This window comes from Paenibacillus pedocola, assembly GCF_031599675.1.
Lineage (GTDB): Bacteria > Bacillota > Bacilli > Paenibacillales > Paenibacillaceae > Paenibacillus_AQ > Paenibacillus_AQ pedocola.
Window position 1 is genome coordinate 2,305,921 of sequence record NZ_CP134223.1, and the last position, 115,343, is coordinate 2,421,263.

The window sequence follows — 115,343 nt, forward strand, 5'->3', positions numbered from 1 at the left end:
CCGGCCACTGTACCGGGTTTTTCTGCTGAAATGGATCGAGAAGAAAATGAAAAACGGCACCTTCACTTTTTACCGGAGGTAATAGTGAGGAAGCCGTGTGCTTCATAGCTTTAGGGCTCGTTCAAGCGCCCCTGCTGACTTTGTGCAGCAGGGGCGCTTTTTATTGCTTTTAGCCACTAGTCAAGGTAAACCCGCGTACCAATAAGCGCCTAAGCGCCTGACTGCCTGATCGCTTTATTGCTGCCAAGAAACTATTCTTCCTTTGCGGTGATATCCTTCTTATCTGGGAAGGGATGCAGCAAAAGAATAGCAGAAAGTTGTAAGAGTAAGTGCGCAGAACGGCCAGAACAAAGGGAAAAATTCCATTAATTAAGCCGCAAGTGCGTGGAACGGCCAGAACAATGGGAAAAATCCCATTAATTAAGCTGCAAGTACGCAGAACGGCCAGAACAATGGGAAAAATCCCATTAATTAAGCCGCAAGCGGGCGGAACGACCAGAACAATGGGAAAAATCCCATTGATTAAGCCGCAAGCGGGCGGAACGGCCAGAACAATGGGAAAAATCCCATTAATTAAGCCGCATGCGGGCGGAACGGCCAGAACAATGGGAAAAATCCCATTAATTAAGCCGCATGCGGGCGGAACAGCCAAAACAACGGGAAAAATCCCATTAATTCCGCCACAAGCGGGCAGAACAGCCAGAACAATGGGAAAAATCCCATTAATTAAGCCGCAAGCGGGCGGAACGGCCAGAACAATGGGAAAAATCCCATTAATTCTGCCACGCGCTTGCCGCAGGTGGGTTCCCTGCCGGTTCCCTGCCGGTTCCCTGCACTGATAACAAACTGAAATACATCCCCTGCTCTGTGAGGAGATAGATGGTAGAGGAATCATGTATTGATTCGAACAAGCGGGAGGGAGAACAGCGTCCCCTCTCCCGGATTCCTCCATATGATCAAGCCTGGGCGTACAGTCCTGTGAGCTATAGCCCCTCTATCCGGTTGGGCGTTCCTGCTATCCTGTTTCCTCTCCGGCCATGAGAGCACTGGATTTTCTCCAAAAGTACAGCAAGCCGTGCTTATGTGAAAGGCGTTGCATAGGGAAGAGAATAGATTGCCGGATTATGTGGGCTATCGCTGCACCTGATGACAAGCGGTGAAGAGTGCGGAAGGCAGCTTTTTTAAGACTAATGCAATTTGCCGCTTACGATGTAGCTGTGAAGTGCCCGGAAGACACCTGCGCGGTTGAAGGCATCGAGGACGACCAGGAGGACAGGCCCGAGCAGGAGGCCGAGCATGCCGAATAGCTGAAGGCCGGCAAACATGCCGATCAGCATCGTCAACGGGTCCAGTCCGATGCTGCTGGCCAGCACCTTCGGCTCAAGCACCTGGCGGGTGATGAGAATTACCGCGTAAAGCACCAGCAGACCGATGGCAAGTCCCAGATCACCTGTCATATAGGAATACAGCGCCCAAGGAAACAAAACCACGCCGACGCCTACATATGGGACCATATCGACCAGCCCGATGGTCAGCCCGATGACAAAAGCGGAATTCACCCCCAGCAGCAGCAGGCCGGTGATGACGATGACAGCTGTGACCGAAATCAGCACTACCTGGGCCCGCAGGTAGCCAACCAATGCTTTACGCAGATCACCCCAGATCTCGGAGACGGGCCGCACGAGAGGGGGCGGCAGTAAAGCGGTAAGTCTGGCATTATGGCGTTCCCAGCCGGTACTTAGAAAGAAAGCGGCCAGCACAATTACCATCAGAATGGTACCGAGGCTCGGCAGCGCAGAGATCAGCTTCAGGATCATATTGAAAAATCCGGTAATGAGCTCCGTCACGGCATTGCCGACAGTTTCCGTTGTCCGGTTGATATTGCTGTCGATCGTATCGTGATACCCCGGGTTTTCGTGGTAAAACTGGTTGATTTGGTTAATGATATTCTGAATACTGGCGTTGCGGCTGATAGACAGCAGCAGATCCCGCCACTCTCCGGTATGAAGGTCAAAGGTCTGCAGCAGCACAATGAGCTCCTTCACGAGGCGGGTTATCAGCGCCGTCAGCACAAGAGCTGTCCCGCCGATGTAGAAGAGCAGAGAGAGCGATACAGCGAGCCACCCCGGCAATTTGAAGCCCTTCAGGATCAGTACCAGCGGATGGATGAGATAAGCCAGCAGCCAGGCGAGCAGCAGCGGGTAAATGAGCGGCAGGAGTACATACAACGCGAGGAGCAGCCCCGCCCCGGCAAGCACGACCCACAGGCCGCGCAGCACTCTTTTGAACAGCAGCGAATCCATCGGCCACACCTCCCGTCAGGCTGTTTTTGTAAGGGAAAACTGCTCGTCTTATGTATATTCAATAATCGGGTTTACAGACTACTTAAAGACCGGAATTTAGAAGAAGAAAGCCCCCTATATACACTGAAAGCGTAATCATGAAACAGGTGGATCAGAAGTTTTTTTCTATCCCTCCGATAAAATCATTTGATGCCGAACAAAGCTTCCACGTTGTTCACATAACCGTCAAAATCCGGTATGATTATTACAGCTTCTGTTTCGAAAGTTAGTTGCAATCCTTAAAAGATGTATAAATACCTTTTTTTATGACGTTGTTATCCGTTGAATTGTAAATGTTTTCATGATGTTAGCAATGGCTTGTACACCCTCGTTGGCAAAGGAGAGATATACTATGACAGCTACTAAAGGCCTGGAAGGCATCGTTGCTACGACCTCCTCCATCAGTTCCATTGTGGATGGCGTGCTTACTTACCGCGGATATGATATCGATGATCTTGCGGTGAATGCCACCTTTGAAGAGACCGCTTATTTGCTGTGGTTCGGCAGCCTGCCGACTACGCCGGAGCTGCAGGCTCTGCAGCGTGATCTCAGCGCCTTCGCTGAGGTCCCTGAGCAGGTAATTGCCCAGATGAAGCTTTATCCAAAGACAGCGAACACGATGGCCGCGCTGCGTTCTGCCGTATCTAGCCTTGCGCTATACGATGAAGCCGCCGATGATATGAGCCGTCAAGCCAATGAAATAAAGGCAGTGAAGCTGCAGGCTAAGATTCCTACGCTTGTCGCTGCGCTTGCACGTATCCGTAAAGGCCTGGAGCCGGTAGCCCCAAGAGAAGGTGTATCGATCGCTGAGAATTTCCTGTATATGCTGTGGGGCAAACAGCCCGATATCATTTCAGTTAAAGCGCTGGATGCGGCTCTGGTGCTGCATGCTGACCATGAGCTTAACGCGTCCACTTTTGCCAGCCGGGTAACCGTAGCTACACTGTCCGATATTTATTCCGGTGTAACCTCGGCCATCGGCGCGCTCAAAGGACCGCTGCATGGCGGTGCGAATGAAGCCGTAATGAAGATGCTGGAGGAGATCGGCAGCCTGGAGGCGGTAGAGCCTTATATCCGCGCCAAGCTGGAACGCCGCGAGAAGATTATGGGTTTCGGGCACCGAGTTTATAAGAACGGCGATCCGCGCGCCAAACATCTGATGAAGATGTCGCAGGAGCTTGGAACGATGAAGAATGATACCACGCTCTACGACATGTCCGTCAAGATTGAGGAGCTGATTACCGGACAGAAGGGGCTGAAGCCGAACGTAGACTTCTATTCCGCTTCAGTCTATACACAGCTGGGCATTGAGCGTGAGCTGTTTACACCGATTTTTGCGATCAGCCGGACTTCGGGCTGGACAGCGCATATTCTGGAGCAGTACGAGGACAACCGTATCATCCGCCCGCGTGCTGAATACACAGGAATGCTTGAACAGAAATACGTTCCGGTAGACGAGAGATAATTAAGAGGACTTGCAGGCTCCATCGCCCCTTAGTAGAATTATAGGTACGCAGCGCGTATCGGCGGACCCGGCAGACGTTTCCCAGGGAGCTTTTTTGAACAGTGAGTTAACCCGGGAAGCGCCTGCTGCACTAAACTAGCTTAAGCTAATGCTTCCGGGGCAGCTTTTGTAGATGTAATGTCAAGGTAGCGTAGCCCACAAAACTTTTAGGAGGAATCCCCACAAATGTTGAAATTGGAGAAGTACGATCTGCCGACAGAAGGCGAACAAATCACGATTGAAAATGGCAAACTGGTGGTTCCGGCTCATCCGATCATTCCGTTTATCGAAGGCGACGGCACAGGCCGCGACATCTGGAAAGCCTCCAAGCGTGTACTTGATGCTGCTGTAGACAAAGCTTACGGCGGGGAGAAAAAAATAGCCTGGTACGAAGTGTTTGCCGGCGAGAAAGCCTTCAATACATATGGTGAATGGCTGCCGAACGATACCCTGGAAGCAATCCGCGAGTACATCGTAGCGATCAAAGGACCGCTGACGACGCCAATCGGCGGTGGTATCCGCTCACTCAACGTGGCGCTGCGCCAGGAGCTGGATCTCTACGTATGCTTGCGTCCGGTGCGTTATTTTGACGGAGTTCCTTCACCGGTGAAACATCCGGAGCTGGTGGACATGGTTATTTTCCGGGAGAATACAGAGGACATTTATGCCGGTATCGAGTATAAAGAAGGCTCTGAAGAAGTGAAGAAAGTGATCGAGTTCCTGCAGAAGGAAATGGGCGTGAACAAAATCCGCTTCCCGGAAACATCCGGAATCGGTATTAAGCCGGTATCCTCTGAAGGCTCGAAGCGCCTTGTCCGTGCTGCGGTAGAATATGCAATCAAGCATGGCCGCAAGAGCGTGACGCTGGTGCATAAGGGTAATATCATGAAATTCACCGAAGGTGCATTTAAGAACTGGGGATATGAAGTGGCTGAGCAGGAGTTCGGCGATAAAGTATTTACCTGGAATCAATATGATGTCATCAAGGAACGTGACGGAGAAGCAGCTGCAAATGCGGCCCAGAAGGAAGCAGAAGCTGCCGGCAAAATCATTGTTAAAGACGCCATTGCGGACATTGCGCTGCAGCAGGTGCTGACCCGCCCGACTGACTTCGACGTGATCGCTACGCTGAACCTTAACGGGGACTACCTGTCTGACGCGCTGGCTGCACAAATTGGCGGCATCGGCATCGCACCGGGAGCAAATATTAACTATTTGACAGGCCATGCGATCTTCGAAGCTACTCACGGAACGGCCCCTAAATATGCGGACAAGGATGTTGTTAATCCTGGTTCAGTAATTCTTTCCGGTGTTATGCTGCTTGAGCATCTCGGCTGGCAGGAAGCGGCGGATCTGATCTATAAAGGCATGAGCACTGCGATCAACAACAAGACCGTAACTTACGACTTTGCCCGCCAGATGGAAGGCGCGACAGAGCTTAAGTGCTCGGCATTCGCCGACGAAATTATCAATCACCTGTAAGGTAATCACAGCGGATCGGGCTGAAGGAGCGTATGCTCCGGAGGCCCGTTTTGTGCGAAGATAAGCATTAATAAAATTTTAATGAAAATTAGGAGGTCCACCTGTGGCCATCAAACGTTATAAAATTACAGTCGTGGGCGCCGGTTTTACCGGAGCTACTACGGCGCTTATGCTTGCACAAAAGGAACTGGGAAATGTAGTACTGCTTGATATTCCGCAGCTGGAGAATCCGACCAAGGGGAAGGCGCTCGACATGCTGGAAGCCGCTCCTGTGCAGAAGTTCGACAGCCAGATTACCGGCACTTCAGATTATGAGGATGCAGCGGATTCTGATATCGTTATTATCACAGCAGGGATTGCCCGCAAGCCGGGGATGAGCCGCGATGATTTAGTGAATACCAATGCCGGTATTGTCAAATCCGTTTGCGAGAACATTAAGCGTGTGGCTCCGGAGTCTATCGTCATCATCCTGAGCAACCCGGTGGATGCAATGACTTATGCCGCTTATCATGCGCTGGGGTTCCCCAAAAACCGCGTAATCGGTCAGTCAGGTGTGCTGGATACGGCGCGTTACTGCACGTTTATCGCCCAGGAGCTGAACGTTTCGGTTGAAGATGTGCGTGGCTTCGTGCTTGGCGGACACGGGGACGATATGGTTCCGCTTGTACGCTACTCGAGTGTAGGCGGCATTCCGATCGACAAGCTGATTCCAGCGCAGCGCATTGAAGAGATTGTACAGCGCACCCGCGTTGGCGGTGGAGAAATTGTCAGCCTGCTGGGCAACGGCAGCGCGTATTACGCGCCGGCAGCCTCCCTGGTGCAGATGACTGAAGCGATTCTCAAAGATAAGAAACGGATCATCCCTGTCATTGCCCTGCTGGAAGGGGAATACGGCTATGACGGGCTGTTCATGGGTGTTCCAACCCTGCTAGGAGCGGACGGCATTGAGAAGATCTATGAATTGGAGCTTACCGCTGAAGAACAGGCGGCCTTGGATAAGTCGGCAGATTCAGTACGTGCAGTAACTTCTGCAGTTACACTCTAGGAAAATACGATAGCAGCCCCCATTTTTTAAAGAGAAATGGGGGTTTTCTTTTCTTGTGGGATGCAGTCGGGTATAATTGGAATGTAACATAAATCACAGCGAAAAATGGAGGAGGTAAAGGATGGACCGTTTTTTATTTTTCCTACATATGATCGGGACGCTGGCACTCGGGTTTTATCTGGTGCTCCCTTTTATTCTGAGCGGTGCACAGAAGCTTTCCGCTCCGGCTAAAGAGGGCACGCTCAGTGCAGTTAGCGGCTTCAACCGCTTCGCCCAGTATGGCCTGGTCATTCAGCTGTTAACTGGCGGTTATATGATGTCACAAGGGGATTATACTGTGGCATGGATGGCAGTAGTTGTAGTGCTGCTCCTGGCCATGTTCGCGCTGGGCGGGATCATGAACAAGCCGCTCCGCCTGGCTGCAGCAGGAATCCGTGAGAACCGTGATGTAACTGCCCATACAGGTAAGCTGCGGACGATGAGCCTGCTGCTTATGGTTGTATTGATTCTTATGATTTTCTTCATGGTGTACAGACACATTATTTAAGACCGGAGAATGAGGAATTGCCCTGGCGGCCGCGGCTGCCGGGGCAATTTGTGTTGTCGGGTATATTTTACTCAAGTTCCTCCAGCTCCAGGACATGATACTTCACAAATTCGGCAAAAATCTGCGGCGGCAGCAGGCGGTGGAGCAGATCCTTCGTACACCATCTGTAGTCGGTATGCTCCTCTGACAGCCGGATTACCTGTTCCGCGCTGCGGCATAAATAGGTGATAATTATAACCTGTCTCGCTGGATCAGTTAAGAAGGATGCCGCATACAGCAGATTATCCACATTGACCGTTAAACCAGTCTCCTCCTTAATTTCTCTTACCAGAGCGGCCTCCAGGCCTTCTCCGAACTCTATTTTTCCGCCGGCACACTCCCAGGTGCCCCCGCCTACAGCATCCGCAGACGCACGCTGGACCAGCAGGATTTTCCCTTCGTTGATGATGACACCTTTGACAGCGACGATAATATTGCGGTTATTTTTAGTCATGCAGCGTACCTCCCTTATTAACACCGATCTCATTGAGTCTATTCTTAAGTATATAAAGCTTCCTTGTTAAAAACGACTGTATTTTCGTTTGACCGCCGCTTAACTGTGGTAAGTAACATATCGTAAAGTCATTTTGTATTAAAGACTAGCACAGTGCATAACCTCCCCATCCTGAGCCATCCTAAGATGATGAAATTTACCATCCATGTGTAAAAGCGAAAGGAGAATGGATCATGCCAGATAACAAACAGCCACAAAAAACCCTGCCTCCACAGGAGCAGGACCAACAGCCGGGAATCGAAAGTCAAATGAACCCGCTGCCTGAATTTGAGACATCCGCCTATAAAGCAGCAGGCAAGCTGCTGGGCAAAGCTGCACTTATAACTGGTGGAGACAGCGGAATCGGACGTGCGGTTGCCGTGCATTTTGCCAAGGAGGGTGCGGATGTCGTTATTTCCTATCTGAACGAACACAGCGACGCCGAGGAAACCAAAAGACAGGTGGAACAGGAAGGACGAAAGTGTATCCTGATTGCCGGCGATATCGGCGTAGAAGCCTTCTGCCAGGATCTGATCAACAAGACAGTGGAAGGTCTCGGCAAGCTGGATATCCTGATCAACAATGCCGCCGAGCAGCACCCTCAGGAGAAAATAGAGGACATCACTGCTGAACAGCTGGAGCGGACCTTCCGCACGAATATATTCTCGATGTTCTATCTGACCAAAGCGGCTATGCCGCATCTTAAAAAAGGGTCCACGATCATTAACACGACATCAATTACGGCGTACAGGGGCAACCCGCAGCTGCTGGATTATTCATCCACCAAGGGAGCTATTCTCAGCTTCACCCGCTCACTGTCAATGAATCTGGCGGATAAAGGCATCAGAGTCAATGCTGTGGCTCCGGGCCCGATCTGGACACCGCTGATTCCATCCACCTTTGACGCGAAGAAGGTCAGTGAGTTCGGCGGCACACAGCCGATGAAGCGTCCGGGACAGCCGGAGGAGCTGGCACCAGCCTATGTATATCTGGCTTCCAGTGATTCTTCCTATGTAAGCGGCCAGGTTATTCATGTGAACGGCGGCGAGATTATTAACGGCTGACAGGCTAGCTTTTTGTAGGAATATTATGTTAATATAGACCACGTTAGCAAACAGCATATGAAATTGTCACTAGGGGTGCCGCGAGGCTGAGACGAACTTACGGTTCGGACCCTTTGAACCTGATCTGGTTTATACCAGCGTAGGAAAGTGGAGAATGAATTGACTGCAGCGCAGCGGGTCTAGAAGCCCAGCCCGTATTTCTGTATACATTTATGACTGCCTCCTATTGCGGGGGGCAGTTTTTTGCGTTTGGTGTTATTAAGGGCGAAGGAAGGTGAATAAAGCTGGCTGAAATTCATTTGATTTCGGACGGGAAGCTGGAGGCGGCTCACTTTGTTGCAATCACGGCGGTTGTGCATCCGCTGCTGGACTTTATTCATCTGCGGGAAAAGCAGCGGTCCGCCCGGGAGCTGCTGGACATGACCGGAAAGCTCCTACTGGCGGGGGTACCATCATCCAAGCTGGTCATCAATGACCGGGTGGATGTTGCGCTGGCGGCCTGTGCGGCTGGAGTTCAGCTGGCCTGGCACAGCCTGCCGCTATCTGCCGCACACGCCGCTGCTCCCGCACTGCGGCTGGGAAAGTCAGTGCATTCGGTGCAGGAGGCGGAGGAAGCAGGCAGGCAAGGGGCTGACTTCTGCCTGTTCGGGCATGTATTTCCTTCGGTCTGCAAGCCGGGTCAGCAGGAGCGGGGGCTTGCACAGCTGGCGGATGCTGCGCGGGTGTGCAGTATTCCGCTGATTGCGATCGGCGGGATTACACCGGCCAATACCGGACTAGTCATCCGGCAGGGGGCGGCTGGCATTGCAGTAATGTCCGGCATTTGCAGTGCGAAAGACCCGCTGGCTGCCGCACATGCCTACAGGACAGCTGTTATACAGGCTGAAGGTAAAGGAGGTGAGGGGGCATGAAGCTGATTATTAACGGCAAACCCGGAGAATTTGCGGACGACTGCCGGACTGTGGCTGATCTGCTGAGCCTGCCGCAATGGAACAAACGGCTGGTCATTGTAGAGCTGAACGGTGACATTGTTGGCAAAGACAATTACATAAATACTGCGCTTGGGGAAGGCGACCGGATTGAGCTGGTACATTTCGTCGGCGGGGGCTGAGGACATATTCTCATTTCTTCCGGCAGCAATTGTCCGGTATTCGGTCCTTCATTCAGCAAGTTGTTTTTATTTGATATTTTTCAAACCAGGAGGCGAATCCCATGTCAGATCCTTTTGTACTCGGCGGCATTTCATTAACCAGCCGCTTGTTTATAGGAACCGGTAAATACAGCCGTAATACTCTGATCCCCGAGGTTGTAGCATCGTCAGGCTCAGAGGTAATTACAGTGGCCCTGCGCCGGGTTGATCCGCAGAGCCAAGAGAATATTATGAATTATATTCCTTCCCAGATGACGCTGCTTCCCAATACCTCCGGCGCACGCACAGCAGAAGAGGCCGTCCGCATTGCCAGACTGGCTAGAGCAGGCGGCCTTGGCAACTGGGTGAAAATTGAAGTGATCAGCGACCAGAAGTATCTGCTGCCTGATAATAGCGAAACCATCCGCGCTACAGAAATACTCGCCGCCGAGGGCTTCGTGGTGCTTCCTTATATGAGTCCGGATCTGTCCGCTGCACTGCGGATGAAGGCAGCCGGCGCCGCAGCCATTATGCCGCTGGGGGCTCCCATCGGTTCGAACCGCGGCTTGAAGACCAAAGAACTGCTGCGTATCCTGATTTCTGAGGTGGATCTTCCCATTATTGTAGATGCCGGAATCGGCAGACCCTCAGAAGCGGCAGAAGCGATGGAAATGGGCGCTTCCGCAGTGCTGCTGAATACAGCGATTGCCACCGCCCGCGATCCGCTGCTGATGGCCGAGGCCTTCCGTGAGGCCGTATCGTCCGGCCGGAAGGCTTACCTGGCGGGACTCGGTCCGGTGGAGGAGGCCGCAGTCCATTCATCACCGCTGACGGGATTTTTGAACTGATAGTTACCTAAGTGGAATGGGGGAGGAATATGAGCTTTTATGAAACGGTGCTTCGGCTGGAACAGCTTCCTTACGAAACCTTATGGAAGCAGTACGCAGCGGAGGATGTGAAGCGGGCGCTTCGTAAGGAACGCCTGGATGAACACGATTTGCAAGCCCTTCTGTCACCTGCTGCAGCGTCCTGCCTGGAGGAGATGGCACAGCGTGCACAGCAGCTGACCCGTTCGCATTTCGGGCATGTCATGCAGCTGTTCACACCGATGTACCTCGCTGATTTTTGCGTCAATCACTGCACGTACTGCAGCTTCAGCTCTATTTATGATTTTCCGAGAAAAAAGCTGGGCCCTGAGGAGCTCAGGCAGGAGGCGAGTGTGATAGCAGCTTCCGGCTTCCGCCACCTTCTGGTACTTACCGGAGAGTCGCGCAAAGAGAGCCCGACTGCTTATGTGAAGGACTGTGTGAAGATTCTCCGGGAATATTTCTCTTCCGTCAGCATCGAAGTGAATCCGCTGTCCATAGAGGAATACAGAGACCTTATGGAGGCCGGAGTGGACGGACTAACCCTGTATCAGGAGGTATACCAACAGGAGACGTACCGCAAGCTGCATATCAAGGGACCTAAAAGAGTCTACCGGAACCGCCTTGATGCCCCTGAACGCGGCTGTCAGGCAGGATTCCGGTCCGTCAATATCGGAGCACTGCTCGGGATGTATGACTGGCGTCAGGAAGCTTTTTTCACCGCGATGCATGCACGCTATCTGCAGGATAAGTACCCCGAATGTGAGATCGGGCTGTCCGCCCCGCGGTTTCGCCCCTATCTGGGTGAGTTTAACCCGGATAGCGAGGTAACCGACCGTGCGCTGGTGCAGATCATTCTGGCATATCGCCTGTTCCTGCCCCGCGCCGGGATTACCTTATCCACGCGTGAGCCTGCTTCTCTAAGGGATCATCTGGTCCATCTGGGGATAACCAAGATGTCCGCAGGAGTGTCTACCGAGGTTGGGGGACATACCCAGACGGGGGGCACGCCGCAGTTTGAAATCTCCGACAGCCGGAATGTACAGGAGATCACAGATATGCTTACAGCAAACAGCCTGCAGCCGGTATTTAAAGACTGGGATATCCTTACAGGAGATCCGGCATAGAGCGAAACTATAAGCCCTTGTCCATAATCGGATTAAGGGCTTGTTTCTGTCTCAAAGATTCTGTGAAGCAGCTAAGGAATGTCACAGATTATATTTTGACACTCTTCTTGAAATTATTTTTTTAAGCAGCAATCTCGGGATCATTGATATCAGTTTCATATTCCCCGGAAAAACGACAGGTGTATTCCTATATAAGGCATCAACTGCAGCTTTAGCAACTTGTTCAGGCGGCATTAATGACTTTTTGATATTAGTATTTCTGGCGTTTCTAAAAAAATCCGTATTGGTATCTCCTGGACACAGGCAGCTTACTGTTATGTTTGAATGTCTTAACTCATGCCTTAAGGCTTCTGAAAAAGACAAAACAAAAGCTTTGGTTGCACCATAGACACTGTAGTAGGGCAACGGGTAAAGAGCTGCTATGCTGGCAACATTTAAGATATAACCCTTCTCCAGCTGCTCAAGGTCAGGAATAAAATAATGCGTTATACCCACTAAACTGTTGATGTTGAGTGCTATTATATTTAGTTGATCATCCAGGTTTAAGGTATGGAACTCCCCGAATAAGCCTGCCCCAGCGTTATTTATAATCGCATCAATTGTTATATTGCGTTGTTTACACCACATGTAAATGGATTCAGCAGCATTCTTTTCCGTTAAATCCAAAGATACAATATGCACATGAATCTTATATAAAGTGTTCCACTCCGCAGCCAGCTCCTGCAGCTTTTCTTCACTTCGTGCAGTTAATACCAAGTGATGTCCCCTTTTGGCAAGCTCTCTGGCTATTTCTTTTCCGATTCCGCTGCTTGCTCCTGTAACTAAAGTATATGTCTCGCTATGGTTTGATAAGTTCATCGTTCTCCTCCTATTGTTCTGCTAATCTGGCGCGACAAGCATACAACAAGAACCGGAGGATTACATTTACATATGTAAAGTGCGGAGTTTATTTCTTATTCTGCTTAAAGAAACAGCGGAGATTCCTAAATAGGAAGCAATGTATTTCTGTTTAATCCGCTGCTCGATATCAGGATGAGTCTGGGTCAAATGAATGTACCGCTGAGTTGCGTCCTCCAGTAGAAAACTGCTCTCGCGATTTTCTTTGTAGATGATGGTTTGATCTTGCAGTTCTTTTATAATATTGATCCAGGTTGGATTATGCTGAGACATTTTTTGGAAGGAGGAATATGTTGTGCTCAGCAGTGTGCAATTTTCCAAAGCCTCAATATAGTAGCTGGCCTTCTGATTTACAATTAAGGCGGAATAACCTACTATTGAACCTTCGAAATAGAATTTTTTGGTAAAGTCATCTCCAAGTTTATTTATATAATAACTCCTTAACAGCCCTGAAACAGTAAAGGCTAACCTGCTGGGCTGCTCACCCTCCTTTAGAAAAAAATCATTCTTTTTTAGTTTATGAGGCTTAAAATGGTCAGCTACATCCTTCTTTTCTTGCTCGGTACATTTAATATGAGTCAGCTTTTCCAGATGGTCGAAAATGAAATCGAGATCTTTTATGGTCACGGCAGTACTCCCTTTCCCCGGTTAACCTTTAGCACAATCCTCAGATAAAAAATTCCCTGCTCTGCCCTTTAACGTTCAATTGGCTGTACAGAAGTTCAATCTTCCGCAGACAGCTCATCGAGCGACATCTCAAAGCCCGGAGCCATATGAGCCAGGAAATACTCCATCTCCGGCAGCGCAAGACCGGTCAGCTTTGCAAGTGTCTGTGCCTTGGCGGCGGCGAACTCGCGGTTGCCTGCAGCGGTTTCCCAGACGCACTTCAGGTAGGCGTCGAGCACATCTGCCGCCTTCACGTAGCGGAGCAGTCCGGCATCCTCTGAGCCTGCGGGGCTGTCCTGCGGCTGCAGGAGCGGCGTATAGATGGCGCCAAGCTCCGGCGGGATCATCGCCGTCAGGCGCTCGGCGGCGACCCGCTCCATCTCGCGGAAGCTGGATAAGAGTCGCGGATTGTTGTGCTTGACCGGTGTGGCAATATCGCCGGTAAATACCTCGCTGGCATCGTGGAACAGCGCCATCGTAGCAGCACGGTCAGCGTTCAGCGAACGGCCGAAGTGAACATTGCCGATGGAACAGAGCATATGCGCCAGCAGGGCGACCTGGAACGAATGCTGCGCTACGTTCTCCGGTGCGGTGCTGCGCATGAGGCTCCAGCGCTGAATATACTGGAGGCGGTAGAGATAGGCAGAAAAATGGTAGTTCATTTTTTAAGTAACCCCTTTCATGCAGAGCTGAGTGTGATATGATAATAACTAATTGTATCAGACTTTAGACAACCTGGAACTGATGAGAGGAGCCGGAATGAAGATGCAGAATTTTGAAGAAAGCATTTATAATCTGATCGTAGAGACCTCCACAAACCTGCCGGGTGATGTGCGCAGAGCCGTTGCCAAGGGGCGTGCACTGGAAGACCGGGCCACCCGCTCGGGGCTTGCATTAACCACGATTGCTCAGAATATCGGCATGGCCGAGCTTCAGGTATCGCCGATCTGTCAGGATACGGGGATGCCGACTTTTATCATTCATACCCCTGTAGGCGTCAACCAGATTGAGATGAAGAAGGATATTCATAGCGCGATTATCCGCGCTACTAAGAACGGGAAGCTGCGGCCTAACTCCGTCGACTCGCTGACCGGTGAGAACAGCGGAGATAACCTCGGTGCAGGGACGCCGGTGATTCATTTTGAACAGTGGGAAGAGGAGAACGTGGACGTCCGGCTGATTCTTAAAGGCGGGGGCTGCGAGAACAAAAATATCCAGTACAGCCTGCCTGCTGAACTTGAGGGTCTGGGCAAAGCAGGGCGCGATCTTGAAGGCATCCGTAAATGTATTTTGCATGCCGTGTACCAGGCGCAGGGTCAGGGCTGCAGTGCCGGTTTTATTGGTGTAGGCATAGGCGGCGACCGGACAACCGGCTATGAACTGGCAAAGAAGCAGCTGTTCCGCAAGGTCGAGGATGTCAATCCGGTTGAAGATTTGCGCAAGCTGGAAGACTATATTATGGAGAATGCCAATAAGCTGGGGATCGGCACGATGGGCTTCGGCGGTGAAGTAACGCTGTTAGGCTGCAAGATTGGTGTGATGAACCGGCTTCCGGCCAGCTTTTTCGTATCCGTGGCCTATAATTGCTGGGCATTCCGCCGCCAGGGGATCCTGGTTGAGCCTGCAACCGGAAATATTAAGGACTGGCTCTATGAGAGCGGCACAGGCATCTCCGTAGATGAACCGGACTCGGCTGCAACTGAACCGGCCGCCGTGCCAGCCGAGGCTGCTGTGGGTTCACGCGAGGTTCGCCTGACTACACCGGTCAGTGAGGAAGAGATCCGCAGCCTGCGGGTAGGCGATGTGGTCATCCTCTCCGGGGAGATGCACACCGGAAGGGATGCGCTGCATAAATATCTGATGGACCATGATGCCCCGGTCGATCTGAACGGTGCAGTCATCTATCACTGCGGGCCGGTGATGCTGAAGGATGATGAAGGCTGGCATGTGAAGGCGGCAGGCCCGACTACCAGTATCCGTGAGGAGCCGTACCAAGGCGAGATTATCAAAAAGTTCGGCATCCGCGCCGTAATCGGCAAGGGCGGAATGGGTCCCAAAACTCTCCAGGCCCTTCAGGAGCACGGCGGTGTATACCTTAACGCAATCGGCGGTGCGGCGCAGTATTATGCGGAATGCATCAAGAAAGTCAACGCCGTTGACTTCATGGAATTCGGCATTCCGGAGGCGATGTGGCATCTGCAGGTGGACGGCTTCGCGGCTATCGTAACCATGGATGCACACGGCAACAGTCTCCATGCCGATGTCGAGAAGGATTCAGCAGCCAAGCTGGCCCAGTTCCGTGAGCCGGTATTTAAATAACAAAACAGAATCATTGAATATTCAAAAACCTTCTTTCATATTCCGGAAAGAAGGTTTTTTGACATTAATTATGCTTGACAGCGCATACATGATCATGGTAATTTTTACTTGGGAAACCGGTTTCCTTACCTGCAGCACAGTTTTGCAAGTGACGGGTGTAAATTCACAGGCAGTGGTGTTCAAATGCGCTTTATGATGAGAGGGAGATGAGGAATGAAACGCAACCGATGGCTAATTCCGGTACTAATCACATCTATTGTTCTGTCCGTAATGACGAATTTATTTGTACTGGCACCTTCACAGGCAGATGCGGCCAGCATCGGCACAGTCACTGAGAACGACACGATTTATCAGATTATGGTTGACCGTTTCAATGATGGGGATACCTCCAATAATGCCACCGGCGCCGCGATCCGTTACGGAGAGACCTCGGAGGATGATTTCCGCTATATGAAGGGCGGGGACTGGCAGGGGGTTATCAATAAGCTCCCTTATATTGCGAACATGGGTTATACCGCAATTTGGATCTCTCCTGTGGCAGAGCCGCAGATGACTAACCGCGACAACAACGGCACCGGTAAAAACACCGCTTATCACGGATACAACGTCAAAGACCCTAATGCCGCCAATCCCTACTTCGGGACCAAAGAGAAGCTGAAGGAGCTGGTGGATTCCGCGCATGCACTGGGAATTAAGGTAATTATTGATGTCGTGCCGAACCACATCGGAGACTATATGCTGGGCACGCAGGCTTATTATGATATCGCGGGTCTGCAGCCGGCAGCGCCGTTTAATAACCCCGCGTGGTATCATCACAATGGTGATATTAACTGGTCGCTGGCAGACGGAAGATATGACCAGTGGGCACAGGACTACCTTGAGAATCACGATCTCGGCGGACTGGATGACATCGACTTCGACGTTCCAGCTGCGAAACAGGCCGTATTCAGCTCCATTAAAGCCTGGTTTGACTATACAGGAGCAGACGGCGCGCGTGTAGATGCTGCTAAGCTGATCAAGCCGAGCGATATCGGCGAGCTGCAGAATCTCCTGGGTGTGAATACCTTTGGTGAGAATTTTGACGGCAATGCTGAATTCGTCTCCCGCTGGGTGGGCACGAATAAGGAGTGGGGCATGCTTGATTTTCCAATGTTCTTCTCCGTGCTGAACAGCTTTGCTTACGGGCAGTCTTTTGACTCCAATATCAAGAGCACTTTGGCTCAGGATTCCTATTACAACGGAAATGCGAATCATATGGTTACCTTTATCGATAATCATGACCGCAACCGTTTCCTGACAGAAGCCGGCGGCAGTGTTGAGAAAATGCAGAACGCCCTCTCCTTTATCTTCACGGTCCGCGGAACACCGGTAGTCTTCCAGGGTACCGAACAGAATAAAGGGAACGGCAACGGCCAGATTATGACTGGCGGGATCGCCGATACCTGGAACCGCTGGTCGATGGTGAAACGGGATGCGAACGGCAATGTTCTGGAGAATTATTTCAATGAGAACACAAGCACCTACAAGCATATTGCCAAGCTGAATGAAATCCGTAAAAATAACCCGGCGCTTCGCACCGGCACTCAGCGTGAAATGTGGTCCGCCCAGAACCTGTATGCCTTCTCACGCCGGATCGACAGCGGCACCAATGTTGGGCAGGAAGTCATTTCTGTATTCAGCAATGCAGCCAGCGGCACACAGACGGTTACGATTCCGCTGCGCGCAGAAAGCACATTAACTGTCGGAACCGTTCTGATTAATCAATTAAATACATCGGATACAGTAACTGTACAATCGGGAGGCGCAACAGGGAAACAGATTACGGTAGCTGTAGGTGCGAACTCAGCCAAAATCTATTCCAAAACACAGCCGGTAACAGATACCGTGGCTCCTTCTATTCCAGGCAACGTAACAGCAACCGTGCAAAACGCCTCCAGTGCGCTGGTCAGCTGGACAGCATCTACTGACAATGTTGGTGTTACTGGTTATGAAGTTTACCGGAACGGGGTAAAGGTGGGTACTACGACAACTACCTCTTATACCGATAACGGCCTCTCAGCCCAAACGAATTACAGCTATACGGTAAAAGCTTTTGATGCCGCAGGCAACCTGTCGGCATTCAGCGCAGCGGCGCTTGTCACTACACCAGCTGGTAATAGTGTGACTATCTATTACAAGCAGGGCTATTCTACGCCATATATCCATTATCGTCCTGCCGGGGGAACCTGGACGACAGCGCCGGGCGTAGCCATTCCGGTATCCGAAGTGTCAGGCTACAACAAAATTACGATTAACATCGGCTCTGCCACGCAGCTTGAAGCTTGCTTCAATAACGGAAGCGGAACCTGGGACAGTAATGGCGGCAGTAATTATCTGTTCGGTACCGGTACCTGGACGTATACGCCGACCGGGAACATTCAGGCAGGCGCACCTGTAACGCCGACAGCAACTCCAACAGCAACACCAACACCAACACCAACACCAACACCAACACCAACAGTAACACCGACACCTACGCCAACAACAACACCGACTGCTACACCTACGCCTACAGCAACACCGACGGCGACGCCGACAATCACGCCGACACCAACGGCTACTCCAGCTGGCAATTCAGTGACCATTTATTATAAGAATACAGCTTATACAAATTCCTATATGCACTATAGCCTGGATGGATCAAATGTATGGACTACATCACCAGGATTACAGCTGCAGGCTTCCTCCTATTCAGGCTACAAAACAGCCACAATTCAGCTGGGCACTGCTGCAGGTCTGACTGCAGCCTTCAATAACGGCAGCGGCACCTGGGACAACAACAGCGGCAGCAATTATCATTTTGCAGCCGGCACATGGAGTCTGGTGAACGGCAGCCTATCCGCCGGAGTACCGCAGCCGGACAGCGTTACCTTTAAGGTCACCGTTCCGAGCTCTACCCCGTCATCCGGGCCGGTATATCTGACCGGCACCTTCAACAGCTGGAATGCGGCGGACCCCGCGTATCAGCTGACTAAAGGCAGCGATGGTGTTTATTCCATCACACTCAGCCTGCCAGCAGGAACAGCAGTGCAGTATAAGATCACGCGCGGAAGCTGGGCCTCGGTGGAGACAAGTTCAAGCGGCGCAGACATTGCGAACCGGACGCTGACACCTGCCGGCGGGGCGCAGACCGTATCGCTGACGGTACAGCGCTGGAAAGATCAATAACATCTGAAGCATATTCATATCCTCACAGATACAACCTAAATAAGGAGCGGCCCCGGTTAGGGAGCCGCTCCTTATTTTGCAAACTTAAGAGTGATAGTGAGAACAGAATTAAGATTACTATCACTGCAGCCCGGCTGTGGACTCGCGCGGAATCAGCTCGGGTTCCAGAAGCAGCTGCCGTGATGCCGTACAGCTGCCTTGGATATGATCCATCAGCCACTGGCCGGATGTTACTCCGAGCTTGAAGGTGTCGATATTCAGTGAAGTCAGCGGGGGAGTCGTATAGCGGGATAAAGGATATTCATCAAAAGCTGCGACACCCAGTTGCCCCGGAACATCGATCCCCAGCTCCCGGGCCGCCTTCAGTACACCAAACGCCGTATAATTCGTCATACATACCACAGAGTCAGGACGGTCCCCGTACTGGAACAGCTTCAGTGCGGCGCGGTATCCTTCGTGTTCATCCGCCGGACCGTTTACAATCCAGTCCTGGCGGACGATGCAGCCTGCCTGCTGCAAGGCCTGAAGGTAGCCGCTTAACCGGCGGCTGAAAATCTGCTCATTCCGCTCTCCGCCGATAAATGCGGGTTTACTGTAATCCTGCCGCAGCAAATGGCTGGTCAGCATTCGTCCCCCGGCTTCATTGTCGAAATCGACCCAGCTGGCGGCTGGCTCCATTTCACCGATCGAGACGTAAGGGAAGCGAAGCCGGTCCAGCTCCCTCGACAATTCTTCAGTCAGCACAGAATTATTAGCAATAATGCCATCCACGCGCTGGTTCAGCACTAGCCGGTTAAGAAAATGGTCCTCAGCAGCATGGTGCTGGATATTGCAGAGAGTCAATTCATAGCCCATAGGGCCGATCACGCTCTCAATACCGCCGATAATATTGTAAAAGAACTGATTCAAAAATTCGCTCTCTTTGGACATGTCGATCAGTAGTCCGACTGTATGGCTGCTCTGTCTGGCTAATCCGGTAGCTATGCTGCTCGGGATATAATTCATCTGCTTCATGATTTCCCGGACTCTTAGCTTGGTTTCAGCTGATATTTTGGGAGAATCGTTCAACACCTTGGAGACGGTGGACTTTGCCACATTTGCCGCTCTTGCTACATCTGAAATGGTTACTTTCATCGCTATCCCTCGCAAAAAATTAGTCATTATGAAACTGCTATAGAAGAAACGAAAGGTGTTATATACTAGTTTATCATTTTGTTGCGTCTTGTTCTAATAATAGGATTTCTGCAGAACTCCGGCAGTGTTCGCGGCTGATTTTACATTGCGTTGATAATTGTCACGGGAACTGGTATTTTCGCGGAAATGGAGTTAGGATGTTCTCAAGGACACAACGATAAGAAAGAGGACTACTTTATATGAAACCGTTTCGCATCCGCCTCACCCTAATCATGATGGCCCTGATCGGGATCTCTATGATCGGTGCAGGCATTACAATGGCTAAGCTGTTCAAGGACTCGCATATCACTGCCCTGGAGGAGAACATGTCCCGGGAAATAAAATTATTATCCGGCACTTTCCAGTTTACCGACATGAACAGCGCTGATGCGGTCAGCTACTACACAAAGCATGCCAAGCTCATCTCCCAGCTGACGAATTCCCGGATTACCTTCATCACCAGAGAGGGGAAGGTCATCGGCGATTCGGAGAAAAATCCGCTGGAAATGGACAACCACTCTACACGGGAAGAAGAAGTGATTGCGGCGAAAGAAGGCATTGGCCGTGCCATCCGATACAGTGATACGCTGGACCGGGAAATGCTCTATGTGGCGGGAGCGGTACAATCGGAGGACGGCTTTGACGGATATATCCGCCTTTCGATGGGGCTTGATGCGGTCACAGAGGGACTGAACCGGGCATGGATGATTATGGCCGGCGGACTGGTGCTCCTGTTTGTGGCGGCTACCTTTGTGAGCTATAAAGTGGCATCCAGCATGACTTCACCGCTGGAGCAGATTACAAGAGTCGCCCGGCGCATTACCGATTTGGACTATGATGCCAGAGTTCCGATACAGCGCAGGGATGAAGTCGGACAGCTGGCTAAAGCGATCAATGCAATGGCGGACAGTCTGCAGGCGCAGCTAAAGACGATCCGCGACAATGAAGATCTGCTGCAAAGCGTTTTGGATAATATGACCGGCGGCATTGTCATGATCAACGCGGAAGGGGAGTTTGCCCTGCTCAACAAGGCCTCGGAACGGATGCTCGATGTGAAAAACAGCGAGATGGCCGGGCATTCCTACAAAGAGCTGAAGCATCATTATGAGCTGGCCCGGCTGATTGAAGAAGGTGTGGAACGCAATGAGCCGATTCATGAAGAGCGCAGCATTTATACCCCTGCTGAGCGGATCGTCCGGCTGGACGGTGTGCCGATGGTGCAGGACAGCTCTTACCGGGGCATGCTGTTCCTGCTGCAGGAAGTTACGGAAATCCGACGGCTGGAGAAGATGCGCAGCGAGTTCGTCGCCAATGTGTCGCATGAATTGAAGACGCCGGTAGCTGCAGTAAAAGGGTTTGCCGAAACGCTGCTTGGCGGAGGTGTGACCGATGAGAAGACCGCCCGTTCATTTTTGCAGATTATATATGATGAGAATGAGCGGCTGAACCGCCTGATCGGGGACATTCTGGAGCTGTCCAAAATCGAATCCAAGCGTGTGCAGCTGGAATGCTCTCCGGTACATTTAGTCGAATTCTTTGATTCCGTGCTGGGGACGCTCAGTAAGGTGGCAGAGAAGAAAAAGATCAGTCTCAGCACCAACGTGCCGAACGAACTCTTCATCGAAGGGGACGAGGATAAGCTGCGCCAGATCTTCATGAATCTGCTCTCCAATGCCATTAATTACACTCATGACGGAGGTAGCGTCAAAGTAACGGCAGTGAATAGACAGAAGACGGATGGTACAGAAACTGTCGTCTTTACCGTCAGTGATACGGGAATGGGAATTCCCCGCAAAGACCTTCCGCGCATCTTTGAGCGGTTCTACCGGGTAGATAAGGCCAGATCCAGAAGCTCCGGCGGTACGGGGCTCGGGCTGTCCATTGTTAAACATCTGGTGGAGCTGCACCGGGGCACGATTACCGTGGAGAGTGATCTCGGAATTGGAAGCTCGTTTATTCTGGAGCTGCCGCTGCTGCAGGAGCACGGAGAGTAGCAGGCTGTTTGTGCGCCACCTATAGAGGTATGGATTGCGTTTGCCAGCCGGTCTATCAAGCGATATATTAAAAGAATCAGGTTAATCTACGAAAGTTGCTGCTATTTTACACCAAGTTAACATTCCGGTGATATGATGGGCTTGCTGCAGTTTTGTAAATTTAAAAACATATGAATACGGGGGAAACTATGGCACAACGATTGCTTGTCATTGAAGACGAACCGACACTGGCCCGGCTGCTGTCCTATAACTTGACACAGGAAGGCTATGAGGTGACGGTCGAGGATCATGGAACGGCAGGATACGACCGTGCGACTAGAGAACCTTTTGATCTGATCGTACTGGATCTGATGTTGCCCGGTATGAACGGGATAGATATCCTTGATAAGCTTCGCGGGCAGGGCATCCGTACACCTGTAATCGTGCTGACTGCCAAAAACGCTGAAGAGGATGTAGTCCGGGGACTGAAATCAGGCGCCGACGATTACATAACGAAACCTTTTGGCGTGTCCGAACTGCTTGCGAGAGTGAGCGCTGTTCTCCGGCGGATCTCGGGAGTTGTAGAGGAGAGCCAGCCGGAAGTGGCGGCATCCGCATCAACGATTATTCTGGGACAGCTGGAGATTTATCCGGAGCGCTATGAGGTCTCGCTGGGGGGACAGAGCATCAATCTGCGCCCCAAAGAATTTGAAGTGCTGCTGTATCTGGCACGCAAGCCGGGGGTAGTGCTGACGCGCGACGACCTGATGAATGCGGTTTGGGGCTTTGATTATATCGGCGGGCAGCGTACCGTAGACGTTCATGTAAGCTCGCTGCGCAAGAAGCTGGAGCTTGATCCGGAATCCGTCCACATCGATTCAATCCGCGGGGTGGGCTACAAGCTGGTCGTGAGCAAAAAAAGAGCACCGGTCATTTAAAATGACGGTGTTCTTTTTTTGATTATACATAAAAATACTGATGTAACTATACACTATACTTACATTTCTGTTAGAGGCATTATTTCTGCCGCTGCCGATTTTACACTGCGTTAACAATTCTCTTCAACTCTATTTACACTGGAAGCTTATCATTGGGAACGAAGATGATGAGAAGGAGACGCCAAAACAAATGAAATCCATCATTGACATAGAGAAGCTAGATCTCTACTATGAGTCATTTCACGCACTGAAGAATGTGGAGCTGCAAATCCCGGAGAAACAGGTGACCGCGTTTATCGGGCCTTCCGGCTGCGGTAAATCCACCCTGCTGCGTACCCTAAACCGAATGAATGACATGATCCCCGGAACACGAATCGAAGGAACAGTAAACATCGGCGGCAAAAATATTTATAGCGACGAAGTGGAAGTGGAAAGCCTGCGCAAGCAGGTCGGCATGGTATTCCAGCAGCCGAATCCTTTTCCTAAGTCGATTTATGACAATGTAGCCTATGGCCCGCGTCTGCACGGCGTCCGCTCCAAAGCGGAACTCGACGAGCTCGTGGAGCAGAGCTTGCGCCAATCCGCCCTCTGGGAGGAAGTTAAGGATTTCCTGAAGAAGTCTGCGCTCAGCTTGTCCGGCGGACAACAGCAGCGGCTCTGTATTGCCAGAGCACTTGCGGTGCAGCCGGATATTCTGCTGATGGATGAGGCAACTTCTGCCCTGGACCCGGTCTCCACGCTTAAGATTGAGGAGCTGGTACAGGAATTGCGGAGTAAGTACACGATTGTAATGGTCACGCACAACATGCATCAGGCGGCCCGTGTGTCGGGACGTACCGTGTTTTTCCTGAATGGTGTCATCGTTGAGGCGGCGGATACGGAGATGCTGTTCTCCAATCCGAAGGACTCCCGCACTGAAGATTATATATCCGGACGCTTCGGCTAAGCGCTGGAGGACCCGTTCCTGGAAATGACAGGCTGACCATACGTTTTTGAGGAGGATCGGTTTACTTATGATTCGCAGAAAAGAATTCGACAAAGATCTGGAAGAGCTGCGCACCCTGCTGCAGCAAATGGGTGAGCATGTCATCGATGCGCTGGAAGGTGCTGTGGTGGCGCTGCAGACCCAGGATATCGAACGAGCACAAGACATCGTTAAGGCAGACCTGAGGCTGAATGCGATGGAAGACAAAATTATGGACATCGGCTCACGGCTTATTATTACCCAGCAGCCGGTAGCCAAAGACCTGCGCCGTATTATTGTTGCTTTCAAAATCTCCAGCGATCTGGAGCGTATGGGCGATTTGGCTCTGGATGTGGCGAAGGTTACCCTGCGTATCCAGGGACAGCAGCTGATCAAGCCGCTGGTGGATATTCCGCGCATGGCTGAAATTGTATCGGTAATGATTACCGAGGCCATTCAGTCCTACCTGGACGAGAATACCGATCTGGCCTACAAAATGGCCCAGGACGACGATCAGGTTGACGGGTTGTACAGTGCAATGATTAATGAGCTGTATGCTTATATGGTGGAGAAGCCGGAATCCCTGAATCAGGCCATGCTGCTGACACTGGTTGGCCGTTACATTGAGCGGATTGCTGACCACGCCACCAATATTGGCGAGAGTGTCGTTTATCTGGTGACGGGCAAGCGCCCGGATCTGAACCAATAGCCTGAGGCAAGCTCGCTCAGACAGCTGGAGTGAACCTCCCTGACGTATTTCTAAAACAGCACGCCCCCCATGGAGGCATGCTGTTTTTTATTTGTAAATGCAGGCAATAACGGGTTTAAGCCGCGGAAGAATGGCAATCCTGCATTAAATATAAGATTCTATCCCGGAGACTCATTTCGTGCACTTTGGTTCTTTTTTGTACAGATCATATGGTAAGATGTAAGAAGTAAGCAAGAAAAAGGCGAGGTGCTACAGTGGACAAGTTGATACTCATAGATGGAAATAACATCATTTACCGCGCGTTTTTTGCAATGCCGCCGCTGACGAATACAGCAGGACAGCAGACGAATGCGGTATACGGATTTACGACAATGCTATTGCGCTTAATTGACGATTATAAACCAAGCCATTTGATTGTGGCCTTTGATGCGGGGAAGATTACCTTCCGTCATGAAGGTTATGAGGATTATAAAGGCGGCCGCCAGAAGACTCCGCCCGAGCTGTCCGAGCAGTTCCCGATGCTGAAGGATCTGCTGCGCGATCTCGGTGTGCCGCAGTTTGAAATCAGCGGGTACGAGGCCGATGATATCATCGGCAGTATCTCCCGGGAAGCGGATGCAGCCGGACGTGAAGTGATCATTGTGTCCGGGGACAAGGATATGCTGCAGCTGGCTTCGGAGCATACTACCGTAGCCCTGGTACGCAAAGGTGTTACCGAAGTGGAACTGTACGGGCCGCAGCAGATACGTGAGAAATATGATCTGACCCCTGAGCAGATTATCGACCTCAAGGGCCTGATGGGTGATACGAGCGATAATATTCCAGGTGTTCCCGGCGTAGGTGAGAAAACGGCACTGAAGCTGCTGCACCAGTTCGGTTCTGTTGAAGGTGTACTCGCCGGAACAGGCGAACTGAAAGGAAAGATGAAGGAGAAGCTGGAGGAGCATGCCGACAGCGCCGTCATGAGCAAGAAGCTCGCGACGATTTACCGAGAGGTTCCGCTTGAGCATGCCTGGGAGGATATGGCCTTCAGCGGAATTAAGACAGAAACAGCCGGACCTGCGCTCGCTAAGCTGGAGTTCAAATCTCTGCTGGAGCGCTTGTCGCTAAGCGCCTATGCGCCAGCGGCAAACGGCGAAGGAACCGGAGCGGAAGCATCGGGTGCGGCTGAGACTGCTGTCCTGGATATTACGATTGTCGGCGAGGCCGACCTGGAAGCGTTAATTGCTGCCCTCCCGGATATTTCCGCACTGCATGTGGAGACAAACGGTGAGAATCCGCATCGTTCTGAAGTCATCGGCATCGGTCTGTCTTCGCCGGATCAGCATTACTTCGTGCCGCTTGCCCTGCTGAAGAGCCCGGCCGCCGCACCGCTGCGGGACTGGCTTGGAGACAGCGGTGCGCCGAAGAGCGGATATGACCTGCACCGGGCGGATCTGGCCCTGCATTGGCAGGGAATCGCCTTTGCCGGAGCGGCCAATGATGTGCAGCTTGCGGCCTATTTGCTGGACCCGACGGAAGCGAATCAGAATCTGAATGATCTTACCGCCAAATATGGACTGCCGCGTCTGTCCCCGGATGAAGAGGTATTCGGCAAAGGCGCCAAATATAAAATTCCTGAGCTTGAGATTCTGGGCAATCATGTAGCCCGCAAGAGTGCTACTGTGCTTGGCATTGTGCAGAAGCAGCAGCAGGAGCTAACAGAGACCGCAATGACCGGCCTGTTCGTGGATCTGGAAATGCCGCTATCGCGCATTCTGGCCGATATGGAGAAGCAGGGGATTGCTGTCAATAAAGAGGATCTCAAGGAGCTGGGCAAAGAATTCGAAGCACAGATCTCTAAACTTGTAACGGAAATTTACGAGATTTGCGGAACCGAATTCAACCTGAACTCGCCGAAGCAGCTTGGCGAAATCCTATTCGTGAAGCTGGGACTGCCTGTCGTTAAGAAGACGAAGACGGGCTATTCCACGGATGCAGAGGTGCTGGAGAAGCTGGCTCCTTATCATGACGTAGTGCGTCTGATCCTGCAGTACCGTACGATCTCCAAGCTGCAGTCCACTTATGTAGAAGGATTGCTCAAGGAAATTTCGGAGGAGACCGGCAAGGTTCACACCTTCTACCGGCAGACAATTGCCGCAACGGGACGTTTAAGCAGCCAATTCCCGAATCTGCAGAATATCCCGATCCGGCTGGAGGAGGGCCGCAAGATCCGTAAGGTCTTCGTGCCGTCTGAACCCGGCTGGTCGATCCTGGCGGCGGATTACTCGCAGATTGAGCTGCGGGTGCTGGCGCATATCTCCGGTGATGAACGGATGAAGGAAGCGTTCCTGGAGGATATGGACATTCACACCAAGACAGCCATGGACGTGTTCGGGGTTGCCGCCGATCAGGTAGACAGCAATATGCGCCGTTCCGCCAAGGCGGTTAACTTCGGAATTGTCTATGGCATCAGCGATTACGGCCTGTCTCAGAACCTTAATATTCCGCGTAAAGAAGCGGCACAGTTTATTGAGCAATATTTTGAAGTGTTCAAAGGTGTGCGTAAGTATATGGATGATATTGTGCTGGATGCCCGTAAGCAGGGCTATGTCACCACACTGCTGGAACGCCGCCGCTATCTGGCGGAGATTAATGCCAAGAACTTTAATCTGCGCTCTTTTGCCGAACGTACGGCTATGAATACGCCAATTCAGGGAACGGCTGCGGATATCATCAAGCTCGCTATGGTTCATATGGACAAAGCGTTATACGAACGCGGGTTGAAGAGCCGCATGCTGCTTCAGGTGCACGATGAGCTTGTGTTTGAGGTACCGCCGGATGAGCTGGAGCTGATGAAGGAGCTGCTGCCTGAGGTTATGGCCGGGGCGCTGGCACTGTCTGTTCCGCTGAAGGCGGAGGTAAGTTATGGAAGTAACTGGTATGAAGCGAAATAGGCTCCCCGCAGCCTGGTGTTATCCGGTATAATGGGATAGAGGTGAGCCATAATGCCGGAATTACCGGAAGTCGAAACAGTCAGAAGAACCCTTAACGATTTAATTACAGGCAAGCAGATAGAGCACGTCACCGTCCGGCTGCCGCGGATTATTCAGCGTCCGGACGATATACAGGCTTTTGCCAATATGCTGGCGGGCCAAAGCATTGTTACGGTTGAGCGCAGAGGCAAGTTTTTGCGGTTTGTGCTGGATGGGCTGGTGATGGTCTCCCATTTACGGATGGAAGGCCGCTACGGGCTCTTTCAAAAGGACGATCCGCTGGACAAGCATACGCATGTCATTTTCCATTTTACCGACGGTACTGAGCTCCGTTACACGGATGTACGCCAATTCGGTACGATGCATTTGTTTCAGCCGGGTGAGGATTTGCTGCTCAAACCGCTGAACAAGCTGGGGCAGGAGCCCTTGGATGCTTCATTTACCCTGGAACGGTTCAAGGAAATCGTCGCAGGCCGGAGCACCAAAATCAAGCCGCTGCTGTTAAATCAGGAATATGTGGTCGGCATCGGTAATATTTATGTAGATGAGTCCTTGCACCGCGCGGGAATTCATCCGGAGGAGACAGCGAAGTCGCTGTCGGACGAGCAGCTCGGCAGGCTGCATAATGCGATTGTAGCAACCTTGACGGATGCTGTTAATGCCGGAGGCTCATCCGTGAAATCGTATGTCAACGGCCAGGGAGAGAGCGGCAGCTATCAGCAGCAGCATCTCATTTATGGCCGCAAGGATCAGCCGTGCAGCACCTGCGGTACCCTGATTGAGAAAAGCGTCGTAGGCGGCCGGGGCACGCATATCTGTCCGAACTGCCAGCCTTTATCTGTATTTGTAAATAAGAATTAACCCTGGAATGCTCCTAATCCACAGGCACTATACACTATTACCTGTCCATGCTGCCGCAATAAGTCAGGCACCGACTGCCCGTCCCGCCCATATACTGTGTGAAGAATGCTGAATCAAGGTAACGGAACCGAGCGGATGTATCCGCCGGACTTCCGTTTCTTCACGGGAGGGATTGCGGGTGATCAGCCCATTGTTTTCACTTTTGCTACTGGCCTTTGCGCTTAGTTTGGACGGTTTTGGTGTAGGCATTACATATGGATTACGCAAAATGAAGATACCGCTGCTGTCCATTCTGATTATCTCGCTCTGTTCGGGGATAGTCATTTGTGTCTCTATGCAGGTAGGTGTACTATTAGCCAAGGTTGTTTCACCGGATGCCGCCTCCATGATTGGAGCGGTTATTCTCGTCTTAATGGGCTGCTGGTCCCTGATTCAGATGCTGATGCAAAAGGAACGGGAGCACAGTCCGCAGGGACCGGAGGCGCAACCTGATCCATCAAATGAAGAGTCCGTGAAACCGGCCGAAGACTGGCTCCACAAATCAGCAGTTTTTTCTTTGGAGCTGCGGCATTTGGGAGTAGTGATACAGATTCTCCGCACGCCTTCTTCCGCCGACATGGATGACTCAGGGAGTATTTCCTCGATGGAGGCGGTGATCCTCGGTATTGCGCTGTCCCTGGACGCTTTTGGTGCGGGGCTTGGTGCTGCGCTGCTTGGGTTTAGCCCGGTCCCGACTTCACTGATGATCGCCCTGTTCAGCGGAACCTTCTTACTGCTGGGAATGAAAACCGGTCTAAAGCTGTCGGGGAGCTTCTGGATGAAGCATGCAGCTGCTCTGCCGGCGTTATTATTAATTGCTATGGGAATAATGAAGCTGTTATGAGGTGAGTACATGATTATGGGCTTAACCGGAGGCATTGCTTCCGGAAAAAGCACCGTCTCCGCACTATTTGTAGCTAAAGGGGCACGGCTCGTCGATGCTGATGTAATCGCAAGAGGGGTCATGCTCCCGGGGCATCCCGTGCTGGCTGCTGCTGTGGAGCATTTTGGCCAAACCATATTATTGCCGGACGGAACACTAAACCGGGCTGCGCTGGGAGAAATCGTCTTTCAGGACCAGGCTGCCCTGCAGGTGCTGAATGACCTGACACATCCTGCGATCCGCCAGGAGATCAAAGAAACGATGTATGCGTTGGAAGAAGAAGATCCACTGTCACTGATTGTCGTGGATATACCCTTGCTCTACGAATCAGCGCTGGACAATCTGTTCAAGATGACAACCGTTGTGTATGTGCCCCGGGAGGTGCAGCTAGCCCGACTAATGGAGCGTAACGGATTGTCTCTTGAGCAAGCCACTGGCAGGCTGGATGCCCAGATGGATATCGAAGAGAAGCGCAGAAGAGCGGATTACGTTATCGACAACAGCGGCGGGCTTACCCATACTGAACAGCAGGTAGCGGCGCTATGGGACAGGCTGGGGTTATCATGAGCTGGCTGCGTAAAAAAAGAGTACTGCTCATGTTATTCGTTGGCTTTACTGCAATTCTGTTCCTGAGCACCAACTGGATGTCTTTGTTTTATCCCATTCATTATAAGAATGAAATCCGTAAGCACAGTATCACTTATGAGATGGACCCGTTTCTAGTGGCAGCCATTATCCGCGTGGAGACCAATTTTAAGACAGGCCGGGAATCCAGAAAAGGCGCACTGGGCCTCATGCAGCTCATGCCGGACACGGCCAAATGGGCGCTTGAAAAGGCCAAGCTGCCCGATGTGTCGCTGGACGAGCTGAAGGAGGAGCCCTCGGCAAATATTGAACTGGGAACCTGGTATTTATCCTCGCTCTCCCGCCAGTTTGAAGGCAACCGTACTGCGGTAATCGCTGCATACAATGCCGGACCCGGTAAAGTGCAGCGCTGGCTGGATGATGGCGACTGGGACGGCACAGAGGGTTCTGTGAAGGATATTCCATTCGGCGAGACCCGGCACTACGTTCAGCGCGTAATTTATTATTATAATCAGTACACGGAGATTTACAGCGAGTTCTAAAAAAAAGAAGCATTAAACGACGGTTAGCCGTTTAATACTTCTTTAGGCAAGCTTATTGGGGACAGGTTATTTGAATTGACCTGCCAGGGACTGTTCAGCCAGAGTTACAAGACGTTTAGTGATGTAACCACCGATCGAACCATTTTCGTAAGAAGTTTTATTGCCTTGGTATCCGTCTGGGGAAAGAGTGATACCTAATTCTTGGGCAACTTCGTATTTAAGTTGTTCCAAGGCACCGCGTGAATTTGGAGCTACCAGGTTGTTGCTGCTGTTTTGGCTCATTGCTGTTCACCTCCTATCGGTTGGTAACTGTATTATGTGCTGCTCTCGCCAGATTCATAACAACAATAAAACGGTGTTTTATGGAAAAAAGAATTACAGCTCCGAAACCTGAATGTGGCCGCTAAGGCCTCCCATATTAATGCAAAAGGAAGTGACCTGAGCTTATGAAATGCCCTTACTGCGATCACACGAATACCAAAGTGCTTGACTCGCGTCCGGCCAACGAGAATAAATCGATCCGGCGCAGGCGTGAATGCGAGCGCTGCAGCAAGCGTTTTACTACCTTCGAGATGATTGAAGAGACCCCGCTGATCGTAATCAAAAAGGACGGCAGCCGCGAAGAATTCAGCCGCGACAAAATCCTGCGCGGCCTGATCCGCGCCTGTGAGAAGCGCCCTGTGTCCGTAGAGCGCCTGGAATCCATTGTCTCCGAGGTTGAGAAGTCGCTGCGGGGTATCGCCTTAGCGGAAATAGAGAGCCGCCAAATTGGCGAGCTGGTGATGGAGCAGCTCTATCCGGTTGACGAGGTTGCCTACGTCCGCTTCGCCTCCGTATACCGCCAGTTTAAGGACATCAACATGTTCATGAAGGAATTGAAGGGACTGCTGTCCAAGAACACAGGAGAGCTGGAGGGGCTGTAGAGCTTCTCCTAAAAACTTTTTTATTAAAGTGTTGACACCGAGGGCGATTTTTTATATTATATAGAAGTCGCCTACGGAACTTAAGGTTCACGAAGCGAGTGAGCTTACGGCTCACACCTGATTTTAGAGTACATAATGTAGTTCTAAAATATGCATCATGGGGCCATAGCTCAGCTGGGAGAGCGCATCGCTGGCAGCGATGAGGTCAGGGGTTCGATCCCCCTTGGCTCCACCAATAACATCATACGGACTCTTAGCTCAGTTGGTAGAGCAGTAGACTCTTAATCTATTTGTCCAGGGTTCGAGCCCCTGAGAGTCCATCACAGTAAGAACGGCAGCGATGCCGTTCTTTTTTTGTATTTAACCAACAACCGCCGCAGCCCCGGGTGCCAATGCCAATTGCGAAGATCTAACCCATAGACCTTATTTCGCTAATCAGCATTTATTTCAGAGCTATCGGACCGTACCCGCTTATACCTCTCCATTAGGTTTGGGTCAACGAAGGCCGCTATGATCTGGAAACAATGAGCCGACAATCAAAGACAATGTGTGCTTGTATATGGTATAGGCTGCTTGTACGTCTCCCAAGTGTCCTCCGATGTAAAGATGAATGACGCCATGGAGGGAAGCCCAGAATATGCGAATAACGGATTCGGTGTCGTACTGGCCGGTAATTAATCCTTGCTCTTGCGCATTGCTGATCACGGTCGATAATTGACTCATAGCTGTGACGGTACCGCGCAAGCTTTCTTCGTCCGGTTTGAAATCTGCGAAAGCACCTCCGAACATCAGTTTATAATAGCTGGAGTAGTCCTGTCCGAATTGCCAAAAGGATTCGCCGAAATTCAGCAAATGCTGTGCCGGGTCAGCAGCCTTCGGCGTCCTCTCGAATTCGTTAGCAAGCAGCTGGCAACCGTCCAGATATAACTGTTGTGCCAAGCCCTCCTTATTAACAAACAAGCTGTAAATGATTTTTGTCGAGCAATTCATTTTTTGGGATACTTTGCGGACCGTAACGGCTTCCGGGCCCTCTTCCTGTAAAAGCGTTGCGGCAGCATCAACAACGAGCTTGCGGAGATTTTCAGTATTTTGCATACGGGCTTCCTGGTAGGTTTTCAGCTTTCTTGTGTTTGTATTGGAGGAGGCATCTTGGTCGCTCATCATCATCCACCTTCGGTTATCATGTTTTCTTCAGGAAACATAGTTTCCATCTCTCTTAGCAGGAATTGTATACAGTTGTCCTTCACTTGTCAATAAAACGATAAAGGCTCAAAGAATATATTGACTTTTAAAAAAGCACTGGATACAATGATTCCATTAGGAAACAGTGTTACCATGATCGTAATTCTTAACTTACATGAGAACAGAACATTCCTTTCGAGTAATGGTAACGGTGTTTCTAAAATATAACGAAGTTTCGAAGGGAGAGCAACACAATGACAACTGAAGGGACATCTGATCTTGCAGAGAGGACAACACAACAAAAGCTACACAACTAAAATGACATAGGAGGCACTCTAATGCCCAACAAACCAGTTAGCTCCGTTAAATCTGCTGAAGGCGTAAATCGTCCTGTACGCTCACCGCGTGCTAGGATATACAGATGGGGGCTATCCCTTCTCGCAGTGCTCGTTCTAGGATTACTCGTGTTCTTGCTTATTCCTTCACCGGTCCAGCCGGTACAGTGGTCCGCACCCGTTGCTCCCTCTTTTGAGGAAGCGGGTCCTTGGAAACAGAATAACAAACTCGGCTCGGCTCAGCTTGTTACTGATGCTCCCCAGTTCCCGGAATTCATTACTTTCGATAAAGAGGGCCAGCTATTTACAGGAGATTCAGACGGGAAAATTTACAAGGTTCCTTTCGATGCAGAGGGCAATCCCCAAAAAGCCCAGCTGTTTGCAGACACCAAAGGAACACCGAATGGGCTTATATTCGATGCCAACGGCGATTTGATCGTTACGGATGTCAAGAGGGGACTGCTGTCTATTAATCCATCCGGAAGTATTGAGGTATTGGCCGATAAAGTGGACGGCAAGCCCATCTATTTAGCGAATGAGCTTGATATTGCCAAGGACGGCTCCATTTATTTCTCTGATACTTCGAATTATGGTATCGTGACCTTCAAAGAAATTGCCGAGAACAAGCCGCATGGACGTTTGCTGAAGTACGATCCCATAACCAAGAAGACGACCGTCCTGTTAGAAGGCCTCTATTTTGCAAACGGGGTTGCTTTGTCCGCGGATGAAGACTTTGTACTTGTGGCGGAATCTTATCATTACCAGTTGACCAGATATTGGCTCAAAGGACCGAATAAAGGTACCTCTGATATTTTTGCTGATAATATCGCAGGCTTTCCAGACAACATTACGCGTGATGACCAAGGTCATTTCTGGGTAGGTATCTTCACGACTCGCCTTTCTTTTGTAGATCAGATGCATAGCAGTCCATGGTTGGCTAGTACCATCGCCAAAGTACCGCAGTTTCTGCTCAGCGGTGCTAGCGCACCGGTTAAGCATGGACTCGCTGCGGAGTTCAGTCCGGAGGGAGAGCTTCTTGGAAGCTGGCATGATCCGGAAGGCGAATTATATGGTGTAACTACGGCTGCAAGCCATAACGGATATTTATATATAGGGACGGCACCAGGGGGCAGCAAGGGGGTACATCGCGTGCTTTTAACAAAATAAGGCTGGAATCCGGGAGGGGATGATACAGCTCTCAATGCATTAATGCAGGGTTCAACTAAAACGATGGCCAAATAGTAATAAAAGATCCTTCCCGACTTCGGGAACGGATCTTTTATTTTTCTTAAGGCAACTAAGAATCGCCTATCCCGGCACACCCTCCGCATTTTCATAAATATTCATCACCACCTGCTGAATCGGCAGTTCTTTGACGGAAATGTCGGAGAAGCGGTGCTTTCGGGAGATGTCTTCCAGAAAATCACTAATGGAAATCTGGGCTGTGTCCACTTCAAGTGTAATTTGAAAATCCGACGGCCGATCAATTACCTTGGTGTAGGCATTATCGAAAACCGTTTTACCGGCAGAGTCCGCAAAAGTAAAGCTGACTCGCTTCTTCTCCCCGAGAAACAGCTTCAGCCGCTGCAGCGAATCATCAAAAACTTTTTCCCCATGGTTAATGACAATAACCCGGTGGGCAAGCTCTTCCACATCCTCAAGATCATGAGTAGTCAGAATACAGGTCATATTCCGCTTCTGATTCAGCTGCTGGATGAATTCGCGGATTTTGACCTTGGCGATCACATCAAGCCCGATAGTCGGCTCATCCAGGAACAAAATGTCCGGCTGATGCAGCATAGCCATAACGAATTCGCATTTCATGCGTTCACCCAGAGACAGCACTCTGGTTGGCTTTTCGATCACATGGGCAATATCCAGCAGCTCAGTCAGCTCTTCCAAACGGTGTTTGAAATCCTGATTGGTGATCCCATAGATTGCCTTGTTCATGTTGAAGCTGTCGATCGGCGGAATGTCCCAGATCAGCTGCGATTTCTGGCCGAAGACGGCTCCGATTTTGCCGACATAACGCTTCCGGTCCTTGGCAGGGGAGTAACCAAGCACTTGGATTTCTCCGCTTGTAGGATATAGCGCGCCGCAGAGCATTTTGATCGCGGTTGATTTTCCCGCCCCGTTAGGACCCAGAATACCGCAGATTTCCCCTTGGCTGATGGCAAAGCTGATATCGTTGACAGCATGGATTACCACTTCTTCGCGCTGGAAGAAGCTTCGGATCGTCTGCCCCGCGCCTGCCCCACGCTTATAGGTTGTATATGTTTTGGTCAAATGCTTCACATCAATCACCGGCATCATCCGCCTACCCCCTCGTACAATCTGATCATATGCCGGTACACCCATACCCCTGCCGCCAGGAATAACAAGCAGGGCAATACTGCAATGAAATCCCTGGCCTGCACCCGGCCAAGCAGCGCGGAAGCGGGGAGGAAGCCCACCATTCCCACAGGAATAATCATCGTAGCTACAGCCTGCACAGCCTTCGGAAAAACAGGCAATGGATACTTTCCGATATTCAGCACGCTGTCAGCAAGCTCTGATATTCTCGAATTGCCCACCCATTTGAAGGACATTGCGGCCATCATCAGCGATAATCCTGCGAGGACCGCCGTTCCGGCGATGAACAGCCCCATAAATTGAAGCCAGAAGAGCAGCGGAATGGCACCTGCCTGGATAACGGAGAAGATGAATAACGCAACACCACCCAGAAACAGGCCGATACTATCGGTAGAAAATGTAGTGGCGATAATGAAAAACAGCGGATTCAGCGGCTTTAGCAGAATTACTTCGAAGCTTCCCTCACGGATATGGGACATGGTGGTCCAGAGCACACCGCCAAAAATAAGGCTCGAGAGGCCGCTGGACATGGTGAATACAGACTGGATCAATAGTACCTCATATAAGCTCCAGCCGGGAAAGCTGGTGCCGGCCCGGTAAATAAGCAGAGTCACCAGAGGAAACAGAGTATTGCCGACCAGTGTGATCAGACTGCTGATGATGAAATTCATGCGATAAGCTGCAGCTGCTTGTATAGCAGAATACATGCACTGCTTATAAACCTCGAGATACCGTTTCATGTACAGAATTATCCTCTCATGGGGCAATCACGCGCCGACTGCGGTAAACTGCTTCATCGCCAGACGGCGGACCAGCTCGTTGATTCCGAAGGTAATGAACACAGCAACTGCCTGCACGCCCACAGCCTGCTGAATGGAAAGCTCAAGGCCTCCAAGCGAATAGTGTCCGGTGAATACCATTGCAGGCATGTAGGCGATGTATTGAAACGGCAGGAAGAACTGGGTTACCTGAAGCCAGTGCGGGAAAAAATCCAGGGGAATTAGCGCACCTGAAAAAATGCCCGACACCAGCATAAATGCACTGCGTATTCCATTGGATTGGACAAGCCAAAAGGAAGTCAGGCCAATCGTGTAGTTCACATAAAAATTCATCATAAAGGCAAGCAGCACACTTAGAATCGTCCAAGGAAAGCTCACCGGCCGCATATCGACACCGAAAATAAAAATAAAGATCAGCAGGCAGGGCAGAAATTCAAACAGGAAGCCCAGCGAGCGGTGTCCGATTTTTTGAAACAAGGCGAAAGAACGGTGATGAATCGGGCGCAAATGAAAGGTCAGAAACTTACCGGTGCGCACAAGCATGGATAAGTTCCAATCGGCAAAATCCATAATCAGGTAACCGATCAGCGCAGTAGCACCGAAATACCGGATCATCTGGGGAAGAGAGATACCGCCAAGCGAAGAATGGTCTCCATATACTGCCGTCCAGATAAAATATTGCACCATAAAGTATACAGGGCCGACGATGATGGACACCATGGAATGAGTGCGGTAGGCACTCCATTCTTTATAGGTTACGCCCGCCACCGTCCGGCAAATCTGCCAATTGTATTTTAAGCTGTTCATTAAGTGAGCCCTGACCAAATAATATTGGTTACATTATATAATCCCTCTGCGTACCAGTTATCACCGGTAAATGGCACAAACCATACAGCAGCGAGCTGCTCTGTGGGATCTATGACCATACAGCAGGCCCCTGCACCTTCATGAAAATAAGTGGTTTCTGAATAGAGGTAAGCGGGACCTCTCCGCATATCCAGTCCAATGCCATAGCTCCGGTCGCTTTCATTGGCTCCCCAGCAGTGATCAGGAATTCCGTACAAGGTGCGGGTCGTGATTTTTTCGACGGCTTTACGGCCGATAATACGGGTACCCTCAAGCGTTCCCAGCCCCAAAAGCATGTTGGCGAACCGGATGAGATCGGCTGGAGTTGAGATAAGACCACCTCCGGTTCTGGACACGGTATCCCACAGCTTTTCCGCCTGCGAGTATTCAGGCTGCTTACCGTCGACGATATCATTCAACCGCTTTTCGTGCCGCTCGTTTCTGATAATGGCCCGTCTGGCCAATTCAGGAGTCAGTTCCCAGGCCGTATCTTTCATACCCAGAGGCTTCAGAATTTGCTCTTCTATATATTGTTCAGCGGTTATACCCGTCACCTTTTTGATGATTTCTCCGAGCAGGCAAAAACCGAATGAGCAGTATTGCCATTCCTCACCCGGTTGTTTATTAAGACCGCAGCTTAGCGCAGCTTTGATCCAGTCCGGCTCACCGTCCTCAGGAGTGAATTTTTCGAAATACTCATCGATTACCTGCCAATAAGACTTATGATAGGGAACCAGGCTCTCCGCACAGTCGGGAAACATCCCCGAGGTGTGGGTCAGAAGGCTGTAGATATCGATTTTGTCAAAAGGCGCCACCTTAAAAGGTTCAAGTATATCACCAACTGGGGTGTTAAATCGGATCATTCCGTCCTCAACAAGTTTGGCGACTGCGACTGAGGTAACTGCCTTGGTGATCGATGCAATATTATGAACGGTTGTCGGCAGCAGCGGCTCCGGCCGGTCTTCACGGAATGACAGGGGGCCAATAGCTCCGTGCATAAATGTCTTTCCGTACCTTGAGGCACAATAGGATGCAGCCTGGAGTTTATTGTCCTCGATCAGCTTCTGAAAATGGGCGTTCAATACGCCGATTCTTGAAGCGTCATACCCCACCTCTGCCGGTGAACAGTCGGTAACGCCTGGAATTTGCAGCATAACTTATAAGCCTCCTTAAATGATTTACAGGTTAGAGTGTCACTCTATTAAAGCGCTCTCAACGATACGCTTCATTATATTTCCAAAGAATGGATGTTACAACGGTAAGTTTGTTTATAACCAAAGTTGCCCTGGAAATGAGTTAGTTCGCTTTCGAATCTGTCACTTCATGTTAATATGAGGTGAAAGAAGCAAATCGTGATAGGAAGGAATAAAAAAATTACTATGAATACTACTAAACCGCTGAAAAAAACTGTAACCTTCTTTGAAGCTTTAGCCATTGTTGTAGGAATGATTATCGGGTCAGGGATTTTCCTGAAGCCCGGTATTGTGCTGAATAATGCCGGTACACCATGGCTGAGTATCTTGGCCTGGGGGGTGGGGGGAATCATTACTCTGGCTTCTGCACTGAGCGTAGCGGAAATTGCAGCCGCTATTCCCAAATCCGGCGGTCTGTACACCTATTTGGGTGAACTTTATGGGGGCGTGTTCGGATACCTGCTGGGGTGGGTGCAGGCTGTCATCTCTTATCCTGCTTCAGTAGCAGCGCTTGCGATTGCATTTGCTACCTATTCTGGCTACTTTTTGCCGATGAATGACTGGCAGCAGAAGCTGCTGGCGGTTTCGATTCTGGCTTTTATCCTCGTCATGAACGTCATTGCCACCAAATTCGGAGGGATTATTCAGACTGTTGCGACTGTTGGCAAGCTGATTCCGGTGGCGGGTATCATCGGTGTCGGTCTCTTTTCAAATTTGGCTCCCGGTTTTGGGGGGATAGGGGCATCTGCAGCGGGTACGGGTTTTGGGGTGGCGGTTCTGGGTACTCTGTGGGCATATGACGGCTGGATCGGGGTGACCAATATGGCGGGAGAAATCAAAGATCCGGTTAAGACACTGCCAAAAGTCATTTCAATCGGGGTTATATTTGTTATTGCAGTATATGTCTTGTTCAATATTGCAATTTTCAAGGTGCTGCCCTACGATCAGATTGTTTCTTCCAAGACTCCGGGAGCTGACGCGGCAGAGGCGTTATTCGGAAGCGGCGGCGGGGCTTTTATTACGGCGGGAATTATTGTGTCGGTACTAGGTGCGCTGAACGGTTACTTAATGACCGCTGCGCGGGTGCCCCTGGTAATGGGGGAGCAGAATCAGATTCCTTTTTCCCGTGTACTCCGCAGCATCCATCCCAAGTTCCAGACTCCGGCCAATGCGCTTATTTTTCAGAGCGTGCTGGCGGTGATCTATATTTTCTCGGGAACCTTTGACACCCTGACGGACTTGCTGGTATTTGTATTATGGATTTTCTTTACCATGGGTGTGTTTGGTGTATTCATCTTGCGTAAAAAAATGCCGGCTGCGAAGGGACGTTACCGTGTGCCGCTCTACCCGGTTACTCCGATCATCGGAGTGGCAGGCGGGCTCTATATTCTGGGCAGCACGATTGTCAGTGATCCGCTGCGCTCTCTTATTGGAATAGGGATTACTCTGGCCGGACTTCCGGTCTATTATGTTCTGTCCCGCAAAAACCAGTAATAAACAAAGACCGCAGCTAGCAAAGGGCGGTCTTTGTCATTTATCCTTAACTTGAGAAGCCTGATCTAGCTATGCTCTGCGATCTGCACCTCGAAGCCGTCCGGGTCCAGCACATAAAAGAACCGCAGGCTGGGATTCGGCGAAACCGGCCCGCGCGCTACCGGGATGCCCTGGCCTTTCAACTCTTCGATTGCCCGGTCCAGAGACGCTACTTCGAACCCGACGGACACTCCGCATTCCGGCTTCAGAGCCTGTTCGGTTCCCTGAATCAGCTCGATCTTGGGCTGCCCCTCTGTCCCTAACATCACAATCTGTCTTCCTCTGCTCTCAAATCTGCGTTCAATGGGTAGTCCCAAGATCCGGTGATAAAAATCAAGTGAAGCCTCCAGATCGCGTACCCGAAGCGTAATCCAATTTAGTTTTATAATCATAAGGCCGTGTCCTCCGTTTCAGCGTGTGATTGTCCTGCTGTTTCCATTATACGTTATAATCTGCTTAAAAAAATATTGACAGACGGATCTCAGAGAGGTATGATATAAGAGTTCCCTTTGAGGTTATATTATTAAATCCAACATCATATGGACTCTTAGCTCAGTTGGTAGAGCAGTAGACTCTTAATCTATTTGTCCAGGGTTCGAGCCCCTGAGAGTCCATCACAGGAAGAACGGCAGCGATGCCGTTCTTTTGCTGTTCAGGCAGCAAACCCCCATTCCGGACAGTAAACCATAACAAAGAAGAGAGTCTCCTTACACCAGGAGACTCTCTTTTTCTTTTACATAGTAATCGTTCAGGTGTTATCTGGTCTCCAGATAGGCAATGCCAAGTCCGCCGGTTACGGGGTTGCGGTAAGTCTCACAGGACACATCGAATACCTGTCCGATCAGCTCCTTGGTTAGAATATCTTCAGGCTTGCCGCTGGCAGCAACTTGCCCGTCTTTCATGACATATAAATAATCACAATATTCCGCAGCGAGAGTAAGGTCATGGAGCGCAGCGAGAATACCGATATCCAGCTTTTTGACGATATTAAGAATCTGCAGCTGGAATTTGATATCCAAATGGTTGGTCGGTTCGTCTAGAATCATGAATTCCGGCTGCTGGGCAAGGACACGGGCCAGAATGACACGCTGCTTCTCTCCGCCGGATAATGAATTATAGCTGCGGTCTGCATGGCCATCCAGATTAACCCGGCGCAGCGCACCGGAGACGATGTTCTGATCTTCCTGATTGTCAGTCTCTAGCATCCCTTTATGCGGGGTTCTGCCCATGGCTACCATTTCCCGTACAGTGAAGTCGAAGCTCAGTTCGTTGAACTGGCCGACCACACCCAGCTTTTGCGCGACAACTTTGGGGCTTGATTTCATAACATCCAATTCAGAGAGGAAGACGTCGCCCTGCCGCGGTTTGATGACTTTATAAATGCTCTTCAGGAGCGTGGATTTGCCGCAGCCGTTGGGTCCGATCAGGCCGACAAACTGCTTATTGCGGACTTTGAGGGACACATCTTTAACAATATTTACAGTGGAGAAGGAGACCGATAAGTGATCAACGTTTAAGTTCATTAAGATTTACCTCCAAACGCGTAGCCTTTTCTGACCAGCATGTACATGAACATAGGTGCTCCAATCAAGGCGGTAATGATCCCGATCGGGAGCTCGACATTCGGAACGATGGTCCGGGCGATAACATCCGTCCAGATCAGGAAGATGGCCCCAAACAGAATGGATGCCGGCAGCAGTCTCCGGTGGTCAGAGCCAACCAGCCCTCTCACCAGATGGGGGATAATCAGACCTACGAATCCGATCATCCCGCAGCTGGCCACCATGATGCCGGTAATCAGCGCAGTAATGATCATATAGGTTTTGCGGTAGGCGCCGAGTGAAATCCCCAGTGTAACCGCAGCCTCATCGCCAAGCAGCATTGCGTTCAAGACGCGGAATTGCAGCAGGAAAAAGAAGACGGCAAGCACGATGGCTATCGCAATCAGCGGCAGCTTATCCCAGCTTGAAGCGGCCAGGCTGCCCATGGTCCAGAAGGTAACAGTCTTAATGCCCTCGGCGTTGTTGGCAAAATAAACAATGAAATTGGCGAAGGCGGTACATAATGCGTTAATGACCATCCCGGCAAGCACGAGCTTGACCGAGGTCATTTTGCCTCCGGCGTTTGCAAGCAGCAATACTAGCAGTGAAGCACCGACTGCACCGGCGAAGGCCCAGAAGGCTACACCCGTCTGGCCCAGCAGCCCCATGGAACCGAAGCCAATCAGGATGGCGAACGTTGCACCGAGCGAACCGCCGGAGGAAATACCTAGTATGTATGGATCGGCCAGCGGATTCTGTACAGCAGCCTGCATAATTGTTCCGCACAGGGTAAGGCCGGCACCGATGAACATTGCCATGAGTACCCGGGGAAATCGGATTTTCCAGATGATATCGACAAAGGAGCCGGAGGTCAGATCCTGAACATCTCCAATTTGGATGCCTGTGATGTGGTGGAGCAGAATCCGGTAGGATTGTGAGACGGGAATATCCACCTGTCCAAAGGATACAGCAGCGCCAGCCGACAGAATTGTGATTATGAATAGAGTAATAATAACTGTCATAAATCCGTAGCGGCTGTTAATAATGGATTGCTTTGGTTCTGATTGTGCAGCTATCTCAGTTTGCATCGCATTCATAAGACTCCTTCGTTGATTGTTTTAATTTAAAATATATCTCATAGTGAGAATGATTGTCAATGAGAATTATTATCATTGACATATGCGCCTGCTTTCTATATTCTACGAGTTACGTACATACAGAAAAGGGGACAAGGATAATGAGACATGTATTCAAAAGATACGCACCGCTGCTGGTAGTTTTGCTGATGGCGGTAATGATTGCCGCATGTTCGTCGACCACGAAGAATGAGAATGCGGCAGCGAGCACAGCTGCACCTGCTAATAGCAGTAACACCGCCGCTGAAGAGACTGCTGCTCCAAGCACGAAGACCGTATACCCGCTTACAATCGAGAACTTCACTAACAGTGGTGAAGGAACAGAATGGAAGGCTAAGTCCCAGACCTTTGACAAGACGCCTGAAAAGGTAGTGGCCAATACTCAGGGAGCTGCCGAGCTGCTAATCAAGCTGGGACTTACAGACAAAATGGTAGGCGTTGCCGCGCTTTACGGTGCGGGAGATCCGGCTGTCCAGGAAGAGTTCAAGAAGATTCCTGTCATCTCCAAAGAGTATGCCAGTAAGGAGCTCGTTGTCGGCGCAAGTCCTGATCTGGTTCTGGGACGCAGTGACCTGTACGCGGATGCGGATTGGGGCGTAGGGACCGTTGAGGGCTTAAACGAGCTGGGAATCAAGACGTTCGTGCAGAACACCAGCGTTAAGGGAGCTACGCTCGACAGCCTGTACAAAGATATCGAACAGCTAGGCCAAATCTTTGATGTCCAGGAGAACGCAGCCGCTTATATCGAGGAATTGAAACAGCGTGCCCAGACGCTAAAGGATAATACAGCAGCGAGCGGAGAGAAAACCTTTGCTTATGTTTCCGACGGCGGAAATGGAGCAATTGCGATCTATAGCGGGAATGTGGATACGTTTGCGGGCGATGTGCTGGGATTGCTTGGACTCAAAAACAGCTTTGGTACCGTTACGGGAGATATCAGCAAGGAACAGCTGATTGCTACCAACCCGGATGTTCTGCTGCTCTCGGTTTATACCGGAGGTGTTGATCCGGAAGAGACGCTGAAGGCTTTCTACGCTGACCCTTCACTGCAAAGTCTGAATGCCGTCAAGAACAAAGCGATTTATCCGATCGACTTCAACCAGTTCTGGGGGTACAGCTATTCCATATTTGACGGAGCCGAGAAGCTTGCTTCTGAACTGCTTGCTAAGTAATAAGACAAGCTGGTGAATAAGTTTACTATAAGCAGGTTGGGTTGTCACTTGAGTGACTGCCCGATCTGCTTTTTTATTTTCATCAATAGTTCGATTGAATTTAAATTTTGAATATTCAGCAATTTAAAGATAGAATAAAGTTATTAACGAATTAATAACGATAACAGCTTGGGGGAACGGAAAAGTGGAACTTGGAATAAGCACGTTTGTTGAAACAACACCGGATGTGAACACGGGTAAGACGATGAGTCACGCGGAACGGCTGCGTGAAGTAGTGGAGGAGATCGTTCTTGCAGATCAGGTAGGTCTGGATGTATACGGTGTCGGAGAGCATCACCGGCCGGATTTTGCCGCATCATCTCCTGCGGTTGTGATGGCTGCAGCGGCAGCCCTGACCAGCCGGATCCGTCTGACCAGTGCCGTAATGATTCTGTCATCCGCTGATCCGGTCCGTGTCTTTCAGGACTTTGCCACGCTGGACGGTCTGTCCAATGGACGGGCAGAGATCATGGTCGGCCGCGGTTCATTTACGGAGTCCTTTCCGTTATTCGGCTTCGATCTGAAAGACTATGAAACCTTATTCGAAGAGAAGCTGGAACTCTTGATGAAGCTCCAGGCATCGGAGAGCGTAACCTGGGAAGGCCAGCACAGACCGGCTATACATAATCTGGGGATTTATCCGCGTCCGGTACAGCAGCCTCTGCCGGTATGGATTGCCAGTGCAGGAAGTCCTGAGTCAGCGGTACGGGCAGGGGCGCTCGGATTGCCTTTCGCGCTGGCGATGATCGGACCTGTACGTCCCTTGCAATTTGCTTCGCAAGTACAGCTCTATAAAAAAGCAGCAGCTGAGGCGGGCTATGACAGCATGAAGCTGCCGGTTGCGGCGCATGCACATGGCTTTATCGCGGAGAGTACACCGAAGGCTATTGAACAGTTTTTCCCTTCGACGTATGCCAGAACCAATGTAAGAGCGGTAGAGAAGGGGCTCCCGCCTTATACACGTGCAGATTATGATGCGGCAGCCAGCTTTGAAGGAGCCTTATTTGTTGGCGACCCGGAGACTGTGGCGGACAAAATCATTCATTTGCGCAAGCATGTGGGGGTTACGAGATTTCTTCTGCATGTGCCGCATGGCACGATGGATCACGCTGATGTCATGGAGGCTATCCGGCTTCTCGGAACTGAAGTAGCTCCCCGGGTGCGGGAGGAGGTCACGCGCTGGGAGAAAAGCCGGTGAGCAGCGTCGGTTTTTTGCAATACAGTTGACAGGGTTTCCTGATACGATACGGATAGCACTTATCTACAGGGAGGTTGTTCGGTAATGAGTAAGCTGTCCATTGAAGATTTTCAGGAAATCAGAAGGTGGATGTACCGGAATGCGCGGCCGCTTGATCTGGCAAGATGGCAATATCATTTTGAGAATGGGAGTGCAGAACAAGTTCTTCAGGCTCTGGAGGCCTATCGTAACCGTGATAACGGATATGGTCATGCTTTAGATGCGGATAATTGGAACCCCAATTCTTCACCGTATACAACTGGAATTGCGGCTGCCATACTCTATGAAATCGGGATCGCTGATGCACAGCATCCTCAAATTACAGGGATTCTGGCTTACCTTGACCACTGTGAACCGTTTTCTGAGCAAGGCTGGCCGTTTACAATACCATCCAACAGTGATTTTCCCCATGCACCTTGGTATACCTATAGCGAACAAAATAACATCGACAATGGTTTCCACGCTACGGCAGGCTTAGCCGGTTTTATCTTAAAGTTTGCTGACCCTTCTTCCGGATTGTATAAGAAATCCCTGACCCTTGGTGATAAAATGATGGATAAGCTCAGTAAGTCCGGACAACTCGAAAGCCATGAGCTTGGCGGTTATGCTTCCTTTCTACGGGATGCAGAGTCGGCAGCGTTAAACGGCAGATACAATTGTGATGTACTTGCAGCAAGGCTGCAGGAGTTGGTAAATGATGCGATTGAAAGAGATCCCGCCAAGTGGCCGGTCTACTCGATGAGGCCTTCCATGTACATATCGTCTGCAGCAAGTATTTTTTACAAAGGGAACGAAGAGATTGTGGAAAAGGAGCTTGAATACATCCTTCATTCGAGAACTGGCGAGGGTGTATGGGATATTATGTGGCAGTGGGCGGATTACCCGAATACATTCGCGATAGCGGAAAACTGGTGGAAAGCAAATTGGGCTATTCACAACATGTTGCTGTTACGGGAGTTCGGGCGAATCGATGAATCGGCATTTTCGAGAAATGAACCGGTAACATTTTGAGGCACTAAGTCGAAAAAAACGCCCCCAGATACTAACGTCCGGGGGTGTTCGAATGTATAAACCGACTCAGGTAATTGAGGCTTCGTAGATCGCCTCTGTGGATTCTGCGAGCAATGCGTTGAATTCATCATCAGTCTGCTCGTCGCTGAGTCCCTGTGATAAGGCACGAGAGAAGCTGGCGATTAATCCGTGGTTACGCGCCAGCTTTTCATTAGCCTCCGCTTGGGTATAGCCGCCAGACAATGCCACGACCCGTACCACATGCGGTTCCTGGATCAGCTCACTGTAGAAATTGTCCTCCGCCGGTAAAGAAAGCTTCAGCATGACTTTTACGTCTTTGCCAAGAGTGGATAAGTGAGTTAAAAGCTCGTCCTTTAATATCTTTTCCGATTGTGCCTTATCTACACTGTGAATATCCACTTCCGGTTCGATTATCGGCACCAGACCATGTTCAGCAATTTGCTTGGCGAAGGCGAACTGCTGCTCGACGGCTTCATGAATGCCGGCAGGGTTAGCCTCTTTAATCAGTGAGCGCATTTTGGTTCCAAAAATATTTTTTTGGACCGCCCGCTTCAACAGCTCATCCAGCCAGGGGATGGGTTTCATGAGTTGAACCCCATTGTTAGACTCGGCCAGTCCCTGGTCGATTTTGAGAAAAGGAACAATGCCTTTCTGCTCCCAGAGGTAATCGGCGGTGAACTTGCCGTCAATGGTAAGATCCATCGTGTTTTCGAAAAGAATGGCACCTAGAATGTGCCTGGAATCAAACGCGGGACTTTTGATGATCCGTGTCCTCATCGCATGCACTAAGGTAAACATTTCCTGATCATTAGTGTAACGGTCTTCACGGATACCGTATTGCAGCAGCGCTTTTGGAGTGCTTCCTCCGCTTTGATCCAAGGCAGCAATAAAGCCGTTAGCATGTTGAATCCGCTCTAATTGTTTCGTATTCATGGATGTTTCTCCTCTCGTTTACATAGATTTGGAGATCAACTTGAACTTGTTTATTATATCATTCCTGCGTGTAGATATACATTTTTGGTGAATTAGACTGAAGCTCCCCTTAACTTACCACTGGGGAATTCCTGAGAATTAACTTTCTTATGAAGGCGTTTTCACTGATATCAAGCTAGGTACTGCACGAATCTAACATTGACTACCCGTTGTATCTTAAAAAGATATTGTAATTATTTATTAATAGGTATATCATCGTCAAAAATGGATAATCCAACCTTTGTCTCCGGCTTAACTAAAACACTTGGGAGGTATTGATGATGCAACGCTCTTTATCTGATTGCCGTGCTTTAGTAACAGGGGCTTCCGGATTTATAGGCGCCTGGCTAACTCGTCACCTCGTTGATCAAGGTGCTGAAGTAACCACTATCTTGAGCGAGTTCAACCCGCGAAGCCAGTTTGCAAAGCTGGGATTGGACAAGGAAATTCGATGCTATTATGGGTATATTACCGATTACAACCTGATTGAACGTGCAATTACAGACGGCAAAATAAACACTGTCTTTCACCTCGCTGCTGTTTCCCTTCAAGACTTGGCCTACCAAATCCCCTGGCAAACTTTTGAAACCAATGTAAAGGGTACCTATAATCTACTGGAGGCTTGCCGTGTTCACCAGGACCAGGTATCGAAAATAATAGTTGCGTCCAGTGACAAGGTATACGGTGACAGTCCTATTCTCCCCTATTATGAAGATATGCCTATTCAAGGCAGAAATCCCTACGATGTATCTAAGGCTTGTTCCGATCTTATCTCCCAAAGTTATAGACACAGTTTTAATTTGCCAATAGCCGTAGGCCGTTTCGGCAATATTTATGGTGGTGGCGACTTGAATTACCGCCGCTTAATTCCCGGCACCGTACAACGGCTGTACGCAAAACTGCCTCCAGTGATTAGAATTCCTTCAAACGGAATATACATGAGAGATTTTTTGTATATTCAAGATTTGGTTGCCGCATATATGGCTATGTACCATTTTGTAGATAAAGAAGGAAAGGGTGACGACTTTAATTTTGGGACAGGGAAGTTGTGGGACATAAAACAAGTTATTGAGATCATTCAGCGTGCCATGAATCTGGAACATATTGAACCACTGTACGAACATCAAAAAAACAGTGAAATCTTGCACCAGCACTTGTCACCAGAAAAAGCAAAATTTATGCTCAATTGGTCTGCAGAAACTTCTCTTGAAGAAGGAATCAGAAACACGGTGGAGTGGTATTGCAATTATTGGAATCCTGATGATTCCAATAATCCTGTGTTGGGAATTGTTTAACGCATCGGAATAATGTCAGCTGCGGAACCGGATGGAACGGCAAAAAGGCGTTCGACGAACGCCTTTAGATTAGAGAGGCATTAATAAATCTTGTTCAGCAACCCAATCACTTCATCAAGGGTGAGACCAAAGGACTTGTAGTAGGATGTATCGCTCTCCATTTGCTTCAGGATCATTTCGTTGCGTATCCGCAGCATATCGCCCCGTGAGAATTCGGCTACAAAACATCCTTTACCTGTTACCGTATTGATCAAACCGCTTCGTTCAAGTTCTTCCCAGGCTTTCTTAACGGTAATTACGCTAACATTAAGCTCCAGGGCTGCCTGACGAATGGGCGGTAGACAAAAGCCGCTTTCTAGCTCGCCTTTCAGAATTTGTGCGCTGATCTGTTCGTAAAGCTGCTGATAAATCGGTTTCTCGGAAGTATTCGAAATCGTTACATTCATAATATCTCCACTCTTTGGAATTTTTTTACCGCAATCCGATAGGCAATCAGGGTGAATGCGATGAAAATTACGAGGCCCACCATCAGAATGGATAGCTGCAGCGCTATATTATCCGTGCCGGAGCCATAGAAAATGTCGTTAACCCAAGGACTTTGGATTCCGGCCCATTGGGCAACTCCTGCAAAAAGTACAGCGGCCATAGTGGATGCGGTGGTTGCCGCGCCATACTTATACGCCGTCTTGTAATGCATGGATATAAATACGATGTTGAAGATCGCAAGCATAATAAAGCATAACCCCCAAAAGCCCAAATAAGGCGCATAGAAGAAATATGTCAGATGAGGATACAAACGAAACGTAAATATACTGAAGATCATCGCAATGAGAAGGTGCACTAGTTCAAGAATGACAATAACGGTTATCCTGGACTTCACGATGTCTTTTTTGGTCACAGGCATTATTGTACTAAACATTAAATCATTCTGACTTTTAAATCCGCCAAACATGTTCGGTACCGTTATGAAGCAGAAATAAAGCGGTACGAGAAAATAGATCCAGCCGGGAATAAGCATTAAGCCGCCCATAATTAAGGGTAATACGAAGAACCAGGGGTTTACTCCTAATTTCAAATCTTTCATCACCAAATTATACATAGTTATCCTCCTTTTTTTTCGCGAAGTAGATCATGATTTCATCGAGGCTCGGCGTGGCTGCCCTTAGGTTGGAGAGTGGATCCATGTCTTTGGTATGAATCAATCCGGTAAAGCCGAAGGAGTTGATTTTGTAGGAAATCAAATGTTCCTTCACTTCGCTCAATTGGGCTTCGCTGCCGCTGAGTAAACGGTAGGACTCCTTTAATTCGTTTTTCTCGGAGCTGGCAATGATTTGCCCGTGCTCAATGAAGGTTATATAGTCCGCACATCTTTCTAAGTCGGAGGTAATATGAGTAGAGAATAGAATGCTAATCTCGCCGCCCATGATGAGCTCCTGAAAGATATCGAGCAGATCGTCTCTTGAGACAGGATCGAGTCCGCTGGTCGGTTCATCCAGGATGAGCAGCTTTGCGCCATGCGATAAAGCAAGGGCCAAGCTGTACTTTACCTTCATTCCTCTGGATAGCTCCGCTATTTTTTTGTTCTCATCCAGCTTGAATCTCTTTAGATAATTGTAGTATGTTTCATCATTCCAATTCTTATAGAATTTCTTTGTAATATCGGTCAGCGTCTTGAGCTTGCTCCGTGTATAGAAGTCGATATCACCGAAGGCGCATCCGATTTCCTGCTTCAATTCAATTTCGTGATCAGCGATGTTCTTGCCAAGAATGTATATCTCGCCGCTATCGACTTGAACCATGTTCAAGATCGATTTTATCGTGGTTGTTTTTCCTGCGCCATTGGCTCCGATAAAACCCATGATGTAGCCCTTCTCCAATTGAAAAGATACATCTTTGATCTGAAAATGAGGATATCTTTTATTTAAATTTCTAATATCAAGTGCCAGCATACTATACCTCCTCAAAAATTGTGTATCCCGTGTATGCACAATGTATCACGAGTCTTTTACAATAGTCAATGGGTATTTCGTATGCAATTCCATACATTTACATTTTTCTAGTAACATTTGTAACTGTATTAAATGCTAGAATTTGATAAATATAGGATGTAAGCGTTTTAATACTATGACTGGGGGAATAGTTGTGAAAAAAGTAACAAAATTATTGTTGGTAGCCGGAATTTCTTTGGCGGTTGTTGGCGTTGGTAACAGCGGCGCTCTTAACAATGTATCTTCCGCAGCAAGCGCACCGCTCAAAGTGGGCCGGGTAGAGGCTGCAGCCCATGGCACTAAGTGCTTCACAGTAGCGGTTGCGGTTGTTCAGAACGGCGTAATCGTAGCTGCTTCGCTGGACGACTATCAATTCCTGAGCACGGATGTGGCAACGGGAGTACCTAACTCAGATAAGGATTTCGGACAGAATTATAAAGATCCTAACGTTGTTCTGGCTTCCAAAAAGGCTAATGCCGAATACTATAGCGAGCATATGAAAGAAGAGGCGAAATCCACAGTTAGTTACGACAAGAACATGGCCGCCATTGAGAAATTTGCTACAGGCAAAACTATCAAATCACTTGAACAAACCCTGACCTACAAAACGAAAGAGCAAGTGGTAGACGCTGTAAGCGGAGCAACGCTTGTTGATACCCAAGGCTACTTAAAAGCCATTCTTGCCGCAGCTAAAGCGGCTAAATAAATTATCGCGTCCTTCGAGCGGTGCAGACACCATCACAGCTTCAGCTGTGATGGTGTCTTTTTGTTTAGGCTAAACCATGAAACACCAGTGGCTTTCTTATAAAAATTTTACATGAAATAGTTTTCACTGTATTGTAAAATTACGACATGATAGGACGCCAAAGCCCGCCATTGTGCGGTTCTGTCTGTTTGGGCCGGGGAGCAGAGGACGATCCGGCCTATGATTATATTTTACCTGGAGCCGCTTGGTGGTATGATAGAAAGTGGGGTGAAATGAATAATGAATAATGAAACAGTCAATGAGGAAACAAGCAGCAACCCGACCGAGATGACCGAAGAGAAGTGGAATGAGCTTCTGAAGGCGGTTCACCATAATGGTATGGTGGCTTTGAAAATGTATTTTAAAGATGTGGATAGTCAAGTCTTGAACTTGCAAGCCTACGGGCCAGTGTTCCTGTATCATGTCAAGGATGAGTCCGGGGATGTCTATTCAACCGGTTTTTTCCTTCGTGAACTGGTGGGACGCTTCCAGTCGGATAAGAGTCCTGAGGTCTGGGTATCCTCCTTCTTCCATGAAATGATGAAGACCAAGGGAGGCCAGCCGCTGCCTAAACAGCCGGAGAGTGAAGACGAGGCTAAGGCGGTTATTGACAATCAGGTAATTCCGCTGTGCATTAAGACAGTAGAAGAAGAATTTGCACCGGAAAAAGTGCATGCAGGATTGGCATTTAACGAAACTCACGGTCCTGTTTTTGAAGCAGGCTTCCCGGAAATCACCGAAGGCAATAATGTCTGCGCGATTCCGCTTCAGCTGCTCTATACGCATTATCAGCTGAACCGCGACCCTTCCGAGCTGCTGCTTCAGGGGATGTACAATATCCGTAAAGAGCATGGATTGGAATAAAGCGGATTTGGACTGTTGAGCAGGACAAGCCCGGGCTTATAGCCTGATCCTATTCAACACAAAGAGACGGCAGGAGTCTGCCGTCTCTTTGTGCTATACAGGTATTAGAGAAGTGATTAAGCGTTACGCCTATAGAGCCTTGTCGTCGATAGAGTTCAACCAGCCCTCGATATCCCCGATAACAGAGCTGACACAGCCGTCTTGGAAAGGTGAAATGAGTCCGGCCAGCTCTACGAGTTCAACAAAGGACTTACTGCCTCCAGCCTTACAGAGCGTCAAGTAATCACTCCAGGCATGCGCGAAATCCTCACCTGAGCGTTTCCAGAACTGGAAGGCGCAGAGCTGGGCCAATGTATAATCAATATAGTAAAAAGGAGTGCGGAAAATGTGGGTCTGCTTCTGCCAGAATCCGCCGTGTTCTAAGTAGCTGTTACCGCCGTAGTCGCGGTGCGGCAAGTACCTTTGCTCAATATCCCTCCAGGCCTGTTTGCGCTCATCCGGCGTCGCTTCAGGGTGGCTGTATACATAATGCTGGAATTCATCAACGGCAACGCCGTAAGGAATAAATTCCAGGCTGCCCGCCAGATGGTTGAACCGGTACTTATCCGCATCTTCTTCAAAGAACAGGTTCATCCACGGCCAGGCAAAAAACTCCATGCTCATCGAGTGGATTTCAGCGGCTTCGTAGGTAGGAAAGGCGTACTCGGGCACAAGCAGGCTGCGGCTGGTATATACCTGGAAGGCGTGGCCTACTTCATGGGTCAATACATCGATATCTTCAGCGGTACCGTTAAAGTTAGAAAAAATGAACGGTGCCTGATACTTGTTGAGATAGGTGCAGTAGCCGCCGGATTGCTTGGCGCTTTTGCTTAACAGATCCATCAGCTCGTTGTTTTGCATAAATGTAAAGAATTCGTCCGTTTCGGGCGACATCTCTTTATACATTTTCGCACCATTAGCCAAGATCCACTCCGGGTCGCCCTTTGGCGTGGCATTGCCGCTATTAAAGGTAAGGCTCTCATCATAGAACTTCAGCGTTTCAAGACCCAGGCGCTCCGCCTGACGCTGCTTCAATTTCTGGGCTACCGGAACGATTTGCTCAAGCACCTGTTTGCGGAAGCCTGCAACCATGCCGGCATCATAATCCGTACGGTTCATCCGGTCATAGCCAAGCTCAACAAAGCTGGGATAGCCTAGCTTCCTTGCAATCCTCGTGCGTACATTAACCAGCTCGTCAAAAATGCGGTCAAATTCGCTTTCATGCTCGGCCATAAAGTCATATCTCGCAGTAAACGCGCGTTTACGCAGGTCGCGGTCCAGCGACATTTCGAATGGAACGAGCTGCGACAGGTTCCGTTCCTCACCCTCAAACATAATTTTGGCCGAGGCAATGAGCTGGGTGTATTCCGTAGACAGCCTGTTCTCCAGCTGCAGGTCCTCGATAATGTCAGGGCTGAACGTCCGCAGAGAGATCTCTGCAAGAGCGAATAGCTGCTTCCCCCACTCCTGCTCGAACTCAGCTCTATACTTGGAGTTAACGATACCCTTGTAGAAGTCCGTTATGTATTCCTGGAAGATAGGGACAATCTCATCAAAGAAATCCTGCTCAGCCTTGTAGAACGCATCCTCAGTATTGATGGAATGGCGGATATAAACAAGGTTTTGCAGAGTATCGAATTCGCTGCGCAGCTCATTGAGCGCGACGATGGAAGCCTTTTGTTCCTCTAAGGTGTCTGCTTCCAGGCCTTTCAGGAGTGAGGTGAATTCAAGCTTAAGCTTGTCGACATCGGGACGTTCGTAGGGATATTCAGTAAAGTTCATGTTATATTTCAGCATCCTTTCTCTACCAGATGAAGTATATTATACTATATGGAAGAAGAAACCAAAACTCGGAAAATGAGCTACTCACATGTTAAGCGTCTTCATCAGCGCGATAAATAATCCGATAAGCGGCGAATAGTGGCGGTCACGGTTATAGGAATAGTAGATATGCCGCTGAAAATGGTATTCTGGAATTGGACGCATCATTAACTTGCCTGTTGCAACTTCATCAGCTACCGCAAGCCGTGAAATGAAAGACACATGCCGGCCGCTCATTAGTGATTGCTTAATGGCCTCCAGAGAATCGAGCAGAATATGGACGCGGGGCTCAACCCCGCAGGCTTCAAACCATTTGTTGGTCATTTGCCGGGTACTGGATTGCATATCATGCAGAATGAAATCCGCCGATGAAATCAGGGATGGGGTTAATTCGGACCGGTCCGCAAATTCATGATTGGGGGCAAATACCAGCACCAGCTCATCTTCACATAAAGACTGGCTGTGCAGACTGGGCAGGTAAAAGGATTCCGTCGACAGGATCCCCAGATCGATCTCCTGATTTATCAGCATTTCTTTGATGTCGGGTGAAGATTTCACGGATAGCGATATCGTTGTTCCCGGATGCTGCTCCCCGAACAGGCTAAGGATTTTGGGCAGGATATAGGTGGCCGGGACGTAGCTTGCACCAATTTTTAGTATTCCGCGGCCTCCCTGACTGAACTCCTTAACGACCCGCTCCGCCTCGGCAGCCAGCGCATTGATTTTGACAGCATAATGAAGAAAAGCTCTTCCGCTTTCGGTCAGAATCATTTTATCCATTCTGGATTCAAACAGCTTCTCCCCAAGCTGCTGCTCCAGATTCTTCAGATGATAGGTTACGGTTGGCTGCTTCAGCCCGAGCTCATCGGCTACCGTAGTTATTTTCTTATGCTTATACAGCAGTTCCACAATTTGCAGTTTGATCAAATTCAGATTCATTCCGTACACTCCCCCTCTATTAGTTTAACGATAACATAGAAAAATTCTATGAATGTTAAAACTGATCAGCAAGAAAGTTAATATCCGTCTTACATTCCGCTAACTCCGAAGGGATAATAGAATAATGGAACCTGTAAATTACATATTGGATTTCCCGCAGCTGTGCATGAAATACGGTCTTGGACAGTTAACGGAAGCACCCGAACCGGTGTCCGGCGGATTCCTGCACAAGATGTACCGGATAGTGACCGGTCAAGCCGAATATGCCGTAAAAGCACTTAATCCGCAGATTATGCTGCGCCCTGCAGCGATGGGCAACATTATTTTTGCCGAAAAGGTGGCAAACCTGGCAAGATCTCAGGGCATAAACGCACTTCCGGCCATCCAGTCTCAAGGCAGCTGCATGCATGAGGTCCAAGGCCAGTATTATTTGCTGTTTCCGTGGATTGTGGGCAAAGCGTTACCTGCCGGAGCAGTGGATATGGACTGCTGTACACAGATAGGCCGGGTACTGGCGGATATTCATAACATTGATTTCTCTTCACTTCTTGCCGGTCAGCAGCAGGAAGAGTTTATTCCCTCGGCAGTGCCTTGGCGAGATTATTCGCACAGTGCGGAGCAGCAGCAGCTGTCACATTCGGACTTGCTGAACAATAGCTTGGCGAAGCTGCAAGTCTACGAGAAACTGGCCAATGGCGCAGCTGAGCTTTTACAGGACAACCGGGTAATCAGCCACAGGGATCTGGATCCCAAAAATGTATTATGGGACAGAAGCGGGATTCCGCTCATCATTGACTGGGAAGCCGCCGGGACGGTTCATCCGATGCAGGAGCTGCTCGAGGTGGCATTGTACTGGAGTGGTTTTGAAGCCGGAGAGGCAAGCGAGGAGGCTTTCCAGACCGTGATTCGTGCTTACACGAGTCAGGGAGGAAAGGTCACCGGGAACTGGACAGATGTGCTGAACCTCGGCTATCAGGGGAAGCTGGATTGGCTGGACTATAGCCTGAGGCGTTCTCTTGGTCTGGAAGTCACGGATGAGGCGGAGCGGCAGCTGGGGATAAGCGAGGTTATCCGTACGATCCGTGCCCTTGATGACTATGCTGACTTTATACCGCTTTGTCTCAAATGGCTGGAATACTAACTGAAATAGACTAACAGGCGGGGATCACACATGAAATTAGAGCGATTAATCTCTATCATCTACAAGTTGCTGAATCACGAAGTATTATCGGCTTCCAGGCTGGCAGAGGAGTACCAGGTTTCCCCGAGAACCATCTACCGGGATATCGATGTAATCTGTGCAGCGGGCTTCCCGGTCGTATCGTATCAGGGAATGAAGGGCGGATACGGTATGATGGACGGCTACAAAATGGATAAAAGCCTGCTGAGTGCGTACGATGTCAATTCCCTGATTACCGTGCTCAGCAGCCTATCGACCGTGTTTGATGACGAACGTGCCCAGGGGACCATCGAACGGCTGCAGACAATCGGGGAGGAGCATCAGACTGCGAGTCTGACCGTAGACTTTGATACCCGCCGGACGGAGCAGGACGCGCTCCGGTATTTACGCACGGCCATTACCGGGCGGAATATCGTCCGCTTTGATTATATCAATGCCCAGAATGAACGCTCGACCCGTGAAATGGAGCCGTTGCGGCTTCATTTCAAGTATCGCAACTGGTATATCTACGGGTACTGCCGGACCCGGCGGGATTACCGGGAGTTCCGGCTGTCACGGTTGCTGGATTTACAGCTGACCGGCGCAACCTTCGAGCCGCATACGGATCTTCCGGACGAATCTGAATCTGTAGACAGAGGCGGACAGGACCAATTGGAGGAGGTAGTGGTCCGGGTGGGGCCGGAGGCGATCGCGGAGGCGCTGGACCAGTTTCACCAGATGGATAGGCAGTTTCATCCCGATGGAAGCATGACGCTGCGGATTCCTGTCTGCCGGCCGCTGCAGGCACGATGGCTTTGGAGTATTCTGATGGGTTTTGGCAGCGGCGCCGAAGTGCTCGAACCGCCTGCACTGCGGGGGATCCTAAAAGAGCAGCTAATGAAAACACTCAAACATTATGAAGAAGTATGACACGCTGTTGTCAAACTTCTTTTTTTATTATGAAATCAGCAACAACAACTTCAAATCTACTGCCAATCCAAAGGAGACATTACGAATGAATTATCCGGAGCAAATGTTTGATTACCATACCTGGGCCAACCAGACGATCCTGGGTAGAATCAAGGAACTCCCGTCCGCTGTGCTGAGTCAAGAAGTAGGAAGTTCTTTTCCCTCTGTTGCCCATGCTCTGAGTCATATTTATGCGGTGGATAAAATGTGGTATCTGGTGCTGACCGGCACGGGTATGCCGGAGGCGCTGCAGGCAACTTTTGCGCTGAATGGGACTATCCTGAATTCTGTGGACGAATACGCCGATATTTTTGCCGAGTTAACAGAGCAGTACAGAGAGTGGTTCAGCAGGCACGCCGATTTGGAGCAGACCATCCAGCTAAATAATCCTTACATCGGCGCCCGTCAGACGAGCTTAGCGGAAATTGTGCTGCAGGTGGTCAATCACGGGACCTACCATAGGGGCAATATTACTACCATGCTGCGCCAGCTGGGCCATGCATCCACGATGAACGACCTTATCCTTTATCTGTATCAGGGGCCTGTGCAGGCAGTTTAAGTTGAATTTAATCAAGTAAGACGTAGGGGGCCGATATTTCTGTGCGCAGGAAGTCGGCTCTTTTTCTGTTTGTAGTTTTATTTTGCGGCAATTTCATTTGGGGAATGGGCTTGATTTGATATTATGGAAGTATGTATGTCGAGTCCAAAAAAGGTGCATCTTAGTCCGTTGCAAGCTAACGTTTAAACCCTATGAGAGAGGATAACACTCATCGGGTAGAAAGGAGTGAATGGCCTTCATGGAGTTGGAAAATCTAATTACTGTAACATCGAGAGCAGATCTAAGAAGCTGGCTGCAGGAAAATTGTAAGACAGAGAAATCCTGCTATGTAGCAGTCTGTATGACACCGGCCCTGGGTACGCTGCTGTATCTGGACGCGGTCGAAGAAGCTTTGTGCTTCGGCTGGATCGATGGTGTCAAAAAGAAAAGTTCAGAAACCGAGCTGGTGCAGAGATTGTCTCCCAGAAGCAAAAGAAGCTCTTGGACGGAATTAAACAAGGAACGTGTCCGTCGGCTCGAAAAGCTGGGCTTAATGACCGAGGAAGGAAGAAAGGTACTTCCTGCTATGGATCACGGGTCTTTCAAAATAGATTCTATCATCGAACAAAGGCTACAGGAGGACAGGCAGGTATATGAGAACTTTCTGGCGTTTCCTGATCTGTATTCAAGAATTCGGATCGACACCATACAGAGCTATAAACATCAGTCGGAGCTATTCAACAGCCGATTAGACAAATTCATTACTAACACTAAAGACAACAAAATGTATGGCCAATGGCATGACAACGGACGCCTGCTGAATTATTAAGCTGTGCTGGACCGTATTACATTACAAACCTTAACTTTACCGGGGAGGAACAAGCATGGAATACACCGCAAACAGTCCCGAGGATTATATCAGTCAGCTGCCGGAAGAACGTAAGGCTGCCATTGAGAAGCTTAGGCTAACGGTTAAGCAGAATCTGCCAAGCGGGTTTGAGGAGACGATGGCCTATGGAATGATCGCCTATGTTGTCCCGCATCATCTCTATCCGCCGGGTTATCATGTGAAGCCGGAAGAACCGCTGCCCTTCATAAGCATTGCTTCCCAGAAAAATTATATTGCGCTGTACCATATGGGCATTTATATGAATCCGGAGCTGCTGGCCTGGTTCCAGGAAGAGTATCCGAAGGCTGTTCCCACTAAGCTCGATATGGGCAAATCCTGTATCCGCTTCAAAAAGGTCAGCAACATCCCTTACGAGCTTATTGCCGAGTTAAGCGGTAAGGTCACAGTTGAGGAATATATCGGGCGCTATGAGCGGGAGATAGCTTTGATTAAGAAGAAGTAAGAGATCTAGTATATTCATTATTGCGCGCACTAGTACTTTCTCTCAAAGGAGCACGCCACCATGATTCATTTTGATCTTATCTCTGATATTCACCTGGATTTCTGGCTTAAGCGTAAGGGGCCGACACTAGAAGATAATTTGCGGGAAATTGATAGTTTTGTGGAGAGCCTGCTCCCTCAGGAAATGTCGCATGTCCTTGTAATTGCCGGGGATCTGGGACACTTTAACAAGCAAAATGATGAGATGCTGCGCTCACTCAAACGTTTCTACGCGCACATACTGGTCGTTGCAGGAAATCATGATTACTATCTGGTGAACAGCAAAGTTCGTTATAAGCTGCAGACTTCAATGAACCGCTGGTCAGAAATGAAGTCGTTAGCTTCCGGTATAGAGGGTGTTCATTACCTGGAAGGGGACATCTTTGAGTGGGATGGCGTTCGATATGGGGGAGTCGGAATGTGGTACGATTTCTCTTATGGAACGAATGTATTGGGGAGAAGCCTTAACTATATGCTGGATATTTGGGCGAATCAAATGAATGACCGCAATTATACGATTGGTTCGCCGCGGCGCCCGATAGAGTTTTTTTTGGAGCAGAAAGAGAAGCTGGACAGGATTATCCATGACAGTGACGTTATTATCACGCATGTGAGCCCGGATTGGTCGCAGATTTCGGCGGAGCATGCTGGTGATCCAATAAGCGGATGTTATTATTTTAACGGTTCCGGATATTTCAGCCAAATAGATGGCAAGGTATGGTGTTCCGGTCATGTCCACCTTAATCATTCGTATAAGAGCAACGGCTGTTGGTTCGTTAATAATGCCTTAGGGTACCCGAACGAGAATAACCGGCCAAAAGGCAGAATCATAAATGTTATTATAGACTCAAACCGCAAATAAGGATAACGGGCCATGATCCATGAGCGACGAGTGTATTGAAACTTTGATAAAAAGTGAGCAGGAGGATGACAGAATGGAAAACAAAATCACGTACGAATCCATTGACGATTATATTGCCAAAGCAGCACCTGAGGTACAAGACCTGCTTGAGAGGGTAAGACAAGTGATTCATGAGGCGGCGCCTGAAGCGAAAGAGAAGATCAGCTATCAGATGCCCACTTTTGAGCTGCATGGCAATCTGGTGCACTTTGCGGCATTTAAAAAGCACATCGGATTCTATCCGGCCCCGCAGGGGATTGAAGCTTTTCATGATGAGCTGTCCATATATAAAGGAGCGAAGGGCTCTGTCCAATTCCCCCTGGATCAGCCGCTGCCTTATGATTTGATCAGCCGGATCGTTAAATTCAGAGCTGCAGAAAATATTAAAAAAGCCGCCGACAAACGGAAGTCTTAATCCACTAAAAAAAGTCTTTTCCGCAAGTAAAATCAAGTAATGCGATTTCCATTTCTCTATACTGATTATAGGGCGGATGGAACGGGGTGAGCGGATTAATGTACGAGTGGCACAAGCAAATCCAAATTATCGTTGATGAAATTGACGTATGTATTAAACATCATAACTGTGAAGCCATAACACTACGGTTTCTCTCCCGCAAGCTGGGTTATTCCGAATTTCATACAACAAGAAAATTCAAAGAAATATCGGGAATGCAATTTAAGGATTATCTGCGGCATCGAAAATTAGCCTTTGCGCTAAAAGAGGTGCGGGATAGCGAAAAAAGCATTTTGGATATTGCTTTTGATTATGGTTTCTCATCACATGAAGCTTTTACCAGAGCTTTCAAGGGAACGTATGGTGTAGCTCCAAGTGAATACCGTAAAAAGCCTAAGCCTGTTGTACTTCGAACCAAAATAAACCCTTTCGACCGCTACTTTTTCGGATTTGGAGAGATTGGTATGATGAAATCTACAGCTGATGTTAAAATTTATTTTGTGACCATACCTGCACACAAATTTTTACACATTAAAAACTATGAGAGTAATGGGTATTGGGATTTTTGGCAAAAACAAAGTCTTATTCCGGGGCAGGACTGCGAAACCATTTGCGGCTTACTTGATAGTATCAAGGGCAAATTGGATGATGATGGCGGGAGCGAATCTAACAGCAGCAACGGTCAAATCATGGCGTACATTATTGATCCGGACGGCAGACTCTGCGATTGGGGTATTCTACGTACAGAGTGTTATGGTGTCCGACTTCCTGTTGATTATGATGGCGAAGTACCACCACAAATGCTTATGATTGATGTTCCCGAAGCCGAGTATATTGTTTTTGAACACGGGCCATTCGATTATGAGCAGGAAAACCGCAGTGTGGAGGAAAAGATGGAAAAGACAATGGCAACTTTTGATTATGCAGGCACCGGTTACTGCTTTGATACTTCCCCCGGCAGGTTAATTTACTTTTATCATAATCCGGAGCGGTTTTGGAAGTATATTAGGCCCGTACGGAAGTCATAATTCATAATCAATCCAAAAGCACCTGCCCAATGCGGTAGGTGTTTTTAGAGTTGACTTTGACGTAACAGGAAGGTTTATGCTGGGGTTAGGGCTGTTCCGGCCGGAAGCCTTGATATGGAGGAACGGTAGTGAAGATAAGTGAATTTGCGGAAATGAATCAGGTTACTACAAAAATGCTGCGCCATTACGATGAGATCGGGCTGCTCAAGCCGTCAGCTATTGACCCTATGACCGGGTACCGTTTCTATGATGAAGAACAAGGACAATTACTTCACTGGATTCTTATTCTTAAAAATCTGGAATTCTCGCTTGCTGAGATTAAGGCTGTGCTTGCAGGTCCTGTCCGCAGTGAAGATTTGGTCAATCAGCTCATAAACAAACGGATTGAAATTACAAGCCATATGAATGCGCAGCTGCAGAAGAAAGTTCAAATCGACAGGTTAATTACATTACTTGAAAAGGAGGGGGTTCTGATCGGCAATTCATTTGAACTGTTACATATGACGCAGCAAAGTGTACATGAACTCAAAAAAAACATGCCCAATCTGGAAGTTTTTCTGGAATCTACCTCGGAGCTGCTATCGGTTTGCGCAGACAATGACGCTGTAGCGGTCATGCGGTTTGATATCCGCCACTTCAAGCATGTTAATGATGTATACGGCTTTGATGTGGGGGATCAGGTCATTGTGGCTTGCTACGAAATCATCAGAGAGAGTCTTGAGGGTTATAGGGAACGTGCATGCCTGGGACGGGCTCATGGTGATGAATTTATTGTATTTGTCCAAGCGGGCCGGGATGAACTTTATACCATCGCTCAATCGATAGTAAGGCGGATGGAGTCTTTTGACTTTCAAAGCGTCGGTTGTCTTGAGCAATTGGGCTGCAGGGTAGGCTTCATCTATGCTGAAAAAGGAACGGTGGATGATATCCGCAAACTGATTGAGGGTACGATGGAGACGATTCATATTGCCGCTGGAACAGGCAGCAAATATTCGGTTTTTGCCAAGGCGTATATAGAGTAAACTGTTGTTTCAAGCTATTATAGGATGTTAACAAACCAAGCTCTGATCCACAGGGCTTGGTTTGTGTTGTATGTATTCGGGCAGCTGCCAACGCGTTAAAGTCCCGAAATCGGAAAATACAAGTCGCATTCACAGTAATGCTTATTGCCCTTGGCGTAGTTGACCGATTCGAAGCTGAATTTCTCCTCCAGATTAAACTGTACGGTCGGCATCCAGATTTCAAAGATATACTTCCATATAGCGCTTAAGGATTGTGCGGAAATCTCTTCTGGACGATGGAGGCCGATATAGGTGAACACACCGTATTTATGCGGCTTTGTATGCCTGATATTCATATCCGGCGGGACGATGCTGCTGCGGTTGATTTGCAGGGAAGGCTGGTAAAAGGTAGTACCGCTGAAGGGTTCGGGAACGGCTGTAAATCCGATATACACATCCTTTTCCACCGGGTTCAGAATCCGATGCCGTTCACCGGTAAAAAAATCAACGCCGAGCCTGGCTGCATCAGGTTCGGTGTTTTTTTGGCCTGCACCGATGGTATATTCAGGGCCGGCAATCGAGAAGGAAGGCACAACGCTGATCGAGCGAAAAAAAACCAGCCCTTCTCCCGCCCGGCTCATAAAGTCGGCGTTGAAGCGGTCGAGGATGTTCAGGGGCGAAGGGGATTTGCGCCATTTGGCCGGGGTAATATTGTATTCGTCCTTGAACGTCCGGTTGTAGGTCCGCTCACAGCTGAAGCCGTATTTGCCGGAAATAAATTCAATGCTGCTCCGCTGGTTCAGCAAATCGCCAAGCGACATGGCAATCCGCCTTCTGCGGACATACTCCATCAGCCCCGTTGCCGTAGCACCTTTCCAGATACGCAGCAGATGGAATTTGGAGACATTGACATACTCCGATATATCGTCAAGACAGAGCGGTTCCAGCAGATGGTCTTCAATGAAATCCGTGGTCCGGTTAATGGTTTCCAGCAAGTAATGATCCATGATACCTCCTGTTTCAGCAATTACTGTCCGGTTTTGGGAAATGGGTGAGGTGTATAATTTTACCACAGGCTCTGGAAAGGGCAAGCGATTTCAATCATATGAAGCGGATGGAGGAAAAGCAGAGATATGGAGGATAGTGTACTGCTGGAGCTGCAGGAACGTTACAGGGAGGCAACGGAGAGTTTTGTCGGCAGGGTAAGGAGTGATCCGAACGTCATTGCCGTCATTGTGTGCGGCAGCCTGGCTTATGATACCGTCTGGGAGAAAAGCGACATCGACATGGGCCTGATCGTGCGCGATCAGACGCTGCAACAGAACGCCTACTGCCTGGTTGAGGATGGAATCACGATCAATGTCCAATTGTTTGACCGGAGCGGATTTAAGCGGGGTTTTGACCGGCTGGTCGGCGGCTCGATGCCGCAGTCTTTTTTTGCCAAAGGACAGATGGTCTATACCTCCGATGACAGCCTTTATGCCTATTTCGAAGAGTTTAAGCGGCTGGGCAGTCAGGATATTGCGCTGTCCCTCTTATGGCGCTCCTGTGAGCTGATTGACATCTACCACAAATGCCAAAAATGGCTGACAGTGCGCAAGGACCCGTTGTATGCCCAGTTTTTTCTGGTCAAGGCTGCGGATCACATCGCCGCGATGGAGCTGTGCGCCGCCGGTGAGCCGCCGATCCGTGAATCAGTCCTCAAGGTGCTGAAGCGTTCGCCGGAGCAGATGGCCCCTTTTTATCAGGACCCGCTGTCGCGCCGGTTAAGTGAAGACGAGCTCTGGAAGGGAATCCGGGAGATCGGACAGGTCCTGGAGCGTCATCTTGACGTGATCAGCCGTCCGGTACTTGAATTCATGGCCGATCAGCAGATGAAGACGGTAACCATGCTGGCGAAGCATTTTCACATGCAGGGGCATTATCTGATTAACATTCTGGAGTACATGGCGGAGAAGGGAATCCTGGAGAAGGTCTCCCAGACCATCCGCATCACCTCCAAAAGCAAACCGGCTGTTGAAGAAATCGGCTTCTTGTATATTCCATAACTGAGGGGGAATAAGCACATGTCCGTTCGAACGACGATAGAAATCTCGGGGGCCAGGCAGAATAATCTCAAGAATGTGTCAGTCGAGATTCCGCGTGATAAGCTGACTGTCATTACCGGAGTGTCCGGTTCCGGCAAATCCTCGCTGGCGTTTGATGTAATCTATGGCGAGGGTCAGCGGAGGTTTCTCGATTCTATTTCAAACTTTGCCAAAAGCCGGATCAGCCAGGTAAAAAAGGCTAAAGTCGATTATGTACGGGGCCTGTCCCCGGTCATCGCGATTGAGCAGAAAAAAGGCAATCACAATCCCCGCTCCACGGTGGGAACGGTAACTGATACCAATGATTATCTGCGGCTGCTATTCGCTACGGCGGGCACTGGCCATTGTCCGGAGTGCAGCAAACCGCTGCGCCAGCTGTCCGCGGCCCAGATTGCCGAGCATATTACCGGCTTGCCGGAAGGCACGGTCATTGAGCTGCGCGCGCCGGTGTATAAAATATACGGGGAAGAGTATAGCTATACCTTTCAGCAGCTGCGGGAAAAGGGTTTTAAGCATCTGTTAATTGATGGTGAACACGTCTCACTGGGGGATGAGCTGGATCTGGATGAGAGCAAGGCATATAGGATTGAAATTGTTATCGACCGGATCAGCTTAAAACCGGACACCTACATACAGCTTACCAAGTCGATAGAAGCGGCGATTCTTGCGCTCGATGAGGATATTATGATTAAGGTGGAGGTTATTGGCGGGGTAGAGGAAGAGTTCTACCAGCATTTTGCCTGTCCGGAGCATCACTTCTTCCTGTGCGATATGCAGCCGTTCCATTTCTCCTTCAATACGCCGGCCAGTGCCTGCCATACTTGTCTTGGGGTGGGAATGTCTTATGTGGTGGAGCCGCATTTTCTGGTGGTTGCACCGGAGAAGAGCATTAATAAGGGCGCTCTCAAGAACACGGTGTTTAACACCGCCGGCAAAGACAGCTATCGTACGGTGCTGATGTACAGCCTGTCCCAGAAATATGGCTTCGACTTAGATACGCCGTTTCACGAGCTGCCCAAGGAGGTCCATGAGCTGCTCTTCTTCGGCAGCAAAGGCGAGCTGGTTCCGATGCTGCAGCCGCCCTTTTCGCAGAAAAAGAATTGGCTCACCGGACGCGACCGGCCCTTTGGAGGATTCGTGCATGAAATGGAGAGCTGGTACAAGCATTATATCCGCAAGTCATCCACGACAGAGGCGTTCGAACCGACCTTTATCAAGGACTGCATGATTGAGAAGGTCTGCCCGGAATGCGGCGGCGCCCGGCTGAAGAAGCAGCGGCTGCAGGTTACGGTCGGGGAGAAGAATATTGATCAGCTAAGCCGGATGCAGCTGCATGAGCTGCTGGAGTTTCTGGAATCGCTCACCTTTGAACCGGAGGTCCGGGATGTGGCCGAGACGATTGTCCGTGAGCTGCATACGCGAATCAGCCTGCTGATCGAAATCGGGCTGCATTACATCAACCTGGGCAGACGAAGTGACAGTATTTCCGGCGGGGAGATGCAGCGGATCAAAATGTCCACCCAGATCAGCAGTGAGCTGATGGGCATGCTCTATATTATGGATGAGCCGAGCATCGGGCTGCATCCCCGCGATTCCGGCAGGGTCATTGAGACGATGAAAAAGCTGCGTGATCTCGGCAATACGATCATTGTGGTTGAGCATGACATGGACACCATCGGCAGTGCCGACCATATCATTGAAATCGGGCCGGGCCCGGGAATTCATGGCGGCAACATCGTCGCCAGCGGGACGCTGGAGGATATCATGAGTGAGACAGAATCGGTTACAGGCCAATATCTGTCAGGGCGGGCGAGTATTCCTGTGCCCAAGCAGCGGCGGAACCTCGGGGATCACTTCTTATCAATCCAAGGGGCGCGGGAGAATAATCTCAAGAATGTGGATCTGGATATTCCGCTGAATGTGTTCATCTGCATTACCGGAGTATCCGGCTCCGGGAAAAGCTCAATGATCAATGAGATCCTCTCGAAGCAGCTCAAAATCGACAAAACAGGCGCGCGGATTGTGGCCGGCGAACATGATTATGTGTTCGGTGCCGATCTGCTGAACCATGTGATCAACATCGATCAGACGCCGATCGGGCGCAACAGCAAATCCAATCCGGCCACCTACATCGGAATTTATGATAAAATCCGCGACCTGTTCGCCTTACAGCCGGAGGCGGTGGAGCGCGGCTATCAGCCGATTGATTTCAGTCTGACCCATGCGAATGGTACCCGGTGCGAGCATTGCGCGGGCGATGGCATCATTGTCACGAGCCTGCAGTTCATGGCCGATATCGAAACCATCTGTCCGGTATGCAAAGGTAACCGTTTCTCGGAGGAAGGTCTTGAAATCAAGCTGCATGGCAAATCAATCGCGGAAGTGCTGGAAATGACGGTAGAGGAGGCTGCCGGCTTTTTCGCAGACCACAGATACCTCAAACACAAGCTGGGGATCATGAATGAGCTTGGACTTGGCTATTTGACGCTCGGCCAGAGCTCAACCACTCTCTCAGGCGGGGAAGCACAGCGGGTGAAGCTCTCTAATGAGCTGGCCAAGATCAAAAAAGGTGCCCATAACCTATATATACTGGACGAACCGACAACAGGCCTCCATCTCGCTGATATCCAGAAGCTGCTGGTTGCGCTGAACAAGCTGGTGGACGGCGGACATTCCGTCATCGTCATCGAGCATCATCTGGATGTAATGAAGTCAGCCGACTATATCATCGACATGGGACCGGAAGGCGGCAACGGCGGCGGCTATGTCGTCGCAGAAGGCACGCCCGAGCAGGTCGCAAAGGTGGAGGCATCACATACCGGAAGGTATCTGCGCAGTGTGCTTGGCTAGAACGGAGGAAGTCTGTGGAATATCCTTTTGACTGTATTACAGAGTTTATGTTCTTTGAGACGGTCATGCAGCCGGCGGATCTTATTATGATCCCCGGCGGCAGCCATCCTCAATTAATGGAGAGGGCAGCAGCATTATATCATCAGGGTCTGGCTCCGCGGATTCTTCCGTCGGGCGGCCGGAATCCCCATCTGGAAATCACCGAATGGGAGTTCCTGCGGAACACGGGTACTGCCTTGGCCGTACCTGTTACGGCTATCCTAAAAGAGGACAGGGCGGCCAACACTTTTCAAAATGCAAGCTTCTCATGGGATGTACTGCAGCAAGCCGGAATTCATCCGCGGAAAGTAATCTTGGTGTGTAAGAACTATCATGCCCGTAGAGTCCTGTTAACCTATCAGACTGTTTTCCCCAGGGAAACAGAGTTTAGAGTGGCACCCGTTATCGATAAAACAGGTATCTCCAAGGTCAATTGGTTCCGGACTGAAGTTGGGATCAAATGTGTTATGACCGAAATGGGCAAGTTGGCAAGCTACTTTGGACATCATATTCCAAATTGGGTCGAGTGAAAATCTTGTGATTAATGTTTTCGGGATTAGTCGTGACACAAGGAATGTTTAGTCTGTCTATTCCTGGATGCTCTACCCCACAAGAATGTGGTGGATAGCGGTGTTCATGACCGTGAATCTGCTGCTGGCCGTTATCTCGCACTCGCCCAATATCCTTCGGCTATAGAAGGTTCAGGAGAAGCCGCTGGGCTTGCTCTGCAGGCTGAGAACTGGAACAAAACAGAATCCATAGTGAGCGGAAAGAACGGCAGTGATGCCGTTCTTTTTTGCTTGCCCGGCACCATAAATGCGCGCTGCTGTAGCTTATTGTCTGTACATTGCAGCTTACGAAAAACCCATTGTATAAGGGATTCCGGAAAAATATACTGTGGAGGTAAGAAGAAGTGCAGGAGGGGATGCAGGGTGAAAATTACGATTGAGGATATTCCCGAAGGCTGTGAACCGGAGATTATTCTTAGGTGCCACGAACCGGATGAAGCATTGTTAAAGCTGATATTTTCCATCAAAACAACCTCCAAAAAGCAGCTGATCGGCATGACGGATTTGCAAATGCACGTGCTTCATCCGGGTGATGTTTTTTATTTTGAGGCGGTGGATCACAAAGTATTTATTTACTGCCGGGAGAAGATCTATGAGTCCAGGCTGAAGCTTTACGAGCTGGAAGCGGAATATGAACAGGGCGATTTTTTCAGGGCGTCCAAATCTATCATCCTCAATATAGCGAAAATTAAGTCGGTAAGCCCGGTGCCTTACGGGAAGCTTGAGGCGCTACTTCAGAACGGCGAGAAGGTGCACATTTCACGGCAATATGTTCCTGTACTGAAGAAAAAATTAGGACTCTAAGGAGGTATTTCTATGAAAACCAGCACCTATGCCTCACGTATCATAAAGGACTTTTTTGTGGCCTGCGGCTGCTTGTTTATCTTAACGGAAATCATACTGGCAATGTCTTTGACGAAGACAATCAATCCCTCCTTGCTCTGGCAGATCTCTTTAGGCGCAGCGGCGTTTATTTCTTTTAAATATGCGCTGATCGATACGCCTGAACTGAGCAAAAAAGCACAGCTGATCAGCTACTATGTGTTTTTCCTGCTGGCGGATGTATTCATCATTGCCTGGCTGTGGTTATTCAGCACCGGTCAATTGATCGAGAAGGGGATTCTGATTCCTTTTGTCATCATTATCCTCATTGTCAAACTGGCGGTGTACACCATGCAATATGTTGATGGACGTAAAGAAGCCAAATTGCTGAATGAGAAGCTTAGCGTGTATGGCAAAGACGATGAGACTGATCGCTGAAAAGCGCGACTTTGAGGAAATTTATGTAACTTTTATAGATGGGTGACGTATGTCAAAGGAATGTTCTAATTCACTCTTGGAGATGATGACATGCAGCTTGCCCGTGTTTCTTTGGCAGATGCGCTTAGTAATGAAGCAGAACTTGAGACTTCTATTGCTGAGGCAATTACACTTTATTTAAAAAGATTTGCAGAGCTGGAACCGCAGATTCATGCTTTTGTTCCCGAAGAACAGCTGGAGCTGCGCCTGAACCGGGAAAAGGAGCGGCTACTGGCTTCGTTCGCAGCGGCACAAGCCAAACCAGCCTTATGGGGAATTCCGGTCGGAATCAAGGATTTGATTCATGTAGAGGGCTTACCTACTCATGCCGGGTCTCATTTACCGTCTGAGGCACTGACCGGCACGGAAGGACCGCTAGTTAAGAGACTCCGTCTACTGGGAGCGGTTATTGCCGGGAAGACGGTAACTGAGGAGTTTGCTTATCAAGGGCCGATCGCCACGCTCAATCCCCGTAACACTGCGCACACGCCCGGCGGGTCCAGCGCAGGCTCTGCGGCAGCGGTTGCTGCAGGATTATGCCCGCTGGCGGTAGGTACCCAAACCTTGCGGTCTGTACTGGCACCAGCTTCCTTTTGCGGAGTAGTAGGCTTTAAAACAAGTTATGGAAGAATTCCAATGGATGGCGTAATTCAGCTGTCGCCTTCTTTTGACGCGATCGGATTCTTTACGCAGGACCTTCGCAGTATGGAAATTGCTGCTGAACTGCTCATCCCGGACTTTGTTCCCCGCAAAGCGACCCGCAAGCCTGTACTCGGTATCCCGAAGGGCGTATACATGCAGCTGATGGGCGATGAGGTCAAAGCTGCCTTTCATGCACAAATCGAATCTCTTGAGAAGCTTGGCTATCAGGTGAAGCATGTGGAGATGCCTTGGCAAGATGAGCTTATCTACGGAGATGCCATGCTGCGATTAATTGAAGGGGAAATGTCACGCGGGCATGCAGACTTATTTGAACGATATGCAGGTTATTATGGTGAGCCGGTCAAGGAAGGGATTGCCAGAGGCAAGCAGGTTACCGATGCCGAACTCGAAACCTATCGCGGGATGCAGCTGGAGCTGCGGCGGAATCTGGAGGTGCTTATGAAGCAGGAAGGAATCGATCTCTGGGTATCTCCGGCTCAAGGGGGAACAGCTCCGAAGCTGGAAGAGAACCGCACGGGCTGGGCGGGGATGACCGCGGTGTGGGGCTTCGCCGGTTGTCCGGCGCTCAGTATTCCGGCAGCCAGCATAGATAATTTGCCGCTTGGTTTTCAGTGTGTCGGGAGCTACGGCGGGGACGAATGGCTGCTAGCGTGGTCCCGGGAAGTGGCGCTGGATTTATTGTCGTTGACTATATAAAACATTAATCCTCCACGTCCTGTACATCTAAGCAGGATCGGGGGATTTTTTTGGGTTTTCAGCATAACCCGGCTGTGCTATGATTTTCTTGAGTATAGTTAATTATTGTATTATATAGTTAGTAAAAACATTAACTTTATAGATTGAACTTGAAAATAAACATTTAGGGAAAAGTGGCGGAGGGGAATTTTGGAACTGTAGGAGCGGTAGCATCCACCTTTGTCTGCAGATTTCCACCGCAAACAGCGGTATCAAATCAAGAAATCTGCAGACAACAGTGGCCGGAAGTCCAAATATTCTCTGTAGTCATGGCCATCCCAATAATAGAATAATCCAAGTTCAATCTATAAATATTACTATATCAATGAGGTGATTGCGGAATGTATCAACATCATCAAACAGCTATCAGTGCTGTAACTGACAAGCTGGGGGCCAGGCAAGACGTGCTCGGGATCATCATCGGAGGATCGATTGCACATGGCTATGCCAGTGAAACCTCGGATCTTGATGTTATGATTGTGCTCTCCGAGGAAGATTATCAGCAGGCTTTGAGGACGGGAGATATCGGTTTTTTTGAAACAGAGTCTACACCTTATGAGGGCGGTTATGTGGATGGCAAATGTGTGTCAGTGGAATACATCCGCAAGGTGGCGGAGTATGGCAGTGAGCCTGCCAGATTTGCGTTCAAGGATGCTATTGTATCCTATTCCAGGCTTAACGGTCTGGAGGAGCTGATCCATACTGCAGCCAGCTATCCCCTAGATAATAAAGAGGAGAACATTCAGAAATTCTATGCCCAGCTAGAAACGTGGAAATGGTACTTTTACGAAGGTTTGAAGAGAAGCAACCAGCTGCTGATGGACTATTCCCGCACGAATTATGTCCTGTTCGCCGGAAGACTGATCCTCGCCTATAATGAAACGCTGTTCCCCTCCTACAAATGGCTGCTCAAAGAGCTGGAGAAAGCAGAGAAGAAGCCTGATAAATTCATGAAGCTCATGAACGATGTAATCGAGCTGAAGACTCCTGAGTCCATAGAGCTTTTGTATAACAGCATCATTGGATTTCATAACTGGTACACTTCAGATGAGCATTGGACTGTCCGGTTCATGATTGACAGCCAGCTCAACTGGGTAGACGGCATGGTGCCTGTACTGGATCTGTAAGCAAAAGAGGCAAGCCGCTGGGCAGCATCTGTACAGGAGCGGCATACCAGGATTATTTAATGCTTTTGTTGTTCAGTTTAATGTAGGCAGCCAGTAAATCCTCCAGCAGAATCCCCTCGATTCTTAGACCCTCTGTGCTACAGTGCCGGATATCCACATTTGAAAGATCACAGCCGAAGATTTGGCTGCTGGTTAATCTCAGGTTTGACAGTAGTGTGTCTGTGAGATTCAGATTCGTGAATTTGGAGCCGCTCAGATTGCAGTCGGTAAATAAGCTGCCGCTTAGATTACTGTTGTTGAAGCAGGCCTTCTCCAGATTCATATTGTAGAAATCCGCATCGCTCATCAGGCAGTTCTCAAACTCCGCCTTTGGGAGGGATTGATCTTTAAACTGAGCTGCCTGCTCTGCATTCTCAGCGGAAACAGCAATATGCTTTTCATAACCAAACTCCATCTCGGATTCATAGATCCGGGAATAGCCTGCTTTTTCATAAAAATGATGATTGTCCAGTTGTTTCGAGGACGTTTCCAGCTTCCAGACCGCTACTGCAGGGAATTCGCGTTCCAGGAAATCCAGAGCCTTTGAACCGATGCCGCAACCCTGAAAGGCAGGGTCAACAAAAATTCTGTCGATTCGCGCATGTCTTCTGCCCGGGTAGTCTACACAAGCTCCGCCGATGACCTGTCCATCCATTTCAATTACATAATAATAAGCTTGCTGAATGAAATATGCATGCATCTCAGTAGAATCATAACCCGGCGGGCGAAGATTATTATCCTGGTAAGTGCTTTCGGGAGACCAGCGCTGCTGCTCGGCATTAAAGGTTGTTTTCATTATTGCGGCTAAGGATGGGGCATCTTCTATCACTGCTTTGCGTATAATCATCTTCACACACTCCATTTTGCTGAATTCTATAATTTCTAGAATATACCATAGATCACTTACAATAAAGATTGAGAAAAAACTTAAGGCACGAGCAGACGCTCGTGCCTTTTACTTGCGGTGATGCAGCCGCAACCTGGTTATTTTCTTTTCTTCCGGCAGTTCAGGAACCGCATATTTACCTCACCGCTGCCGGCGGTATTCGGCTTCAGGCCGAGGCTGAAGGAGTTTTTCTTCAGTGTGACTTTAACTTGCCGGGGAGTTAGGCACGGGCGAAGCTGCAGCAGCTGCGCGGCGGCTCCCGCGACGATCGGGGTGGAGACGGAGGTGCCGGACAGCACAAAGTACAATTTGCCGTTTCGTTGACCCGGCATCTGGCGGGCCAGCCTGGAGCCCGGAGCCAGCAGTGAGGTGATAGACTCACCCGGTGCCACAATATCGGGCTTCACTTTCCCTCCTGGTGCAGGTCCGCGGCTGGAGTAGAATGTAATACGGTCATCACTCTGGGTGATCGTCCGTTGGTCATTCACTGCACCTACTGTAATTGCAGAGGGGCTAACTCCGGGAGATTCAATCGTCCGGGATCCTGGTCCGCTGTTGCCGGCGGAGATGACTACGGTCAGTCCGGCCTTGACCGCTTTTTCCACCGCTTGGACCAGCAGGTCTTCCTCAGCTGAATTACTTACCGGTCCGCCGAAGGACATGGACAGGATGCGCAGCTTCAAGCGTTGCTTGTTGGCGATGCACCATTCAATCCCCTTAATAATGGTGGAGTCATAGCCCTCCCCGTTTTTATCGAGTACCTTGACACCCACAATCCCTGCTTCCGGGGCAGGCCCTTTATACTTTCCTTTGCTTACCCATCCGTTTCCGGCGGCGTCTCCGGAGATATGTGTGCCGTGTCCGTTATCGTCATAAGGCTGTTGCCGGTGATTAATCAAATCCTTGAACGCGATAATCCGGTTGACGGGCCGGGTCAGATCGGGATGCGGGAACACACCGGTGTCGATAATGGCAATGTTGATCCCTTTTCCGGTGAGTCCCCGTGTTTGTTGAAGCGCTGCTGCACCGATTGAAGGGGTAGCGATATTCAAAGTGGCTTTCTTAACATCGTCCAGATAGACTTTGCCTATTTCGCCGCAGCTGCAGATCCGCTCCAGACACTTCAATGAAACACGCGATGACACGGCATTGAGCAGATGGAGCCGGTGCTTCACAGGGAAGGCATGTTCACCTAAATGCTTTTGTAATGCCTGCATCCGGGCCGGTGTTAATTTGTGTTTGAACTGTACGATTACGGGAACTGCCGCAGGTTTCTTAGCCAGACTCTTCGAATGCTGAATATTTCGTTTTAACGGTTTATTGATTTTGGCGGCATAATGCCGTACCCACATCGGTTCACTCATTGACGTTGCTTCACCTCTCCATAGCACATACTATGCAGTGATCAGCCTAGCGGATACTTATCTATGAAACTGAGACACTACCACATTTTATGAAATGATAGGCAATTAATCAGTTCAGATCTCCCGTAAAATGCATTTACTACACTATCTTAAAAGAAAGTGGTGAAGCAAAGTGAGAGAAGCTGAGAAGAAAGCATTAATCGCAAAACGTGCAGCAATGATCAAAAAAGCAAGTGTGTCTAAACTGGCGGCAAAGAAGGTAAACGCAGCAAAGGTACAAGCCCAGAAAGCGCAAATGGCTAAAAAAGCCCTACTGGCCAAAAAGACCCTGCTGGCTAAAAAGGCCAAACTGGTTGCCCGTAAAAAACGCAGAGTAAAACAGTCGTTCTTTAACTTCGTAGTGCTTGCGGTCAACTTTAATAATCGGCCAAAAGACACTACAGATTTTACAGCTGTACTGACCAGAGGCAGCCAGACGTATACAGCATTTTTCGATGAAACGGGTGTAGCGATATTCTATGACATCAGAGTATTGACAAAATTCCAGTATACTCTGCGAATCAACAATGAAGATAACCAAGAAGTATTCCAGGGCACCGTTCCTGCAAACCGCGAATTCTATATCGCCCAATTCTAAGCCGGACTTTATGGGATAAGGAGAACACCAAGGCAGCGCACTCTTGTAAAAGGGTGCGCTGCCCTGGTTTGTGCTGATATTTTTCATAGTATGAATAGTAAAAATGTGGAATTATTAATGCATCTAAGCTCGAGGTGGGATAATGGTGAAAAGCTATTTTGTGCACAATACTGAAGTTGCTCTGCATGTTTTGGAAAAAGGGGAAGCCTCGGTGTTTGCCCCGTCGCTTCTGGTGATTAACGGACTTTGGGAGCCTGCTGAACGGGCCATCCCGTTGCTGTCTAATTTGCCTGGACATGTAGTTACTTTTAGTTTCCGGGGACGAGGTCTTAGCTCAACGCCAGAACAGGGCTATGACCTTGCCGGTCATTTGGGAGATATTGAAGCGGTGGTCAAGCACTGCGGTCTGGACAATTATTGCGTGTTAGGTTTCTCTAGAGGAGCTGCTTATGCACTTGGCTGGAGTCTGCGGAACCAGCAGCATATGCAAGGACTTCTTCTGGTGGATCAGCCGCCGGTACATAGCAGCCATTCTGAGAAAACCGTGAAATTCTGGTCTGAACTGAACTATTCTGGCGTACCTATACTGAATTTCATGCGCCGGACAGCCCTAGAAGGATTGGCGGATGAAGCGCAGGAGATCGATTTCGCGCCACAATTATCACAACTGCAAATTCCTGTAACCCTATTTGTCGGGCGCAATCGCGAGGCAGTGATTCCCTCGGATATCTCGGAGGATGACTTAGAGAAGTACAAACGGTCAATCTGTTCATTGCGGATTATTGAGTTCCTGGAGTCTGGGCATATGATTCCTGATGAGGAGCAGGGGAAGTATATTAGGGAAGTCAGAAAGTGGATGGGGGCTTTCTCTGATCAGCAGATGACAGTGAAATTATAATTATTGAGCGGGTCTTCACTTTGAAGGCCTATTCGCGGCTTACCGGAAAGTGACAGTCCCTGTGTCGTAGAAATGGATTTCATTTCCGGCCAGGCAAGTCAGATCGGAAAATTTCTAGCAGGAGTGTGTAAAATGAACTTAAAAGAAAAGTTGATCATAATAAAAGAAAATGGCTACCAAGCACCTCCCGAAGCATTCCAGTTGATTAAAGAAATGTTAAAAAACATCGGTTCTCTGGATACCGAGCTGCGTGATGAGCTGATATATACAACCTTATCACACTGGATTCCTGGTAATTCTCCGACTGCAAACGAACTGGAGCAACTTCTGCCAGTTGTTTTGGATAACAACCATTTGCTTTATAGGCTTGGTGAAACCAATACAGACTCTGTCTTCACCCGATCTTTCTCTATGCTAGTCATACCGCTCCTCTTCATGAGGCATAGTGAATCACCATTTCTCTCAAAAGAGCAAATTCATCAAATAAAAGAAAATGTTTTTTACAGTTTACAAGAAGAGCGGGATTACCGTGGATATGACGAAGAAAAAGGCTGGGCTCATACCATAGCCCATGCAGCAGATGCTTTAGATGATTTGGCGCAATGTTCCGAACTGGATGAAACAGACCTCTTAACCATCCTCGATTTGGCTTACGAAAAGATGACCATAACAGATCGAATTTATTCTGATGGTGAAGATGAGAGAATGGTAAGACCCGTAATAAGTGTTTTAAATAGAAAAATACTTAGTAAGACTTATGTAGAGCAATGGATTCAAAGTTTTGGTGATGTGGAGAAGAGTTCGGAATTTCTTCCTGCCTTTAGGCAAAAAAATAACATAAAGAACTTTTTGAAAAGTTTATACTTTCGAGTTAAATTTTTCAAAGTGGATGCGGATCTCTGTCCGACTATCGAGCAAACATTGTATAAAGTAGAAAAAGTATACTATTCCTAGGATTTATGATTGCTTTGAGGAATATTAATAGTTGTAATTGTGGCATGTTTCATTCCATTTGAACTTGGTTTGTCAATTCATATCGACCCTAGAACATGAAATGTTAGTAAAAATGTACAATCATCTGAGCTGATTTTAGCTATAATGACAATAAACCTGACATAAATATTTAAAAGGTGAACCATACCGGATATAATATGGCCAATGATGTAAGTGTGGAGCATGGGAATCGCTTGTAAATGCGGAGGTTCCTAAAGATGCCAGCGAAAGGTCTGAGGAATGATGAGCCTGGAAACTTTAAATGAACGCGTGAAAACCGACCTTTCCTATCTCGCCTACGGTGGTACGGATTGGGTACGTCCCTTTGAGCATCCGGAAGGGCATGTCTATGATGTCGTTATTGTGGGGGGCGGGCAGAGCGGACTGGGTGCGGCCTTTGGCCTGCTGCGTGAACGGATCTCCAATATTGTGATTATTGATGAGAACCGTGAAGGCCTAGAAGGACCTTGGGAAACGTATGCCCGGATGGTTACGCTGCGTACACCCAAGCATTTGACGTCCATTGATCTGGGGATTCCTTCCCTGACCTTCCGTGCCTGGTGGGAAGCGCAAGCCGGTCCGCAGGGCTGGGAAGCCATCGACAAAATTCCGCGCGGGGACTGGATGAATTATTTGCGCTGGTACCGCCGGGTGCTCGGACTGCCGGTCATCAATGAAGTGACACTGAAGCTGATTGAGCCCGGGGAGGACGGGATTTACCGGCTGCATATCGGCGGGGCAGGGGCACCGTCCAGCCAGCTGCTGGCCCGCAAGATCGTGCTGGCTACCGGCATACAGGGCGGCGGCGAATGGCATGTGCCCGAAATGATTGCCGGCAATCTGCCGGAGCACTTGTATTCGCACACATCGGAAACCATTGATTTCAATGCACTGGCTGGCAAAAGAATTGGCATTCTCGGCGGCGGCGCTTCGGCATTTGACAATGCCAACTATGTGCTCTCGGAAGGTGCGGCAGAAGCCCATGTGTTCGTCCGTCGGGAGCAGCTGCCGAATGTGAATCCAATTCGCCAGATGGAACTCTCGGGGATGATCGAACGGTTCCATACGCTTGGAGATGCTGATAAATACGGGGTAATCTCGCATTTCTTCAAGTACAATCAGCCGCCGACGAACGATACCTTTGCCCGCGCAGCCGCGTGGCCGGGATTCAGCCTGCATCTCGGATCCCCCTGGCTGAAGGTGGAAGAGGTGGAGGATCAGGCGGTGGTGACCACGCCTAAGGGAGAGTTCGCTTTTGACTTCCTGATCGTCAGCACGGGGCTGCTCAGTGATCCGGGACTGCGGCCCGAGCTGAGGCTGGTCGAGAGTCATATCGCACGCTGGAGCGATTGCTATCAGGCTCCTGCAGAAATAGCCAATCCGCTGCTGGATGCACATCCTTACCTCAGTCCCGGCTTCGCGCTCCAGAGCCGGGATGAGGAAGGGAAGAAACTGCTGCACGGTTTATTCGTCTTCAATTATTCGGCACTGGCCAGCAACGGTTTGTCCGCCTCAGCCATATCAGGGATCAGGAACGCAATTCCGAAGCTGGTCGGCGGGGTTGCGGATCAGCTGTTCACGGATGACCGTGAGACGATTCTGCACTCTTTTTACAATTATAATGAGATTGAGTTTACCGGCGAATGGCTGCCGGCTAAGATTAAATCATAGAGGTCACTTATCGAACAGTGTGTTCTGTTGGTTAATCAAAATGATGGACTGCACTCCATCAAGTAGACAGCGCAAATAATAAAAGATCCTTAAGCGGCCTTAGTCCTGAATTCAATTGGACTGAGGCCGTTTAAATTTTCCTGTAAACGTTCATTATTGTGGTACTTATAAGCTGGATTTTATATACATTGCAAAAGGGCTTCGATTGAGTACCGAACTCCTTTCAAAGAAAAGGTCGGTTCTGACAAACTGGTAAACGGGACATCTGGCTGGATGGATTTAGAGGCAACCCCCTTTTTGGGTTTTTAAAATGTGAAAAATTATAAGAGTGTTATAAACTTTTCTTCTTTTTATTCGTCTGTATAACAGAAAGGATGTGTTCTCTTATGAATAAATTTACACTGACCCTCGCTACTCTGTTACTCTTGACAACATTTCTTGCTGCATGTGGAAAGGAAGAGGTAACCCGTGCGAATAACCTTGCACAGGCAACAGCTAGTAATACGACTAGGTCTAACACTTCGGGTACGGACTCGATAACTGGGACAGATAACAACTCTACTCCCTCCAGCAGCAATAAGATTAAATGGGATAAAATAAAAGATCCACTTATTGATGAGACAATGAAAGACAAGCTCAAAGCGTCAGTTGATGCAATTGTTAATAAGCAAGTAGTCACGTTTCATAAGACACTTGGTCCCAATGTCGGTACCGTACACGATTATCTATTAAACAATCCAGTCAAATTCACAGATGTTGGTGAAGCGCATGAAGAAGACGGGCGTATATTAGTGCTTATTAAGGGAGAAAGTCAAAGCAATGACGGTAATCCCTCGGAAATGGGGTATACATTTTATTTCGAAAAAGATAAAAGTGGTGTTTGGCAGATTGTATCTATTGACTAGAAGGTCTACCTGACTTTGAAAAGATACTATAGAGGCTGTCCATAAGCCATTAATTTAGAGGGAAATGCTTTAGGATTTTTCCTCTTCCGGAATGTAAAAAGACTGATTTAAATTCATCCCTTTTATCCCCAGGCTAGTTACTTCTCCGTTAGGCTCAATAAATCCGATTGTAGTTTTATCTCTTCACTGGGATTGGCGACGTATACGACCCATTGCTTAGGATTCCACAGGACATACGCCCGGGTGGATTCTGCGATAAAGCGCAGGGGAACCATGACACGCCCTTGTTTTAGGGTTGAGGCCGCTTCCAGTTTCACTTCTTTATTTCCGATCTTTGCTGTTTTTTGCCCAGCGACTAAGGTGATGGTCTCCCCGCCTGAGGTAATCGTCACAGTCTTAGACGACTTATTCCATTGTACCGAGCTGCCGGGTATTTGCTGGGCCATTTTCAACGGAACCATGGTTGTTCCATTAGTGATATACGGGGCCACATCCGTTTCCACAGTAACGTTATTCATTCGAATTTCAATAGCTGAAGGAGCTGCTGAAGTGGTTCCAGTATTCAAGGGGTTTCCCGCGATCATTAGTGTCGCAGTGAGCCCGAGGACACCCGCTTTTACATGATTTTTCACGTGCTAATATCCTCCTTGTGCCATTTTAGAAATTAAAATTCTATATTTCAGACGCACCATAATCCAAAAAGTTAATAAGACGGTTAAGGTCTACTCTCTGGGGAGCATATCAAACCCGACGCAGGGCACCTTTATTTGCTTGCGTGATAAAGGCTAGAAGACGTTGACCTTAAGTCCGGCCTCATTGATAATAAAGAGGTTCACATTTCTTCTGCAGATTGGAGTAAGACCAATGACATATCGCAATTTGGAAGAGTGCATTACTGACCTGGAAAAGCACGGGCATTTGATCCGTATCCGGGAGGAGGTCGATCCTCATCTGGAGATGGCAGCCATCCATATGAAGGTATATGAGGCAGGCGGGCCTGCATTATTATTTGAAAAGGTTAAAGGCTCAAGGTTCCGGGCGGTGTCGAATCTTTTCGGGACGATCGAACGGAGCAAGTTCATTTTCCGTGACACGTGGGAGTCTTCCCAGAACGTCATTGCCCTGCGCGATGATCCGGTGAAGGCGCTTAAAGCACCGTTTAAATATATCGGTACAGGACTAGCAGCCCGGAAGGCGCTGCCGCTTAAGATGCCCGGCGGACTTCCGTCCGGCTTCGAGGAAATTCAAATCTCCGATCTGCCGCAGATCAAGCATTGGCAGGGGGATGGCGGAGCTTTTGTAACACTGCCGCAGGTGTATTCAGAGGATCCGGACAAGCCGGGTATTATGAATTCGAATCTCGGAATGTACCGGATTCAGCTCAGCGGCAATGACTATGAGATCAATAAAGAAGTCGGGGTCCATTACCAGATTCACCGTGGTATAGGAATCCATCAGACCCATGCTACGAAGCGGGGCGAGCCGCTTAAGGTCAGCTGCTTTATCGGCGGTCCTCCGGCTCATACGCTGTCGGCTGTCATGCCGCTGCCTGAAGGCCTCAGTGAGATGACCTTCGCCGGCCTGCTGGGCGGACGCCACTTCCGCTACAGCTACGTCGATGGCTTCTGCATCAGCGCGGATGCTGATTTTGTCATTACGGGTGAGATTTATCCCGGTGAGACGAAGCCGGAAGGCCCGTTTGGCGATCATTTGGGGTACTACAGCCTGATCCATCCTTTTCCGGTGATGAAGGTACATAAGGTCTACGCCAAAAAAGGGGCAATCTTCCCCTTCACAGTCGTAGGCCGTCCACCGCAGGAGGATACAGCCTTCGGGGAGCTGATTCATGAGCTGACCGGGAATGCCATCAAGAATGAGGTGCCGGGCGTAAAAGAAGTGCATGCCGTCGATGCTGCAGGGGTGCATCCGCTGTTGTTCGCAATCGGCAGTGAGCGCTACACTCCGTACCAGCAGCTGAAGCAGCCGGCGGAGCTTCTGACTATCGCCAACCGGGTACTGGGGACTGGCCAGCTTAGCCTGGCTAAATATCTGTTCATCACTGCGGAAGAAGACCGGCCGATCAGCACGCATAACATTGCTGATTTCCTGACTTATATTCTGGAGCGGATAGATTTGCGGCGGGATATTCATTTCCAGACCAATACTACGATTGACACACTGGATTATTCGGGAACGGGGATCAACAGCGGCAGCAAGGTGATTTTTGCAGCAGTGGGTGAGCAGAAAAGAAGCTTATGCACAGAGGTGCCGCAGTCATTGACGATGCTGGAAAACTTCAGTGAGGCTAAGCTGGTGCTGCCGGGCATCGTTGCACTGCAAGGCCCGGCGTTCAGTGCTTACGGGGAAGCCGAACTGGAAATGCGCCGCTTAAGCGCCGCCATTGAAGAGCAAGGGCCGCTTGCGGATTGTCCGATGATCATCCTTTGTGATGACAGCGGCTTTATCAGCGAGGATTTGAGCAATTTCCTGTGGGCAACCTTTACGCGCAGCAACCCTTCTCACGACATTTATGGTGTAAACAGCACGGTACAGTTTAAGCATTGGTCTTGCGATAATGTTATTATCGACGCCCGCGTGAAGCCGCACCAGGCGCCGCCGTTAATCCCTGATCCGGCGGTGCAGCGCAATATTGAACGGTTATTCGTGCAGGGCGGAAGCCTTAGCGGCATCCGCAAATAGACTGGATTATTCCCTGGCGGGAACAATGACTTTGATATATTCGTGCTCACTTGCCCTTACGGCGATAGCCTCCTCCACGGGAATGCCTGGGATAGCATAGAGTTTGCTGCCCGCCTTGAACGTGGTGGAGAAATTGTTAGGGGAACCCTGGATGCACTCACTGGACTGCAGCGTAATCTCTCCGATTTCCTGATCAATTTCTGTAACGGCTGTATCCGTTATGGCGTACACCCGGTCATTCCATTTCACCAGCGGGAACGGGGAGGAGGCTAGGGCTTGGACGGTCTGGTTATCGGCTGAAGGAGCAGGCTGCCCAGCATTTTGCCCGGTGGAAGAGCAGGCTGCAAGAAGGATAAGGCTGAGTAGAAGGATCAACTTTTTCATGAATGAGCTCACCTCCTTGGTTAGACGCTGTCAAAGGCTGGAATGTTACTATTCTTGAAAGATTTCAAGCTGTCCCTCGCTTCAATAGGAGGGGCATTTTTTTGTTGATTGTAGATTGAACTAGCAGCGGCCGAAAGTCCAAACATCCACCGCAGGTGCGACTGACTTGTACTCAAAAACTTTAAGTTCACTCTATATATAATATTGAATAACACTGGAAGCAAGCTTCATTTGCTGCAAATAAATTTAAAAATGAAAATATATAGAAAATAATGTATAATCCTTGTATATTTCAAAAGGGAAAAAATGGATTATTCCTTCCGCTCTCCGTTTTGTATGTTTCTGTATCTTAATTTGTGCTATCAGAACTTTTAGGAGGTTGGGATATGAGAATCGCGATTGTCAGCAATAAACGCTCCGGATTAGGCGGTATGGAGGCTGTATTCAGAACTGTAATGCAGGAGCTGGGCAGGAATCAGGATGAGGTCAAAATGTTTCTCATGGGCGGCTCGCTGGACAAAGATTGGCTGCAGGATATTGATCATGTGGAGATTGGTGATCAGCGGACGGACAATGCCCTTAAGAGAAGGTACAGCTTCACACTTCCGCTATTCAGGCAAATCAGGCGGTATAAGCCGGATGTTATCATTGGCTGTGATCCCAATGTAGTCTGTTACTGCAAATGGATGATGCGGATTATGAACCGCAAAACTCCAGTGGGAAGCTGGGTTCATAATGAACTGTCCACGCTCTGGAAGGTCCAATTGCTGAAATATGCCGATTTTCATCTCTCGATCAGCAAGGGGATCGCTGAGCAGATTCATAATGTAGTAGGCAGCGGGTCGAACAATAAAATCTTCGTAACCCATAATCCTGTTGATGTTGAGGTGCTGGAGGTGGCAAGGCCTGAAGTCCCTACATTTCTCTACATTGGAAGGCTGGAGAATCGGCAGAAAAGAGTGCGCGATTTAATTGAAGCCCTGGCTAAGCTTGAGGGAGAATGGAAAGCAGTTATTGTCGGTGACGGGCCGGACCGGGAGGAGGTCTATAATCTGGCCGAATCCTATGGCATTAATGAGCGGATGGAGTGGATGGGCTGGCGCAAGAATCCCTGGTTAGAAATTCCGCGAGCATCGGCACTGGTGCTGACCTCTAACTTCGAAGGCTTCCCACTGGTTTTGCTGGAAGCAATGGCCAGAGGTATTCCTTGTTTAAGTACAGACTGCCAGCACGGACCTGCAGAAATCGTCATTCCGGAGAGCAATGGCTGGCTGGTCTCTGTGGGGGATGTTGAAGGCCTCGCCGCGACCATGCAGCAGATCATCAATCATCCGGAACAACTGCCGGATCCGCAATTCGTCAAAGAGTCAGTGGGCAAATTCAGCATCGCCAATGTAGTTAACAATATCAGAGGTATAATCGACAGGGAATTACAGTTGAAGATCTCCTCATAAAAAACAGATTAGGGATGATCAAAGCATGGAAGTATTAGAAACAGAGCGTTTGATCTTAAGACGCTTCCAACCCGGGGATGGAGAGGATCTGCATGAGTATCTCTCCCGCGAGGAAGTTGTCAAATTCGAGCCCTATGGGGTTCATAGCGAAACAGAGAGCAGGGCAGAGGCGCTGCGGCGTTCGGAGGATCCTGCGTTTTGGGCAGTCTGTCTGAACGATTCAGGGAAGCTGATCGGCAATATATATTTTCAGCAGCAGATGCCGCATCATTTCCGGACTTGGGAGCTGGGCTATGTATTCAATACCGAATTTCAAGGCTGCGGTTATGCGGCGGAAGCCTGCCGTAAATTGCTGGAATACGGTTTTACCTCTTTGCAGGTCCGGCGTGTAACTGCACATTGTGATCCTGATAATGCCCCGTCCTGGCGGCTGCTGGAGAGACTGAACCTGCGCCGGGAAGGCCACTTCCTTCAGACCGGATATTTCAAAAAGGATGAACTGGGCCGCCCAAATTGGCATGATACGTATGCGTATGGATTGCTTGAGAATGAGTGGCAATCATCAAGAATGGTGAAAAGAGATGAAAATTAACCGGCTGCTCGGGATTGTGGTGTATCTGCTTAACCGGGAGGTAGTCAGCGCCCGTACGCTTGCGGAGAACTTCGAAGTCTCCCCGCGCACCATCCAGCGTGATATGGAATCGATCGGTCTTGCCGGAATCCCCATAGGTTCGATCCAGGGCGTTAATGGGGGGTATTACATTCTGGACAGCTTCAAAATGAACAGGCAGCTGCTCCAGCCGGAGGATTATAATTACATTGTAGCCGCGCTGAGAGGCCTCATCTCCGGATATAACAGCAGACGCGCAGAGGAAACGGTAGAAAAGATGTTGTCCTTATCCCCTGAAGGCAGTGAGGCAGTACAGCCGTTACAGCTGGATTTGGAAGTGCTGCGAGAGGGAAGCGGGACCGTACAGTACATTGAGATCATTGAGGAAGCTATACGCCAAAAATGTACGGTTCAGTTTCAATATACGAATGCCCGGCAGACGGTTTCCAGCCGGAGTGTAGAGCCCTTGCTTTTGTCGTATAAATGGTACGCGTGGTATTTGTTCGCATATTGCCGTGACCGGAGGGATTACCGGCTGTTCCGGCTCTCGCGGATCAGGGAGATTCAGAACACCGGCGAAGCTTTTACGCAGGATCACGGGAATGCAGCGCGTTTGCTTGCCGCTCATCAGGATCGTCGGCCCAATATCACAGTTAAGCTTGCTTGTCCGGCAGATCGGAGAGTACAGCTGGAGGAGGCTTTTCCAAAAGCAAGGCTGCTGGAAGAAAGGTGCACTGAACTGGTGATGGAATTTACGGTTCCTGAAGAAGAGAGCGGCTGGTTTGCTACCCTGCTGCTGCTCGGAGGCCAATGTACTGTACTTGAACCGGAATCGCTGCGGCTGAGGCTGCAAAGCCATGCCCGGATGATTTTACAGAAGTATGAAGGTAATGACGACAGACAGTTGTCCGGATTGCCCGTTTATAATGGAGATATCCACACTATAAGGAGGGCTTGAGATGGAGATTAAGTTACTGGACCCTTACACCGTTTGTCCTATATTTGATACCGGTAGCTTTTTGCTAAGATTGGTACAGCAGGAGGATGCTGAAGATTTACTCGGGTGCTATTCGGACCCGGAGTCCATCCCCCTGTTTAACAGCGACAACTGTCTTTACGGCTTCAGCATGCACCTGCTGGATGATATGAAGGCCACTATTGAAGCCTGGCTCGCAGAATACCAGGCACGGGGATTTGTACGGTTCAGCATTATTGAGCAGACTTTTGGCAAGGTGATCGGGACGGTGGAGTTTTTTACCAGGGCAGTGCAATCCGCAGACGGACAGCATGAAGCCGGAATTTTGCGGCTTGATCTTAAATCCGTTTATGAACGGGAAGCAGCGCTTTGCGAGATTCTGGAGCTGATAGAGTCGCGGTTTGGCGAGTATTTTGCATTCTCCAGTATATTGACTAAGGCAGTGCCCCAGGCTGCGGCAAGAATCAGCGTTCTGCATCGTCTGGGTTATCAGAGGATAGAGCAAAGCTCCGATTTACCGTATGATGACTACTACATAAAAGAAATAAACACCGGATCGTAACCGGTTCGTTACATTTTCATACTGTTTCCCCTATCAGCCCGTCTGATCTCCCTATTTGGAGACTTGGACGGGCTAATCGTTTTGCTGAATAATGTCGAAAAAAAGAGTAGTAGTACCTCAGCATAGGAGGTTAGAATGGAACACTACAGAACAATTAACTTCGGCAGGAGATAAACTATTGAATTCAAGGGTGGTTGGCGGCGGATGGATAAAGGCAAAGCAAGCATCTTAGGGATGGTTATAGCAATCTACATACTGGCTGTGCTGCTTAAAGGCTTCTCGGTAGAGGTGTTCCTCAATTTCGTCATTCTTATTTTGATCTTATATTTCGCTGCATTCAAAAATAAAAAGAAGGATGTCTCCGAGTACGAACGGATCAAAAAGGAGCTGTCGGATCAGCTCTATTTCACCTCCCAATTGATGGATTCCCTGCCGCATCCGCTTTTTTATATCGATGACCAGCAGTGTTTTCTGGGCTGTAATACCGCCTATGAGCAAGCATTTGAAGTGTCTGGCTGCGAATTGGCCGGCATTCCGATACGCGATCTTCCCCATTTGCCTATGGACGCTTACCACAATCTTCGTGAGATGATGGCTGAGGTAACGGAGAGCGGCCAGTCTTCGATCCGCCAGATTCAGAGAACCTTTGCGAGCGGTGAAACGCACCACATTCTTTATACGCTGTCTGCCTACCGTCTGTCGGATGATTCAGTGGGCGGATACCTTGGGATTATGACCGATATTAGCGATCTGAAGCACAAAGAGAAGGAAATCCTGGATAACCGGAATTTTCTCAATGCCATTATCAGTCATATTCCGGTAATGATTACGGTCAAGGATGTCCGGACGTTGAAGGTATTCATGGGAAATCAGGCCAGTGCGGACTTTCTGGGCCTTAGTCCCGAGGAGCTTGGCGACCTGGAGCTTAGATCGGTATTCCCTGAGGAAATTGCCCGGAGGATGATTGAATCGGACAAAAAGGTAATTGCAACAGGACAAGTCCTGAGTGAGATCGATATCATTCCCGATGACAGCGAACACTGCAATCTGAGATATGTTCAGACCACTAAGCTGCCAATTTTAGATATGGAGGGACAGCCGCTGTATCTGCTCATTGTGTCCGAAGATATCACCGAGGCGAGACGGAAGGAAGCGGAGCTGAAACATGCCCTGAATCTGGCGGAAGAAGCGACTGCAGCCAAATCGCAGTTTCTGGCGAATATGAGCCATGAGATCCGGACGCCGATGAATGCCATTATTGGCATGGCTTATCTGGCGCTTAAGACAGAACTCAATCCGAAACAGCTGGACTATCTCTCCAAAATTCATAATGCCGGTACTTCGCTGCTTGGCATTATTAATGAGATCCTCGATTTCTCAAAGGTGGAGTCAGGCAAGCTGGAACTGGAAAATACGGAGTTTGTCTTAACGGACGTGATTTCAGGGGTACTAGATTTAGCGGGCCAGACCGCTCACGAGAAGGGGCTGCAGCTGTTGTGTGAAATCCCGCCTGATGTGCCCGCACGGCTTAGCGGCGATCCGCTTCGCCTTGGCCAGATCATGACCAATCTGCTAAGTAATGCGATTAAGTTCACCGAGGCGGGTGAAGTTTCGATTGGGGTGGAGCTATACAGTAGGATCGACAGTAAGGTGAAGCTTCAATTCAGTGTACGTGATACTGGGATTGGCATGAACAAAGAGACGGAAACCAAGGTATTCCAGGCCTTTACGCAGGCAGACAGCTCCACTACGCGGAAGTTTGGGGGAACGGGTCTGGGCCTGGCGATCAGCCGCAAGCTGGTGGGCATTATGGGAGGCAGTCTTTGGGTGGACAGTGAAGAAGGCAGAGGCAGTACATTTACGTTCACGGCATGGTTCGATATCGTCCCGGCTACAGACTTACCAGCAAGACCTGTTCCGGTACCGACACTCGATGTGCAGGAAAAAGACTACCGGCTGTCCGGCACCCGTGTCCTGCTGGTGGAAGACAATGAGATTAACCGGCAGATCGCTGCTGAGCTGCTAAGAAGTCAGGGACTGCTTCCGGATATTGCTGCTAATGGAGCTGAAGCGGTGCGGATGGTGGAATCCATGTCTGCGGAAAGACCTTACAGCATTGTGCTGATGGACCTGCAGATGCCGGAAATGGACGGCTTTCAGGCGGGGGCAAGAATCCGGGAAATGGTTCCCGAGCTGCCTATGATTGCTATGACAGCACGTACCATGCAGGAAGAGCGGGAACGCTGCTTCGCAGCCGGCATGAACGGCCATGTTGCCAAACCGATTGATCCGGATATTCTTTTCACTACGATCGGCAGATGGGTTTCGCATGGAATCATCCAGGAATCAGCAGAAGGCGTTGGAACGGCAGCTGAGTTCAGACCCTCTACAGAAACCTTGCCATTCCTGCGGCTGAAGGGTATTGAAACCGGAAAGGGGCTCAGCCGCGCCGGACACAACCGGGAACTGTATATCAGCCTGCTGTTGAAATATGCCGGGAATCAGCGTGAAACGGTAGCAAGCTTGCGTAAGGCGCTAAGGGCAGAGGATACTTCAGCAGCGCTAAGGCTTGCTCATAATCTGAAGGGGGTCTCCGGTAATATTGGAGTTACGGATGTCCAGATGCTGGCCGGCACCCTGGGTAAAATGTTAGACAGCTCTGCTAAGCCGCAAGAGCTGGAGCAGCTTCTGAACAGGCTGGAAGCGGCGGTTCAAGCCAGCACTGAGGAAATCCTCGGGCAGCTGGGCGGTGCTGATCACTATAATGCAGCAGAGATCATGCCTGAGCAGAAAAATGAACCGCCAATAAAGCTGCTCGGCCGGTTAGAGGATATGCTGAAGGACAGTGATAGTGAAGCTGTCGATTATTTTGCATCTGTAAGGAGCGTATTAGCACATGCGATGACACAAGATGAGCTGAGACAGCTGGAGTACAGTCTGGGCATGTTTGAATATGAGGAAGCCCTCTCCCTTACCCGGCAGGCCATAAGAGATCGAAATTATGAACAGAGGTTGATGTAAATATGCTGGATTCCAGACCTGTTATACTCGTCATAGACGATACGCCGGACAATATTACGCTGCTTAGCGGCTTGTTGAAAGAACAATACAAGGTTAAGGTTGCCACAAACGGCGAGAAAGGGCTGCTGATTGCCAAGGCTGCTCCGCCGGACTTGATTCTGCTGGATATTATGCTGCCGGGAATGGACGGTTACGAGACTTGCCGGAGATTGAAAGAGGACGAGACACTGCGGGAGATTCCGGTGATCTTTTTGACGGCGAAGGAAGAGGTAGAGGATGAGAATAAGGGCTTTGATTCTGGAGCGGTAGATTATATTACCAAGCCCATCAGCTCACCGGTTCTGCTGTCGCGTGTGAAGACCCACTTAACGTTGAAGCGCTCGAAGGATTTCCTTGCGGACAAAAATCAATTTCTTGAGGCGGAAATTTCCCGGCGGATGAAGGAGATTTCCTTAATTCAGGAGGTTTCGGTGATGGCGATGGCCGCCTTGGCCGAAATGCGGGATACGGAGACCGGCAACCATATTCAAAGAACCAAATTGTATATTCAGGAATTGGCGACGCAGCTGAGCCGGACGGACAAATATGCAGCCAGGCTGTACCCAGAGCATATCGACCTGATCGTTACGTCTGCCCCGCTGCATGATATCGGGAAGGTCGGCATCCCTGATCACATCCTCCTCAAGCCGGGCAAGCTGACTTATGAGGAATTTGAAGTGATGAAGACGCATACCACCTTGGGCAGAGATGCGGTTCTGCGTGCCGAACAGCTGATGGATCGTCCGGAGACGTTTCTCCGGTTCGCTAAGGAAATTGTCTATTCCCATCATGAGAAATGGAACGGTACGGGGTATCCGGAAGGGCTCGCCGGCGAGCAGATTCCGCTGTCAGCCCGGCTGATGGCTGTTGCGGATGTGTACGATGCGCTGACAAGCGAACGGGTGTACAAGGCAGCAATGCCTCATGAGCAGGCAGTAGAGATTATCGTTGCTGATGCCGGCCGGCATTTTGATCCCGATATCGTAGACATTTTCGTAAAGTGCAGCTATAAGTTTCAGGAGATTTCCGAGAGATATAAGAATGATCATCTGAACGCATAGCACTAATTGTAATCTGGAATAGCGCTCTTCAAGCATCCTGCGTAAGGATGGTTGGAGAGCGCTATTTTTTTGAATGGAATTATTTTTCTAGGCTGTGAAAATCCCTGCCGGGCTTTTTATCCGCCGGCCTTCAATAACCTCCTCGTAATCACTGATCAGCCGGTCAAAAATATGCTCCCAGGAACGGCCAAGCGCCAGCCGCCGACCCTCCTGGCCCATAGCCATACGCAGCATAGGCTGCTCCGCCAGCCTGCATATCGCCTCAGCCATTGCCGCCGGCTGATGCGGCTCAAACAGTGTGCCGCTTCGGTCCGGCACGACCAGATCCCGCGAGCCGCCGGCATCTGCCGCGATGACAGGAAGACCCGAGGCCATGGCTTCAAGCACGACATTGCCGAAGGTTTCCGTACAGGAGGGGAAGACGAACAGGTCGCCTGCGGCATACAGCTCCGCCAGTTCCTGCCCATATTTACTGCCGGAGAAGGTAACATTCTGAGGTGCTGCGGCCCGCAGCTCCGGCAGCTGCGGACCATCGCCTACAATGAGCAGGTGCGCTGCGGAGGCAATGGAATCCGGAAGCAGCTGCATAGCGGCAAGGAGGGTGGCAATATCTTTTTCCGGGGCGATTCGTCCTACATATATTAGCAGCAGCTGGCTTCCGATCCCGTAGCGCTCCCGTACATCCGCTGAACGCTTCTCTGGAGTGTAAAGACCGCAGTCAACGCCTCTGGACCACAGGCGCAGCCCGGAAAATCCGTGTGCACGCAGCGAGCCGATGGTCTCCTGGGAGGGTGCTAGAATCGCATCACAGGACCGGTGAAACCATTTCATGTATTTCCAGTACAGCGGGACAATTCTGCGCATCCGGTAATATTGAAGGTAACGGTCAAAGTGGGTGTGGTAGGAAGCAACATGCGGGAGGTTCTGCTTCTGGGCATAGCGGAGGCCGCACAGGCCGAGGTTGAAGGGGGTTGCCATGTGCACCAGATCCGGGCTGAAGGCCCGCAGCTCATTGTGAATGGAGGACATATGGGGCAGCGCTAATCTGCATTCGGGATACAGAAAAAATGGAATGCTGACAATTTTGCGGACCGGGTCGTTGTCGTTTTGTCCAGAGGCCGGTTTCGGGGTAAACAGCAGGTGCTCGATTCCGCGGCGGTTCAGATGGCCGGTCAGGCGGTGGAGTGTGCGGGCAACCCCATTGGTCTGCGGAAGATAGGTGTCCGTAAACAAAGCTAGACGCATCAATATCCCCTCCAGGACTCTTGTTGCCCTGATCATAGCAGGCGAATATTTGCCTCGGGTCAGCGGAATGTTAGCCGTTTTTCAAATGGAGGCTCCGGTTGTTTCTGCAGTTTACGTTCATTTGATGTAACTCTGCATATCAGCAAATACTCGTCCACTATAGTTGTTAAAAATAATCTATAGGAGTGACAACGACTTGAAAAGATCAGGCACAACCCTACTCTCCCTGCTGCTTGCAGCTGAACTGACGCTCGTTCCCGCATGGAGCGCAGGCCCGGCGGCAGCTACTGCAGCGCTTCTGCCGGGTACTCCTTATACTACTGACGGCAGCTATAATGTGAGCGTTCCCCATATTATCGTAAACCAGGTATATGGCGGCGGGGATGCGGCAACCACGGGCGGTTATTTCTCTAACGGATATATTGAACTCTATAATCCTACGGATTCCGCTGTTGATTTAAGCGGCTGGTCCCTGCAATACTCTGATCCGACCATGAACGGGGCCTGGAGTAAGCTGAACTTGAACGGCACGATTAAAGCGCATTCCTCCTATTTGATCACAGACAGCAAAGACAATCCGTCCTTTAAAAGTGATATCAGCAGTAAAGCTGATCAGATCTGGAAGGATAATCTTTTCTATAATAAAGGGATGAAGGTTGTGCTGCTTAGCAGTACCGATCTGCTGGATACCGCCAACCCGTTCCGGAATAAGCCGGCAGCCTATGTGGATATGATCGGTACTGCCGGAAATGACAGCGGTTCCGTGATAGACGGCTATGAACTAGATTATCCGACCGGCAAAACCGGAGGAACCTCGAAGCAAAAGTCAGTCCGCCGGGCAGAATTCACGGATACGGACAATAACAAGGAGGATCTGAGGCAGATTAGCTTTGACACTCTGGATGCCTCAGCACTGAATCTGATGAAGCCGCACAGCAGCAGCGATGGAAGCTGGGGGGTGACCGTTCCAGCTCTTGGTGTAGCCACACCTTCACTCCCGGCAGCAACAGCCGGATCACCATACTCGGTGTCTCTCTCTGTGTATGGTGGGGTGCAGCCTTATTCCTTCACGGCAACCGGTCTGCCGGAAGGGCTCAGCCTTGACGCGGCATCGGGGATGATCAGCGGAACTCCGCTTGCGGCAGGCACGGCAACGGTGAGCTACGCGGTGTATGACAGCGCGGTTCCCCCGGTGAAGGCGGAAGGCAGCCTTTCACTGGTTGTCGGGCAGGCAGCTTCGCAGCCGATAAAAGATGTCATCAGTGTTACGAAGATCGGCGGATATTCTGTGGGGACCACGAATGAGGACGGCGGCGTGGCGGAGATCGTCAAGTACAACCGGGCCAACGGGAAGTTCTATCTGGTCAATGGCTCAACTCATCCGGCGACTGTAGATATCGTTAATCTGAAGGATGGCGTACACCCGGAGAAGGAAGCAAGCATTAATGTGGAGGCACTATCCGAAACTGGAGGATTCAGCTACGGGGATTTGACCAGCGTAGATATTAATACGGCGACCGGCCGGATTGCTGTGGCTGTCCAGGAAGCGGACGCGATGAAGAAGGGGAAGATTCTTGTCCTTGATTATGAAGGCAGGCTGCTGAAAACCTACGAAGCCGGTATTCAGCCGGATATGATTAAATATACGGCGGATGGCCGGTATATTCTTACGGCAGATGAAGCCGAGCCGCGCACACTGGCAGGTGATCCGGAGGGCAGCGTGACGGTTATCGATACGGTCACTGGAACGGCCAGAACCGTTAAGTTCGATAATCCCGGTCTCATTGATGATCTCGTGCATATCCGCGGTGCGGTGGACCCTGTAAGCAAGTTAATCACCGGTGAAGGTGCTAAGGAAGACGCCGTACGTGATCTGGAGCCGGAATTCATCGAGCTGTCCGAAGACCAGAAGACTGCTTATGTTTCTCTTCAGGAGAACAATGCTGTGGCGGCGGTTGATGTAATCTCTGGCAAGCTGCTGTGGGTGAAAGGTCTGGGATTCAAGGATCTGAGCAATCCGCGCAACGCGCTTGATCTGGTAAAGGACAATCAAATTCACCTTGAGAATGTTCCATTTTATGGTGTATATATGCCTGACGGCATCAGCCAGTACACGGTGAACGGAAAAACCTATCTGTTCACAGCTAATGAAGGGGATGCAACCGAGTGGGACAGCAAGGAGAATGCCGCCAACATCGGCTCCATGAAGGGTTCACTCAACCCGAATTCGGCTGCTGCAAAATTCCTGAACGGACAGAAGAAATATGACAGCGTAGAGGTGATGTCGGATATGGGTCATGACGGCATTTATCTGTATGGCGGCCGTTCCTTCTCCGTATGGGATGCCGGAACCCTGAAGCAGGTGTATGACAGCGGCAGTGAATTTGAGCAGATCACTTCGGAGCGTCTGCCGGCGTACTTCAATGCCAGCAACAGCAACACTACCCTGGACAGCCGCAGCACCAAAAAAGGCCCGGAGCCCGAATATGTCAAAATCGGCAAGGTGGGGCAGAAGGCGCTGGCTTTTGTCGGGTTGGAACGTGTCGGCGGTCTGATGACCTATGATGTGACGAACCCGGAGCAGCCGCAGTTTGTAAACTACATCAATTCGCGTGAGTTTACGCCGAAAAATAATCTGGAAACCGACACAGGTCCGGAAGGCATCGAATTCATCCCGGCTACGGACAGCCCGACCGGTCTTCCGCTGGTGCTGGTAGCGAATGAAGTCGGCGGTACTGTGGCGGTCTATCAATTAAATGTGACAAAGGTGACTTTGAATCAGACGTCCTTGTCGCTCCAGGCGGGCGGGAGCGCAGCAGAACTAAAAGCAGCTGTCCAACCTGCAGGCGAAGCAGGGCAAGGCTTGAGCTGGAGCTCCTCCAACTCTGCTGTAGCTTCGGTTGACCAGAACGGAAAGGTTAGTCCGCATGCAGCGGGAACAGCAGTCATCTCCGTATATAGTGCGGATGGCTATGGTGTCGCCGAAGCACATGTGGCGGTAACGGCGGCCACTCCGGTCATTAGTTACCCGGGTTCAACCCCTTCCGGCGGACCGGCGGCAGTTGTCACCAAGCCGGAGACATCGGTGGCCGTTACGGGCGGCAAGGCAGTGGTGGAAGTGAAGGCGGCAGCTGATGCTGCCGGCAGCCAATTCTTCTCTGTCGGCGTTGAAGCCGTGACTGCCGCACTTGAGGCGCTCAAGAGCTCAGGCGGGGCGGAGCTGGAGTTCCGCACGGCTTCTGGAGAAGCTGGCCGAAATCTTACCGTTAAGCTTCCTGCAGCAGTCTGGGCTGAACTTGCCGGCAGCTCCTTGAAGAAGGTGACATTCACGGGAGGGGCGGGAACCGTGTCCTTCGACCGGACTGCTGCTTCGGCGATTCACACAGCTGCAGGCGGGGGAGCGGTCAGCCTGACGATTGCTAGAACGGATCTCACTACAGCTGCACCCGGAGTTAGTGCTGCGGTAGGCAGCATTATCGGCAGCCGGCCGGTGCTGAGCCTTACGGTTCAGGCAGAAGGACGGGATATATCCAGCTTCGGCGGCGGGGGCGTATCGGTCAGCATCCCGTATACACTGGCGGCCGGTGAAGATGTTAATGCGGTAGCTGCCTATCAAGTAACTGCAGCAGCCGGATTGGCAGTGCTTCCTGCCAGCAGCTACAATGCAGTGACGGGTCAGCTGATCTTCCGTACCACTCATTTCTCTGTATATGCCGTTGGCTATACCAAACCGGTATTCAAGGATATGGTAAGCAGCTACGCTAAGGATTCTATAACGTATCTGGCAGCCCGCGGAATCATCTCCGGGATTTCGGCCGAGCAGTTTGGCCTCAAGAGCCAGTTGAGCCGCGGGGATTCAGCCCTGCTGCTGGCCCGGTTAGCCGGCGCTGAGCTGGGCATTCCGGCTGGCAGCTTCAGTGATGTGAAGCCGGAGGATTATTATGCAGCGGCTGTGTCCTGGGCGAATGCTAATGGCATCGTCAACGGTACAGGAGACGGCAAATTTGAGCCCAAGGCTGAAGTCTCACGTGAGCAGCTGGCGGTCATGATCCTCCGTCTCGCGGATGCTATGAATTGGAATCTGCCTGTAAGCAGCGGCCCTGCTGTATTCGCCGATCAGGCGGCTATCAGCTCCTATGCGCGAGATGCCGTAAGTGTTGTCCAGCAGGCCGGTATCCTATCCGGTCAGGCTTCGGCTGGAGGCAAGATTAACTTTGCCCCGCAAGCTTCGGCTACCCGTGAAGAGACTGCACATATGCTGGCGAAGCTGCTGAAGGCTGTGCAATAAAAATTTGATACCACTGCCTGAGGTACTAGGAAAACTATGAAATCAGCTGTAAAAAATGACCTCAAGCTCTACATAATGTAGAGCTTGAGGTCATTTTAGGTGTACCCGCATGTGCAGTACTTGCTGCACAAGGCCCAGATCAAATGCCGGCTTTATTGGGCGTAATCTCCAGTGTAATTCAGAAGGGACACGTCCATTACTCCATCCAGTGCCGACAACTCATGGACAAAGGCGGTATTATCGTCACGCAGACGGATTTCGACGGTCATTTCAACATAGTCTTTGCGCACTGTTTTGGATTTGAGGGTATACGCCATTTTCTGCAGCCGGGTACGTACATCGGCTGTTGCGCTCTCAGCATGGCGGATAATTAGCAGGAAAGGCTGTTCGCGGATTTTGCGGCGGGATAGCAGCACCAGCGTTAATCCGATTACCAGCGAGCCTATAATGGCTATTGGGTACAGTTTGGCTCCTGAGGCAATGCCGGCGGCAATAGCCCAGAACATGTACACAATATCCAGCGGGTCTTTGACCGCAGTACGGAAACGCACAATACTGAGTGCGCCTACCATTCCCAGGGACAATACGATATTGGAGCTGATCGTCATGATAATCATGCTTGTAATCATGCACATCAGCACAAAAGCTGCATTGTAATTGTAACTGTACACCACACCACGGAAGGACTTGCGGTAAATAAAGAAGATGAAGAGTCCAATTCCTAGAGAAGCAGCGAGACCGAGCAGCACATCAATATATGAAATGCTGTTGAAAATGTCAAGATGGGTCACGCTCTTTTTGAAAAGGTCCTGGAAATTTAAATTTTCGTTCATGCTTTGGCAATCCCCTTATCGTTTGAAATGAAGCATGCCTGCTTCTCGGCAAATTACATATTTGGAAATAGACGAACGGTTACTGGCGACAGGGCTGGCGGCCAGTCGGATGTCTTCGGCCAGAAATTCGTTGTATTTGATTTCAAGAATGGTCAAGGCGGGATCAAGCGTCTCTGTAAGGATTAGTCCGGGATCAAAAAGATCAACGGTGTTCACTCCGGCTGCCAGTCTCTTGTCAAAGGTAATCCGCACATCACCATGGGAATAGATATAGGCTTCGCGTAAATAGTCCACGATGGTTACCGGCCGATATCCCTGGTGGACAAGCGCCAGATAGAAGTCACGCATCAAAGCCTGCGAAGAGCCGTCCACCGCTGAGTATTCTCCCTGCAATATGGAGTCGTACTGAGCGCGTGTCAACGGAACACTCTCTTTATGGACATAGTTGCCAAACTTGCTTTTTCGCTCCAGATTAATCGAATCATCCTTGCCGTTATAAATCCGGATACGGAATTTCTCCCGGGAGAAGACGCCGTTTACTTTGTCATACAGCGCATGATCGGTCGGGTGGTCGAAGTAAAGACTGCGAATCCCGTAGCCCTCCGGGTTTACCGAATGCGGATCGAGCGGAAGCAATGAAGATATCCGTTGGCGGATGGACATGAAGTCATAAGCATGCAGGTAATATTTATGCTCATGCCGGAGCGGACGTCCCATGAATTCCATCTTTAATTCACCTTAACCTCTCTCACCCCGTAATAAGGCGTATCATCTGAGTCATAGTAAATATCGAAAGCAATCTGGGAATGACCGTTTCCGTCACTGACAGTAACTTTCCAATAATAAGTGCCGGGACTCAGACGGTCCAGATTTAGGCTCGTATCTGCTGTATTGGTTTGTTTTACAATGTTCGTAAATAACGGATCTTTGGCCAGAGTGAAGGTATAGAGGAGATTGTCTCCCTGCAGGTCGTAGGAAGCATCCCAAGTAAACAATGTCCCTGTTCCCTCTTGCTGCAGATCATCCAGGAAGAAGGGTTTGGGTTTCTGCACGTCTTCCTTAAATCGTTCGATGGAGCGTTCCGGAACCGTACTGATGGCTATGGAATCCGAAGGAATGTCGCCGATGAGGATAGGGAAGAAGTCCTTATCAGGAGATTGGGCTGCAAATTTCTCTGTAATCGGGCTATATAAGGCGATTTGTTTCGCTATAGTATCACTATTGATATAATCCCGGTACAGCTCGTCGATTTTGTCCTGAAGCAACTGGACATTCTCGTTGCTGCGGAAGAAACGGTTATGCAGCTTCACGCTCCAATAATTGCTGATGCCGCTGTTGTAAGGTCCGATACTGTTGATGTTGCGTTGGAGTTCCCAGGCTCCGTCATAATCCCATGGAATGAAATACCATTTATCTGAATTCAGGGGGGAATACAGCAGGAAATTCTGGGCATCGGTATCCATATTGTCCATCAAAATATTGCTTGCCAGCCAGGTCAGATAATTATCGAGATCAAAATGCTTTTCGATGACTTCGTTGATTGGCATGGACATGTTATTGACATCGTCAAGCATAGCAAGTAACTTGGTATGGTCTTCACGGCCCTGGATCTCCAGATGAGACTCAAATTTGGCCTTGTCGTAGTCCGGATCATCTTGTAATTTCAGATCGTCTGGATATCGGAGGAACTCAAACATGGTCGCTTTATACAGTTCACCATACGGGTCCAGCCAATGATTTTTGAGAAAGGATTTGTTAGGCTGTTCGATTTGGGTGTACAGACCATAGTCGGAATACTTCACTGCAGCTGAGGTATTGCCATCGCTGAGATCTTTCACATAAAGATGGACAAACCGGGTTCGCAGACTGGCCATATTTGGAATCGTTTCGAACAAATCGAAGCTCAGTTTGTTGCGCAGCCTTGACGGGTCGTAGGAGTGTTTATTTAGATTGATCGTGCTCTGGTCGTTCCACTGCCCGGCCTGATCGTTCAGCTTGATCTTATACGAGCGCTGGGAAGCGTAACGTGCTGTGTTGCCGCGAAGCGAGATCGTGCCGTTGGCATCCGTAGCCGAATACCCGAAGCTGCCCTGGGAAGGACCGCTCCCGTCTGCAGCTCCTTCCTGAAGAATGATCTGGAGGCTGCCCTCTTCCATCCGGCTTTTGACACGGTTTAACTGATACCAGTCCGTAGAATCTGCTCCTTCTGCTGAGTTCGGTGGAAGAACAGTTAAATAAAGTGTATCGACCCGGGTATCCTCGTCCCGTTCATAGATCCGTTTGTCCTCATTCAATGCTCCATCTCCAGAAAAGTCTGCTGTTGCGTTTGCTGCTGGAGCAGAAGTTACGGAAGCCTTTGCCGAGTCCGCAGCACTGGAATTATCGGAGCAGCCGGAGAGCAAGACTACCGCCGCAATTAACCCTGCCGAGAGGGAAGCACCTTTGGAAAGCAAGGTACGGGAACGCTTGGATTCTGTTGGCACAAGCGGTTGTGCGCAGAAGGTATGGTAATCGATATTTCGAACATACCGCACCATCCGCCATAAGGCGAGTACAAGAACAGTAAATGATGCGAGCAGCATCCCATAGCCGTGATAGCCGGTAAGCATAGTAATGGAGCTGAGCACAATATTGAGCAAAAGGAAGAAACCGCTAATCATAATAACACCTTTCCGGTCATCGTAATAAAGCAGAAGCAACAGGATGACGAACGTAATGATAAACATGTAATAACCGAGCAGAAGAATAATGTAAATATCGAGCTGCTCCATACTGAAGCCAATGGCCGGCAGCAATTTAATTCCCAGGGCAAGAGCTAATACTGTGAACATCAGCTGAATCTCCATCAGGAAAGTCAGCTCTTTAATTAGAGAGCGCTGCATTTCACCGCGGGCCGCGGAGATCTCCTCCCAGGTTCCCGACTGCCGGATAAGGTCATAGTAGGTTCTGAATTTCTCATAAAAATTCGTCTCGACGGCTACCGTAAAGACTATCAGAGTAGGCACGACAGTGAGATAGGCATAGAACACGGGAGTGTCATAAAAAGACGAAGTTAGAAAACGTCCAGCGATTTCGTTGTGATGGGGACCCAGCCAATAAACAAAGCTATGTGAGTACACACCGGCATACAGGAGGGTTCCAATACCGAAAAGTGAGGGGTATTTCCTGAAATAAGATACAAAGCTGAAATATAGCCGGGGATCCCGTTCCGGAAAAACCTGCTCGAAGTGATGATTTGTCAGCAGCAGCACCAGAAAAAAACCGGCATCCACGGCAGCGAGCATACCAGCAGCCGAAGCAGATGCCGTAAAAGCACTGACTGCCCACGCCCCGATAAGCGCTACTAGGGCACTGTATAGAAAACTTCGGAAGATCCGTTTGTAATCCTTGAGGGCAGACAGATGAACGGACTGAATCCATACAAGAATCAGTTCCATAAACAACATAAAAGCGGCTGCCTTATAGGCGAAACCCGCCTCCACACCTCGTAGAAAGAGCAGAGCAATGGCAGCACCGACAGGAAGGCAGATTGCAGATGCGCCGTAATAGGAAGAAAGAATATGCTGATATTTTTTTTGAAATAACATATCCGCAAGGAAGCGGGTAAGCACCATGGACACGCCGCCCGTAATGAGTACGGAAAAAATAAAGGCATACACGATTGTAGACAGGAACAGTTCACGTTCCAAGAAAGAAACACCCGAGAAGGCCATCAAGCCCTGAATTCCGGCAACCATCCCCATACAAAGGACCATCGGACCCACTGTCGACATGGAGGAGTAGGCATAGGCCCGAAGATGCCGGAGCAGACCGTGCTCACGGTATAATTTTCTTAATTCAAAACCGATTCCGGCCATGGATTAGCCTCCTTGTATTTTTCGTAAAGCCCGCGGTAGCTGCGGATAAACTCCGAGTGTGTATACAGTGCCTGCGCCCGCGCCTGGCCGTTCATTCCCATCTGCTCGCGCAGTTCTCTACTGTGCCCAAGCTTGACGATAGCGCTCGCCATCCGGTCATAATGCATTACAGGGACCGTGAATCCGGCAGGTCCGAAGGTGTCGTCCCGTCCCTCAAGTAATTCCCGGCAGCTGCCAACATCGGTCGTGACGCAAGGCTTTCCGGCCGCCATGGCTTCGAGAACTGCCAAAGGCATGCCTTCGCTGATGCTGGAGAGGACTATAATATCCAGCTTGCCGAGATAATCCCGGACATTGACCTGACCGGTGAAGATGACGTCCTGAAGCTCCAAGATCTCCACCAGTTCGTGGCACTCGCGGACATAGTTTTCGTCTTCTTCAACAGGCCCCATAATGTGAAGCTCAGCTTCAGGCAGGTCTTTCTTCACAAGAGCGAAGCTTTGAATCATGGTTTTGATGTCCTTGATTGGAACAAGGCGTACAATTGCACCGATCCGCAGCGGCCCACCCTCAGGGGGAGGACCGGCAACAGAAGCATAGTCAGCGACATTTACCCCATTTGGAATAATACGGATTTTATGTTCGTCACAGCCGATCTCCATCTCGATCTCTTTATTTCTGCCAAACAGTGTAAACACCTGGTCGCTCATCGAATAAGCGGCTTCCGACAAACGGTAGAAATACCTGATCCATAAATCTTTAAAATATCCCTGGACCCAGTCCGCCTTGATAATTTCCTCTTCCCGTTCCCGGGAGTAGATCCCGTGCTCGGTAAGCAGAAAAGGCTTCCCGTAAAGATGCTTGCCCAGCGCCCCCAAAACACCGGCGTAACCGGTCGATACGCTGTGGTAGAGATCTGCCTTCGGAATATCGCCGCGGATCGTAAGAAGCAGGGGTAGCATCATGGAGCGGACGGTCCAGTACATTTCAGTAAAAGGTACATGTGCATAATCTTCGCTGCATCGTTCGGACACAACCTGAAAGAACTCCTTGCTCATCAGTAAATGCCCTGCGGTAGCTACCCGGTCCGATCGGATGAGATCGAACAGACATCCCCAGTTTAAGTCTATGCCTCCGCCTAGAAGAGCGCTGAGCGCCGCGCGTTCATCAACGGTCAGACGCAGCTTATCCCTGCCTGGCGGGGACTCATTTAAATAGCTGTTCAGGAATATTTCCTTTATTTCTACAATATTGGGGGGGAGGTTGTAACGATAAGAACCCTGTTGCTTCTCATCGGCCCCAATGGCCAGTATGATAAATTCATAATCCGGCATATGGGTGACCAGTGAATGAATCCAGCTGGAGACTCCTCCGGTAATATAGGGGTAAGACCCCTCTGCCACAATGCAAATTTTCATAGTTATGCCTCGCTCAGATGAATAGTAAAATCAGATCGGGTGACGGTGATAAGCAGCACACCATCTCCGATTTTTTTGACCGTGCAACCGGAAAGCTGACCGATTTGTTTCTGGGTACGCAGGATGAAGGAAACTTCATCTTGAAGCGGGAATACTCTGCCTTTGATTTCCTGGCTCGTCTGCTGCAGTTCCAGATTACTGGAGAGCAGATTTTTCATATCAATCGCCGCTTCAGTAGATGTCTTGGCCTTCAGCCAAGGATAATCTTCTTGTAACTGTGACATTTTCTCAGTATAGTCTTGATATAGTTGTTCCCAGTTTTTTCCTGAACTGCGCTTGCTGTCCAGTACATCATCCGGATGTACGAAATGTGAGAAAAATCCGTACGCAGTAAGCACACTGGCGGCCGTCCACCGCTCGAAATCGTCGTAGTCGTAACCGGAGGTAACACGCGGCATCTCCAGAATCTTGTCTGCTGACTGTTCAAACTCCTGTACATAGGAAACACCTGTTGCATCCTCAGCGAATACTGATGAAATGACGGCAAGTTGCTCCCAGCCCTGTTTCAACGCTTCGCGGCCTTCAGGGCTAAGGACGTTGGAAGGAGGCACGTAGGAGAACATGGAATAGTTGGGGAAGCTGCGTTTGAAGAAATTAATCGCCTCTTCCACTGACAGGGCCATATCACTGGTACTTTCCCAGGGAACATAATCATAAACGGCGCTTGTCTTCGGATCAGTTGTCAATGACTGGTGGTTGTAGCCGTGCAGTCCGATTTCCCCTCCGCTTTTGATGATTTCGCGTCCATAGCTGATCAGTCCCTCCGGATCAGCATCGATTGGCGAGTCAAAGGGAGGCTGTACCTTGTCCTGGTAAGATTCAATCATAACCGCCGTATATTTCAGGCCAAACCGTTTGGCAGCCTTCAGCATATCCGGCCACCAGATTTGCTTGAAGAATTCCTGACGGTTCAGCTTGTAGATCTTGTAAATATCCGGGTCGACCGAGTTGCCGATCGGTGCGGGCCAGTCGTCGATATACACCAGTTTGGAGTTGAAGACAGGATATATAAAGTCAGGCATCATTATTGAAACGGCTCCTGCGATTACACCCCGGTTGATCTTCTCCTGCAGCATCGTACCATTGAAGACCATGACCGAACCCTTGCCCAGGTTATAGCTCCACAATAGGGGCATACCCGAAGATGTAGTAGCATGGACTTTGGCGGAAGAGTCCAGCTCAACCTGCAATACGGTATTGGTCATAAAACTGTCGTTAATCTCCAAGCCTTTCTCGCCAAGCAACACCTCATCCGTTAAATGAATTCCCGTCTCATCGATGAAGTCTCCGGCATTAATAATGCCTAGTTTGCGGTACAGACGAAGAAAGGCGTCGCTGGACTCGGGCATAGATGCGAAGAACAGATGCCCGCCCTGTTCGATATAATCAGCCAAGTTATCCGGATCTCCTGCAAGCGTCAAATCCTGGATCGCGATAACGGCAGCGCTGCAGCCGGTGAGGTTCAGGGGATTACTGCGCAGATCCGTTTCGGTGACTGCTTTTCTCATATCAGTGAGCACCCGGCCAGTCTGTTCTTGAACGCTGACACTGAATGAATCGTCCTTGTCATAAATGAGACAGAACGGGGAACCAGAAACGTTGGCTTTGGCCGGACTTTCACTCTTCCAGGCTTCAAACTGGCCTTTCAGTTCGCGGTTATGGTTAAACTGCTGGAAATAATGGGTGTGTGTCAAAAATATAACCGTACTAAGCAGCAGGATGCCGGTAAGAATCAAATAAATACGGGGATTTAATTTCATAGTGTATTCTTTCATAAATGACTCGTTATGCTCCTTCCGACCAATACCTTACAAATTTCAAACCGTCGCTGGATAACCGCGCGCTGGACTGCTTTAACCGAAGCAGCGCGTCCTGAAAGAGCACAGGGGAACGGGAAGTGTGATAAAGCTTCATCAGAAGCAGATATGGTTCCTCCCGATCGGGAAAACGCTCCTCGAACTGCAGAGCAACTCGTTCAGCTGCTGCAAAGTTCCCCAGCTCTAGCTCGATTCCGGCCTTTTCTTCATAGATGCTGAACGCACCGGGATCAGCTTCAATGAGATACTGAAGGACTTCAGCCAAATCATATTTAAGCCGCTCCAGTGTTCCGGTATCCAAAAAACCGCTGCGGATATAGTTGCGCAGAACTTCAGCATAGCCGTTCAGAAATCCGGCATCATCCCGTGAGCTCTCATAACGGACGGATAGTCTCTGAATAGAGCGGTTAAGCTTCCGCTTGATTTCAACAAGGGCGCTCACGGCATAGTGGGAGGTCTCGGTGTCTTCATTAGCTACGGCCAGCCGCAGCACTTCCAGATAATCCGTTGCGTCCTGGTTCAGGAGGTCGATCATAGTCCGTCGGCGGTTGCTGAGATCTCCGACCAGCAGCGCTTCTTCCAGCGGAACGACATTGACTTCCTTATCGATGTCCCGCATACGCGAAACCGGGTAGGAATCTCTCCGCGCGTCCTCATGCAGAACTAACTCTAGCTTCTCCAGCCGGTCAGCAGCATCGGCTGTTCTGGAACGCTGAAACAGCGGGAAGAGCAAGCCCAGAACCGGAAAAGCGGCCACAAATGCAAATCTTACCACGGCATCACGAGGCGACCGGCGGTATATGAAGCCCAGACAGACGGCACAGACAGCCAAATAAAGCAGATATGCCGTTTCAAGCATAGTGGGACGTTCTTTCTGTCTGCAAAAAGGCGAATTTCCCTTGCAGACGCTGTAAAATGAGTTCGGCCTCAGTCTGGCTGGAATTGCTGAGCAGCAGAAGCAGATCTCCATCTGTTCCCATGCCAAGATAATCGGTTTCCCGCAGGGAGGAGTGGAGCTGCTCAATTTCAACCGTTGAAGCGTTGCGGAGCCCAGTATGCAACAGGGCAAAGTCTGTTCCGATCAGCTCACTTGCATCTTGCTTGCTGGCCAGAATTTCCTGGAAGGCCTCTGTGCTGAGCACTCTTCTTTCACCACCGTCCACATAACGACGGCTTGCGTCAGCGTCGATATAAGCGTGTGCACGGGAGAGCGAGGATGAGATCAGATCCACCACGGTTTTGAACAAATTCTGATAGTAAAGGGTAAAACGGCGGAATTCAACAGCATGAAGGGAGACAACGGCTACCACTTCTCCACGGCTGACCACGGGGGCGCAGAGCAGAGGTGAATCCGGATCGAGCTCCTTGTTGGCAAACATCTGCTGGTCATAAAGCACGGAGAGCAGATATTCATGTTCACTGACAGTTATAGAACGCGGAGCTTCAAACGAATCTTTGGCCGAACGTCCGGCCAGACGAAGGTAGTTTCTGTGCTTGTTGACCGTGTAAATGGTTACTTCGTCAGTCCGCATAATACTCTCGAGTACCCCGATTGCCGAAAGGAAGATCCGCTCGGGCTCCAGACTGTCAAGCTCTCGGGTTATCGTATGGATTTTGCCAAAACTGTCTTCGGTAGTGAGAATTTGCTGCTGCAGTTCCTCTTTAACCGAACGGGTCTCTTCATAGACTTCATACAGAAAAGAGTATTTCTCGGTGGCCTGCTGCAGTTTCTCTTCAGTATTGCTCAGCCGGGTAGTGCGCCGTTCAACACTATACCCGACAACGAGACCAATCAGCAGATAAAGGGCGACTTGAAAGAACAGCGTGGAATCGTACATCAGCGACACCAGGTCCCGGCCGTTTTCGGTCTGCTCCACGACAAAAAACACAATCGAGAGCAGGACAGCCAGCATGGATTGGCGGCTTCCGTAGAAGACTCCCATTACAATTATGTAGACCAGCTTGAAATCCACCCCGGCATAATCTGTACGTTCCAGTGCTTCGCTAAGCCCGTATACAGCCGCAAAAGCAAGAAGATTTTCTATGTATGGCAAGAATGTTTTCGAGCGGCTGCGAAGCCGGGAAGACTTAACTGCAGCAGGCTTAAGTACTGGAGCAGTTTCTTGTTCCTTGATGTTTCGATCGTACATTCTCTGCAGACCGGTCCGCAGATTGTATTTCGGAGCCCAGTCGAGTTCGCGGCAAATCCGGCGGTTGTCAAGGCTGGAACGGTAAATATCGCCTTCAGCTCGCGGACCGTAACTAACGCCTGAGTCACCATATAATTGTTGAAGCTCCTTAATGAGATCGTTGACTGAATTCTCAGTACAGGTTGAAAGGTTGTACACGCCGTTCAGTGAAGAATAGGAAGCACGGTAAATGGCGTCAGCTACATCTTCTACATAAATGAAATCGCGTGTCTGGCTGCCGTCACCGTTGACGGAGATTGGCTGCTTGTCCATCATCTTATTGATAAAAATAGATACGACTCCACCTTCGCCGCTGCTGCCTTGACGGGGACCATATACATTAGAGAAGCGGAAGCACAGTGTATTCAGGCCGTACATTTCCATCCATTTGGCGCAGTAGGTCTCACCAATCATTTTGTTGATACCATAGGGAGAGATAGGTTCGAGAGAGGAGGTCTCAGGAATTGGCAGCTCATCCGTTGCCCCATATACGGCGGCCGAGGAGGCGAAAATGAATTTTTCAACTCCGTAACGGCTAGCCAGCGTCAGAATATTGGTGAGCCCGAGTACGTTGGAACTGGCATCCTTTACAGGATCTTTGAGCGAGGTGGATACACTGACTTGTGCCGCCAGATGTACGACCGTATCAAACCGGTTGGTGCGGAACACCTCTTCACAGTTTGCATCACCGACAGAAAGAATGTAGCTTTTATGTTTAAAATCAATATTTTGCTTGTTTCCCGATGACATATTGTCGATAATATAAACGTCGTAGCCCTCTTTGTGAAACCTTTCAGCTACAAAGGAGCCGATAAAGCCATAACCGCCGGTAATGAGTACTTTCATCGGTTTGCCCCTTCCTATGATTATTTGTAAATATTCTCAATCTATTAAATTGATATTATACATGAACAAGGACTTTTAGGCTATTTAAATTGTGTTTTTTTTCTAATTTTTAACAACGAAAGGTAGAGAGTCATGCGTATAAAGTCCCAAAAACTCCTTCTGAAGATTTCAAAGCTGTGTGCGATTTTCCTGTGTTGCCAAAGTACAATCAGCGCGGCAATGGCAGAGCCGGCACTAGCTGTGAACTATCCTGTCGAAATCGGAGCAGTATTGAACAATCCGTATACCGGATTTGTAGCAGATGCCCGTGATATTGAGAGGGTCAAGCAGAAGGTCACCCTTGTTCATGCTAATTTAACATGGAGGGATTTGGAGCCCGAAGAGGGAGTCTACGATTTTGCCGCCATTGAAGAGAAATTTAATTTCAGTTATTGGAAGAATTACGGTGCGCGAATTGTACTTCGGGTGGTGCTGGATTATCCGGGGACGGAGAGTCATATGGACATACCTGACTGGCTTTACGAAAAAATAGGCGAAAAGGGCACATGGTACAACTCGGATTATGGTATGGGCTTCAGTCCTGAATATAACAGCCCGGATTTAATTGCCGCCCACAAGAAACTGATTGCCGAACTTGCGAGCCGTTACAACAAAGATCCCTTTATTGCTTTTATTCAGCTTGGAAGCATAGGACACTGGGGTGAATGGCATACGATGGACAGCGGCCCGGGTTATATTCCTTTCCCGGTCCGCCAAGTGACCGATCAATACATTGCACCTTATGTGCAGTCCTTCACGAACAAACTGCTGCTAATGCGGCGGCCTACCCAAGCTGCCGCTAAATATGGAATGGGGCTGTACAATGACGCTTTTGGCAAACATGAATCCACTATTAACGGGTTTCTAGATTGGTACACCAACGGTTATACCTCCTGGCTGACCCGGGAAGAAGAACCGGCAATGCCCGACTTCTGGACAACTGCGCCAAGCGGAGGCGAGTTCTCAGATCCGGAGCGGTATCTCCAGAATTCTACTATTACTGAATCACTTACCCAGGCCAAACTTACACATGTTTCCTGGCTGGGACCGGCCGCTCCGTGGTATCTGGAACCAGGCGGGACAATGCAGGGCAATATTGATAAGTTTCTGAAATCAATCGGCTATCGCTTTGTTATTCAGAAAGCAGTTTACGAGAAAGAAAGAAAGCCGGGTGAGACATTACATGTCCGGCTGATCGCTGTTAATCGTGGCAACGCTCCTTTTTATTTCAAATGGCCGCTGGAAATTTCGTTGGTCAACACATTGGGCGAAGTTGAAGCAACCGTACGCAGCTCCACCGATATCCGTAAATGGCAGCCCGGGACCTCCAACGCCACTGTCTATCTCGCATTGCCAAAAAGTCTTGCCGCGGGTAAATATAGCGTCCAGTTCGCCATTCTTGATCCGGATACCGGAAATCCGGGTGTCGATTTCGCCATTCAGGGCCGCCAGAAGGACGGGCGGTATCTTCTGGGTACTCTCCTGGTTAAGTGAAAATTAGGGGCCAGTTTAACAATATTGCAACAAATTCCTTTACACTTTTCATACATAACTTCGGAGAGTAGTTAATAATCCGCTCCTACAATGAGTGAATGAGTAGAATTGCTCACATGAATCCGAGGGGTTGTATGAAGGGATGATAAGCTTGAAAAGAAATAGGCTGCACTTATCTATGAAATGGAAGCTGATCCTTAGCTTTACGGCAATCTCACTTATCTTTTTGGGGGTTGCACTGCTTCAGGGACAGAAGATTAATCAGGTGGAGCAATCGATGGAACGGCAGAAGACCGAGATGGAAAAAAGAATCACTGTCTCCACTGTCACCCAGCTGCTGCAGGAGCTGAACAGTCTGGAGACTTCACTGGCCGAATCCAGTGACGCAGAGCTGGCCGTGCCGTTTAAGGATAAGCAGCAGCAGCTTGCGGCAGCTATAGCCAAAGTCGATTTTGACAAGGGAACCTCCGCGTGGACAGATCTGCAGCAGCTGCGAACTGAAGCGGATGAATATACAGGTTATGTAAATGAGTTGGTAAAAACGCTGGAGGATACCGATCTGGATCCGCTGACTGTCCTGGAGCAGATTGACGGCCTCCATACGCAGGCGCTTGCACTGAATCAAACGCTGCTGGAGCGGAATGCGAAGCTGTATACGGCAGCAGCGGATAATGCGGAACAGGCGCAGGCGCATTCTTTTACATTGCTGGACCATACCGTATCCATCGTTATGTATGCTGCAATCGCCGTATTCGTGTTCACGCTGGTACTGGCCCTGCTGCTGATCCGTTCGTTCCTGTCTCCGGTGGACAAGCTGCAGGCTGCGCTGCGTAAAATCGCCGAAGGCGATCTGCGCCAGCAGATCAATTCACCGTATAATGATGAGCTGGGACGGTTGAGCTTCCATTTTGACCATATGGTCACGCGGGTCCGCGAGATGCTGCGCCAGACGGTGCAGGTAGCCTCAACGCTGGCCGATTACTCCCAGTCCTTTCAGCAGTCTTCATCGGTTACTGCCCATACCAATCAAGATATCGTCAAGACCATTCAGGAAATTTCGGTGGGTGCGGATCAGCAGGCCGTTCAGTCTGAACAGAGTGCACTATTGCTGCAGGAGCTGGAGCGGGAAGTGGCGGAGATTACGGATTATACCGATGTTATGCTTGCGACAAGCCAGAGCGCTGACCAGAATGCACGCAAAGGCTCGGAAACCATCAGTGAGCTGCAGCGCAAATCACAGAAGTCCCGCACTTCCATCGGCAAGGTGTATCAGGCACTTGAGAAGCTGGTGGAGCAGTCCGGAGATATTTCGCGGATTACGAATTCCATCACAGAGATTTCCAAGCAGACCAATATCCTCTCCCTGAATGCGGCAATTGAAGCGGCCCGGGCAGGGGCGGCTGGGAAAGGCTTCGGGGTGATAGCAGATGAAGTCCGGCATTTATCGGTACAGACAAGCGATTCCTCGATTCTGATCAGCCGGATTATCGGGGAGCTGCAGGAGAGCATGGCCGACTTTGAAGCATACATGCTGGAATCGAAAAAAAGCCTGGAGGAGCAGGATACCCAGGTTGCGGAAACCCTTGCTTCCTTCACGGCAATTGACGATTCGATAGCTGGCATCAGCCGGCAGATCGGACAAATTCACAGTAAGGTGGAGCAGACCCGGAAGATCAATTCACGGCTGGGTGAATCGATCCACTCGGTAGCATCCGTAGCTGAGCAGACAGCGGCGGGCGTTCAGGAAGTGAATGCCTCCAGCACACAGCAGGATCAGGCCATTCACGATATCGCCCGCCAGGCGTTGGAGATTAGTGAAATTTCGCGGCGGCTGTTCAAGGAAATCAATGTGTTCAAGATTGAGGAGGGTCAAACTGCGAACCCCGGCGGCGGACAGCTGCTGGCAATGAACGACGCCCGGAAGCAGCCGGAGGAGACAAGCGTACCGTTACTCGCGATGGCTGAGTGAGGCATGAAGCCGGGCGACAAGCTCCGGCAGCCATTCGGCAAGAGACAGGAAGGTGAAGCCCGCTGAGCGGGCTTTTGTTGTATCCATAACCCAAGACTCTTCAATACCGAAAGGAGACATATCCTCTTGGGCTGTTGCGCTTAGCGTGATGGCCTGCTTCCCTGTAACAGTTTCGATCATCGAGAGAATATCCCGGATGGCTATTGCACCGTCTGAGCAGGCATTCACGGGTCCGGTCAACGAGGAGAGGCCCAGCCAGTAAAGGAAGTCCGCAGCCTCATTGGAACGGATGAACGATATCAGGGCATCCGGATTCGGAAGCCCGACCGGCTTGCCGCCAGCGATATGCTCGATGTGAAAATGCAGCCGCCGCGTATAATCATCCGTCCCTAGGACGATCGGAAAGCGGACGGCCGCCACGGGAAAAGCATTCTGTTTCAGCAGCACCGTCTCAGCCAGTCTTTTGCCTTCCTGATAACTGAAGTCCTCTCTGGAACCCAGCCGCAGGGGATAGGTCTCAGGGTCAAAGTCCGATTCACTCAGCATTTCCGGTCTTGGATCGTATACGGATAAGCTGGAGGTCAGAATGTATCGCCCCGCGGTGTCCGCAAAAATCCTGGCCGCAGCGGATGCATCATCGGGTGAGTAGCAGATATTGTCATAGACGACATCAAAGTGCAGGCCATGCACTGCCGCGGCCAGCGCCTCTGTATCCGAACGGTCAACAGTTAACCGGGTCACCTGATCGCCGAAATCATCCTCCGCCAAGCCCCTGGTCAGTATAGTCACCTGTGTATTGTCCTCCTGAAGCAGCCGTTTCACCAGCCGCTTGCCAAAAAAACGGGTTCCCCCGAGCACAAGTATGTTCCTCATCGTTCTACCTCCTTTAATATTTTCCTGTTAGGCAGCCATCCGCAGTCCGGAATAGATGACGGTGCTGCTTGCGGTGGAGCGGCTTCCCGCATGCAGAGCCTGCACAGCGGCTGTGCTGACCGCCATAGTGAGCTCTGCTGCTTGGTCCTGGCGCAGCAGTTCCAGTATGACGGGAATCTGCCCCTCTTCATAAGCATCCGCCAGCGCAGCCAGCAGCAGCCTGAAATCGGCGTCAGGCGGGAGGGCAGGCCCATCCGCGGCCAGCTCCTTCCGCACAGCTTCGAGCGCTTGCCGCGCCCGGTATAGCGCAGCTTTGACCGCCCCCTCTGAGGTGTCCAGCTGAACTGCAGCTTCGTTTGCAGAGTAGCCGAGCACATCACGCAGCAGGAATGCCATCCGCTGAAGTGGCGACAGATGTTTGATCAAGGCCTGAAAAGCTGTTTCGATCTCTGAAAGACTGCTCTGCACGGCGGCAGCTTCTGCCGGATTCCGTTCGCGTCCCATGACGCGTGCTAAGGAAGCCTTGCGCCGGACGGTATCGATCCAGGTATTCTTAGCAATCCGCAGCAGCAGGGCTTCCGGATTGGGGCTTGCGGAGAATTTTCCATAGCTGAGCACCTTCGTCCAGGTGTCTTGGGCTAAATCTTCAGCCTCATGTCCGGAGCGGGTAAGCGCCAGACAGTAGCGGTTTAGCGCAGCTCTAAGCAACTGCAGGCTGTGGTCATCCTCAAGCCTTAGGGTGCTGTATTCTTCAAGGATCATCATGCTCACACAACTCCTTTTCAGCCATTTCTTTTGTATATTCCCTTATTATATAAACGAACAGCCCTCATTAAAAGATACGCGGCTTCTGCAGCTGTTTTTGTTGGCTTGGTTCCGTATCCTTTGCCGGCCCTGATCCGTTTACAGGGTATCAAATCTAGTTACATCCCAGGAGGTAAGGATCATGAGTATAATCCCCTATGTAATTGAACAGACGAGCAGAGGCGAACGGTCTTATGACATTTATTCGCGGCTGCTGAAGGACCGGATTGTATTTGTCGGTGCGGCGATCGATGATCAGCTGGCGAACAGCATTATTGCCCAGCTTCTATACCTTGCGGCGGAAGAACCCGATAAGGATATCCAAATGTTTATTAACAGTCCAGGAGGTTCAACTACCGCAGGGTTCGGAATTTATGATACGATGCAGGTAATCAAACCGCAGGTCAGCACGATATGCACCGGTTTTGCGGCTTCCTTCGCCTCACTGCTGCTGCTGGCCGGAGCCCCCGGCAAAAGATTCGCGCTGCCGAGCAGTGAAATTATGATCCACCAGCCGCATGGCGGTGCACAGGGGCAGGCCAGCGATATTGCCATCAGCGCCAAACGGATATTGCAGATTAGGGAAAAGGTCGTGCAGATTACTGCGGACCGGACCGGTCAGCCGGCAGAGAAGATCGCGAAGGATATGGACCGGGATTATTTCATGTCCGCGGATGAGGCAATGACATACGGCATTATCGACAAAGTAATCACGAACCTATAAGTGAAGGAGCGGATGAACCATGCTGGCAGATTTGAAAGGGCAGAAAGTCGCAGTGCATTTTCTGGATGGTACGAGTGTAAGGGACGGTGTGCTGGAAGAGCTTGACGAGCGCTTCGTGAAATACCGGACAGAATATCAGGTGCTCTACATTCCGATCACCTCAATTCGTGCAGTAGCGCTAGAGACCAAGGAGCGCGAGCGGCCACGGGTCGGCTTCGGACAGTAACGGTCTGGCGGCCGGTAACAAACTCAGATTCAAGGACTATTTCCAGGCCAAAGGGCGGGAATAGTCCTTTTTAGCGTACACCAGGGCATTGCCATTGATAATGATTATCAATTATACTGAAATCACTTATAAGAGTATGTACATGGTGGTGGTAAGGTTATGAAACAAGAGTTAATCCCTGCGGACAGCGAAGAACAGTTCCGGGATTGGGACGAGCTGTCCTTCCGCTTGTTATCGGTTCAGGTAGTGAAGGGGAGCGAGGAGGGGCATCTGCCTCAACAGCTTGCACTTTCATATGCGCTTATAGTGGTGGCAAGCGGCTCTGTCCAGGTGCTCATGAATCACGGCCAGTTTGAGCTTGCAGCCGGTTCGGTCTGCCTATGTCTTCCGGAACAGACCTTCGGTACAGTACAGCAGGCGGGGAGCCTTGAAATGTACATTTTTTATTTCGACATCCACCGGTACCATCCGGCAGGTGAAGGGAGCTTTCTGCTCAAGGATGCTGAGCTGTTTCCCCGTGAGGGCTCGCTGCCGCAAACTTCAATGAAGACAATTACTTCAATCTGCAGCGGGTTGTCCCACATGGAAGAGAACCAGCGTCAGCATATAAGCTTCCGGGCACAGATTGATTTTCAGGAGCTGCTGTACAGCATCCGTGTGAGCGGCAGGCAGCGGCCCCGGGATACGAATTCCGCGCTGGAGCAGGCCCGATTATACATAGAAGAGCACTATACGCAGGATCTGACCTCTCAGCTGCTGGCGCAGGCTGCTGAGCTAAGCCCCAAATATTTCAACGACTTGTTTAAGAGAAAATATGGCAAGAGCGCTTTGGACTATACCACTGAGCTGAGGCTGCAGCAGGCTAAACGACTAATGGCGGAGAGCGGAACGAAGCTGCGTGAGATCGCCCACCGGGTAGGGTACACGGATGAATTCTATTTCAGCCGTAAATTCAAGAAGATTATCGGGGTGCCCCCTGCGGTCTATATGAAGAGCCGCCGCCGCAAGCTGGTGGCATACTCTCCGTCGCTGCTCGGACAATTACTGCCGCTCAACCTTATCCCTTACGCGGCGGCGCTTCACCCCAAATGGACGGAGTATTATTACCGGAATTACCGCAGCGATATCCCTGTACATATCAGTGCCTTCCGCAGCAATCAGGACTGGCAGGCTAATCTGGAGTTGCTCAGACAAGTTCCTGCTGATCTGATTCTGGCTGGCGATGACCTGCAGGAAGAAGAGAAGACCGCGCTTGAGCGAATCGCTCCCGTTCATTATCTGCAGACCGGCCCTGCCGACTGGCGCAGCCAGTTTCTGCAGCTGGCACAATTTCTGGGCGAATCCTGGCAGGCGGAGCAGTGGCTGGCGGCCTTTGACTGGGAGGCCGGGGCGGTTAAGGAACAGCTGCACACCCAGATCGGAGGGGAGTCGGTGGTCGTCATCCGCATGCTGCACAACAGATTGTATCTGCACTGCAGCCGCACCATGGCCAGCATGCTCTACGGTGAGCTTGAACTGCAGCCTGCGTATGACAGCGGGGATGAAATTTACAATGTACCGGTGACCCCGCAGGAAATAGCTGCCCTGCATGCAGATCATCTGCTCATGCTGATCCGCCGGGAGAGCGATACTCTAGGAGAGTGGAATAAGCTGCAGAATGATCCGGAATGGCTGAAAATAGCGGCGGTGCAGCGGCACAGGGTGCATTTTCTCTCGTCTGATCCTTGGCGTGAGCACTCTGCTTATGCCCAGCTGCGGATGGTCCGGCAGACGAAGCAGCTGTTAGTCGGCCAATCGTCCATCCATGTTCCGTAATTTGTCCATGGAGCCCCTTTGTCCGCTTCGCTATAATCTTAAATGAGAATCATTATCAAATGATGAAGATCCAAAATAGAAGCCAGCAAAAGAACGGGATGACATGAAATGAAATTATCGGCCGGATTGAAAACAACCTCATTACTGGTGCTGGGGCTTGTCCTAATCATAATCATCAGCGTGTTATCTGTGCTCTACGGTTCTAAATCCATCGGTTACGGAACGATTTGGAATGCGCTCGTACATTTTGACCCGGATAATGTTGATCACCAGATTATTCTTACCTCACGGATTCCAAGAGTAGCGGGAGCCCTGCTGATTGGCGCTTTCCTTGCCGTATCCGGTGCACTCATGCAGGGAATGACCCGGAATTACCTGGCCTCCCCCTCCATTATGGGGATCAGTGACGGTTCGGTATTCGCGATTACACTGTGCATGGTGTTTCTGCCCGAAGCCTCGTCCATGACGATGATTATCTATTCTCTGGCCGGCTCCCTGTTAGGGGCTGTACTGGTTTTCGGGACTGCCAAGCTGCTGCCCGGCGGTGCAACGCCGCTGACCATGGCCGTTCTAGGAACGATTATCGGTACCTTTCTCGGAGGTGTCTCGCAGGCGCTCGCCAGTTATTTTCAAATCTCGCAAAATATCAGCTTCTGGTATAACGCCAGGCTGCATATGATGGACCCTGCACTAATCAAGCTTGCTATTCCATTCGCAGTTGCGGGTCTGACCCTTGGCCTGCTGATGTCCCGTCCGGTAACCATGTTGTCACTGGGGGATGAAACAGCAGCCGGCCTGGGGCTAAAAGTTACGGTCATTAAAGGGCTTACGATGCTGAGCGTGGTGATTCTGACAGGGATTTCGGTCGCCATTGCCGGAAAAATTGCTTTTGTCGGGCTGATTATTCCGCATATCACCCGGCTGCTGATCGGTCAGGATTACCGCAAGATCATACCGTTCGCCGCTTTTATGGGCGCGTTGTTCTTGGCGGCTTGTGACCTGATCAGCCGGTTTATCAATTATCCGTTTGAAACGCCGGTCGGTGTGGTCACCGCTCTGTTCGGGGTTCCCTTCTTCCTGTATCTGGTGAAGACGAGAGGAGGCGGGCAATCATGAGCAAGCTTTCTTTGTCACCCAAACCGAAGCAGAGAACCTTCTGGACGCTGTTTCTGCTCTTCTGTCTGTTATCGCTGGCCGGAATATATGTCAGCCTGACCAACGGAACCTTTGATCTCTCCCCGAAGGATGTGCTCCGCACGCTGCTGCGGATTCATCCGGTGGAGGATTATGATCTGGTTATCTTTGATTTCCGGCTGCCGCGTATCGTGCTTGGTGCACTCGTCGGCTTTGGACTCGGCATCGCCGGTGCCGTGCTGCAGGGTATCTCCCGGAATTCGCTGGCCGACCCCGGGATTCTGGGGATTCATGCCGCAGCAGGAGCATTCGTCGTGCTGTTCATGTTCCTGACGGCGGGCACAATGAAGGCTCCGGCCTGGCTGTCGGTG

103 protein-coding genes, 3 tRNA genes and 1 riboswitch (2 of these 107 only partly in view) are annotated in these 115,343 nt (G+C 49.9%); of the genes, 70 read left to right on the top strand and 36 right to left on the bottom strand.

Translation table 11 applies throughout. The features are described 5' to 3' along the window. Positions 1-82: the final stretch of an FxsA family protein gene (locus tag QU597_RS09780; RefSeq protein ID WP_054939866.1), read on the top strand. 317 nt of this gene lie to the left of the window's left edge; the window shows 82 of its 399 coding nt (coding positions 318-399); its start codon lies beyond the left edge, outside the window; the stop codon is at positions 80-82. A gap of 247 nt (positions 83-329) precedes the next feature. Beyond that, positions 330-839, top strand: coding sequence for a hypothetical protein (locus QU597_RS09785; RefSeq protein ID WP_310832463.1), 510 nt, complete (start codon positions 330-332; stop codon positions 837-839). A gap of 348 nt (positions 840-1,187) precedes the next feature. Here QU597_RS09785 and ytvI read toward each other — a convergent pair whose 3' ends face one another. Beyond that, positions 1,188-2,303, bottom strand: coding sequence for a sporulation integral membrane protein YtvI (gene ytvI, locus QU597_RS09790; protein ID WP_310832464.1), 1,116 nt, complete (start codon positions 2,301-2,303; stop codon positions 1,188-1,190). 391 nt (positions 2,304-2,694) lie between these two features. Between ytvI and citZ the strand changes: the two genes are divergently transcribed. From citZ to QU597_RS09810, 4 genes are all read left to right on the top strand, one after another. Continuing rightward, positions 2,695-3,807 carry a citrate synthase gene (citZ, locus tag QU597_RS09795; protein ID WP_310832465.1) on the top strand — a complete coding sequence of 371 codons (1,113 nt, stop codon included), beginning with the start codon at positions 2,695-2,697 and terminating at the stop codon, positions 3,805-3,807. A gap of 225 nt (positions 3,808-4,032) precedes the next feature. Beyond that, positions 4,033-5,328, top strand: coding sequence for an NADP-dependent isocitrate dehydrogenase (gene icd / locus QU597_RS09800; RefSeq protein WP_054939868.1), 1,296 nt, complete (start codon positions 4,033-4,035; stop codon positions 5,326-5,328). Positions 5,329-5,431: 103 nt separating this feature from the next. Further along, positions 5,432-6,373 (top strand): malate dehydrogenase, encoded by a 942-nt coding sequence (gene mdh, locus QU597_RS09805; RefSeq protein ID WP_206104130.1) that lies wholly within the window; start codon positions 5,432-5,434, stop codon positions 6,371-6,373. 121 nt (positions 6,374-6,494) lie between these two features. After that, positions 6,495-6,920 carry a hypothetical protein gene (locus tag QU597_RS09810; protein ID WP_206104131.1) on the top strand — a complete coding sequence of 142 codons (426 nt, stop codon included), beginning with the start codon at positions 6,495-6,497 and terminating at the stop codon, positions 6,918-6,920. Positions 6,921-6,987: 67 nt separating this feature from the next. Here QU597_RS09810 and QU597_RS09815 read toward each other — a convergent pair whose 3' ends face one another. Beyond that, positions 6,988-7,413: an NUDIX hydrolase gene (locus QU597_RS09815; RefSeq protein WP_310832466.1), complete on the bottom strand. Its 426-nt coding sequence runs from the start codon at positions 7,411-7,413 to the stop codon at positions 6,988-6,990. 233 nt (positions 7,414-7,646) lie between these two features. Between QU597_RS09815 and QU597_RS09820 the strand changes: the two genes are divergently transcribed. From QU597_RS09820 to thiH, 5 genes are all read left to right on the top strand, one after another. After that, complete coding sequence (locus QU597_RS09820) at positions 7,647-8,516, top strand: SDR family oxidoreductase (protein WP_310832467.1); 870 nt, start codon at positions 7,647-7,649, stop codon at positions 8,514-8,516. A 61-nt stretch (positions 8,517-8,577) separates the two neighbouring features. Next, positions 8,578-8,679: riboswitch (TPP riboswitch) on the top strand. A gap of 136 nt (positions 8,680-8,815) precedes the next feature. Continuing rightward, a complete protein-coding gene (locus QU597_RS09825) occupies positions 8,816-9,427 on the top strand; it encodes a thiamine phosphate synthase (protein ID WP_310832468.1) in 612 nt (203 codons plus the stop codon). Then, positions 9,424-9,627, top strand: coding sequence for a sulfur carrier protein ThiS (gene thiS / locus QU597_RS09830; RefSeq protein WP_310832469.1), 204 nt, complete (start codon positions 9,424-9,426; stop codon positions 9,625-9,627). Before QU597_RS09825 ends, thiS begins: the two co-directional genes overlap by 4 nt. A 101-nt stretch (positions 9,628-9,728) precedes the next feature. Next, a complete protein-coding gene (locus QU597_RS09835) occupies positions 9,729-10,493 on the top strand; it encodes a thiazole synthase (protein WP_310832470.1) in 765 nt (254 codons plus the stop codon). 29 nt (positions 10,494-10,522) lie between these two features. Then, positions 10,523-11,638: a 2-iminoacetate synthase ThiH gene (gene thiH, locus QU597_RS09840; RefSeq protein WP_310832471.1), complete on the top strand. Its 1,116-nt coding sequence runs from the start codon at positions 10,523-10,525 to the stop codon at positions 11,636-11,638. A gap of 81 nt (positions 11,639-11,719) precedes the next feature. On the opposite strand, the gene QU597_RS09845 is transcribed toward thiH, so the two are convergent. From QU597_RS09845 to yfbR, 3 genes are all read right to left on the bottom strand, one after another. After that, positions 11,720-12,496 carry an SDR family NAD(P)-dependent oxidoreductase gene (locus QU597_RS09845; protein ID WP_310832472.1) on the bottom strand — a complete coding sequence of 259 codons (777 nt, stop codon included), beginning with the start codon at positions 12,494-12,496 and terminating at the stop codon, positions 11,720-11,722. A 66-nt stretch (positions 12,497-12,562) separates the two neighbouring features. After that, positions 12,563-13,162, bottom strand: a complete 600-nt coding sequence (locus QU597_RS09850; RefSeq protein WP_310832473.1) for a Crp/Fnr family transcriptional regulator — start codon at positions 13,160-13,162, stop codon at positions 12,563-12,565. Between the two features lie 95 nt (positions 13,163-13,257). Then, positions 13,258-13,863: a 5'-deoxynucleotidase gene (gene yfbR, locus QU597_RS09855; protein WP_310832474.1), complete on the bottom strand. Its 606-nt coding sequence runs from the start codon at positions 13,861-13,863 to the stop codon at positions 13,258-13,260. Between the two features lie 103 nt (positions 13,864-13,966). Between yfbR and QU597_RS09860 the strand changes: the two genes are divergently transcribed. Continuing rightward, on the top strand, positions 13,967-15,520 hold the full coding sequence (locus QU597_RS09860; RefSeq protein ID WP_310833269.1) for a fumarate hydratase: 1,554 nt from the start codon (positions 13,967-13,969) through the stop codon (positions 15,518-15,520). A 213-nt stretch (positions 15,521-15,733) separates the two neighbouring features. Then, positions 15,734-18,727, top strand: coding sequence for an alpha-amylase family glycosyl hydrolase (locus QU597_RS09865; protein ID WP_310832475.1), 2,994 nt, complete (start codon positions 15,734-15,736; stop codon positions 18,725-18,727). A 120-nt stretch (positions 18,728-18,847) separates the two neighbouring features. On the opposite strand, the gene QU597_RS09870 is transcribed toward QU597_RS09865, so the two are convergent. Continuing rightward, complete coding sequence (locus QU597_RS09870) at positions 18,848-19,861, bottom strand: LacI family DNA-binding transcriptional regulator (protein ID WP_310832476.1); 1,014 nt, start codon at positions 19,859-19,861, stop codon at positions 18,848-18,850. Positions 19,862-20,100: 239 nt separating this feature from the next. Between QU597_RS09870 and pnpS the strand changes: the two genes are divergently transcribed. The 9 genes from pnpS (at position 20,101) to QU597_RS09915 (ending at position 30,369) form a co-directional block, all read left to right on the top strand. After that, complete coding sequence (gene pnpS / locus QU597_RS09875; protein ID WP_310832477.1) at positions 20,101-21,894, top strand: two-component system histidine kinase PnpS; 1,794 nt, start codon at positions 20,101-20,103, stop codon at positions 21,892-21,894. A gap of 188 nt (positions 21,895-22,082) precedes the next feature. Continuing rightward, complete coding sequence (locus tag QU597_RS09880) at positions 22,083-22,811, top strand: response regulator transcription factor (RefSeq protein ID WP_310832478.1); 729 nt, start codon at positions 22,083-22,085, stop codon at positions 22,809-22,811. Between the two features lie 190 nt (positions 22,812-23,001). Next, complete coding sequence (gene pstB / locus QU597_RS09885) at positions 23,002-23,757, top strand: phosphate ABC transporter ATP-binding protein PstB (protein WP_232381083.1); 756 nt, start codon at positions 23,002-23,004, stop codon at positions 23,755-23,757. A 67-nt stretch (positions 23,758-23,824) separates the two neighbouring features. Then, on the top strand, positions 23,825-24,484 hold the full coding sequence (gene phoU / locus QU597_RS09890) for a phosphate signaling complex protein PhoU (protein ID WP_206104142.1): 660 nt from the start codon (positions 23,825-23,827) through the stop codon (positions 24,482-24,484). A gap of 254 nt (positions 24,485-24,738) precedes the next feature. Further along, a complete protein-coding gene (gene polA / locus QU597_RS09895) occupies positions 24,739-27,420 on the top strand; it encodes a DNA polymerase I (RefSeq protein ID WP_310832479.1) in 2,682 nt (893 codons plus the stop codon). A 51-nt stretch (positions 27,421-27,471) separates the two neighbouring features. Next, a complete protein-coding gene (mutM, locus tag QU597_RS09900) occupies positions 27,472-28,320 on the top strand; it encodes a DNA-formamidopyrimidine glycosylase (RefSeq protein WP_310832480.1) in 849 nt (282 codons plus the stop codon). Between the two features lie 178 nt (positions 28,321-28,498). Next, the gene (ytaF, locus tag QU597_RS09905; protein WP_310832481.1) at positions 28,499-29,203 is read left to right on the top strand and encodes a sporulation membrane protein YtaF; all 705 of its coding nucleotides are present in this window, start codon (positions 28,499-28,501) and stop codon (positions 29,201-29,203) included. Positions 29,204-29,212: 9 nt separating this feature from the next. Then, positions 29,213-29,809 (top strand): dephospho-CoA kinase, encoded by a 597-nt coding sequence (gene coaE / locus QU597_RS09910; RefSeq protein WP_310832482.1) that lies wholly within the window; start codon positions 29,213-29,215, stop codon positions 29,807-29,809. Further along, a complete protein-coding gene (locus QU597_RS09915; RefSeq protein ID WP_310833270.1) occupies positions 29,806-30,369 on the top strand; it encodes a lytic transglycosylase domain-containing protein in 564 nt (187 codons plus the stop codon). Before coaE ends, QU597_RS09915 begins: the two co-directional genes overlap by 4 nt. A 66-nt stretch (positions 30,370-30,435) precedes the next feature. Here the strand turns inward: QU597_RS09915 and QU597_RS09920 are convergent, their stop codons facing one another. Further along, on the bottom strand, positions 30,436-30,651 hold the full coding sequence (locus QU597_RS09920; protein ID WP_236333456.1) for an alpha/beta-type small acid-soluble spore protein: 216 nt from the start codon (positions 30,649-30,651) through the stop codon (positions 30,436-30,438). Positions 30,652-30,815: 164 nt separating this feature from the next. Here QU597_RS09920 and nrdR point away from each other — a divergent pair, with 164 nt between their 5' ends. From nrdR to QU597_RS09935, 3 genes are all read left to right on the top strand, one after another. After that, the gene (nrdR, locus tag QU597_RS09925) at positions 30,816-31,292 is read left to right on the top strand and encodes a transcriptional regulator NrdR (RefSeq protein WP_054939889.1); all 477 of its coding nucleotides are present in this window, start codon (positions 30,816-30,818) and stop codon (positions 31,290-31,292) included. Positions 31,293-31,451: 159 nt separating this feature from the next. Then, a tRNA-Ala gene (locus tag QU597_RS09930) sits at positions 31,452-31,527 on the top strand. A gap of 12 nt (positions 31,528-31,539) precedes the next feature. After that, positions 31,540-31,612 (top strand) — tRNA-Lys (locus tag QU597_RS09935). A gap of 175 nt (positions 31,613-31,787) precedes the next feature. Here QU597_RS09935 and QU597_RS09940 read toward each other — a convergent pair. After that, positions 31,788-32,453 carry a TetR/AcrR family transcriptional regulator gene (locus QU597_RS09940; RefSeq protein ID WP_370656258.1) on the bottom strand — a complete coding sequence of 222 codons (666 nt, stop codon included), beginning with the start codon at positions 32,451-32,453 and terminating at the stop codon, positions 31,788-31,790. Between the two features lie 359 nt (positions 32,454-32,812). On the opposite strand from QU597_RS09940, the gene QU597_RS09945 reads away from it, so the two are divergent. Continuing rightward, a complete protein-coding gene (locus QU597_RS09945) occupies positions 32,813-33,976 on the top strand; it encodes an SMP-30/gluconolactonase/LRE family protein (RefSeq protein WP_310832484.1) in 1,164 nt (387 codons plus the stop codon). A gap of 141 nt (positions 33,977-34,117) precedes the next feature. Here the strand turns inward: QU597_RS09945 and QU597_RS09950 are convergent, their stop codons facing one another. The 4 genes from QU597_RS09950 to QU597_RS09965 are packed head-to-tail and all read right to left on the bottom strand — an operon-like array spanning position 34,118 to position 37,940. Further along, positions 34,118-35,122 (bottom strand): ABC transporter ATP-binding protein, encoded by a 1,005-nt coding sequence (locus QU597_RS09950; protein ID WP_310832485.1) that lies wholly within the window; start codon positions 35,120-35,122, stop codon positions 34,118-34,120. Further along, on the bottom strand, positions 35,119-35,901 hold the full coding sequence (locus tag QU597_RS09955) for an ABC transporter permease (RefSeq protein WP_310832486.1): 783 nt from the start codon (positions 35,899-35,901) through the stop codon (positions 35,119-35,121). Before QU597_RS09955 ends, QU597_RS09950 begins: the two co-directional genes overlap by 4 nt. A gap of 27 nt (positions 35,902-35,928) precedes the next feature. After that, positions 35,929-36,747, bottom strand: coding sequence for an ABC transporter permease (locus QU597_RS09960; RefSeq protein WP_310832487.1), 819 nt, complete (start codon positions 36,745-36,747; stop codon positions 35,929-35,931). Continuing rightward, positions 36,747-37,940 (bottom strand): serine hydrolase domain-containing protein, encoded by a 1,194-nt coding sequence (locus QU597_RS09965; RefSeq protein ID WP_310832488.1) that lies wholly within the window; start codon positions 37,938-37,940, stop codon positions 36,747-36,749. The genes QU597_RS09960 and QU597_RS09965 overlap by 1 nt, the downstream gene beginning before the upstream one ends. A 225-nt stretch (positions 37,941-38,165) precedes the next feature. Here QU597_RS09965 and QU597_RS09970 point away from each other — a divergent pair, with 225 nt between their 5' ends. Then, on the top strand, positions 38,166-39,473 hold the full coding sequence (locus QU597_RS09970) for an APC family permease (RefSeq protein ID WP_310832489.1): 1,308 nt from the start codon (positions 38,166-38,168) through the stop codon (positions 39,471-39,473). A 65-nt stretch (positions 39,474-39,538) separates the two neighbouring features. Here QU597_RS09970 and QU597_RS09975 read toward each other — a convergent pair whose 3' ends face one another. After that, positions 39,539-39,904, bottom strand: a complete 366-nt coding sequence (locus tag QU597_RS09975) for a VOC family protein (RefSeq protein WP_310832490.1) — start codon at positions 39,902-39,904, stop codon at positions 39,539-39,541. A 149-nt stretch (positions 39,905-40,053) separates the two neighbouring features. On the opposite strand from QU597_RS09975, the gene QU597_RS09980 reads away from it, so the two are divergent. Then, positions 40,054-40,126 (top strand) — tRNA-Lys (locus tag QU597_RS09980). A gap of 141 nt (positions 40,127-40,267) precedes the next feature. Here QU597_RS09980 and QU597_RS09985 read toward each other — a convergent pair. Continuing rightward, positions 40,268-41,035 (bottom strand): ABC transporter ATP-binding protein, encoded by a 768-nt coding sequence (locus QU597_RS09985; protein WP_310832491.1) that lies wholly within the window; start codon positions 41,033-41,035, stop codon positions 40,268-40,270. Beyond that, on the bottom strand, positions 41,035-42,141 hold the full coding sequence (locus QU597_RS09990; protein ID WP_310832492.1) for a FecCD family ABC transporter permease: 1,107 nt from the start codon (positions 42,139-42,141) through the stop codon (positions 41,035-41,037). The genes QU597_RS09985 and QU597_RS09990 overlap by 1 nt, the downstream gene beginning before the upstream one ends. Positions 42,142-42,290: 149 nt before the next feature. On the opposite strand from QU597_RS09990, the gene QU597_RS09995 reads away from it, so the two are divergent. The 3 genes from QU597_RS09995 to QU597_RS10005 all read left to right on the top strand — a co-directional run bounded on the left by QU597_RS09995 (position 42,291) and on the right by QU597_RS10005 (position 45,648). Continuing rightward, a complete protein-coding gene (locus tag QU597_RS09995; protein ID WP_310832493.1) occupies positions 42,291-43,361 on the top strand; it encodes an ABC transporter substrate-binding protein in 1,071 nt (356 codons plus the stop codon). Positions 43,362-43,545: 184 nt separating this feature from the next. After that, positions 43,546-44,598 (top strand): LLM class flavin-dependent oxidoreductase, encoded by a 1,053-nt coding sequence (locus QU597_RS10000; protein WP_310832494.1) that lies wholly within the window; start codon positions 43,546-43,548, stop codon positions 44,596-44,598. 84 nt (positions 44,599-44,682) lie between these two features. After that, positions 44,683-45,648 carry a hypothetical protein gene (locus QU597_RS10005; RefSeq protein WP_310832495.1) on the top strand — a complete coding sequence of 322 codons (966 nt, stop codon included), beginning with the start codon at positions 44,683-44,685 and terminating at the stop codon, positions 45,646-45,648. 66 nt (positions 45,649-45,714) lie between these two features. On the opposite strand, the gene QU597_RS10010 is transcribed toward QU597_RS10005, so the two are convergent. Then, a complete protein-coding gene (locus tag QU597_RS10010) occupies positions 45,715-46,602 on the bottom strand; it encodes a fructose bisphosphate aldolase (RefSeq protein WP_310832496.1) in 888 nt (295 codons plus the stop codon). A 317-nt stretch (positions 46,603-46,919) separates the two neighbouring features. Between QU597_RS10010 and QU597_RS10015 the strand changes: the two genes are divergently transcribed. Then, positions 46,920-47,936 (top strand): GDP-mannose 4,6-dehydratase, encoded by a 1,017-nt coding sequence (locus tag QU597_RS10015; protein ID WP_310832497.1) that lies wholly within the window; start codon positions 46,920-46,922, stop codon positions 47,934-47,936. 80 nt (positions 47,937-48,016) lie between these two features. Here the strand turns inward: QU597_RS10015 and QU597_RS10020 are convergent, their stop codons facing one another. Genes QU597_RS10020 through QU597_RS10030 form a run of 3 tightly spaced genes read right to left on the bottom strand, consistent with a single transcriptional unit; the run spans position 48,017 to position 49,885 of the window. Beyond that, complete coding sequence (locus tag QU597_RS10020; RefSeq protein WP_310832498.1) at positions 48,017-48,382, bottom strand: GntR family transcriptional regulator; 366 nt, start codon at positions 48,380-48,382, stop codon at positions 48,017-48,019. Next, the gene (locus tag QU597_RS10025) at positions 48,379-49,035 is read right to left on the bottom strand and encodes an ABC-2 transporter permease (RefSeq protein WP_310832499.1); all 657 of its coding nucleotides are present in this window, start codon (positions 49,033-49,035) and stop codon (positions 48,379-48,381) included. The genes QU597_RS10020 and QU597_RS10025 overlap by 4 nt, the downstream gene beginning before the upstream one ends. Then, positions 49,028-49,885 (bottom strand): ABC transporter ATP-binding protein, encoded by an 858-nt coding sequence (locus tag QU597_RS10030; protein ID WP_310832500.1) that lies wholly within the window; start codon positions 49,883-49,885, stop codon positions 49,028-49,030. Before QU597_RS10030 ends, QU597_RS10025 begins: the two co-directional genes overlap by 8 nt. Positions 49,886-50,078: 193 nt before the next feature. On the opposite strand from QU597_RS10030, the gene QU597_RS10035 reads away from it, so the two are divergent. Continuing rightward, positions 50,079-50,630: a hypothetical protein gene (locus tag QU597_RS10035; protein WP_310832501.1), complete on the top strand. Its 552-nt coding sequence runs from the start codon at positions 50,079-50,081 to the stop codon at positions 50,628-50,630. 279 nt (positions 50,631-50,909) lie between these two features. Beyond that, a complete protein-coding gene (locus QU597_RS10040; protein ID WP_310832502.1) occupies positions 50,910-51,533 on the top strand; it encodes a hypothetical protein in 624 nt (207 codons plus the stop codon). Between the two features lie 129 nt (positions 51,534-51,662). Here the strand turns inward: QU597_RS10040 and QU597_RS10045 are convergent, their stop codons facing one another. Both QU597_RS10045 and QU597_RS10050 read right to left on the bottom strand, forming a co-directional pair. Further along, positions 51,663-53,354: a M3 family oligoendopeptidase gene (locus QU597_RS10045; RefSeq protein ID WP_310832503.1), complete on the bottom strand. Its 1,692-nt coding sequence runs from the start codon at positions 53,352-53,354 to the stop codon at positions 51,663-51,665. An 84-nt stretch (positions 53,355-53,438) separates the two neighbouring features. Further along, complete coding sequence (locus QU597_RS10050; protein WP_310832504.1) at positions 53,439-54,332, bottom strand: LysR family transcriptional regulator; 894 nt, start codon at positions 54,330-54,332, stop codon at positions 53,439-53,441. Positions 54,333-54,456: 124 nt separating this feature from the next. Between QU597_RS10050 and QU597_RS10055 the strand changes: the two genes are divergently transcribed. The 9 genes from QU597_RS10055 (at position 54,457) to QU597_RS10095 (ending at position 61,793) form a co-directional block, all read left to right on the top strand. Then, positions 54,457-55,473, top strand: a complete 1,017-nt coding sequence (locus QU597_RS10055) for a phosphotransferase family protein (RefSeq protein WP_310832505.1) — start codon at positions 54,457-54,459, stop codon at positions 55,471-55,473. 30 nt (positions 55,474-55,503) lie between these two features. After that, entirely contained in the window at positions 55,504-56,421 is a 918-nt protein-coding gene (locus tag QU597_RS10060) for a helix-turn-helix transcriptional regulator (protein ID WP_310832506.1), read from the top strand. A gap of 85 nt (positions 56,422-56,506) precedes the next feature. Further along, on the top strand, positions 56,507-57,019 hold the full coding sequence (locus tag QU597_RS10065) for a DinB family protein (RefSeq protein ID WP_310832507.1): 513 nt from the start codon (positions 56,507-56,509) through the stop codon (positions 57,017-57,019). 238 nt (positions 57,020-57,257) lie between these two features. Beyond that, positions 57,258-57,827 carry a YdeI/OmpD-associated family protein gene (locus QU597_RS10070; RefSeq protein ID WP_310832508.1) on the top strand — a complete coding sequence of 190 codons (570 nt, stop codon included), beginning with the start codon at positions 57,258-57,260 and terminating at the stop codon, positions 57,825-57,827. 55 nt (positions 57,828-57,882) lie between these two features. Next, positions 57,883-58,350 (top strand): DUF1801 domain-containing protein, encoded by a 468-nt coding sequence (locus QU597_RS10075; RefSeq protein ID WP_310832509.1) that lies wholly within the window; start codon positions 57,883-57,885, stop codon positions 58,348-58,350. Positions 58,351-58,410: 60 nt separating this feature from the next. Next, on the top strand, positions 58,411-59,250 hold the full coding sequence (locus tag QU597_RS10080) for a metallophosphoesterase family protein (protein WP_310832510.1): 840 nt from the start codon (positions 58,411-58,413) through the stop codon (positions 59,248-59,250). A 73-nt stretch (positions 59,251-59,323) separates the two neighbouring features. Beyond that, positions 59,324-59,704 (top strand): iron chaperone, encoded by a 381-nt coding sequence (locus tag QU597_RS10085; RefSeq protein WP_310832511.1) that lies wholly within the window; start codon positions 59,324-59,326, stop codon positions 59,702-59,704. 86 nt (positions 59,705-59,790) lie between these two features. After that, positions 59,791-60,771 (top strand): helix-turn-helix transcriptional regulator, encoded by a 981-nt coding sequence (locus QU597_RS10090; RefSeq protein ID WP_310832512.1) that lies wholly within the window; start codon positions 59,791-59,793, stop codon positions 60,769-60,771. Between the two features lie 128 nt (positions 60,772-60,899). After that, the gene (locus QU597_RS10095; protein WP_310832513.1) at positions 60,900-61,793 is read left to right on the top strand and encodes a diguanylate cyclase domain-containing protein; all 894 of its coding nucleotides are present in this window, start codon (positions 60,900-60,902) and stop codon (positions 61,791-61,793) included. 95 nt (positions 61,794-61,888) lie between these two features. Here the strand turns inward: QU597_RS10095 and QU597_RS10100 are convergent, their stop codons facing one another. Beyond that, positions 61,889-62,779, bottom strand: coding sequence for a helix-turn-helix domain-containing protein (locus QU597_RS10100; protein ID WP_310832514.1), 891 nt, complete (start codon positions 62,777-62,779; stop codon positions 61,889-61,891). Positions 62,780-62,905: 126 nt separating this feature from the next. On the opposite strand from QU597_RS10100, the gene QU597_RS10105 reads away from it, so the two are divergent. The 7 genes from QU597_RS10105 to QU597_RS10135 all read left to right on the top strand — a co-directional run bounded on the left by QU597_RS10105 (position 62,906) and on the right by QU597_RS10135 (position 71,141). Further along, positions 62,906-63,820, top strand: a complete 915-nt coding sequence (locus tag QU597_RS10105; protein ID WP_310832515.1) for a nucleotidyltransferase domain-containing protein — start codon at positions 62,906-62,908, stop codon at positions 63,818-63,820. Positions 63,821-63,838: 18 nt separating this feature from the next. Then, positions 63,839-66,709, top strand: a complete 2,871-nt coding sequence (gene uvrA, locus QU597_RS10110) for an excinuclease ABC subunit UvrA (protein ID WP_310832516.1) — start codon at positions 63,839-63,841, stop codon at positions 66,707-66,709. Between the two features lie 14 nt (positions 66,710-66,723). Next, positions 66,724-67,278 (top strand): YdcF family protein, encoded by a 555-nt coding sequence (locus QU597_RS10115; RefSeq protein WP_310832518.1) that lies wholly within the window; start codon positions 66,724-66,726, stop codon positions 67,276-67,278. 402 nt (positions 67,279-67,680) lie between these two features. After that, entirely contained in the window at positions 67,681-68,121 is a 441-nt protein-coding gene (locus QU597_RS10120; RefSeq protein ID WP_310832519.1) for a LytTR family DNA-binding domain-containing protein, read from the top strand. Between the two features lie 12 nt (positions 68,122-68,133). Beyond that, positions 68,134-68,577: a hypothetical protein gene (locus tag QU597_RS10125; RefSeq protein ID WP_310832520.1), complete on the top strand. Its 444-nt coding sequence runs from the start codon at positions 68,134-68,136 to the stop codon at positions 68,575-68,577. A gap of 90 nt (positions 68,578-68,667) precedes the next feature. Continuing rightward, complete coding sequence (locus QU597_RS10130) at positions 68,668-69,975, top strand: amidase (protein ID WP_310832521.1); 1,308 nt, start codon at positions 68,668-68,670, stop codon at positions 69,973-69,975. 380 nt (positions 69,976-70,355) lie between these two features. Further along, positions 70,356-71,141: a nucleotidyltransferase domain-containing protein gene (locus tag QU597_RS10135; protein WP_310832522.1), complete on the top strand. Its 786-nt coding sequence runs from the start codon at positions 70,356-70,358 to the stop codon at positions 71,139-71,141. A 52-nt stretch (positions 71,142-71,193) separates the two neighbouring features. On the opposite strand, the gene QU597_RS10140 is transcribed toward QU597_RS10135, so the two are convergent. Continuing rightward, entirely contained in the window at positions 71,194-72,027 is an 834-nt protein-coding gene (locus QU597_RS10140) for a GNAT family N-acetyltransferase (RefSeq protein ID WP_310832523.1), read from the bottom strand. Positions 72,028-72,164: 137 nt separating this feature from the next. Beyond that, positions 72,165-73,430 (bottom strand): S8 family peptidase, encoded by a 1,266-nt coding sequence (locus tag QU597_RS10145; RefSeq protein ID WP_310832524.1) that lies wholly within the window; start codon positions 73,428-73,430, stop codon positions 72,165-72,167. Between the two features lie 172 nt (positions 73,431-73,602). Between QU597_RS10145 and QU597_RS10150 the strand changes: the two genes are divergently transcribed. The 5 genes from QU597_RS10150 (at position 73,603) to QU597_RS10170 (ending at position 78,534) form a co-directional block, all read left to right on the top strand. Continuing rightward, positions 73,603-74,067 carry a hypothetical protein gene (locus QU597_RS10150; RefSeq protein WP_310832525.1) on the top strand — a complete coding sequence of 155 codons (465 nt, stop codon included), beginning with the start codon at positions 73,603-73,605 and terminating at the stop codon, positions 74,065-74,067. Positions 74,068-74,209: 142 nt separating this feature from the next. Then, complete coding sequence (locus QU597_RS10155; protein WP_310832526.1) at positions 74,210-74,965, top strand: alpha/beta fold hydrolase; 756 nt, start codon at positions 74,210-74,212, stop codon at positions 74,963-74,965. 132 nt (positions 74,966-75,097) lie between these two features. Continuing rightward, positions 75,098-75,919 carry a DUF2785 domain-containing protein gene (locus QU597_RS10160; protein WP_310832527.1) on the top strand — a complete coding sequence of 274 codons (822 nt, stop codon included), beginning with the start codon at positions 75,098-75,100 and terminating at the stop codon, positions 75,917-75,919. 282 nt (positions 75,920-76,201) lie between these two features. Continuing rightward, positions 76,202-77,629, top strand: a complete 1,428-nt coding sequence (locus tag QU597_RS10165) for an NAD(P)-binding domain-containing protein (RefSeq protein ID WP_310833271.1) — start codon at positions 76,202-76,204, stop codon at positions 77,627-77,629. A gap of 386 nt (positions 77,630-78,015) precedes the next feature. Then, the gene (locus tag QU597_RS10170) at positions 78,016-78,534 is read left to right on the top strand and encodes a hypothetical protein (protein WP_310832528.1); all 519 of its coding nucleotides are present in this window, start codon (positions 78,016-78,018) and stop codon (positions 78,532-78,534) included. A gap of 137 nt (positions 78,535-78,671) precedes the next feature. Here the strand turns inward: QU597_RS10170 and QU597_RS10175 are convergent, their stop codons facing one another. Next, positions 78,672-79,166: a copper amine oxidase N-terminal domain-containing protein gene (locus tag QU597_RS10175; RefSeq protein WP_310832529.1), complete on the bottom strand. Its 495-nt coding sequence runs from the start codon at positions 79,164-79,166 to the stop codon at positions 78,672-78,674. Between the two features lie 232 nt (positions 79,167-79,398). Between QU597_RS10175 and QU597_RS10180 the strand changes: the two genes are divergently transcribed. Further along, positions 79,399-81,234: a UbiD family decarboxylase gene (locus tag QU597_RS10180; protein WP_310832530.1), complete on the top strand. Its 1,836-nt coding sequence runs from the start codon at positions 79,399-79,401 to the stop codon at positions 81,232-81,234. 6 nt (positions 81,235-81,240) lie between these two features. Here the strand turns inward: QU597_RS10180 and QU597_RS10185 are convergent, their stop codons facing one another. Continuing rightward, a complete protein-coding gene (locus QU597_RS10185; protein WP_310832531.1) occupies positions 81,241-81,618 on the bottom strand; it encodes a hypothetical protein in 378 nt (125 codons plus the stop codon). A gap of 386 nt (positions 81,619-82,004) precedes the next feature. On the opposite strand from QU597_RS10185, the gene QU597_RS10190 reads away from it, so the two are divergent. The 6 genes from QU597_RS10190 (at position 82,005) to QU597_RS10215 (ending at position 89,341) form a co-directional block, all read left to right on the top strand. Further along, positions 82,005-83,072, top strand: coding sequence for a glycosyltransferase (locus QU597_RS10190; RefSeq protein WP_310832532.1), 1,068 nt, complete (start codon positions 82,005-82,007; stop codon positions 83,070-83,072). A 25-nt stretch (positions 83,073-83,097) separates the two neighbouring features. Beyond that, positions 83,098-83,664 (top strand): GNAT family N-acetyltransferase, encoded by a 567-nt coding sequence (locus tag QU597_RS10195; protein WP_310832533.1) that lies wholly within the window; start codon positions 83,098-83,100, stop codon positions 83,662-83,664. Next, a complete protein-coding gene (locus tag QU597_RS10200; protein ID WP_310832534.1) occupies positions 83,654-84,640 on the top strand; it encodes a helix-turn-helix transcriptional regulator in 987 nt (328 codons plus the stop codon). Before QU597_RS10195 ends, QU597_RS10200 begins: the two co-directional genes overlap by 11 nt. A gap of 1 nt (position 84,641) precedes the next feature. Further along, entirely contained in the window at positions 84,642-85,220 is a 579-nt protein-coding gene (locus QU597_RS10205; RefSeq protein WP_310832535.1) for a GNAT family N-acetyltransferase, read from the top strand. A gap of 204 nt (positions 85,221-85,424) precedes the next feature. Continuing rightward, on the top strand, positions 85,425-88,241 hold the full coding sequence (locus tag QU597_RS10210) for an ATP-binding protein (RefSeq protein WP_310832536.1): 2,817 nt from the start codon (positions 85,425-85,427) through the stop codon (positions 88,239-88,241). 2 nt (positions 88,242-88,243) lie between these two features. Continuing rightward, positions 88,244-89,341 (top strand): response regulator, encoded by a 1,098-nt coding sequence (locus QU597_RS10215; RefSeq protein ID WP_310832537.1) that lies wholly within the window; start codon positions 88,244-88,246, stop codon positions 89,339-89,341. Positions 89,342-89,428: 87 nt separating this feature from the next. Here QU597_RS10215 and QU597_RS10220 read toward each other — a convergent pair whose 3' ends face one another. Then, the gene (locus tag QU597_RS10220) at positions 89,429-90,586 is read right to left on the bottom strand and encodes a glycosyltransferase family 4 protein (RefSeq protein ID WP_310832538.1); all 1,158 of its coding nucleotides are present in this window, start codon (positions 90,584-90,586) and stop codon (positions 89,429-89,431) included. A gap of 196 nt (positions 90,587-90,782) precedes the next feature. Here QU597_RS10220 and QU597_RS10225 point away from each other — a divergent pair, with 196 nt between their 5' ends. Next, entirely contained in the window at positions 90,783-94,874 is a 4,092-nt protein-coding gene (locus tag QU597_RS10225) for a choice-of-anchor I family protein (RefSeq protein WP_310832539.1), read from the top strand. 152 nt (positions 94,875-95,026) lie between these two features. On the opposite strand, the gene QU597_RS10230 is transcribed toward QU597_RS10225, so the two are convergent. The 7 genes from QU597_RS10230 to QU597_RS10260 are packed head-to-tail and all read right to left on the bottom strand — an operon-like array spanning position 95,027 to position 105,894. Beyond that, positions 95,027-95,707, bottom strand: a complete 681-nt coding sequence (locus QU597_RS10230) for a DUF4956 domain-containing protein (RefSeq protein ID WP_310832540.1) — start codon at positions 95,705-95,707, stop codon at positions 95,027-95,029. A 15-nt stretch (positions 95,708-95,722) separates the two neighbouring features. Next, positions 95,723-96,433 (bottom strand): polyphosphate polymerase domain-containing protein, encoded by a 711-nt coding sequence (locus QU597_RS10235; RefSeq protein ID WP_310832541.1) that lies wholly within the window; start codon positions 96,431-96,433, stop codon positions 95,723-95,725. Positions 96,434-96,435: 2 nt separating this feature from the next. Next, positions 96,436-99,564, bottom strand: coding sequence for an exopolysaccharide Pel transporter PelG (gene pelG / locus QU597_RS10240; protein WP_310832542.1), 3,129 nt, complete (start codon positions 99,562-99,564; stop codon positions 96,436-96,438). After that, positions 99,540-100,982 carry a GT4 family glycosyltransferase PelF gene (gene pelF, locus QU597_RS10245; RefSeq protein ID WP_310832543.1) on the bottom strand — a complete coding sequence of 481 codons (1,443 nt, stop codon included), beginning with the start codon at positions 100,980-100,982 and terminating at the stop codon, positions 99,540-99,542. Before pelF ends, pelG begins: the two co-directional genes overlap by 25 nt. A gap of 2 nt (positions 100,983-100,984) precedes the next feature. Beyond that, on the bottom strand, positions 100,985-102,817 hold the full coding sequence (locus QU597_RS10250) for a DUF2194 domain-containing protein (protein ID WP_310832544.1): 1,833 nt from the start codon (positions 102,815-102,817) through the stop codon (positions 100,985-100,987). A 10-nt stretch (positions 102,818-102,827) separates the two neighbouring features. Beyond that, positions 102,828-103,718 (bottom strand): hypothetical protein, encoded by an 891-nt coding sequence (locus QU597_RS10255; protein ID WP_310832545.1) that lies wholly within the window; start codon positions 103,716-103,718, stop codon positions 102,828-102,830. Continuing rightward, positions 103,711-105,894 (bottom strand): NAD-dependent epimerase/dehydratase family protein, encoded by a 2,184-nt coding sequence (locus QU597_RS10260; protein ID WP_310832546.1) that lies wholly within the window; start codon positions 105,892-105,894, stop codon positions 103,711-103,713. Before QU597_RS10260 ends, QU597_RS10255 begins: the two co-directional genes overlap by 8 nt. Positions 105,895-106,134: 240 nt before the next feature. On the opposite strand from QU597_RS10260, the gene QU597_RS10265 reads away from it, so the two are divergent. Further along, the gene (locus QU597_RS10265) at positions 106,135-107,427 is read left to right on the top strand and encodes a DUF4832 domain-containing protein (protein WP_310832547.1); all 1,293 of its coding nucleotides are present in this window, start codon (positions 106,135-106,137) and stop codon (positions 107,425-107,427) included. A gap of 178 nt (positions 107,428-107,605) precedes the next feature. Then, the gene (locus QU597_RS10270) at positions 107,606-109,396 is read left to right on the top strand and encodes a methyl-accepting chemotaxis protein (RefSeq protein WP_310832548.1); all 1,791 of its coding nucleotides are present in this window, start codon (positions 107,606-107,608) and stop codon (positions 109,394-109,396) included. On the opposite strand, the gene QU597_RS10275 is transcribed toward QU597_RS10270, so the two are convergent. Together QU597_RS10275 and QU597_RS10280 are read right to left on the bottom strand one after the other, a co-directional pair. Continuing rightward, positions 109,376-110,269: an NAD-dependent epimerase/dehydratase family protein gene (locus QU597_RS10275; RefSeq protein WP_310832549.1), complete on the bottom strand. Its 894-nt coding sequence runs from the start codon at positions 110,267-110,269 to the stop codon at positions 109,376-109,378. The two genes, QU597_RS10270 and QU597_RS10275, sit on opposite strands and share 21 nt — an antisense overlap. Before the next feature lie 27 nt (positions 110,270-110,296). Then, the gene (locus QU597_RS10280; RefSeq protein WP_310832550.1) at positions 110,297-111,034 is read right to left on the bottom strand and encodes an RNA polymerase sigma factor; all 738 of its coding nucleotides are present in this window, start codon (positions 111,032-111,034) and stop codon (positions 110,297-110,299) included. Between the two features lie 181 nt (positions 111,035-111,215). Between QU597_RS10280 and QU597_RS10285 the strand changes: the two genes are divergently transcribed. The 5 genes from QU597_RS10285 to QU597_RS10305 all read left to right on the top strand — a co-directional run. Further along, positions 111,216-111,797 carry an ATP-dependent Clp protease proteolytic subunit gene (locus tag QU597_RS10285; RefSeq protein ID WP_310832551.1) on the top strand — a complete coding sequence of 194 codons (582 nt, stop codon included), beginning with the start codon at positions 111,216-111,218 and terminating at the stop codon, positions 111,795-111,797. 19 nt (positions 111,798-111,816) lie between these two features. Then, complete coding sequence (locus tag QU597_RS10290) at positions 111,817-112,023, top strand: hypothetical protein (protein WP_236333337.1); 207 nt, start codon at positions 111,817-111,819, stop codon at positions 112,021-112,023. 159 nt (positions 112,024-112,182) lie between these two features. After that, a complete protein-coding gene (locus QU597_RS10295; protein ID WP_310832552.1) occupies positions 112,183-113,838 on the top strand; it encodes a helix-turn-helix domain-containing protein in 1,656 nt (551 codons plus the stop codon). Between the two features lie 108 nt (positions 113,839-113,946). Next, positions 113,947-114,954: a FecCD family ABC transporter permease gene (locus QU597_RS10300; RefSeq protein WP_310832553.1), complete on the top strand. Its 1,008-nt coding sequence runs from the start codon at positions 113,947-113,949 to the stop codon at positions 114,952-114,954. After that, positions 114,951-115,343 carry the 5' end (the start) of a FecCD family ABC transporter permease gene (locus QU597_RS10305; RefSeq protein WP_310832554.1) on the top strand. It continues 651 nt past the right edge of the window, so only the first 393 of its 1,044 coding nucleotides appear in the window; it begins with the start codon at positions 114,951-114,953; the stop codon falls past the right edge of the window. The genes QU597_RS10300 and QU597_RS10305 overlap by 4 nt, the downstream gene beginning before the upstream one ends.

Excerpts from the sequence above, each read along its gene's own strand:
- QU597_RS10085 (WP_310832511.1), top strand. The coding sequence starts at position 59,324 with ATGGAAAACAAAATCACGTACGAATCCATTGACGATTATATTGCCAAA.
- QU597_RS10200 (WP_310832534.1), top strand. The coding sequence starts at position 83,654 with ATGAAAATTAACCGGCTGCTCGGGATTGTGGTGTATCTGCTTAACCGG.
- QU597_RS10260 (WP_310832546.1), bottom strand. The coding sequence starts at position 105,894 with ATGAAAGTACTCATTACCGGCGGTTATGGCTTTATCGGCTCCTTTGTA.
- yfbR (WP_310832474.1), bottom strand. The coding sequence starts at position 13,863 with ATGAACTACCATTTTTCTGCCTATCTCTACCGCCTCCAGTATATTCAG.
- QU597_RS09810 (WP_206104131.1), top strand. The coding sequence starts at position 6,495 with ATGGACCGTTTTTTATTTTTCCTACATATGATCGGGACGCTGGCACTC.
- QU597_RS10205 (WP_310832535.1), top strand. The coding sequence starts at position 84,642 with ATGGAGATTAAGTTACTGGACCCTTACACCGTTTGTCCTATATTTGAT.
- QU597_RS10145 (WP_310832524.1), bottom strand. The coding sequence starts at position 73,430 with ATGAGTGAACCGATGTGGGTACGGCATTATGCCGCCAAAATCAATAAA.
- QU597_RS10045 (WP_310832503.1), bottom strand. The coding sequence starts at position 53,354 with ATGAACTTTACTGAATATCCCTACGAACGTCCCGATGTCGACAAGCTT.
- QU597_RS09975 (WP_310832490.1), bottom strand. The coding sequence starts at position 39,904 with ATGATTATAAAACTAAATTGGATTACGCTTCGGGTACGCGATCTGGAG.
- QU597_RS10270 (WP_310832548.1), top strand. The coding sequence starts at position 107,606 with ATGAAATGGAAGCTGATCCTTAGCTTTACGGCAATCTCACTTATCTTT.
- QU597_RS09920 (WP_236333456.1), bottom strand. The coding sequence starts at position 30,651 with ATGAGCCAAAACAGCAGCAACAACCTGGTAGCTCCAAATTCACGCGGT.
- QU597_RS10100 (WP_310832514.1), bottom strand. The coding sequence starts at position 62,779 with ATGGATCATTACTTGCTGGAAACCATTAACCGGACCACGGATTTCATT.
- QU597_RS10130 (WP_310832521.1), top strand. The coding sequence starts at position 68,668 with ATGCAGCTTGCCCGTGTTTCTTTGGCAGATGCGCTTAGTAATGAAGCA.
- QU597_RS10195 (WP_310832533.1), top strand. The coding sequence starts at position 83,098 with ATGGAAGTATTAGAAACAGAGCGTTTGATCTTAAGACGCTTCCAACCC.
- QU597_RS10005 (WP_310832495.1), top strand. The coding sequence starts at position 44,683 with ATGAGTAAGCTGTCCATTGAAGATTTTCAGGAAATCAGAAGGTGGATG.
- QU597_RS09860 (WP_310833269.1), top strand. The coding sequence starts at position 13,967 with ATGCAGAATTTTGAAGAAAGCATTTATAATCTGATCGTAGAGACCTCC.
- QU597_RS10215 (WP_310832537.1), top strand. The coding sequence starts at position 88,244 with ATGCTGGATTCCAGACCTGTTATACTCGTCATAGACGATACGCCGGAC.
- pelF (WP_310832543.1), bottom strand. The coding sequence starts at position 100,982 with ATGAAAATTTGCATTGTGGCAGAGGGGTCTTACCCCTATATTACCGGA.
- QU597_RS10060 (WP_310832506.1), top strand. The coding sequence starts at position 55,504 with ATGAAATTAGAGCGATTAATCTCTATCATCTACAAGTTGCTGAATCAC.
- QU597_RS10285 (WP_310832551.1), top strand. The coding sequence starts at position 111,216 with ATGAGTATAATCCCCTATGTAATTGAACAGACGAGCAGAGGCGAACGG.
- QU597_RS09940 (WP_370656258.1), bottom strand. The coding sequence starts at position 32,453 with ATGAGCGACCAAGATGCCTCCTCCAATACAAACACAAGAAAGCTGAAA.
- QU597_RS09960 (WP_310832487.1), bottom strand. The coding sequence starts at position 36,747 with ATGAACAGCTTAAAATACAATTGGCAGATTTGCCGGACGGTGGCGGGC.
- phoU (WP_206104142.1), top strand. The coding sequence starts at position 23,825 with ATGATTCGCAGAAAAGAATTCGACAAAGATCTGGAAGAGCTGCGCACC.
- QU597_RS10055 (WP_310832505.1), top strand. The coding sequence starts at position 54,457 with ATGGAACCTGTAAATTACATATTGGATTTCCCGCAGCTGTGCATGAAA.
- QU597_RS10190 (WP_310832532.1), top strand. The coding sequence starts at position 82,005 with ATGAGAATCGCGATTGTCAGCAATAAACGCTCCGGATTAGGCGGTATG.
- QU597_RS09990 (WP_310832492.1), bottom strand. The coding sequence starts at position 42,141 with ATGCAAACTGAGATAGCTGCACAATCAGAACCAAAGCAATCCATTATT.
- QU597_RS10300 (WP_310832553.1), top strand. The coding sequence starts at position 113,947 with ATGAAATTATCGGCCGGATTGAAAACAACCTCATTACTGGTGCTGGGG.
- QU597_RS10160 (WP_310832527.1), top strand. The coding sequence starts at position 75,098 with ATGAACTTAAAAGAAAAGTTGATCATAATAAAAGAAAATGGCTACCAA.
- ytvI (WP_310832464.1), bottom strand. The coding sequence starts at position 2,303 with ATGGATTCGCTGCTGTTCAAAAGAGTGCTGCGCGGCCTGTGGGTCGTG.
- QU597_RS10025 (WP_310832499.1), bottom strand. The coding sequence starts at position 49,035 with ATGTATAATTTGGTGATGAAAGATTTGAAATTAGGAGTAAACCCCTGG.
- citZ (WP_310832465.1), top strand. The coding sequence starts at position 2,695 with ATGACAGCTACTAAAGGCCTGGAAGGCATCGTTGCTACGACCTCCTCC.
- QU597_RS09835 (WP_310832470.1), top strand. The coding sequence starts at position 9,729 with ATGTCAGATCCTTTTGTACTCGGCGGCATTTCATTAACCAGCCGCTTG.
- QU597_RS09970 (WP_310832489.1), top strand. The coding sequence starts at position 38,166 with ATGAATACTACTAAACCGCTGAAAAAAACTGTAACCTTCTTTGAAGCT.
- pstB (WP_232381083.1), top strand. The coding sequence starts at position 23,002 with ATGAAATCCATCATTGACATAGAGAAGCTAGATCTCTACTATGAGTCA.
- QU597_RS09965 (WP_310832488.1), bottom strand. The coding sequence starts at position 37,940 with ATGCTGCAAATTCCAGGCGTTACCGACTGTTCACCGGCAGAGGTGGGG.
- QU597_RS10155 (WP_310832526.1), top strand. The coding sequence starts at position 74,210 with ATGGTGAAAAGCTATTTTGTGCACAATACTGAAGTTGCTCTGCATGTT.
- QU597_RS10010 (WP_310832496.1), bottom strand. The coding sequence starts at position 46,602 with ATGAATACGAAACAATTAGAGCGGATTCAACATGCTAACGGCTTTATT.
- QU597_RS09845 (WP_310832472.1), bottom strand. The coding sequence starts at position 12,496 with ATGAACTTATCAAACCATAGCGAGACATATACTTTAGTTACAGGAGCA.
- QU597_RS10275 (WP_310832549.1), bottom strand. The coding sequence starts at position 110,269 with ATGAGGAACATACTTGTGCTCGGGGGAACCCGTTTTTTTGGCAAGCGG.
- QU597_RS10255 (WP_310832545.1), bottom strand. The coding sequence starts at position 103,718 with ATGCTTGAAACGGCATATCTGCTTTATTTGGCTGTCTGTGCCGTCTGT.
- QU597_RS10070 (WP_310832508.1), top strand. The coding sequence starts at position 57,258 with ATGGAGTTGGAAAATCTAATTACTGTAACATCGAGAGCAGATCTAAGA.
- QU597_RS10210 (WP_310832536.1), top strand. The coding sequence starts at position 85,425 with ATGGATAAAGGCAAAGCAAGCATCTTAGGGATGGTTATAGCAATCTAC.
- QU597_RS10140 (WP_310832523.1), bottom strand. The coding sequence starts at position 72,027 with ATGATTATACGCAAAGCAGTGATAGAAGATGCCCCATCCTTAGCCGCA.
- coaE (WP_310832482.1), top strand. The coding sequence starts at position 29,213 with ATGATTATGGGCTTAACCGGAGGCATTGCTTCCGGAAAAAGCACCGTC.
- QU597_RS09955 (WP_310832486.1), bottom strand. The coding sequence starts at position 35,901 with ATGAAACGGTATCTCGAGGTTTATAAGCAGTGCATGTATTCTGCTATA.
- mutM (WP_310832480.1), top strand. The coding sequence starts at position 27,472 with ATGCCGGAATTACCGGAAGTCGAAACAGTCAGAAGAACCCTTAACGAT.
- QU597_RS10020 (WP_310832498.1), bottom strand. The coding sequence starts at position 48,382 with ATGAATGTAACGATTTCGAATACTTCCGAGAAACCGATTTATCAGCAG.
- QU597_RS10185 (WP_310832531.1), bottom strand. The coding sequence starts at position 81,618 with ATGAAAAAGTTGATCCTTCTACTCAGCCTTATCCTTCTTGCAGCCTGC.
- QU597_RS10170 (WP_310832528.1), top strand. The coding sequence starts at position 78,016 with ATGAATAAATTTACACTGACCCTCGCTACTCTGTTACTCTTGACAACA.
- QU597_RS09880 (WP_310832478.1), top strand. The coding sequence starts at position 22,083 with ATGGCACAACGATTGCTTGTCATTGAAGACGAACCGACACTGGCCCGG.
- QU597_RS10280 (WP_310832550.1), bottom strand. The coding sequence starts at position 111,034 with ATGATGATCCTTGAAGAATACAGCACCCTAAGGCTTGAGGATGACCAC.
- QU597_RS10165 (WP_310833271.1), top strand. The coding sequence starts at position 76,202 with ATGAGCCTGGAAACTTTAAATGAACGCGTGAAAACCGACCTTTCCTAT.
- QU597_RS10080 (WP_310832510.1), top strand. The coding sequence starts at position 58,411 with ATGATTCATTTTGATCTTATCTCTGATATTCACCTGGATTTCTGGCTT.
- pelG (WP_310832542.1), bottom strand. The coding sequence starts at position 99,564 with ATGGCCGGAATCGGTTTTGAATTAAGAAAATTATACCGTGAGCACGGT.
- QU597_RS10290 (WP_236333337.1), top strand. The coding sequence starts at position 111,817 with ATGCTGGCAGATTTGAAAGGGCAGAAAGTCGCAGTGCATTTTCTGGAT.
- uvrA (WP_310832516.1), top strand. The coding sequence starts at position 63,839 with ATGTCCGTTCGAACGACGATAGAAATCTCGGGGGCCAGGCAGAATAAT.
- QU597_RS10250 (WP_310832544.1), bottom strand. The coding sequence starts at position 102,817 with ATGAAAGAATACACTATGAAATTAAATCCCCGTATTTATTTGATTCTT.
- icd (WP_054939868.1), top strand. The coding sequence starts at position 4,033 with ATGTTGAAATTGGAGAAGTACGATCTGCCGACAGAAGGCGAACAAATC.
- QU597_RS09995 (WP_310832493.1), top strand. The coding sequence starts at position 42,291 with ATGAGACATGTATTCAAAAGATACGCACCGCTGCTGGTAGTTTTGCTG.
- QU597_RS09945 (WP_310832484.1), top strand. The coding sequence starts at position 32,813 with ATGCCCAACAAACCAGTTAGCTCCGTTAAATCTGCTGAAGGCGTAAAT.
- thiH (WP_310832471.1), top strand. The coding sequence starts at position 10,523 with ATGAGCTTTTATGAAACGGTGCTTCGGCTGGAACAGCTTCCTTACGAA.
- QU597_RS09870 (WP_310832476.1), bottom strand. The coding sequence starts at position 19,861 with ATGAAAGTAACCATTTCAGATGTAGCAAGAGCGGCAAATGTGGCAAAG.
- QU597_RS10295 (WP_310832552.1), top strand. The coding sequence starts at position 112,183 with ATGAAACAAGAGTTAATCCCTGCGGACAGCGAAGAACAGTTCCGGGAT.
- thiS (WP_310832469.1), top strand. The coding sequence starts at position 9,424 with ATGAAGCTGATTATTAACGGCAAACCCGGAGAATTTGCGGACGACTGC.
- nrdR (WP_054939889.1), top strand. The coding sequence starts at position 30,816 with ATGAAATGCCCTTACTGCGATCACACGAATACCAAAGTGCTTGACTCG.
- QU597_RS09820 (WP_310832467.1), top strand. The coding sequence starts at position 7,647 with ATGCCAGATAACAAACAGCCACAAAAAACCCTGCCTCCACAGGAGCAG.
- QU597_RS10075 (WP_310832509.1), top strand. The coding sequence starts at position 57,883 with ATGGAATACACCGCAAACAGTCCCGAGGATTATATCAGTCAGCTGCCG.
- QU597_RS10135 (WP_310832522.1), top strand. The coding sequence starts at position 70,356 with ATGTATCAACATCATCAAACAGCTATCAGTGCTGTAACTGACAAGCTG.
- QU597_RS10125 (WP_310832520.1), top strand. The coding sequence starts at position 68,134 with ATGAAAACCAGCACCTATGCCTCACGTATCATAAAGGACTTTTTTGTG.
- QU597_RS10015 (WP_310832497.1), top strand. The coding sequence starts at position 46,920 with ATGATGCAACGCTCTTTATCTGATTGCCGTGCTTTAGTAACAGGGGCT.
- QU597_RS09865 (WP_310832475.1), top strand. The coding sequence starts at position 15,734 with ATGAAACGCAACCGATGGCTAATTCCGGTACTAATCACATCTATTGTT.
- QU597_RS10050 (WP_310832504.1), bottom strand. The coding sequence starts at position 54,332 with ATGAATCTGAATTTGATCAAACTGCAAATTGTGGAACTGCTGTATAAG.
- QU597_RS10105 (WP_310832515.1), top strand. The coding sequence starts at position 62,906 with ATGGAGGATAGTGTACTGCTGGAGCTGCAGGAACGTTACAGGGAGGCA.
- QU597_RS09815 (WP_310832466.1), bottom strand. The coding sequence starts at position 7,413 with ATGACTAAAAATAACCGCAATATTATCGTCGCTGTCAAAGGTGTCATC.
- QU597_RS10040 (WP_310832502.1), top strand. The coding sequence starts at position 50,910 with ATGAATAATGAAACAGTCAATGAGGAAACAAGCAGCAACCCGACCGAG.
- QU597_RS10180 (WP_310832530.1), top strand. The coding sequence starts at position 79,399 with ATGACATATCGCAATTTGGAAGAGTGCATTACTGACCTGGAAAAGCAC.
- QU597_RS09985 (WP_310832491.1), bottom strand. The coding sequence starts at position 41,035 with ATGAACTTAAACGTTGATCACTTATCGGTCTCCTTCTCCACTGTAAAT.
- QU597_RS10220 (WP_310832538.1), bottom strand. The coding sequence starts at position 90,586 with ATGCGTCTAGCTTTGTTTACGGACACCTATCTTCCGCAGACCAATGGG.
- pnpS (WP_310832477.1), top strand. The coding sequence starts at position 20,101 with ATGAAACCGTTTCGCATCCGCCTCACCCTAATCATGATGGCCCTGATC.
- QU597_RS10065 (WP_310832507.1), top strand. The coding sequence starts at position 56,507 with ATGAATTATCCGGAGCAAATGTTTGATTACCATACCTGGGCCAACCAG.
- QU597_RS10030 (WP_310832500.1), bottom strand. The coding sequence starts at position 49,885 with ATGCTGGCACTTGATATTAGAAATTTAAATAAAAGATATCCTCATTTT.
- QU597_RS10230 (WP_310832540.1), bottom strand. The coding sequence starts at position 95,707 with ATGAACGAAAATTTAAATTTCCAGGACCTTTTCAAAAAGAGCGTGACC.
- QU597_RS10235 (WP_310832541.1), bottom strand. The coding sequence starts at position 96,433 with ATGGAATTCATGGGACGTCCGCTCCGGCATGAGCATAAATATTACCTG.
- QU597_RS09915 (WP_310833270.1), top strand. The coding sequence starts at position 29,806 with ATGAGCTGGCTGCGTAAAAAAAGAGTACTGCTCATGTTATTCGTTGGC.
- QU597_RS09950 (WP_310832485.1), bottom strand. The coding sequence starts at position 35,122 with ATGATGCCGGTGATTGATGTGAAGCATTTGACCAAAACATATACAACC.